Annotated in this window: 86 protein-coding genes and 1 riboswitch (2 of these 87 running past the window's edge); of the genes, 51 read left to right on the top strand and 35 right to left on the bottom strand. The window is 69.8% G+C overall.

The window, feature by feature from the left end:
- Window positions 1-539 carry the final stretch of an LCP family protein gene (locus ACIPC1_RS30625; protein ID WP_402522791.1) on the top strand. Its footprint begins 553 nt before the window's first position, so the window shows 539 of its 1,092 coding nt (coding positions 554-1,092); its start codon lies beyond the left edge, outside the window; the stop codon is at window positions 537-539.
- A gap of 242 nt (window positions 540-781) precedes the next feature.
- Here the strand turns inward: ACIPC1_RS30625 and ACIPC1_RS30620 are convergent, their stop codons facing one another.
- On the bottom strand, window positions 782-1,474 hold the full coding sequence (locus ACIPC1_RS30620) for a TetR/AcrR family transcriptional regulator (protein ID WP_402522789.1): 693 nt from the start codon (window positions 1,472-1,474) through the stop codon (window positions 782-784).
- 52 nt (window positions 1,475-1,526) lie between these two features.
- Between ACIPC1_RS30620 and ACIPC1_RS30615 the strand changes: the two genes are divergently transcribed.
- The 3 genes from ACIPC1_RS30615 to ACIPC1_RS30605 all read left to right on the top strand — a co-directional run bounded on the left by ACIPC1_RS30615 (window position 1,527) and on the right by ACIPC1_RS30605 (window position 4,866).
- The gene (locus ACIPC1_RS30615) at window positions 1,527-3,014 is read left to right on the top strand and encodes an MFS transporter (RefSeq protein ID WP_402522787.1); all 1,488 of its coding nucleotides are present in this window, start codon (window positions 1,527-1,529) and stop codon (window positions 3,012-3,014) included.
- Window positions 3,015-3,055: 41 nt separating this feature from the next.
- Window positions 3,056-3,412, top strand: coding sequence for a YciI family protein (locus tag ACIPC1_RS30610; protein WP_402522785.1), 357 nt, complete (start codon window positions 3,056-3,058; stop codon window positions 3,410-3,412).
- Between the two features lie 128 nt (window positions 3,413-3,540).
- A complete protein-coding gene (locus ACIPC1_RS30605) occupies window positions 3,541-4,866 on the top strand; it encodes an RNA polymerase sigma factor (protein ID WP_402522783.1) in 1,326 nt (441 codons plus the stop codon).
- Window positions 4,867-4,876: 10 nt separating this feature from the next.
- Here ACIPC1_RS30605 and ACIPC1_RS30600 read toward each other — a convergent pair whose 3' ends face one another.
- Complete coding sequence (locus ACIPC1_RS30600; protein ID WP_402522781.1) at window positions 4,877-6,079, bottom strand: SAM-dependent methyltransferase; 1,203 nt, start codon at window positions 6,077-6,079, stop codon at window positions 4,877-4,879.
- Window positions 6,080-6,202: 123 nt separating this feature from the next.
- Between ACIPC1_RS30600 and ACIPC1_RS30595 the strand changes: the two genes are divergently transcribed.
- The 4 genes from ACIPC1_RS30595 to groL all read left to right on the top strand — a co-directional run bounded on the left by ACIPC1_RS30595 (window position 6,203) and on the right by groL (window position 10,121).
- Window positions 6,203-7,075, top strand: a complete 873-nt coding sequence (locus ACIPC1_RS30595; RefSeq protein ID WP_402522779.1) for a polysaccharide deacetylase family protein — start codon at window positions 6,203-6,205, stop codon at window positions 7,073-7,075.
- Window positions 7,072-7,848, top strand: a complete 777-nt coding sequence (locus ACIPC1_RS30590) for a polysaccharide deacetylase family protein (RefSeq protein ID WP_402522777.1) — start codon at window positions 7,072-7,074, stop codon at window positions 7,846-7,848. The genes ACIPC1_RS30595 and ACIPC1_RS30590 overlap by 4 nt, the downstream gene beginning before the upstream one ends.
- A 213-nt stretch (window positions 7,849-8,061) precedes the next feature.
- Entirely contained in the window at window positions 8,062-8,370 is a 309-nt protein-coding gene (gene groES / locus ACIPC1_RS30585) for a co-chaperone GroES (RefSeq protein ID WP_266455850.1), read from the top strand.
- A 122-nt stretch (window positions 8,371-8,492) separates the two neighbouring features.
- Entirely contained in the window at window positions 8,493-10,121 is a 1,629-nt protein-coding gene (gene groL, locus ACIPC1_RS30580; RefSeq protein WP_384380546.1) for a chaperonin GroEL, read from the top strand.
- 100 nt (window positions 10,122-10,221) lie between these two features.
- On the opposite strand, the gene ACIPC1_RS30575 is transcribed toward groL, so the two are convergent.
- Window positions 10,222-10,995 (bottom strand): SDR family NAD(P)-dependent oxidoreductase, encoded by a 774-nt coding sequence (locus ACIPC1_RS30575; RefSeq protein ID WP_402522773.1) that lies wholly within the window; start codon window positions 10,993-10,995, stop codon window positions 10,222-10,224.
- Between the two features lie 128 nt (window positions 10,996-11,123).
- Window positions 11,124-11,792, bottom strand: coding sequence for an MOSC domain-containing protein (locus ACIPC1_RS30570; RefSeq protein WP_402522770.1), 669 nt, complete (start codon window positions 11,790-11,792; stop codon window positions 11,124-11,126).
- 81 nt (window positions 11,793-11,873) lie between these two features.
- On the opposite strand from ACIPC1_RS30570, the gene ACIPC1_RS30565 reads away from it, so the two are divergent.
- Window positions 11,874-12,779 carry a LysR family transcriptional regulator gene (locus tag ACIPC1_RS30565; RefSeq protein WP_402522768.1) on the top strand — a complete coding sequence of 302 codons (906 nt, stop codon included), beginning with the start codon at window positions 11,874-11,876 and terminating at the stop codon, window positions 12,777-12,779.
- Window positions 12,780-12,860: 81 nt separating this feature from the next.
- Here ACIPC1_RS30565 and ACIPC1_RS30560 read toward each other — a convergent pair whose 3' ends face one another.
- Window positions 12,861-13,190 carry a WhiB family transcriptional regulator gene (locus tag ACIPC1_RS30560; protein WP_365436969.1) on the bottom strand — a complete coding sequence of 110 codons (330 nt, stop codon included), beginning with the start codon at window positions 13,188-13,190 and terminating at the stop codon, window positions 12,861-12,863.
- A 390-nt stretch (window positions 13,191-13,580) separates the two neighbouring features.
- Between ACIPC1_RS30560 and ACIPC1_RS30555 the strand changes: the two genes are divergently transcribed.
- The 4 genes from ACIPC1_RS30555 to ACIPC1_RS30540 all read left to right on the top strand — a co-directional run bounded on the left by ACIPC1_RS30555 (window position 13,581) and on the right by ACIPC1_RS30540 (window position 18,753).
- Window positions 13,581-14,192, top strand: a complete 612-nt coding sequence (locus tag ACIPC1_RS30555; protein ID WP_003948568.1) for a response regulator transcription factor — start codon at window positions 13,581-13,583, stop codon at window positions 14,190-14,192.
- 268 nt (window positions 14,193-14,460) lie between these two features.
- Window positions 14,461-15,036 carry a sigma-70 family RNA polymerase sigma factor gene (locus ACIPC1_RS30550; protein WP_266455832.1) on the top strand — a complete coding sequence of 192 codons (576 nt, stop codon included), beginning with the start codon at window positions 14,461-14,463 and terminating at the stop codon, window positions 15,034-15,036.
- A 946-nt stretch (window positions 15,037-15,982) separates the two neighbouring features.
- Complete coding sequence (gene guaB, locus ACIPC1_RS30545) at window positions 15,983-17,488, top strand: IMP dehydrogenase (RefSeq protein WP_402522765.1); 1,506 nt, start codon at window positions 15,983-15,985, stop codon at window positions 17,486-17,488.
- Window positions 17,489-17,628: 140 nt separating this feature from the next.
- Window positions 17,629-18,753, top strand: a complete 1,125-nt coding sequence (locus ACIPC1_RS30540) for a GuaB3 family IMP dehydrogenase-related protein (RefSeq protein ID WP_384380563.1) — start codon at window positions 17,629-17,631, stop codon at window positions 18,751-18,753.
- 84 nt (window positions 18,754-18,837) lie between these two features.
- Here the strand turns inward: ACIPC1_RS30540 and ACIPC1_RS30535 are convergent, their stop codons facing one another.
- Together ACIPC1_RS30535 and ACIPC1_RS30530 are read right to left on the bottom strand one after the other, a co-directional pair.
- Window positions 18,838-19,470, bottom strand: a complete 633-nt coding sequence (locus ACIPC1_RS30535) for a hypothetical protein (RefSeq protein WP_402522763.1) — start codon at window positions 19,468-19,470, stop codon at window positions 18,838-18,840.
- Between the two features lie 131 nt (window positions 19,471-19,601).
- Window positions 19,602-20,810 carry a nucleotide sugar dehydrogenase gene (locus ACIPC1_RS30530; protein ID WP_402522761.1) on the bottom strand — a complete coding sequence of 403 codons (1,209 nt, stop codon included), beginning with the start codon at window positions 20,808-20,810 and terminating at the stop codon, window positions 19,602-19,604.
- A 271-nt stretch (window positions 20,811-21,081) separates the two neighbouring features.
- Between ACIPC1_RS30530 and ACIPC1_RS30525 the strand changes: the two genes are divergently transcribed.
- A complete protein-coding gene (locus tag ACIPC1_RS30525) occupies window positions 21,082-22,788 on the top strand; it encodes a glycerol-3-phosphate dehydrogenase/oxidase (protein ID WP_402522758.1) in 1,707 nt (568 codons plus the stop codon).
- A 152-nt stretch (window positions 22,789-22,940) separates the two neighbouring features.
- Here ACIPC1_RS30525 and ACIPC1_RS30520 read toward each other — a convergent pair whose 3' ends face one another.
- Window positions 22,941-24,149, bottom strand: a complete 1,209-nt coding sequence (locus ACIPC1_RS30520; protein WP_402522755.1) for a serine hydrolase domain-containing protein — start codon at window positions 24,147-24,149, stop codon at window positions 22,941-22,943.
- A gap of 149 nt (window positions 24,150-24,298) precedes the next feature.
- Between ACIPC1_RS30520 and ACIPC1_RS30515 the strand changes: the two genes are divergently transcribed.
- From ACIPC1_RS30515 to ACIPC1_RS30495, 5 genes are all read left to right on the top strand, one after another.
- Window positions 24,299-26,479, top strand: coding sequence for a serine/threonine-protein kinase (locus ACIPC1_RS30515; protein WP_402522752.1), 2,181 nt, complete (start codon window positions 24,299-24,301; stop codon window positions 26,477-26,479).
- A 170-nt stretch (window positions 26,480-26,649) separates the two neighbouring features.
- On the top strand, window positions 26,650-29,856 hold the full coding sequence (locus ACIPC1_RS30510; protein WP_402522749.1) for a protein kinase: 3,207 nt from the start codon (window positions 26,650-26,652) through the stop codon (window positions 29,854-29,856).
- Window positions 29,857-30,066: 210 nt separating this feature from the next.
- Window positions 30,067-31,884, top strand: coding sequence for a protein kinase (locus ACIPC1_RS30505; protein ID WP_402522983.1), 1,818 nt, complete (start codon window positions 30,067-30,069; stop codon window positions 31,882-31,884).
- A 166-nt stretch (window positions 31,885-32,050) separates the two neighbouring features.
- Window positions 32,051-33,712, top strand: a complete 1,662-nt coding sequence (locus ACIPC1_RS30500; protein ID WP_402522746.1) for a serine/threonine-protein kinase — start codon at window positions 32,051-32,053, stop codon at window positions 33,710-33,712.
- A 153-nt stretch (window positions 33,713-33,865) separates the two neighbouring features.
- The gene (locus ACIPC1_RS30495) at window positions 33,866-35,569 is read left to right on the top strand and encodes a serine/threonine-protein kinase (protein ID WP_402522743.1); all 1,704 of its coding nucleotides are present in this window, start codon (window positions 33,866-33,868) and stop codon (window positions 35,567-35,569) included.
- Between the two features lie 30 nt (window positions 35,570-35,599).
- Here ACIPC1_RS30495 and ACIPC1_RS30490 read toward each other — a convergent pair whose 3' ends face one another.
- Together ACIPC1_RS30490 and ACIPC1_RS30485 are read right to left on the bottom strand one after the other, a co-directional pair.
- Complete coding sequence (locus tag ACIPC1_RS30490) at window positions 35,600-36,439, bottom strand: hypothetical protein (RefSeq protein WP_402522740.1); 840 nt, start codon at window positions 36,437-36,439, stop codon at window positions 35,600-35,602.
- A 149-nt stretch (window positions 36,440-36,588) separates the two neighbouring features.
- On the bottom strand, window positions 36,589-38,589 hold the full coding sequence (locus ACIPC1_RS30485) for a glycosyltransferase family 2 protein (RefSeq protein ID WP_402522738.1): 2,001 nt from the start codon (window positions 38,587-38,589) through the stop codon (window positions 36,589-36,591).
- A gap of 453 nt (window positions 38,590-39,042) precedes the next feature.
- Here ACIPC1_RS30485 and ACIPC1_RS30480 point away from each other — a divergent pair, with 453 nt between their 5' ends.
- From ACIPC1_RS30480 to ACIPC1_RS30465, 4 genes are all read left to right on the top strand, one after another.
- Window positions 39,043-40,542, top strand: coding sequence for an integrin alpha (locus ACIPC1_RS30480; RefSeq protein ID WP_402522736.1), 1,500 nt, complete (start codon window positions 39,043-39,045; stop codon window positions 40,540-40,542).
- Window positions 40,543-40,574: 32 nt separating this feature from the next.
- Window positions 40,575-44,225 (top strand): LamG-like jellyroll fold domain-containing protein, encoded by a 3,651-nt coding sequence (locus tag ACIPC1_RS30475; protein WP_402522734.1) that lies wholly within the window; start codon window positions 40,575-40,577, stop codon window positions 44,223-44,225.
- A gap of 95 nt (window positions 44,226-44,320) precedes the next feature.
- Window positions 44,321-51,133 (top strand): RHS repeat-associated core domain-containing protein, encoded by a 6,813-nt coding sequence (locus ACIPC1_RS30470; RefSeq protein ID WP_402522732.1) that lies wholly within the window; start codon window positions 44,321-44,323, stop codon window positions 51,131-51,133.
- A 124-nt stretch (window positions 51,134-51,257) separates the two neighbouring features.
- Window positions 51,258-51,530, top strand: a complete 273-nt coding sequence (locus tag ACIPC1_RS30465) for a hypothetical protein (RefSeq protein WP_402522730.1) — start codon at window positions 51,258-51,260, stop codon at window positions 51,528-51,530.
- Window positions 51,531-51,715: 185 nt separating this feature from the next.
- Here ACIPC1_RS30465 and ACIPC1_RS30460 read toward each other — a convergent pair whose 3' ends face one another.
- Genes ACIPC1_RS30460 through ACIPC1_RS30450 form a run of 3 tightly spaced genes read right to left on the bottom strand, consistent with a single transcriptional unit; the run spans window position 51,716 to window position 54,890 of the window.
- Window positions 51,716-53,017: a tyrosine-type recombinase/integrase gene (locus ACIPC1_RS30460; protein ID WP_402522727.1), complete on the bottom strand. Its 1,302-nt coding sequence runs from the start codon at window positions 53,015-53,017 to the stop codon at window positions 51,716-51,718.
- A complete protein-coding gene (locus ACIPC1_RS30455) occupies window positions 53,017-53,208 on the bottom strand; it encodes a helix-turn-helix domain-containing protein (protein WP_402522724.1) in 192 nt (63 codons plus the stop codon). The genes ACIPC1_RS30460 and ACIPC1_RS30455 overlap by 1 nt, the downstream gene beginning before the upstream one ends.
- Window positions 53,205-54,890 carry a replication initiator gene (locus ACIPC1_RS30450; RefSeq protein WP_402522722.1) on the bottom strand — a complete coding sequence of 562 codons (1,686 nt, stop codon included), beginning with the start codon at window positions 54,888-54,890 and terminating at the stop codon, window positions 53,205-53,207. Before ACIPC1_RS30450 ends, ACIPC1_RS30455 begins: the two co-directional genes overlap by 4 nt.
- A gap of 297 nt (window positions 54,891-55,187) precedes the next feature.
- On the opposite strand from ACIPC1_RS30450, the gene ACIPC1_RS30445 reads away from it, so the two are divergent.
- The 5 genes from ACIPC1_RS30445 (at window position 55,188) to ACIPC1_RS30425 (ending at window position 57,789) form a co-directional block, all read left to right on the top strand.
- Complete coding sequence (locus ACIPC1_RS30445) at window positions 55,188-55,610, top strand: winged helix-turn-helix domain-containing protein (protein WP_402522719.1); 423 nt, start codon at window positions 55,188-55,190, stop codon at window positions 55,608-55,610.
- Between the two features lie 618 nt (window positions 55,611-56,228).
- Window positions 56,229-56,504 carry a hypothetical protein gene (locus tag ACIPC1_RS30440; RefSeq protein ID WP_402522717.1) on the top strand — a complete coding sequence of 92 codons (276 nt, stop codon included), beginning with the start codon at window positions 56,229-56,231 and terminating at the stop codon, window positions 56,502-56,504.
- Window positions 56,501-56,911 (top strand): type II toxin-antitoxin system VapC family toxin, encoded by a 411-nt coding sequence (locus ACIPC1_RS30435; protein WP_402522715.1) that lies wholly within the window; start codon window positions 56,501-56,503, stop codon window positions 56,909-56,911. The genes ACIPC1_RS30440 and ACIPC1_RS30435 overlap by 4 nt, the downstream gene beginning before the upstream one ends.
- Before the next feature lie 147 nt (window positions 56,912-57,058).
- Window positions 57,059-57,457, top strand: a complete 399-nt coding sequence (locus tag ACIPC1_RS30430; protein WP_402522712.1) for a polymorphic toxin type 50 domain-containing protein — start codon at window positions 57,059-57,061, stop codon at window positions 57,455-57,457.
- A complete protein-coding gene (locus ACIPC1_RS30425) occupies window positions 57,454-57,789 on the top strand; it encodes a hypothetical protein (protein ID WP_402522710.1) in 336 nt (111 codons plus the stop codon). The genes ACIPC1_RS30430 and ACIPC1_RS30425 overlap by 4 nt, the downstream gene beginning before the upstream one ends.
- A 259-nt stretch (window positions 57,790-58,048) precedes the next feature.
- Here the strand turns inward: ACIPC1_RS30425 and ACIPC1_RS30420 are convergent, their stop codons facing one another.
- A complete protein-coding gene (locus ACIPC1_RS30420; RefSeq protein ID WP_402522707.1) occupies window positions 58,049-58,249 on the bottom strand; it encodes a DUF397 domain-containing protein in 201 nt (66 codons plus the stop codon).
- Window positions 58,250-58,262: 13 nt separating this feature from the next.
- Complete coding sequence (locus ACIPC1_RS30415; RefSeq protein WP_402522704.1) at window positions 58,263-59,114, bottom strand: helix-turn-helix domain-containing protein; 852 nt, start codon at window positions 59,112-59,114, stop codon at window positions 58,263-58,265.
- A gap of 241 nt (window positions 59,115-59,355) precedes the next feature.
- On the opposite strand from ACIPC1_RS30415, the gene ACIPC1_RS30410 reads away from it, so the two are divergent.
- From ACIPC1_RS30410 to ACIPC1_RS30395, 4 genes are all read left to right on the top strand, one after another.
- On the top strand, window positions 59,356-59,835 hold the full coding sequence (locus ACIPC1_RS30410) for an ATP-binding protein (protein WP_402522702.1): 480 nt from the start codon (window positions 59,356-59,358) through the stop codon (window positions 59,833-59,835).
- A gap of 92 nt (window positions 59,836-59,927) precedes the next feature.
- Window positions 59,928-60,536 carry a Uma2 family endonuclease gene (locus ACIPC1_RS30405; protein ID WP_402522699.1) on the top strand — a complete coding sequence of 203 codons (609 nt, stop codon included), beginning with the start codon at window positions 59,928-59,930 and terminating at the stop codon, window positions 60,534-60,536.
- Window positions 60,537-60,674: 138 nt separating this feature from the next.
- Window positions 60,675-62,390 (top strand): succinic semialdehyde dehydrogenase, encoded by a 1,716-nt coding sequence (locus ACIPC1_RS30400; protein ID WP_402522697.1) that lies wholly within the window; start codon window positions 60,675-60,677, stop codon window positions 62,388-62,390.
- A gap of 59 nt (window positions 62,391-62,449) precedes the next feature.
- A complete protein-coding gene (locus ACIPC1_RS30395; RefSeq protein ID WP_402522695.1) occupies window positions 62,450-64,306 on the top strand; it encodes a GMC family oxidoreductase N-terminal domain-containing protein in 1,857 nt (618 codons plus the stop codon).
- An 85-nt stretch (window positions 64,307-64,391) separates the two neighbouring features.
- Here ACIPC1_RS30395 and ACIPC1_RS30390 read toward each other — a convergent pair whose 3' ends face one another.
- Window positions 64,392-65,426 carry a hypothetical protein gene (locus tag ACIPC1_RS30390; RefSeq protein WP_402522692.1) on the bottom strand — a complete coding sequence of 345 codons (1,035 nt, stop codon included), beginning with the start codon at window positions 65,424-65,426 and terminating at the stop codon, window positions 64,392-64,394.
- Window positions 65,427-66,349: 923 nt separating this feature from the next.
- A complete protein-coding gene (locus ACIPC1_RS30385) occupies window positions 66,350-66,643 on the bottom strand; it encodes a chorismate mutase (RefSeq protein ID WP_402522689.1) in 294 nt (97 codons plus the stop codon).
- 428 nt (window positions 66,644-67,071) lie between these two features.
- Here ACIPC1_RS30385 and guaA point away from each other — a divergent pair, with 428 nt between their 5' ends.
- The gene (guaA, locus tag ACIPC1_RS30380; RefSeq protein WP_402522687.1) at window positions 67,072-68,652 is read left to right on the top strand and encodes a glutamine-hydrolyzing GMP synthase; all 1,581 of its coding nucleotides are present in this window, start codon (window positions 67,072-67,074) and stop codon (window positions 68,650-68,652) included.
- Between the two features lie 9 nt (window positions 68,653-68,661).
- Here the strand turns inward: guaA and ACIPC1_RS30375 are convergent, their stop codons facing one another.
- On the bottom strand, window positions 68,662-69,147 hold the full coding sequence (locus tag ACIPC1_RS30375) for a pyridoxamine 5'-phosphate oxidase family protein (protein WP_402522685.1): 486 nt from the start codon (window positions 69,145-69,147) through the stop codon (window positions 68,662-68,664).
- Window positions 69,148-69,377: 230 nt separating this feature from the next.
- Between ACIPC1_RS30375 and ACIPC1_RS30370 the strand changes: the two genes are divergently transcribed.
- The gene (locus ACIPC1_RS30370; protein WP_384379516.1) at window positions 69,378-70,172 is read left to right on the top strand and encodes a class II aldolase/adducin family protein; all 795 of its coding nucleotides are present in this window, start codon (window positions 69,378-69,380) and stop codon (window positions 70,170-70,172) included.
- A 68-nt stretch (window positions 70,173-70,240) separates the two neighbouring features.
- Here ACIPC1_RS30370 and ACIPC1_RS30365 read toward each other — a convergent pair whose 3' ends face one another.
- On the bottom strand, window positions 70,241-71,122 hold the full coding sequence (locus tag ACIPC1_RS30365; RefSeq protein ID WP_402522681.1) for a DUF4429 domain-containing protein: 882 nt from the start codon (window positions 71,120-71,122) through the stop codon (window positions 70,241-70,243).
- 268 nt (window positions 71,123-71,390) lie between these two features.
- Between ACIPC1_RS30365 and ACIPC1_RS30360 the strand changes: the two genes are divergently transcribed.
- Window positions 71,391-72,659, top strand: a complete 1,269-nt coding sequence (locus ACIPC1_RS30360) for a hypothetical protein (protein WP_402522981.1) — start codon at window positions 71,391-71,393, stop codon at window positions 72,657-72,659.
- 420 nt (window positions 72,660-73,079) lie between these two features.
- On the opposite strand, the gene ACIPC1_RS30355 is transcribed toward ACIPC1_RS30360, so the two are convergent.
- A complete protein-coding gene (locus ACIPC1_RS30355; RefSeq protein ID WP_402522679.1) occupies window positions 73,080-74,363 on the bottom strand; it encodes an MFS transporter in 1,284 nt (427 codons plus the stop codon).
- A 510-nt stretch (window positions 74,364-74,873) separates the two neighbouring features.
- Between ACIPC1_RS30355 and ACIPC1_RS30350 the strand changes: the two genes are divergently transcribed.
- Entirely contained in the window at window positions 74,874-75,404 is a 531-nt protein-coding gene (locus ACIPC1_RS30350; RefSeq protein ID WP_384379530.1) for a DoxX family protein, read from the top strand.
- Between the two features lie 131 nt (window positions 75,405-75,535).
- Here the strand turns inward: ACIPC1_RS30350 and ACIPC1_RS30345 are convergent, their stop codons facing one another.
- Window positions 75,536-75,772: a hypothetical protein gene (locus ACIPC1_RS30345; protein WP_402522677.1), complete on the bottom strand. Its 237-nt coding sequence runs from the start codon at window positions 75,770-75,772 to the stop codon at window positions 75,536-75,538.
- Window positions 75,759-77,180: a PspC domain-containing protein gene (locus ACIPC1_RS30340; protein WP_402522674.1), complete on the bottom strand. Its 1,422-nt coding sequence runs from the start codon at window positions 77,178-77,180 to the stop codon at window positions 75,759-75,761. Before ACIPC1_RS30340 ends, ACIPC1_RS30345 begins: the two co-directional genes overlap by 14 nt.
- 432 nt (window positions 77,181-77,612) lie before the next feature.
- Between ACIPC1_RS30340 and ACIPC1_RS30335 the strand changes: the two genes are divergently transcribed.
- The 3 genes from ACIPC1_RS30335 to ACIPC1_RS30325 all read left to right on the top strand — a co-directional run bounded on the left by ACIPC1_RS30335 (window position 77,613) and on the right by ACIPC1_RS30325 (window position 80,265).
- On the top strand, window positions 77,613-78,944 hold the full coding sequence (locus ACIPC1_RS30335; protein WP_384379539.1) for a PspC domain-containing protein: 1,332 nt from the start codon (window positions 77,613-77,615) through the stop codon (window positions 78,942-78,944).
- Window positions 78,941-79,717: a LuxR C-terminal-related transcriptional regulator gene (locus ACIPC1_RS30330; RefSeq protein WP_402522671.1), complete on the top strand. Its 777-nt coding sequence runs from the start codon at window positions 78,941-78,943 to the stop codon at window positions 79,715-79,717. Before ACIPC1_RS30335 ends, ACIPC1_RS30330 begins: the two co-directional genes overlap by 4 nt.
- Window positions 79,718-79,803: 86 nt before the next feature.
- On the top strand, window positions 79,804-80,265 hold the full coding sequence (locus ACIPC1_RS30325) for an ATP/GTP-binding protein (RefSeq protein WP_402522669.1): 462 nt from the start codon (window positions 79,804-79,806) through the stop codon (window positions 80,263-80,265).
- Window positions 80,266-80,361: 96 nt separating this feature from the next.
- Here ACIPC1_RS30325 and ACIPC1_RS30320 read toward each other — a convergent pair whose 3' ends face one another.
- Window positions 80,362-81,186, bottom strand: a complete 825-nt coding sequence (locus tag ACIPC1_RS30320; RefSeq protein WP_402522666.1) for an L-histidine N(alpha)-methyltransferase — start codon at window positions 81,184-81,186, stop codon at window positions 80,362-80,364.
- Between the two features lie 28 nt (window positions 81,187-81,214).
- On the opposite strand from ACIPC1_RS30320, the gene ACIPC1_RS30315 reads away from it, so the two are divergent.
- Window positions 81,215-82,717 (top strand): PLP-dependent aminotransferase family protein, encoded by a 1,503-nt coding sequence (locus ACIPC1_RS30315; protein ID WP_402522664.1) that lies wholly within the window; start codon window positions 81,215-81,217, stop codon window positions 82,715-82,717.
- Window positions 82,718-82,736: 19 nt separating this feature from the next.
- Here the strand turns inward: ACIPC1_RS30315 and ACIPC1_RS30310 are convergent, their stop codons facing one another.
- Window positions 82,737-83,804 carry an NlpC/P60 family protein gene (locus ACIPC1_RS30310; protein WP_402522662.1) on the bottom strand — a complete coding sequence of 356 codons (1,068 nt, stop codon included), beginning with the start codon at window positions 83,802-83,804 and terminating at the stop codon, window positions 82,737-82,739.
- 402 nt (window positions 83,805-84,206) lie between these two features.
- On the opposite strand from ACIPC1_RS30310, the gene ACIPC1_RS30305 reads away from it, so the two are divergent.
- On the top strand, window positions 84,207-84,560 hold the full coding sequence (locus tag ACIPC1_RS30305; RefSeq protein WP_385736960.1) for a hypothetical protein: 354 nt from the start codon (window positions 84,207-84,209) through the stop codon (window positions 84,558-84,560).
- Between the two features lie 49 nt (window positions 84,561-84,609).
- Here ACIPC1_RS30305 and ACIPC1_RS30300 read toward each other — a convergent pair whose 3' ends face one another.
- Complete coding sequence (locus tag ACIPC1_RS30300) at window positions 84,610-85,563, bottom strand: tellurite resistance/C4-dicarboxylate transporter family protein (protein WP_402522659.1); 954 nt, start codon at window positions 85,561-85,563, stop codon at window positions 84,610-84,612.
- 159 nt (window positions 85,564-85,722) lie between these two features.
- Window positions 85,723-86,871, bottom strand: a complete 1,149-nt coding sequence (locus ACIPC1_RS30295; RefSeq protein ID WP_402522656.1) for an NlpC/P60 family protein — start codon at window positions 86,869-86,871, stop codon at window positions 85,723-85,725.
- Between the two features lie 7 nt (window positions 86,872-86,878).
- Window positions 86,879-87,050: riboswitch (cyclic di-AMP (ydaO/yuaA leader) on the bottom strand.
- Between the two features lie 477 nt (window positions 87,051-87,527).
- Between ACIPC1_RS30295 and pcrA the strand changes: the two genes are divergently transcribed.
- The gene (gene pcrA, locus ACIPC1_RS30290) at window positions 87,528-90,020 is read left to right on the top strand and encodes a DNA helicase PcrA (protein WP_402522653.1); all 2,493 of its coding nucleotides are present in this window, start codon (window positions 87,528-87,530) and stop codon (window positions 90,018-90,020) included.
- Between the two features lie 55 nt (window positions 90,021-90,075).
- On the opposite strand, the gene ACIPC1_RS30285 is transcribed toward pcrA, so the two are convergent.
- Both ACIPC1_RS30285 and ACIPC1_RS30280 read right to left on the bottom strand, forming a co-directional pair.
- A complete protein-coding gene (locus ACIPC1_RS30285) occupies window positions 90,076-91,641 on the bottom strand; it encodes a peptidoglycan DD-metalloendopeptidase family protein (protein WP_402522650.1) in 1,566 nt (521 codons plus the stop codon).
- A gap of 331 nt (window positions 91,642-91,972) precedes the next feature.
- The gene (locus ACIPC1_RS30280; RefSeq protein ID WP_402522648.1) at window positions 91,973-92,836 is read right to left on the bottom strand and encodes an esterase/lipase family protein; all 864 of its coding nucleotides are present in this window, start codon (window positions 92,834-92,836) and stop codon (window positions 91,973-91,975) included.
- Window positions 92,837-93,608: 772 nt separating this feature from the next.
- Here ACIPC1_RS30280 and ACIPC1_RS30275 point away from each other — a divergent pair.
- Complete coding sequence (locus tag ACIPC1_RS30275) at window positions 93,609-94,025, top strand: cobalamin B12-binding domain-containing protein (RefSeq protein ID WP_402522646.1); 417 nt, start codon at window positions 93,609-93,611, stop codon at window positions 94,023-94,025.
- Between the two features lie 443 nt (window positions 94,026-94,468).
- On the opposite strand, the gene ACIPC1_RS30270 is transcribed toward ACIPC1_RS30275, so the two are convergent.
- Both ACIPC1_RS30270 and ACIPC1_RS30265 read right to left on the bottom strand, forming a co-directional pair.
- Complete coding sequence (locus ACIPC1_RS30270; protein WP_402522643.1) at window positions 94,469-96,136, bottom strand: DUF5691 domain-containing protein; 1,668 nt, start codon at window positions 96,134-96,136, stop codon at window positions 94,469-94,471.
- Between the two features lie 35 nt (window positions 96,137-96,171).
- Window positions 96,172-97,548, bottom strand: a complete 1,377-nt coding sequence (locus ACIPC1_RS30265) for an SWIM zinc finger family protein (protein WP_402522641.1) — start codon at window positions 97,546-97,548, stop codon at window positions 96,172-96,174.
- 158 nt (window positions 97,549-97,706) lie between these two features.
- Between ACIPC1_RS30265 and ACIPC1_RS30260 the strand changes: the two genes are divergently transcribed.
- The 5 genes from ACIPC1_RS30260 to sucD all read left to right on the top strand — a co-directional run bounded on the left by ACIPC1_RS30260 (window position 97,707) and on the right by sucD (window position 105,516).
- Window positions 97,707-98,858, top strand: a complete 1,152-nt coding sequence (locus ACIPC1_RS30260) for an AAA family ATPase (protein WP_384379587.1) — start codon at window positions 97,707-97,709, stop codon at window positions 98,856-98,858.
- Complete coding sequence (locus ACIPC1_RS30255; RefSeq protein ID WP_402522639.1) at window positions 98,855-101,455, top strand: DUF5682 family protein; 2,601 nt, start codon at window positions 98,855-98,857, stop codon at window positions 101,453-101,455. Before ACIPC1_RS30260 ends, ACIPC1_RS30255 begins: the two co-directional genes overlap by 4 nt.
- A complete protein-coding gene (locus tag ACIPC1_RS30250) occupies window positions 101,452-102,666 on the top strand; it encodes a VWA domain-containing protein (RefSeq protein ID WP_402522637.1) in 1,215 nt (404 codons plus the stop codon). Before ACIPC1_RS30255 ends, ACIPC1_RS30250 begins: the two co-directional genes overlap by 4 nt.
- 765 nt (window positions 102,667-103,431) lie before the next feature.
- Window positions 103,432-104,610, top strand: a complete 1,179-nt coding sequence (gene sucC / locus ACIPC1_RS30245; RefSeq protein WP_402522635.1) for an ADP-forming succinate--CoA ligase subunit beta — start codon at window positions 103,432-103,434, stop codon at window positions 104,608-104,610.
- 21 nt (window positions 104,611-104,631) lie between these two features.
- The gene (sucD, locus tag ACIPC1_RS30240) at window positions 104,632-105,516 is read left to right on the top strand and encodes a succinate--CoA ligase subunit alpha (protein ID WP_402522633.1); all 885 of its coding nucleotides are present in this window, start codon (window positions 104,632-104,634) and stop codon (window positions 105,514-105,516) included.
- Window positions 105,517-105,756: 240 nt separating this feature from the next.
- Here the strand turns inward: sucD and ACIPC1_RS30235 are convergent, their stop codons facing one another.
- Window positions 105,757-106,959 carry a helix-turn-helix domain-containing protein gene (locus ACIPC1_RS30235; RefSeq protein ID WP_402522978.1) on the bottom strand — a complete coding sequence of 401 codons (1,203 nt, stop codon included), beginning with the start codon at window positions 106,957-106,959 and terminating at the stop codon, window positions 105,757-105,759.
- 108 nt (window positions 106,960-107,067) lie between these two features.
- On the opposite strand from ACIPC1_RS30235, the gene ACIPC1_RS30230 reads away from it, so the two are divergent.
- A complete protein-coding gene (locus ACIPC1_RS30230) occupies window positions 107,068-108,726 on the top strand; it encodes a DUF6350 family protein (protein WP_402522631.1) in 1,659 nt (552 codons plus the stop codon).
- 193 nt (window positions 108,727-108,919) lie between these two features.
- On the opposite strand, the gene ACIPC1_RS30225 is transcribed toward ACIPC1_RS30230, so the two are convergent.
- Window positions 108,920-109,972 carry a hypothetical protein gene (locus ACIPC1_RS30225; protein WP_402522628.1) on the bottom strand — a complete coding sequence of 351 codons (1,053 nt, stop codon included), beginning with the start codon at window positions 109,970-109,972 and terminating at the stop codon, window positions 108,920-108,922.
- Between the two features lie 441 nt (window positions 109,973-110,413).
- Between ACIPC1_RS30225 and purN the strand changes: the two genes are divergently transcribed.
- Window positions 110,414-111,043 carry a phosphoribosylglycinamide formyltransferase gene (purN, locus tag ACIPC1_RS30220; protein WP_402522626.1) on the top strand — a complete coding sequence of 210 codons (630 nt, stop codon included), beginning with the start codon at window positions 110,414-110,416 and terminating at the stop codon, window positions 111,041-111,043.
- The gene (purH, locus tag ACIPC1_RS30215; RefSeq protein WP_402522624.1) at window positions 111,040-112,608 is read left to right on the top strand and encodes a bifunctional phosphoribosylaminoimidazolecarboxamide formyltransferase/IMP cyclohydrolase; all 1,569 of its coding nucleotides are present in this window, start codon (window positions 111,040-111,042) and stop codon (window positions 112,606-112,608) included. Before purN ends, purH begins: the two co-directional genes overlap by 4 nt.
- A 125-nt stretch (window positions 112,609-112,733) precedes the next feature.
- Here purH and ACIPC1_RS30210 read toward each other — a convergent pair whose 3' ends face one another.
- The 3 genes from ACIPC1_RS30210 to ACIPC1_RS30200 all read right to left on the bottom strand — a co-directional run.
- Window positions 112,734-113,135, bottom strand: coding sequence for a hypothetical protein (locus ACIPC1_RS30210; RefSeq protein WP_402522622.1), 402 nt, complete (start codon window positions 113,133-113,135; stop codon window positions 112,734-112,736).
- A 90-nt stretch (window positions 113,136-113,225) separates the two neighbouring features.
- Complete coding sequence (locus ACIPC1_RS30205; RefSeq protein WP_402522620.1) at window positions 113,226-114,788, bottom strand: serine/threonine protein kinase; 1,563 nt, start codon at window positions 114,786-114,788, stop codon at window positions 113,226-113,228.
- Window positions 114,785-115,343: the 3' portion of an FHA domain-containing protein gene (locus tag ACIPC1_RS30200; RefSeq protein WP_402522618.1), read on the bottom strand. It continues 200 nt past the right edge of the window; 559 of the gene's 759 nt are visible here — the last part of the coding sequence; its start codon lies off the right edge, out of view; the stop codon is at window positions 114,785-114,787. The genes ACIPC1_RS30205 and ACIPC1_RS30200 overlap by 4 nt, the downstream gene beginning before the upstream one ends.

The following is a 115,343-nucleotide window of genomic DNA, read 5'->3' as shown; positions in this document are numbered from 1 at the left end:
GTGCGGTGAAGACGGTCGAGGCCATCACCAACGTCCGCATGGACCACTTCATCGAGATCGACTTCTCCGGCTTCGCGGACCTCGTGGACGCGCTCGGCGGCGTCACCGTCACCACGGACGAGGACATCGACGACGACGACAGCCACCTGCACCTGGAGGCGGGCACCCACCACCTCGACGGCACCCAGGCGCTGGCCCTCGCGCGCACCCGGCACGGCATAGGCGACGGCAGCGACCTGGGCCGGATAGGCCTCCAGCAGACCTTGGTGAAAGCCCTGTTGGAGCAGATCCGGACGACCGATCTGCTCACCGACCCCGCCAAGCTCTACAAGGTCGCCGACGCGGTCACCGGCAGCCTCACGACCGACACCGGTCTCGACTCGCTGACCGAACTGATCAGCCTCGGCCAGAGCCTGCAGTCGCTGCCCGCGGACGCGCTCACGACGGTCACCATGCCGGTCGTGACGGCGCCCTCGGACCCGAACAGGGTGGTGGCGAACGAGCCGGAGGCGAGCGATCTGTGGGCGTCACTCAGGTGACGACCCGGCCCGGCCCTTTCGGGGGACTGCTTACGCGGCCACGGGTATCGCCGTCCACCTGTTGATCGACAGGGAAGCCGCGGCTGTCACGGTGTATTCAGATCCGGAAGACGGCATATGCCGCTCGGGTAACGCTCGGCCTTTCGGCGCCGCGATCGAGCTGCCCGAACCCGTCGGCTTCCCCCTGGACACCGAGAAGCCGAAGGACCTCGCCGACTGAGCAAACCCTGGCAGCGTTCCTGTCACGCCCCGGACGTCCGGGAGTCCCGCCGCAGCGCCCCGTCCACCACCGCCCGCAGCTGCACCGTCACGTCGTACCCCTCCGTCAGGTCCTCCCATCGGTCCGACAGGGCTGTCAGGTAGGGGAGTTCAGCAGCGTCCTCGTCCTTCAGCAGGGCGGGGAAGTGCCGCTTGCGGTCCGGCTCCGCCGCCCGGCGGTCGACGGCGCGGCGGAAGACGAGGTCGCCGTACACGCAGTACCAGATGGTGCGGTACGCGCGGACCGCCTCGTCGGGAGTGAGACCGCAGGCGACGGCGGAGGCGATGATCTCCTCGACCATCCACAGCGCGCCCCTGTCCGTGAGGTCGCCGAGGCCCAGGACCTCGACCACCCAGGGCATGCTGCGCAGCACCGCGTGCATGTGGAGGGCGGTGGCCAGGGCGCGGTCGCGCGGGTCCTCGGGCAGCGCGGGGCGCGGGACCGTGGCCGCCATGCCGGACAGGGTGAGCATCAGCAACTCGTCCTTGTCGCGTACGTGGTGGTAGAGCGCCATCGGCGTCGTGCCGACCTCCTTGGCGACCCGGCGCATGGAGACGGCGTCGACGCCCTCCTCCCGGATGATCCGCCGGGCCACGTCGACGATCTGCGATGCCTCGATACGGCGCGGGCGCCCCACTGGCTTGGTCCCGCTCTCCGCACTTCCTTTTTCTGCCACGGGAGCATTCTCCCCCGTTGAATTTCTATACGCGTATAGTAACCTGCCTGTCATGGTGAACTCGCAGATACAGCAAGCTCGTTGGCGAGCCGGGCTCATGCCCGTACTCCTCGCCGTGCAGTTCCTCGTCTCGCTCGACATGTCCGTCGTCAATGTCGCGCTGCCGGCCATCGGCAGCGACCTCGGATTCGGCGGTGAGTCGCTGACCTGGGTCGTCAACGCCTACGCGCTCACCTTCGGCGGCCTGCTCATGCTCGGCGGGCGGCTCGCCGACCTCGTCGGTCGGCGACGGGTGCTCATGGGCGGCTTCGCGGTCTTCGGCGCCGCGAGCCTCGCGGGCGGACTCGTCGGCTCGCCGGGGGAGTTGATTGCCGCGCGCGCCGTGCAGGGTGTCGGGGCTGCCTGTCTGGCCCCCGTCGCGCTCGCCCTCATCACCACCAACTATCCGGCGGGGGCGGCCCGTTCACGTGCGCTCGGGCTGTGGGGCGCGGCCGGCGCGGTCGGCGGTGCGGTCGGGATGCTCGCGGGCGGACTGCTCACCGACTGGGCGGGCTGGCGCGCGGTCATGCTCATCAACGTGCCGGTGGTCATCTCCGCCCTGGCGGTGGCCCGGTACGCCGTCCCCGCCGACCGGCATACGGGGGCGAGGGAGCGGCTCGACCTGGCGGGCGCCCTGCTGGTCACGGCCGGGACGACCGCACTCGTCTTCGGACTGGTTCGCACGCAGGCGTACGGCTGGACGGCCGGGCCGACCCTCGGCACCCTCGCCGGGGCGGTCCTGCTCCTCGGCGCCTTCGCCATCACGGAGGCGCGCGTACGGCGCCCGCTGCTGCGACTCGGGATCCTGGCCGGTGGCCCGGTGCTCGCCGCGAACGTCTTCACCCTGCTGATGTCGGCGGGCCAGATCGCCGCCTTCTACTTCACCTCGCTCTACATGCAGCAGGTGCTCGGCTACGGCCCCACGGCCACGGGGTGTGCGTTCCTGCCGTTCTGCGCGGGCATCGTCGTGGGCTCGGCCGTCGCCACCCGCCTGATGGGGCGAGTCGGCGCGCGGGCGCTGCTGGTGGCGGGCGGGCTGCTGGGCGCGGCCGGGTTCGCGTGGTTCGCGCTCGCCGTGGCGGTCGACGGAGGCTTCTGGCTGTCGGTGCTCGGGCCGTCCGCGCTGGCGAGTGTCGGCATCGGGATGTGTTTCGTACCGATAGGGACTGCCGCCACGACGGGGGTGGCCGCGCCGGAGACCGGGATGGCCTCCGGGCTGCTCAACAGCTCGCGTCAGGTCGGTGGAGCCGTGGGGCTCGCGGTGTTGGTCACGGTCGCGGCGAGCGCGACGGGAGCCGGTCCCGCGGGGCGCGTGCAGGGGTTCTCGGCGGCCTTCTGGCTGACCTCCGGGCTGCTGGCCGCGGCGTCCGTGGCGGCCGCCGTGCTGTACGGGAAGCCGCAACGGCGGCTGCGACCTGCGAAAACGCTCCCTGGGGAAGAAATCTCGAAAGTTTCCGGAGACAGTGTCGAGACAGGCGTCTCCCGTTCGACGCATGAGTGAGAGGCAGGGACAGTCCCCGCCCCACTGCTGGAGGAGTCACCATGCCGCGCTACCTGTCCATGATCCGTATCGACGAGGCCAACGCCCCCGCCGAGGGACCCAGCCCCGAGCTGATGCAGCGGATGGGGGAGCTGCTCGAGGAGATGACCAAGGCGGGCGTGATGCTGGACACCGCCGGGCTCACGCCCTCCTCGCAGGGCACCCGGGTCCGCTGGGAGAAGGGTGAACTGACCGTCACCGACGGCCCGTTCACCGAGTCCAAGGAGGTCGTCGGCGGCTACGCGATCATCCAGGCCAAGGACAGGGCCGAGGCGATCGAGTGGACCAAGCGCTTCCTCAAGGTCCACGAGGAGCACTGGACGGTCACGTCCGAGGTGCGGGAGATCGCGGAGGGCTGAGCGGTCGGGCGAGCGGTTCCTTGGCCTACGGTCGCCGCGGGTGTCTGAGCGGTTCCTTGGTCCATGGCCGTCGCGGGTGTCTGAGCGGCCCTTGGCTCACGGCCGTCGCGGGTGTCTGATGGGCTGCTGTGGAACAGCAGCCCCCCAGCACTCCCCGTACCTCAGCCCAGACTGCCGCAGCCGCGGAAGGCGTAGCCGCCTCCGACGCCGCGGTAACCGTAGAGACGATCTTCCGGATCGAGTCCCCGCGGGTCATCGCCGGTGTCACCCGCATCGTCCGCGACGTCGGTATCGCCGAGGAGCTGGCGCAGGATGCCCTGGTCGCGGCGCTGGAGCAGTGGCCGCGGGACGGGGTGCCGGACAACCCGGGTGCCTGGCTCACGGCCGCGGCCAAGCACCGGGCGATCGACCTCGTACGCCGCCGGGAGCGTTACGCGCGCAAGCTGGAGGAGATCGGGCGTGACCTGGACACGATCACGCCCTTCGAAGAGCCCGCCGACCCGGACGACATCGACGACGACCTGCTGAGGCTCGTCTTCACCACCTGTCATCCCGTCCTCTCCGCCGAGGCCCGCATCGCGCTCACGCTGCGGCTGCTCGGCGGTCTGACCACCCCCGAGATCGCCCGCGCCTACCTCGTCCCGGAGGCGACGATCGCCCAGCGCGTCGTGCGCGCCAAACGGAAACTGGCGACGAAGGGGGTCGCCTTCGAGGTGCCGTACGGCCCGGAGCGGGCGGCGCGCCTCGGGTCCGTCCTTGAGGTCATCTACCTGATCTTCAACGAGGGGTACGCGGCCACCGCGGGCGAGGACTGGCTGCGCCCCGCGCTGTGCGAGGACGCCCTGCGACTGGCCCGCGTACTGGCCGAGTTGATGCCCAAGGAACCCGAAGTGCACGGACTTGCCGCACTGTTGGAGCTCCAGACGTCACGCGCGACCGCCCGCACCGGCCCGTCGGGCGAGCCGGTCCTGCTCAGGGACCAGAACCGCCGCCGCTGGAACCGCATGCTGATCCGCCGTGGCTACGCCGCCCTCGGCCGCGCGAACGCCGTCACCACCACGGGCCCCGGCCCGTACGCCCTCCAGGCCGCCATCGCCGCGTGCCACGCGCAGGCGTACGCGTACGAGGACACGGACTGGGGTCAGATCGCCGCCCTGTACGGACTCCTGGCCGTCCGATCGCCGTCCCCCGTGGTGGAGTTGAACCGTGCGGTCGCCGTCTCGATGGTGGACGGCCCGGCGCCCGCCCTGGAAATCGTCGACGCGCTCACCGCCGAACCGGCCCTCCGCGACTACCACTTGCTGCCCAGCGTCCGAGGGGATCTGCTCGCCCGACTCGGGCGTACGGCGCAGGCGCGGGCGGAGTTCGAACGGGCGATCGCGCTGACGCGCAACGAGCAGGAGAGGGAGCTGCTGCGGGCGCGGGTGCGTGAACTGGACCCGCCGCAGTCCTGAGACGGCGAGATCAGGCAGGGCCCAGCGGGTGCCCCACCAGCATCGTCGGCGCCCCCGCGACCCGGGTCAGGAACACCGTCGCCGAGTTCGGACCCTGCGCCTTCGGAAGCACCTTCCGTCGCAACTCCTCCGGCTCGACGGCCGACCCCCGCTTCTTCACCGTCAGTACTCCCACCTCCCGTTCCCTCAGCAGCGCCTTCAACTTCTTCACGCCGAAGGGGAGTTGGTCGGTGATCCGGTAACCGGAGGCGTACGGGGTCGCCCGCGCGGCGTCCGTCGTGATGTACGCGATCGTCTCGTCGACCAGCCCGCCGTCCAGCTCCTCGGCCACCTCCGCGACCAGATGGGCACGGATGACGGCGCCGTCGGGCTCGTACAGATACCGCCCGACCGACCGCACCGCCGGATCCGGCAGCCCGCGCCCCCGTACCTCGCGCGGACCCGGCAGCAGCGTGGCCCGCACCAGGCCCGGCTCGGTGCCGAACCAGAGCACCGCCTCCTTCACGTCCCCGCCGTCCGAGATCCACTCGGCCTCCGCCTCGGCCGGAATCGCCTCGTGCGGGACACCGGGAGCGATCTTCAGGGCGGCGAGCGGAGCCTTCGAGGCGGTGCCGACCGCCCACGACAGGGGCGGTGAGTATGCCTCCGGGTCGAAGATCCGGCCACGGCCGCCCCTGCGTGCGGGGTCCACGAAGACGGCCTCGTACGCCGACACGTCCACCTCCGTGACATCCGCCTCGCGCACCTCGATCAGGTCCGCGAGGCCGAGCGCGTCGGCGTTCGCGCGTGCCACCGCCACCGTCAGCGGGTCCCGGTCGACGGCGAGGACCCGGATCCCGGCGCGGGCGAGTGCGATCGCGTCACCGCCGATGCCGGAGCAGAGGTCGGCGACCGAGCGGACGCCGAGGGCGCGCAGGCGCTGCGCGCGGTGTGTCGCGACGGTCGTGCGGGTCGACTGCTCCACCCCGTTGGGGGTGAAGTACATCCGCTCGGCGTCCTCGGCCCCGAACTTCGCCGCCGCCCGCTGCCGCAGCCGTGCCTGCCCGAGGGCCGCCGAGACCAGCGCGGCGGGGTGCTCGCGGCGCAGCCGGGTGGCGACGGCCAGTTCCTGCGCCGGATCGGTGCCGCGCACCTCGTCGAGCAGGGCGCGGCCCTCGGGGGTGAGCAGGGTGGCGAAGGAGGCGAGGGGGGACGGCGGATCGAGGTCGTTCACCGGGCCATTGTGGGCCAGTCGGTGGACGGTGTGCGTCCGGCCGCGGTGTCGTGGCCTCGTGCGGGCCGTGGCCTGCGAGGATCCGGCGCCATGCGATCAGTAAGACAAAATTACAAAAACGGGATGAAATTGACGGCTGCCCGCACCGGCATCGCCGCGCTCGCCCTGGCCGCCCTCGTGTCCGGCTGCGCCTCGGGAGCCGACCCCACGTCCGTGAAACCGGTGCCCGGCCGCCAGGCGCCGCCCGCCCTCGACGCCGCCGCCAAGCTCCGGCTCGCGCAGGCCGCCCGAGCCGCCGCGGCCAAGCGCTGGGGCCTGGCCAAGACGCCGCTGACCGCTCCCGCGCCGCCGGCCAAGAAGCCGGTCATCGAGTTCCGCGACGGCTTCGAGGTCGAGGACGGGGAGGACCTGCCGCCCGTCTTCACCACCATCCCCACCAAGGACAAGGTCGTCTTCCTCACCATCGACGACGGCGCCGAGAAGGACCCGGCCTTCCTGCGGATGATGAGCGACCTGAAGATCCCGTACACCGCCTTCCTCAGCGACTACCTGGTCAAGAAGGACTACGGGTACTTCCGCAAGATGCGCGACCGTGGCGTCGTACTCAACAACCACACCCTCCACCACCCCTACCTGCCCGGGCTCTCCTACGAGCGGCAGAAGCGCGAGATCTGCGGCATGCAGGACGTGATGAAGAAGCAGTTCGGCAAGCGCCCGACGCTCTTCCGGCCGCCGTACGGCAACTACAACGAGGACACCCTGCGGGCCGCCAAGTCCTGCGGCATCAAGGCCGCCCCGCTGTGGAACGAGGAGATCTTCGTCGACCACTGGGAGTACCGCGAGTGGGACCGCGATCTGCACTCGGGCGACATCGTCCTGACCCACTTCCGCGGCAAGGAGGACTGGAAGGGCACGATGCCCGACATGGTCCGCCGCTTCATGAAGATGGTGACCGACAAGGGATACGCCGTGGCCCGCCTTGAGGACTACTTGTGAGACCGCGGTCCCGCGGGCTCATCGTGGGACTGCTCACCTCGGTGCTGCTGTCGGGCTGCGCCCAGTCCGTCGACCCGATCGAACGGCTGGGAACGAAGGCGGCGCGCGAGGTGAGCAAGGCGCGCTCGCACGGGCCGACCCTGGCGACGTACCGCCGCTGGGGCCTGTCCGCGCCGCTCGCCCCCGCGCCGAAGCCGTCCGCCCGGGCCACCGTGCCCGTCGCGGGTCCGGGCCTCGCGCCGGTCGTGGACCGGGTGCCCACCCGGGACAAGGTGGTCTTCCTGACGTACGACGACGGTGCCGAGCGGGATCCGCGGTTCGTCGACATGGTCCGTGAACTGCGGCTGCCGGTCAGCATGTTCCTCACGGACAGCGTGGTCGGGCCGGGGTACGGGCACTTCGCGCGGCTGCGTGCGGTCGGCGCGACCGTGCAGAACCACACCCTGGACCACCCCTCCCTGCGGGGCCTGCCGTACGTCGGCCAGCGCGCCGAGATCTGTGGCCAGCAGGACAAGCTCAAGCAGCGCTTCGGCATCCGCCCCCGCTTTCTGCGGCCCCCGTACGGGACGTACGACACCACCACGCTGCGTGCCGCCGCGGACTGCGGGATCGCTGCCGTCGTACGAGGGCGGGACGCCGACGCGGGCCCGCTGCGGACCGGCGACATCCTGTCCGGCTTCGACGCCCCGAACCTCACGGCGGCGACGGTCGCTCTGCTGCGCCGGGTACAGGCGGAGGGGTTCACCGCGGCCCGCCTGGAGGACTACCTCTGACGCATCTCAGGGCCGCGATTTCACGGGTTCATGGGCGCCGCGTTGGCACTCCGCTTGACCGAGTGCTAATCACGGTCATAGTCTCAGGTCTGGCACTCCCCCCTGGAGAGTGCCAATGACGACAGGTAGATCCGGCTCCCGCGACGACGGGTCCACCTGGTCGCCACCTCAGACAGTTAACCCCGTGAGATCTCCGAAGGGGGAGGTCGGATCGTGACGACCACCAGCTCCAAGGTTGCCATCAAGCCGCTCGAGGACCGCATTGTGGTCCAGCCGCTCGAAGCCGAGCAGACCACGGCCTCTGGCCTGGTCATCCCGGACACTGCAAAGGAGAAGCCCCAGGAGGGCGTCGTCCTTGCCGTGGGCCCGGGCCGTTTCGAGGACGGTAACCGTCTTCCGCTCGACGTCGCCGTCGGCGACATCGTGCTGTACAGCAAGTACGGCGGCACCGAGGTGAAGTACAACGGCGAGGAGTACCTCGTCCTCTCGGCTCGCGACGTGCTCGCGATCATCGAGAAGTAATTCACCCAGTTTTTGCAATGAGCTGCGCCCCTGGCCCCCCGCGACCGCAAGTAGCCGGGTGTCGGGGGCGCCGTTCGTTCTCCCCAGATTTTCCAGAGTTTCGAGAGGGCTGAATCGCTCCCATGGCGAAGATCCTGAAGTTCGACGAGGACGCCCGTCGCGCCCTCGAGCGCGGCGTCAACAAGCTGGCCGACACGGTCAAGGTGACGATCGGCCCCAAGGGCCGCAACGTCGTCATCGACAAGAAGTTCGGCGCTCCCACCATCACCAACGACGGCGTCACCATCGCGCGCGAGGTCGAGCTCGACGACCCGTACGAGAACCTCGGTGCCCAGCTGGTGAAGGAGGTGGCGACCAAGACCAACGACATCGCGGGTGACGGTACGACCACCGCCACCGTGCTCGCCCAGGCGCTCGTGCGCGAGGGCCTGAAGAACGTCGCCGCCGGCGCGTCCCCCGCCCTCCTCAAGAAGGGCATCGACGCCGCCGTCAAGGCTGTGTCCGAGGAGCTCCTCGCGACCGCCCGGCCGATCGAGGACAAGGCCGACATCGCGGCCGTCGCCGGTCTGTCCGCCCAGGACAGCCAGGTCGGCGAGCTCATCGCCGAGGCGATGGACAAGGTCGGCAAGGACGGTGTCATCACCGTCGAGGAGTCCAACACCTTCGGTCTGGAGCTGGACTTCACCGAGGGCATGGCCTTCGACAAGGGCTACCTGTCGCCGTACTTCGTGACGGACCAGGAGCGCATGGAAGCGGTCCTCGAAGACCCGTACATCCTCATCCACCAGGGCAAGATCTCCTCCATCCAGGACCTGCTGCCCCTGCTGGAGAAGGTCATCCAGGCCAACGCCTCGAAGCCGCTGCTGATCATCGCCGAGGACGTCGAGGGCGAGGCCCTGTCGACCCTGGTCGTGAACAAGATCCGCGGCACCTTCAACGCCGTCGCGGTGAAGGCCCCGGGCTTCGGCGACCGCCGCAAGGCCATGCTGGGCGACCTCGCCACCCTCACCGGCGGTCAGGTCATCGCCGAGGAGGTCGGCCTCAAGCTCGACCAGATCGGCCTGGACGTGCTGGGCACCGCCCGCCGCGTCACCATCACCAAGGACGACACGACCGTCGTCGACGGTGGCGGCGACTCCTCCGAGGTCGTGGGCCGCGTCAACCAGATCAAGGCCGAGATCGAGAACACCGACTCCGACTGGGACCGCGAGAAGCTCCAGGAGCGCCTCGCGAAGCTGGCCGGCGGCGTGTGCGTGATCAAGGTCGGCGCCGCCACCGAGGTGGAGCTCAAGGAGAAGAAGCACCGTCTGGAGGATGCCATCTCCGCGACCCGCGCCGCGGTCGAGGAGGGCATCGTCTCCGGTGGTGGCTCCGCGCTCGTCCACGCCGTCAAGATCCTTGAGGGCAACCTCGGCAAGACGGGCGACGAGGCCACGGGTGTCGCGGTCGTCCGCAAGGCCGCCGTCGAGCCGCTGCGCTGGATCGCCGAGAACGCGGGCCTGGAGGGTTACGTCATCACCTCCAAGGTCGCCGAGCTCGACAAGGGCCAGGGCTTCAACGCCGCCACCGGCGAGTACGGCGACCTGGTCAAGGCCGGCGTCATCGACCCGGTCAAGGTCACCCGCTCCGCTCTGGAGAACGCCGCCTCCATCGCCTCCCTGCTCCTCACGACCGAGACCCTGGTCGTCGAGAAGCCGGCCGAGGAAGAGGGCGACGCGGGTCACGGCCACGGTCACGGCCACTCGCACTGAGGCTCCGGCTTCCGCGGAAGCCCTCGTTCCCCCAGGGAACGGGGGCTTTTCCCGTGCACCGCGGGCTCCGGCTCTGCCGCTCCCACTGGTCCTGCCGGCCCTACTGGGGCCCGTACTTCCGCCCGGTCCTGGACGCGACCCCGCCCAGCAACGCCTGCGGTGTCACCTTCACCAGGCCCAACAGCGCCTTGTAGCGCGGGTCGGGAATCGACAGGGTCTTGCCGCGGGCCAGGTCCGTGAGCGCGGCGGCGACCAGCTTGTCGGCGTCCAGCCACATCCAGTTGGGGATGTTGTCCGTGCTCATGCCGGCGCGCTCGTGGAACTCCGTGCGCACGAATCCGGGGCACAGCGCCATCAGCCGTACGCCGCTGCCGGCCAGGTCCCCCGCCGCGCCCTGCGTGAACTGCACGACCCACGCCTTGGACGCCCCGTACGTCCCCCGGGGCAGGAACGCCCCCACCGAAGCGACGTTGACGACCCCGCCCCGCCCGCGCTCCCGCATGGCCTCGGTCGCCGCCGAGGTCAGCCGCAGCACCGCCTCGCAGTGCACCTTGAGCATCGTCAGCTCGTCGGCCATCGACACCTCGAGATAGCGGCCCCTGTTGCCGAAGCCGGCGTTGTTGACCAGCAGGTCGACCGGGTTCTTGCGGTCGCTCAGCCGCTTGGCGACCGCCTCGATGCCGTCGTCCGTCGCCAGATCCGCGGTCAGCACCTCCGCCTCGATGCCGTGCCGGTCGTGCAGCTCCGTCGCCTGCTCACCCAGCCGCTCGGTGTCACGCGCCACCAGCACGAGATTGTGGCCGTCAGCCGCCAGACGCCGCGCGAAGGCGGCGCCGATACCCGCGGTCGATCCAGTAATCAGAGCCGTTGTCATGGCGCAAGGTTAATGACCTGTCCTGTGGTCCGGCGCCCCGCGCCCCCACGCCCGCGCGCGCCGCACGACTTCCGCGCAGGGTGTGCGACCGCCGGCGTATCCGCTGCCCGGACAGGTCCCCCAGGTCCTCAGGCGCCGAGCGTCGTCACGTACTTCTCGGCGATCGCGCGCGACTCCGGATGCAGCGAATCGCCCGCGCCCAGCAGTCGCGGCAGCAGTTCCCGCTCGGTCGTGACCGCACGGAACTGGAGGGCGACCGTGACGTCGTGGTCCGGCCTGTGCACGATCTCGATCGGGTCACCGGAGCGGATCTCGCCGGGTTCGACGACCCGCAGATACGCGCCGGGTGCCCCCTTCTGGGTGAAGCGCTTCACCCAGCCCTTCTCGCCGAGGTGTTCCTGGAAGGTCCGGCAGGGGATGCGCCCGCAGGTGACCTCAAGGACCACCTCGGGCCCGATGCGCCAGCGCTCACCGATCAGCGCCCCGGACACGTCGACTCCCTGCGTCGTGAGGTTCTCGCCGAAGGAGCCGGCGGACATCGTCCGGCCCAGCTCGCGTTCCCAGTCGTCGAGATCCTCGCGTGCCACCGCGTACACGGCCTGGTGCTCCCCGCCGTGGTGCCGCCTGTGGCACACCGCGTCCCCGGCGAGGCCGCTCCCACCGGTCCCCTTGGGCCCGGGCGCCTCGACCCGCACCGGCCCCGGCACCGGCTGTTTGTCGATGCCGGTCACCCCCTCGGGCTGGTCCGTGTACTCGACGGCCCGCGCCCGGCCCAGATTCAGCGACAGAAGCTTCATGACGACCACGCTAGGCGATGAAGAGCCAAAGCTGCGACGCAATATTCGCTTCTGCACCCAAGAAACCCTTATGCTCAAAATGTGATCGAGGCCCGTCATCTCCGTGTCCTGCGCGCCGTCGCCGCCACCGGCTCCTTCTCGGCGGCGGGACGGGAACTGGGCTGCACCCAGCCCGCCGTCAGCCAGCAGATGAAGGCACTCGAAGCGTCCGTCGGCACCCCGCTGCTCATCCGTACGGGCCGCGAGATGCGTCTGACGCAGGCGGGCGACGCACTCGTCCGGCACGCGGCCGGCATCATCGCGGGGCTGACGGCCGCCGAGGAGGAGGTCGCCGCCATCGCGGGCCTGCGCGCGGGCCGCGTCCGACTCGTCTCCTTCCCCAGCGGCAGTTCCACGCTCGTACCCACGGCCCTCGCCGCCCTGCGCGCCGCGCACCCCGGCACCCGGGTCTCCCTGGAGGAGGCCGAGCCGCCGCGCTCCGTCGAGATGCTCCGCGACGGCGACTGCGACATCGCCCTCGCGTTCCGCTACGAGGGGGTGACGGGCGTCGATGCGGTCGAGGAGTGGGACGACCTCGTCGTACGTCCCCTGCTGCTCGACCGCCTGGTCGGGCTCGTCCCCGAGAGCCACCCCCTCGCCGGATCCGGGTCGGTCGCGATCGGCGAACTCGCCGGGGACCCGTGGATCGCGGGCTGCCCACGCTGCCGCCGACAACTGGTCGAGGTCTGCCGAGGTGCGGGCTTCGAGCCCCGTATCGACTTCGCCACCGACGACTACCCGGCCGTGGTCGGCCTGGTGGGCGCCGGCCTCGGGGTTGCGGTTCTTCCGGAGCTCGCCATCGAGTCCGTACGGCCCAAGGGGGCGCGCATGGTGACGGTGGAGCCCCCGTTGCGGCGGGAGATCGTCGCGCTCACGCTGCCGGATCTCGCCCAGGTGCCCGCGGTGGCAGCGACGCTGGACCGGCTGGCGCGGGCGGCGCAGCGGTAGTCCCGGCGCGGGGCACGTAGGGGAGCGGGATCAGAAAAGTAGGGGCACGCGTGCGCGTGCCTGGTCGGCAGAAACGTTCCTTCAGTTGTTCGAAGGAGGACTGCTTCCGGTGGCCGACGCCGAGACCAGCCGGTTGCGTGCCCGTCCCATGAGTTCTTCGCGCTCGTCCTCGGTCAACCCGCCCCACACGCCGTACGGCTCGCGCACCGCCAGCGCGTGTGCCGCGCACTCCGCGCGAACCGGGCATCGCATGCAGACCTCTTTGGCCGAGTTCTCGCGAGCGCTCCGTGCCGCACCGCGCTCGCCCTCCGGGTGGAAGAAGAGCGAGCTGTCGACCCCGCGGCAAGCCGCGAGGAGCTGCCAGTCCCAGAGATCCGCGTTCGGACCGGGAAGGCGGGAGAAATCTGCCATTGCGTGTCCCCTTGTTGCCGTTCTGGGCTGCTATGTGCCCACCGACCGTACATCTACGATCTAAGGAGATGAAAATATGACTCATTGCGAATCTAGCCTCAGACACCAGAAAAAGGGAAGAAATCGGGCTAAATGGGGCATGGGTTGTGATGAAAGGTTGTGGGTCCGCCGCGCATGTCTGCACCGTGTCCGCGCCCTCACGTACAGTGCCGAAGACGACCGGCTGCCCCGTAACTCTTTCGAGTGACCGTCGTTGAGATTGCCGAGGCGGTCGAAGGAACAAGCGCTCGGGCAGACGGCAGTTTCCGTCGGCGAGTGTCGACCGCATTGGTGACGATTCGTACCAGCCTGGAGGCTCAAGGTGACGCGCATCAGCTGCGGAGGACGGCCATGACATCTGTCCTCGTCTGCGACGACTCCCCGCTTGCCCGAGAGGCGCTGCGCCGTGCGGTGGCGACCGTGCCCGGCGTCGAGCGTGTGACGACGGCGGCCAACGGCGAGGAAGTACTCCGCCGCTGGGGTGCCGACCGTTCGGACCTGATTCTGATGGACGTACGCATGCCCGGTCTGGGCGGCGTCGAGACTGTTCGGCGGCTGTTGTCCGCCGACCCCGGTGCGCGCATCATCATGCTCACCGTTGCCGAGGACCTGGACGGCGTGGCGCTCGCCGTCGCCGCCGGTGCCCGCGGCTATCTGCACAAGGACGCCTCGCGTGCCGAACTGCGCGCGACGGTGACCCAGGCGCTCGCCGACCCCACCTGGCGGCTCGCCCCGCGCAGACTGCGGTCGGCCGAGATGGGCGCCGCGCCCACGCTCACCGCGCGGGAGATCCAGGTCCTGGAGGGTATGAGTCACGGTCGCTCCAACGCGGAGATCGGCCGTGAGCTGTTCCTCTCCGAGGACACCGTGAAGACGCACGCCAGGCGGCTCTTCAAGAAGCTCGGTGCCTCGGACCGTGCGCACGCCGTGGCGCTCGGTTTCCGGTGGGGCCTGGTTCGCTAAGTGTGCCGCCGTGGGGGTGCAACGGCAGTAGTCCCTGCCCGTCTTGTGGCGGGCGGGGCCGGGCCCTCGGAGAGAGCTTCTTCGATGCCTGATCCCCGTTTCCCGGCGGATGCCGCATCCTTGAGGTGTGGAGTTCCTCGGGGACGATTCGGTCGAGCGGAAGGGGAGGGCGCAGGAGATGAGTTCCGGCGCACCTGCTCATAACGCTTCGGTGCACAACTATGGACGCGGTGCCACGGATCGAACGACGCCGAGGCACCATGGACCGATGCGCGACGACGAGACGACGGTGATCGGTGCGCTCGTCCATCGCGCGGTCGACGGCGACGAGCAGGCAACGCACGATCTGCTCGCCCATGTTCACCCTCTCGCGCTGCGCTACTGCCGCACCCGTCTGTCCCGGCTTCCGGGCGACGCGCGGCACTTCGTGGAGGACCTGGCGCAGGAGGTCTGCGTCGCGGTGCTTCTCGCGCTGCCGCGCTACAAGGACACCGGGCGCCCCTTCGAAGCGTTCGTCTTCGCCATCGCCGGGCACAAGGTCGCCGACCTGCAGCGCGCGGCGATGCGGCATCCCGGTTCCACCGCCGTCCCCTCGGACGAGATGCCCGAGCGGCCCGACGACTCCCTCGGCCCCGAAGAGCGCGCCCTGCTCAGCAGCGACGCCGAATGGGCCAAGAAACTCCTGGCCAACCTCCCCGACAACCAACGCGAGCTACTCCTGCTGAGGATCGCGGTGGGCCTCACGGCCGAGGAGACCGGCCAGATGCTGGGAATGTCACCGGGAGCGGTACGGGTGGCCCAACACCGAGCACTGAGCCGCCTGCGGGCGTTGGCGGAGCAGTAGCCGGACCTGTCTTTGGGGCGGGGTTTTCTGGTTCTTTTGCGCTCCTTGCTGCGCCGCGATGGCGTGTGGGGGGGCGTGGGGGTGGGGGTGTTCGGCGGTGCCGGGTGTGGGTTGGCCGGGGCGGTGGCTTTTCTCCGCCGGGGCGGCGGGCAGCCGGGTGGGTGGTGAGCGGCGGTGCCCGGCGGTGGTCCGGCGGTGGTCTGGCCGGGATAGCGGGTTTTTCTTCGCCGCGTCGGCAGCGCCGCGTCGGCGGGTTTCTCTTCACGGCGGCGGGGAGCTGGACGGCGGTGTTCGGCGGTGCCGGTGTGGCTCAGCCGGGACGGCGGTGCCGGGGATGCGGGCTGGTCGTACCGGGTGTGGGTTGGCCCGAGCTGTGGGATTTTCTTCGCCGCGACGGGCGGGCAGTCGCACGGTGGTGTGCGGCGGGCCGAGCTTGGCGCAGGCGGGACGGCAGTTGTCCGTCGCCGCGACGACGGGGAGCCGGACGTCGAAGACCGGTCCGCGGTGAAGTGGTCGGCGTGCGCCGAAAGCACCGGTCCGTGACGACGGGAAGTCGGACGTCGAAGACCGGTCCGCGGTGAAGTGGTCGGCCTGCGCCGAAAAACACGCGCCCGCGGTGAAGTGGTCGGCCCGTAAGGAAAGGCATCGGGCCGTGGTGAAGTGGTCGGCCTGCGCCGAAAAACACGCGCCCGCGGTGAAGTGGTCGGCCCGCAAGAAAAGCACCGGTCCGCGCCGTGCGGGCCGGGGGCGCGGAGGCCTGGCTCGGGCCCAGGGCAGGGCTTCCGGTGCCTGAGGGCAGGGCTTCCGGTGCCTGGATGAACGGCGATGCCGCCAGACCCGTACGAAAGTACGAAGCCCCGGCCTTACCCAGGCCATGGAATGAGAGACCCTTGCTTCCCGTTAGCATGGACATCCGCACCGATCAAGGCCATTTGGGGAAGGTGTCATGACTGCCAACGTCGACGGAGTGCCCGCTAAATTCGCGACACTCGGGCTGACCTACGACGACGTGCTGTTGCTGCCGGGCGCTTCGGAAGTGCTGCCCAACGCGGTCGACACCTCGTCCCGCATCTCCCGCAACGTACGTGTGAACATCCCGCTGCTCTCGGCGGCGATGGACAAGGTGACCGAGTCGCGCATGGCGATCGCCATGGCACGGCAGGGCGGCGTGGGCGTGCTGCACCGGAACCTCTCCATCGAGGACCAGGTCAACCAGGTCGACCTCGTGAAGCGCTCCGAGTCCGGCATGGTCACCGACCCGATCACGGTGCACCCGGACGCGACGCTGGGCGAGGCCGACGCGCTGTGCGCCAAGTTCCGCATCAGCGGTGTCCCCGTCACCGACGGGAACGGCAAGCTGCTCGGCATCGTCACCAACCGGGACATGGCCTTCGAGACCGACCGTTCGCGCCAGGTGCGCGAGGTCATGACCCCGATGCCGCTGGTCACCGGCAAGGTCGGCATCTCGGGCAACGACGCCATGCAGCTGCTGCGCCGCCACAAGATCGAGAAGCTTCCGCTGGTCGACGACGCCGGCATCCTCAAGGGCCTCATCACGGTCAAGGACTTCGTGAAGGCCGAGAAGTACCCGAACGCCGCGAAGGACGCCGAGGGCCGCCTGCTGGTCGGTGCCGCCGTCGGCGCCAGCCCCGAGGCGCTGGAGCGGGCCCAGGCGCTGGCCGAGGCCGGGGTGGACTTCCTGATCGTCGACACCTCGCACGGACACAACAGCAACGCCCTCAACTGGATGGCGAAGATCAAGTCGAGCGTCGGCGTCGACGTGATCGGCGGCAACGTGGCCACCCGTGACGGCGCCCAGGCGCTGATCGACGCCGGTGTCGACGGCGTCAAGGTGGGCGTGGGCCCCGGCTCGATCTGTACCACCCGTGTGGTCGCCGGCATCGGCGTCCCCCAGGTCACCGCCATCTACGAAGCGGCCCTCGCGGCGCGCGCCGCCGGTGTCCCGGTGATCGGCGACGGCGGCCTCCAGTACTCCGGCGACATCGGCAAGGCCCTCGCGGCCGGCGCCGACACCGTGATGCTCGGCAGCCTCCTCGCGGGCTGCGAGGAGTCGCCCGGCGAGCTGCTCTTCATCAACGGCAAGCAGTTCAAGTCGTACCGCGGCATGGGCTCCCTCGGCGCCATGCAGTCCCGGGGCCAGGGCCGGTCGTACTCCAAGGACCGCTACTTCCAGGCTGACGTGGCCTCCGACGACAAGCTCGTCCCCGAGGGCATCGAGGGTCAGGTGCCCTACCGCGGCCCGCTGGGCAACGTACTGCACCAGCTCGTCGGCGGTCTGCGCCAGACCATGGGCTACGTGGGCGCCGCCTCCATCGACGAGATGGAGACCAAGGGCCGCTTCGTCCGCATCACCTCGGCGGGCCTCAAGGAGAGCCACCCGCACGACATCCAGATGACGGTCGAGGCGCCGAACTACAGCCGCAACCAGTAGTCGTCAGCAGCAGCCGTAACCAGTAGCCGTAACCAGTAGCCGTACGGCTTGAGGGCGGTCCCGGGGGTTCCCGGGGCCGCCCTTGTCGTGGGCGTCGGCGATACTGGGAGACGCAGAAGCGAAGAGGGAAAGGCCACAACGTGACTGAGATCGAGATCGGGCGCGGCAAGCGCGGCCGCCGGGCGTACGCCTTCGACGACATCGCCGTCGTCCCGAGCCGCCGTACCCGGGACCCGAAGGAGGTCTCGATCGCCTGGCAGATCGACGCCTACCGCTTCGAGCTGCCCTTCCTGGCCGCCCCGATGGACTCGGTCGTCTCCCCGGCCACCGCGATCCGCATCGGTGAGCTCGGCGGCCTGGGCGTGCTCAACCTCGAAGGGCTGTGGACGCGGTACGAGGACCCGCAGCCCTTGCTCGACGAGATCGCGGAGCTGGACTCGGACACCGCGACCCGCCGCCTTCAGGAGATCTACGCGGCTCCCATCAAGGAGGAGCTGATCGGGCAGCGCATCAAGGAGGTGCGCGACTCAGGCGTCGTCACCGCCGCGGCCCTGTCCCCGCAGCGCACGGCCCAGTTCTCCAAGGCCGTCGTGGACGCGGGCGTGGACATCTTCGTCATCCGCGGTACGACGGTGTCGGCGGAGCACGTCTCCGGCGCGGCCGAGCCGCTGAACCTCAAGCAGTTCATCTACGAGCTCGACGTCCCGGTGATCGTCGGCGGCTGCGCCACGTACACCGCGGCCCTGCACCTGATGCGCACGGGCGCGGCGGGTGTCCTCGTCGGCTTCGGCGGCGGCGCCGCGCACACCACGCGCAACGTGCTGGGCATCCAGGTTCCGATGGCGACCGCGGTCGCCGATGTCGCCGCCGCGCGCCGCGACTACATGGACGAGTCCGGCGGTCGCTACGTCCACGTCATCGCCGACGGCGGTGTCGGCTGGTCCGGCGACCTCTCCAAGGCCATCGCCTGCGGGGCCGACTCCGTGATGATGGGCTCCCCGCTGGCCCGCGCCACCGACGCGCCCGGCAAGGGCCACCACTGGGGCATGGAGGCCGTCAACGAGGAGCTGCCGCGCGGCAAGAAGGTCGACCTCGGCACGGTGGGCACCATCGAGGAGATCCTCGCCGGTCCCTCGCACATCCCGGACGGCTCCATGAACTTCTTCGGCGCGCTGCGTCGGGCGATGGCCACCACCGGCTACAGCGAGCTGAAGGAGTTCCAGCGCGTCGAGGTGACGGTGGCGGACTCGCAGCACAAGCGGTAGGTCGTACGACGGTTTTTGTCCCACGGAGCGGAGGGGCCCGGTCACCTGGTGGTGATCCGGGCCCTTCGTCGTGCGTGAACCGGGTTACGCGGCGGCCTTCTTGGTCCCCGAGAAAGCGGCGAAGGCGCCGATCGCGAAGAACAGGTAGGTCATGAAGTCGGCCGACTCCTTCCAGGCCGCGGTCACCAGGTCGAAGTGGTCGGTGAGGAGCGTGGTCGCGGAGACAAGGCCGTCGGACTCGTCGGCTCCGATCATCGCTACACCGATGAGCTGGCCCAGGTAGACGGCGCCCAGGGAGACGACGGCGCTCACGACCGGCAGTACGGGGTTGCTGCCGCCGATCTTGCCCGCGGCGAGGCCTATGAGGAAGCCGACGCCGACGGCGGCGTAGCCGATCTCGTACCCCGTGCCGCCGATGATGGCGCCGTAGATGCCTGCGGTCACCAGCGCCGCGACGACTGCCGCCACGATGCCGAGGCCGACATTGCCCCGGCGCGGCGCCGGCGGAACAAAGCCGGGCTGCTGGCCGGCGAACGGGTTGCCACCTGCGGGCTGCTGCTGGCCCGCGAACGGGTTGCCACCTGCGGGCTGCTGCTGGCCCGCGAACGGGTTGCCGCCCGTGGGCTGCTGACCGGCGTACGGATTGCCGGAGACAGGCGGCTGGTCGGCGTACGGGTTGCCCTCGGTGGGCTGGGAAGGCGGCGTGGGCTGGCTCATGGTGGAGATCCCCCGAATTGGTGTGGGTGGTGGACGCACGATGTGCGTGGGGCGTGGGCGCACTCGTGTGCGACAACGGCCCCGGACACTAGCAGTCACCACTGACATACGGGAGAGGTAATTTCCAGGGGTCAGAGCCGGTGGGCCGCTCCGGTCGGGGTCGCTCCCCTTGTGTCCAGGAGGAGTTGGGCCTTCACGGACAGTCCTTGGAGGTCGTACGTGCGGTGCTGCTGGAGCAGGATCGTGAGGTCGGCGTCGGCCGCGGCCTCGTAGAGGGAGTCGGCGCGCGGGACCGGGCGGCCGAGGACGCGCCAGGCCGGGACGAGCGGGTCGTGGTAGCTGACGGACGCGCCGAGTTCCATCAGGCGCAGGGCGATCTCGTGGGCGGGGGTGCCCTGTTGGTCGGCGAGATCCGCCTTGTAGGTGACGCCGAGGAGGAGCACGCGCGCGGCGCGGGCCGATTTGCCGTGCTCGTTGAGGAGGGCGGCGGCGCGCTGGATGACGTACTGGGGCATGTGGTTGTTGACCTGCTGGGCGAGTTCGACCATCCGTAGGGTGCGTCCGGAGTGGCCTGTCAGGTCCTGGGCGATTCCGTGGCCGCCGACTCCGGGGCCCGGCCGGAACGCCTGGAAGCCGAAGGGCTTGGTCTCGGCGCAGCGGATGACGTCCCACAGGTCGACGCCCAGGTCGTGGCAGAGCACGGCCATCTCGTTGACCAGGGCGATGTTGACGTGCCGGAAATTGGTCTCGAGGAGTTGCACGGTTTCCGCTTCGCGTGGTCCACGCGCGCGTACGACCTTGTCGGTGAGGCGTCCGTAGAAGGCGGCGGCCGACTCGGTGCAGGCGGGTGTCAGGCCGCCGATGACCTTGGGGGTGTTGGCGGGGCCGAAGTCGCGGTTGCCGGGGTCGACGCGACTGGGCGAGTAGGCGAGATGGAAATCGCGCCCCGCGCGCAGTCCGGAGCCTTCTTCGAGGAGCGGCCGGAGGAATTCCTCGGTGGTGCCGGGGCGCACGGGCGATTCGAGGATCACCGTGGTGTGCGGGCGCAGCTGTGCGGCCAGGGTGCGGGCGGCCGCCTCCAGCTGGCTCAGGTCCAGTGCGCCGTCCGCGCCGCGCGAGGTCGGGGCGCAGATGACCGCCGTGCGGACGCGGCCGAGCTCCGCAGGGTCGGTGGCCGGCCGGAAGCCCCCCGAGAGCATCCGGCGCAGCTCGGCGGGGCTGAGGGAGCCGCCTTCAGGGCCGGTCTTGTAGCCGAGTGTGGGGATGCCGGCCGCCACGGCCGCCTGGGCCAGGGGCAGGCCGAGATGACCGAGTCCGATGACGGCGAGATCTGCGGGCATGGAGTGGGCCGTCCTTCCCAATAGCCGAAGCGGGACAGGTGCGCAAGCCCTGTGGACAGGACGGGCGAGCGCAATGTCAGACTAGGAGTAAATATGACCGATATGCGGGATTGTGCGGCTGTGTTTCCGTGGGAGTCCCCGATTGCTGTCCACAGGCTGCTGATGACTGGTGGCCGAAGGAGGGGAAGAAGGTCAGACTTTGGGCATGGGGGATGTGAGCACGGGCCCGCCTGTCGGGTGAGGCCGACGCCACCAAGAACGGGAGGCAGCGGTGAGGACAGCGACACTGGGGCCGGCGGAGCGCGCCGAGTCACTGGCGGGAATGGCCGAGCGTGAGCTGGATGTGCTGGTCGTGGGCGCGGGAGTGGTCGGTGCGGGCACCGCGCTGGACGCCGTGACGCGCGGCCTGTCCACAGGGCTGGTCGAAGCGCGCGACTGGGCGTCGGGCACGTCGAGCAGGTCGAGCAAACTCATCCACGGCGGTCTGCGCTATCTGGAGATGCTCGACTTCGCACTGGTGCGCGAGGCCCTGAAGGAACGCGGGCTCCTCCTCGAACGGCTCGCGCCGCACCTCGTGAAACCCGTTCCGTTCCTCTATCCGCTCCAGCACAAGGGCTGGGAGCGGCTGTACGCCGGCTCGGGCGTCGCGCTCTACGACGCCATGGCGATGGCCCGCGGACACGGCCGGGGCCTGCCCCATCACCGCCACCTGAGCCGCCGCCACGCCCTGCGCGTCGCCCCCGCCCTGAAGAAGGACGCGCTGGTCGGCGCCCTGCAGTACTACGACGCGCAGATGGACGACGCCCGCTATGTGGCGACCCTGGTGCGCACGGCGGCGGCGTACGGCGCCAAGGTCGCCAACCGCGCGCGCGTGACCGGCTTCCTGCGCGAGGGCGAACGCGTTGTCGGTGCCAAGGTGCAGGATGTCGAAGGCGGCGGGGAGTACGAGGTCCGCGCCAAGCAGGTGGTGAACGCCACGGGTGTGTGGACCGACGACACCCAGGCGATGGTGGGGGAGAGGGGGCAGTTCCATGTACGGGCGTCCAAGGGCATCCATCTGGTCGTACCGAAGGACCGGATCAACTCGACGTCGGGGCTGATCCTGCGTACCGAGAAGTCCGTGCTCTTCGTGATCCCGTGGGGGCGCCACTGGATCATCGGCACCACCGACACCGAATGGGACCTCGACAAGGCCCATCCCGCGGCGTCCAGCGCGGACATCGACTATCTGCTGGAGCACGTGAACTCCGTGCTCTCGGTGCCGCTCACCCGCGACGACGTCCAAGGTGTGTACGCGGGGCTGCGGCCGCTGCTCGCCGGTGAGTCGGACGCCACCAGCAAGCTGTCGCGCGAGCACACCGTGGCGCATCCGGTGCCGGGGCTCGTGGTGGTGGCGGGCGGCAAGTACACGACGTACCGGGTGATGGCCAAGGACGCGGTGGACGAGGCGGTGCACGGTCTCGACCAGCGGGTCGCCGAGTGCGTCACGGAGGACATTCCGCTGCTCGGCGCCGAGGGGTACCGGGCGCTGTGGAACGCGCGAGCGCGGATTGCGGCGCGCACCGGGCTCCATGTGGTGCGCGTGGAGCACCTGTTGAACCGGTACGGCGTGCTCGCCGAGGAACTGCTCGACCTCATCGCCACCAATCCCTCACTCGGTGAGCCCCTGGGGGCCGCCGAGGACTATCTGCGGGCCGAGATCGTCTACGCCGCCTCGCACGAGGGCGCCCGGCACCTGGACGACGTGCTGACCCGGCGCACCCGCATCTCGATCGAGACCTTCGACCGGGGAACGCGCAGTGCGCGGGAGGCCGCGGAGCTCATGGCGCCGGTGCTCGGCTGGGACAAGGACCAGATCGAACGGGAAGTGGAGCACTACGAGAAGCGGGTCGAGGCGGAGCGGGAGTCGCAGCGGCAGCCGGACGACCTGACCGCGGACGCGGCGCGGCTGGGGGCGCCGGACATCGTGCCGTTCTGACCGGCGGGCCCCGCTGCCTGGACTCGGCTGCTGATGGCTCCCGCTGATGGCTCGAGCTGATGGCTTGACCTGACGGCTTGAGCCGAGGGCTCCAGCTGATGTCACTCGAACGAGTGTCGTGAGCTGGGATCTTTGCTCGGAACGTGTCCGTTCTACTCGGTGCGGGGGCAGAACTCGGCGGCGAGCAGGGCCGGTTCGAGGTCAGGGTCTGCGATCCCGTCCGTGTTCACCCGGAAGGTGAGGACACGACGACCGTCGACGGTGGCTGCGGTGCGCACGTAGCTGCCGGATATGCGGCCGTTGTGGCCCCACACGGTGGTGCCGCACGGCAGCTTCACCGGGTAGAGGCCCATGCCGTACGAGCCATGTGCGGCGCGGGTGTTGAGCATCTCCCGCAGTTGGCCGGGCGGGAGCAGCTCGCCGGAGAGGAGGGCTGCGTAGAAGCGGTCCAGGTCGGCGAGCGTGGTGACGAGCTCGCCCGCCGCGCCGGCCACGCGCGGGTCGAGTTCGGTGACGTCGGAGCCGTCGGCGGCGTAGGCGCGGCCGTGCGGTGAGGGGAGAGAGGTGCGGGCGCCCGGGAAGGAGGTGCCGGTCAGGCGGAGAGGGGTGAGGATGCGGCGCTCGGCTTCGGTGGCGTACGAGTTGCCGGTGACCTGCTCGATGACCATGCCGAGCAGGACGTAGTTGGTGTTCGAGTAGGCGTAGTGGCCGGGGGCGGCCGGGGGATGGGTGAGCGCGATGCGTACGGCCTGACCTGGGGTGACGGGGACGGTGCCCATGGTGTCGGCGGTGAAGTCGTACAAGCCGCTGGTGTGGGTCAGCAGGGCGCGCAGGGTCAGGTGGCTGCCGTCGTTGCCCGCGCCGCTCACCAGGCCCGGGAGGTGGGCGTCCACGGTGTCCGACAGGGACAGCCGGTGTTCGGCGGCCAGTTGCAGGACCACGGTCGCGATGAACGTCTTGGTGATGCTGCCCGCGCGGAAGTGGTCGGAGCGGTCGATTCCGTCACCGGCGTCGGCGAAGCGTGTGCCGGAGTCGTCCTGAGCCAGCAGGGCCGCCGCGGGAGCCTTGCCTCGGGTGACGAGGAGGGCGAGGGCCGCGTCCGTGGCCGGGGTGGCTGGGGCCTGCGGTTCGGCCGGTGCTGGGGACGCGAGGGTTCGGGCGCCGGTTGAGGGTGCGGGCGTGGGGGTTTGCGGGCCGGTTGGGGGCGTGGACGTGGGGGGTTGGGCGTCGGTGGAGGGCGTGGGTGTGGGGGTTTGGGCGCTGGTTGGGGTCGGGGCGGGCAAGCCGGTCAGGGCCAGGACGAGGAACGCCAGGGCGGCGGGTATCGCCAGGAGTGTCCGAGGTGTCCGGCGGGGCGCCATCGGCGGTCCTTCCTTGTTGGGGGCCATCATGCGGGACCGGGGGGCACCGGACGTCGGGCGGTCCCTTCTTGAGGGCCCCCACGGCGTCGGTCACTTGTCGGGTGAGGGACAATGAAGGCTCTGTCAGGGCGGGTTGTTTGAGGGGACGCATGTCGGAGGCGGAGCGGGCGGGAGCATCCCGTCAGGACAGGAGCGAACGTCTCCTCGCCGGGCGATACCGGCTGGGGGATGTTCTCGGCCGCGGTGGCATGGGCACGGTGTGGCGGGCCAAGGACGAGACCCTGGGCCGCACGGTCGCCGTCAAGGAGCTGCGGTTCCCGTCGAGCATCGACGAGGACGAGAAGCGGCGGCTGATCACGCGCACCCTGCGTGAGGCCAAGGCGATCGCGCGGATCCGTAACAACGGCGCGGTGACGGTCTTCGACGTGGTCGACGAGGACAACCGGCCGTGGATCGTGATGGAGCTCGTCGAGGGCAAGTCGCTCGCCGAGGTCATCCGCGAGGACGGCGTACTCACGCCGATCCGAGCCGCCGAGGTCGGGCTGGCGATCCTCGATGTGCTGCGTTCGGCGCACCGGGAGGGCATCCTGCACCGCGACGTGAAGCCGTCGAACGTGCTGATCTCCGAGGACGGCCGGGTCGTGCTGACCGACTTCGGGATCGCGCAGGTCGAGGGCGACCCGTCCATCACCTCGACCGGCATGCTCGTCGGCGCGCCCTCGTACATCTCGCCGGAGCGGGCGCGCGGTCACAAGCCCGGGCCCGCCGCCGACCTGTGGTCGCTGGGCGGTCTGTTGTACGCGTCGGTGGAGGGCGCGCCGCCGTACGACAAGGGTTCCGCGATCGCGACGCTCACCGCGGTGATGACCGAGCCGGTGGAGCAGCCGAAGAACGCGGGCCCGCTGGAGAACGTGATTTACGGGCTGCTCGCCAAGGACCCCGAGCAGAGGCTCGATGTCGAGGGTGCGCGGGCGATGCTCAATGAGGTGCTGCACGCGCCCGCGCCCAAGGCGGTTGTGCCGGAGCAGGTGGACGCGACGAAGGTCGTGGCGTTGCCGCCGTTGCCGGACGAGGGGCCGGGCAAGGGGAGTTCGGGTTCTGCCGGCTCGGGCGGTTCCGGGGCCAGGCGGGGTGAGGAGGCCGGGGAGCGGTTGCGCGGGGCGATGCGTTCCGTGCGGCAGGTCGCCTCGGCGGCCGGGGCGGCCACGGCTGCGGTCGGCGCGGCGGCGACGGCGCGGGCCAAGTCCGGGGGCGCGGGGGCTGCTGGTTCGACGGGTAGTGAAGGGGCAGGTGCGGGTCTGGGTTCGGGTTCCGGTCTGGGTTCCGGTTCGGGTCTGGGTTCGGGTTCGGGTTCGGGTTCGGTCAAGCCTGCGTTCACGCCTCCGTCCGTATCTCCTTCCACGCCCGCGCCGAGGAAGGCCGGCACTGCTGCAGTTACTGCTGTCTCCGCGTCTGTCTCGGCCGATACGCCCGCTGCTGCCACGCCCGCCGCCGGAAAGGCTTCCGGGTGGCCTGTGGCTCCGGAGCGGCCGCCGCGGCCGGTGCCTCGGGCGCCGTTGACAGATGTGGTGCCGCGCCGGACTTTGGTGATCATCGCGGTCGTCGTGGCGCTGGCGGTGCTCGGGACCGTGCTGGCCCTCACGCTCAACGGGGGCGACGACAGCTCGAACGACACCAAGAACGGTGACACCAAGGCCGCGTCCAGTGGGGCGACCGCCGGAAGTGGCAGCGAGGAGAGCAGCGGCACCCAGACGGACAGCGGTGACGGGGCGGAGGACCCGGCCACGGGTTCGGCCGGAGAGGCGGCCTCGGACAGCACGCCGAGCGCTGAGGCCGGTACGTCGAGCGGGGCGGGCAGTGACGACGAGGCGTCGGACTCGGACTCGGGCTCGGATTCCGCGGACGGAACGACGTACAAGGGGAGTCAAGGGTTTTCGATCGTGCTGCCGGAGGGGTGGAAGTACGCGTCCACGGACGCGGCGGGCGCCCGGTTCACCGGTCCCGACGGCCAGAAGCTCCTGATCGGTTGGACGACCACGCCCAAGGACGACCCGGTGGCGGACTGGGAGAAGCAAGAGCAGAGCATGACGCGGTCGCAGTACAAGCGGGTGCGAATAGAGGCGGTGGACTACCGCGGCTGGAACACGGCCGACTGGGAGTTCACCTACGAGGACGGCGGCACGAAGTACCGGTCGATCGACCGCGGGTTCGTCGTCAGCCCGCAGCAGGGATACGCGTTGATGTATACGGCGAAGGCCGCCGACTGGGACGGCGACCTGCGTGAGGACACGTGGAAGAGTCTGACCGAGACGTTCCAGCCGAAGTCGTGACGTACCGCTCGCCCATGTGACGTTCCGCCATGCGTGGGCACGCTGAGATGTCGCATCCCTACTTTGTGAGTTGCCTCCGGCACGTATCGTGAGTGCTTGCGGACCGTACAAAGCCATAACGGGACGCAAGGCGAACGGAATTGACCAACCGGGCGGCCGGGGGAGGCATCGTGGACGAGTACGCGGGACGGGTTCTCGCCGACCGATACCGCTTGCCGCTACCGCCGTCCGAGGAGTACGAACTCGCCGAGGCGACCCGGGCGTTCGACACCTACAGCGGGCAGGAAGTCCTGGTCCGGCAGGTGCAGTTGCCGGAGGTCGTCGAGGCCGAGGTGCTCGACGCGGACGGGCTGCCCGAGGGGTTCGTGGCGCGGGACGGCGGCGTGCGCCGGGCGTCCGCGCGGACCACGCGCCGACCCACCGAACCGGCCGTGCGGCGGGCGATCGATGCTGCGCAGGCGGCCGCTCAGATACCCGACCATCCCCGGCTCGACCAGGTCTTCGACGTGTTCGCCGAGGGTGGGTCGCTGTGGATCGTCAGCGAGTTGGTGGCTGCGAGGCCGCTGGCCGCGTTGCTCGCCGACAAGCCGCTGAGCCCCTATCGCGCGGCCGAGGTCGCCGCGGACGTCCTCACCGCGCTGCGGGTGCTGCACGCGCACGGGTGGGTGCACCGGAACATCACCGCACGCACGGTGCTCGTCTGCGACGACGGCCGCGTGATGCTGACCGGCCTGGCGGCCGGAGCCGCGGAGGAGGCGCTGTGCGGGTATGACCCCGTGCCGGTGCGCGACTTCGAGGGTGAAGTCGGTGGGCAGGCGGAAGTTGCCCGCGGTGCGGGTCCGGGTGCGGGTGCGGGTCCGCGTGTTGGGTCGGGGGCTGGGCGGTCTGGTGGTGCTGGTGGTGGGGCTTCGCACGGGGTCGGTTTCGGTGGGCAGGCCGGAGCGTCGTCCAGTGCGCCGGGTGGTGTGGCCGGTGCTGCGGCTGGAAGGGATCCCGAAGCCGCGCGGCGGGCCGCGATCGAGGCTCGGGCGGAGCGCGGAGGGCCTGTCGCGGAGACGGCGGCCGGTGGTGCGGCGGGCGTAGGTCCGCGTGCGCTCGAAGCGCGAGGCGCCGGAGGAGTCGGTGATGCGGGGGGTGCCGCAGGTACCGGGGGCGACATTCGTGCGGCGCGTGCCGGGGCCATTGCCGCGTACCGCGCCGGAGCGCGCGCCGCCGCCCGGGTGCACGAAGAGCAGCGGGGCGGTCAGGCGGCGCTGCCCGCGCCCCGGCCTGTATCGCAGACTGACGCGTCGGCGGCCCAGATCCAGGCTCAGGCTCCTGCGCAGTCACAGGCCCACGTCCAGCAGGCCCAGACACAGGCTCAGGGTTCGGGGCAAGGGCAGGGTGCGTCGTCGGCTTCCGGGCGCGAGGTCGCCGGGTACGGCGGGTACGCCGGGTATCCGCAGGCATCCGGGGGTAGCGGGTTCGCGCAGGCCCCGGAGGCCTCGGAGCACGGCGGGCCGGCCCAGGCCCACGCCCAGGGGGCCGGCCCTGGACAAGTCCCCGCTCAGGCCGCCGGGCACGGTCAGGCCGCCGGGCACGGTCAGGGCCAGGCTCAGGCCCCGTACCAAGTCCCGGGCCACGGTATGGAGCACCGGCCCAATACCCCGCCCCCCGGCCAGATAGCCGACCCGTACGGAGTGGGGCGCACCAATCCCTGGCATGGCGCCCAGCCTCGCCCCGGAACCGGAACCGGAGCTGGGACCGGAACCGGGACTGGGACCGGAACCGGGACTGGGACCGGAGCTGGAACCGGGACCGGAACAGGCGTCGGAAGCGGCGGTGATGGCCGCCCCGCGCTCCCGGGAGTCGCGAACCGCGGACTGGCTCCGGGGAGCGGCACCTCGGCAGGCCTGTACTCGGGGAGCGGTACGTCCACCGGCGCGCCCCCGGCGACCAGTGTCCCCTGGCCCGTCTCCGGTGGGCACTCCGTCCCCGGCGGGCACCCGGCCCCCGGAGCGGTCGGCGCGCCCGTCGGCAACGCCCAAGGGCAGGGCACCCGTTGGGACCAGACAGTCGTCGGTGCGCCGCCGCGTCGGGGACCTGCCACCGCGCTCGCCGCGGAGCGGGCCCGGCAGGCGCGGATGGCCGTGGTCGGTCCCGTGACCGAGCGGTGGGCGCCCGAGCAGGCCGGGCCGGTGCACGAGAACTGGCAGTTGGCGGCGCCGATCGGGCCCGCGACCGATCTGTGGGCGCTGGGGGCGCTGCTCTTCCGGGCCGTCCAGGGGCACGCGCCCTACCCGGAGGAGAACACCGCCGAACTGGTGCAGCTCGTGTGCGCGGAGCCGCCCGCCTTCGCGGAGGAGTGCGGGCCGCTGAGGCCCGTCGTGGAGTCGCTGCTGCGGCAGGACCCCACCGAGCGGCTCGACTTCGAGGAACTCCGCGGCTGGCTGCGGTCCTTGGTGCGGTCGGCGCCGGAGGCCGAGGCAGGGGCCCATGTCGTCGCCGCGCCCCCGGTCAACCCCAGTCGGCTGCCGATCGTACGGCGGCGGGGCGAGCTCGTCCGCAGGCGCCGCGCCGGGCTCCCCGCGACCAGCCCGCACGCCCGCCACAAGCGGGCCAAGGAGAACAAGCAGAACAGGCAGGTCAAGCCCCGAAGGCTCGGGCGGAACCTGGTTCTGCTGGTCCTGCTCCTGCTGGTCGCGGCGATCGCGTACGCCATGATGTTCATGCCGAAGGCCGAGCCGGACAGCGGGACGGACGGCGAGCGGACCGGTTCCGCCGGAGAGGTCAGCACTGCCCCCGAGAACGCTGCGGGAGGGAGCGCGAGCAGCGAGCCACGCCCCGACCAGACCTCGCCGGGAGGGGGCAAGAGCCCCTCGGCTTCGACAAGTTCGACGGGTACGACGAGTACGACGGGTTCACAGGGCAACGATCCCGAAGTCGCCCAGGGATTCACGCTGCGTGATGACGCCGAGGGCTTCCGGGTTGCCGTGGCCAACGGCTGGGACCGTACGGCGAAGAACGGGAATGGCCAAGTCGTCTACTCCCACGGAGACTTCGAGCTCATCCTCGTCCCCGGCCGGGACAGCACGAGTACGTTCGGCAGTGATCCGATGGCGTATCAGCGGGAGCGGGAGGGCGAGTTGCAGCCGTTCCGCGACTCGACCTGGGCCACGTCCAGTGGGATGCGGCGGATCGACGTGGGCGGACTGGTCATGGCCGAGGGGCAGTTCACCTGGACCGACGGGCAAGGGCACGAGCTCTTCGTACGCAATCTCGCGATCATCGTCGACGGGCACTACCACGTGGTGCAGGTGCGCGGCCCGGAGGCCGAACGGGACGAGGTGACGCGGCTGTACGAGCAGGCGTCGGGGACGTATCAGGCCACAGGATGACAGCGAGCAAGGGCATGGGTGACACTGACTCAGGGCACTGGCAGGTGCCTCCATGGGCTTCCGTAGACTCGTGGTTCCCTTGGTTCCCGTCCGTGCGCGGAAGGGATAACCGTCACAGTGCGGTTTCCGTAGGGCGTCGGCGGTTCCCTGCGTAGGGGGCCGCTCTTTAGTCTGACCCTGTCAAGACCATTGCGGGGAAACGTGAATCAGATGCAGGGCCAGCTCCTCGCGGGCCGCTACCGGCTTGTTGAAACCATCGGCAGCGGTGGCATGGGCCGGGTGTGGCGCGCACATGACGAGGTGCTTCACCGTGTGGTCGCGGTCAAGGAGTTGACGGCCGCGCTGTACGTCGCCGAGAGCGACCGGGCTCCGATGATCGCCCGGACGCGCGCCGAGGCGCGGGCCGCCGCGCGGATCAACCATGCGGCCGTCGTCACCGTTCATGACGTCCTGGAGCATGACAACAGACCCTGGATCGTCATGGAGTTGGTCGAGGGCAACTCACTTGCCGACGAGGTCAAGGAACAGGGGCGCGTCGAACCGGCCGAGGTGGCGCGGATCGGGCTGTGGGTGCTGCGCGCACTGCGGGCCGCGCATGCCGCCGGTGTGCTGCACCGCGACGTGAAGCCGGGGAACGTCCTCCTCGCCGCCGACCGGCGCGTACTGCTCACCGACTTCGGGATCGCGCAGGTCGAGGGCGATACGACCATCACGCGCACCGGCGAGATCGTCGGCTCGGTCGACTATCTGGCTCCCGAGCGGGTGCGCGGCTATGAATTCGGTCCGTCCTCAGACCTGTGGGCACTGGGCGCGACCCTGTACACGGCGGTGGAGGGCAGGTCGGCGTTCCGGCGCACCACGCCGCTGACCACCATGCGGGCCGTCGTGGAGGACGAGCCCGAACCGTCCGCGTACGCCGGTCCGTTGGGGCCCGTGATCACCGCGCTGCTCCGTAAGGACCCCGCCCTGCGGCCCGGTGCGGAGGAAGCCGAGCAGATGCTCGCCGAAGTGGCGGAGGGTCGTCGGCCGGGCGCGGCGCAGGCGTATGTGCCGACGCAACGTCTGGTAGCCGGGGCGGATGTGGATCATCCCTACCGTGGTGACACTGGGGACCATGGCGCGTCCGCACAGGACGCCAACGGACAGGATGCCAACGGACAGGATGCCAACGGACATGGCTCCAACGGACATGGCTCCCATGGATACGGCTCCAATGGATACGGCTCCAATGGACATGGCGTGAGCGCACATGTCTCGTCGTCTCATGTCCCGGGCGGGACCGAGGACCCGGACTTTCTGCTGGCCGTGCCCGTTCCTGCCGCCCCGGCCGCCCCGGCCGCTCCTGCCGCCCCGGCCGTCTCCGGGAAACCGCACCGGGTCCGTACCATCGCCCTTGTCCTCGTACTGGCGGTGCTGGTCGGCGCCGGTGCTGCCGCGGTGATCAAGTACGCGGGAGACTGGCGTTCGGGCGCGGAAGCGGTCACAAGTACCGAGGAGCCGGGCGGTACGGGGCAGTCGGGCGCCGCCACCAGCCCACAGGCCAGTGAGAGCGCGCAGCAGCCGACCGGTGCCGTGCCTGACAACTGGGTACGCGTCGACGACGTCGAGGGCTTCAGCCTCGCCGTCCCCGAGGGCTGGAAGCGGCAGGCCAACGGCAGTCAGGTCGACTACACACCCGACGACGGCGATCACTTCGTACGCATCGCCCTGGACGACTCACCGGACTTCGAGAACCCGTACATGCACCAGCTCGACCTGGAGGAGCAGTTGACGAAGCTGGTCGACTACCACCGGGTGAGTCTGGACTCCAACACCTTCCGTGACTGCGACGGCGCGCTGTGGGACTTCACCTGGACCGCGCTGGCCGAGCAGACGGAGTTCCCGGGGCCGCGCCGCGCCATCGAGCAGACGTATCTCGCCCGTGACGGCGTCGAGTACGCGATCTACATGTCCGCGCCGGCCGCGGACTGGGGCACGGCGCGCGAGCAGTTCGACGCGATGCTGAGGAGCTGGCGGCCCAAGGCCTGACAGCGACGCCTGGCAGCCGGTGCCCGACATCGTTGTCTGGAAGCGTTGTCTGGAAGCGATGCCTGATAGCAACGTCTGACAGCGGCGCGGGACAGCAGGGCCGGATACCGGCCACGGCAGCTCGCTGTCCCGGAGGGCCGGGCTCCGTTGCGGCATGATGGGACGCATGGGGACCGAGGGGGACAACGTCCGTGTGATCGCCGGCCGGTACCGGCTGGAGGCCAGAATCGGGCGGGGCGGCATGGGTGTCGTCTGGCGCGCGACCGACCAACTGCTCGGCCGTGACGTCGCGGTCAAGGAAATCGCCCTCGACACCACGCTCTCCGCGGAAGAGGCCCGCCAACAGCGCGACCGCACCCTGCGCGAGGCCCGCGCCGTCGCGCAGTTGCAGCACCCGCACATCATCGTCGTGCACGACGTGGTCGAGGACGACGAACGCCCTTACATCGTCATGGAGTTGATCGAGGGAGGCTCGCTCGCCGAGCGGATCTCCGCGGGTGGCCCCGTGGACGCGCGCGAGGCCGCCCGCATCGGCATCGGCCTCCTCGGCGCGCTGCGCCGCGCGCACGACGCGGGTGTCCTGCACCGGGACCTCAAGCCCGCCAACGTACTGATCGCGGACGACGGCCGTGTCGTCCTCACCGACTTCGGTATCGCCCAGGTCGCGGGCGCGACGACGCTCACCGAGAGCGGGGCGTTCGTCGGTTCGCCGGAGTACACCGCGCCCGAGCGGATGTCCGGTGTCAGGACGGGCCCCGAGTCCGACCTGTGGTCGCTCGGGGTGCTGCTGTGCACCGTCCTGAGCGGTGAATCTCCCTTCCACCGCGACTCGTTGGGCGGCATCCTGCACGCGGTCGTCGTCGACGAGATCCGGCCGCCGGCCCAGGCCGCGCCCCTGCTTCCCGTCGTACGGGGGCTGCTTGAGCGCGATCCCGAGCAGCGGCTCGACGCGGCGGAGGCGGAGCGGATGCTGCGCGCGTTCCGGGACACGGGGCGGACGCCGCCGGTCACGGCCGGATACACGCCCACCCAGCGGGACATACCGACGAGGACGCCCTCCTCTGCCCCGGCATCCTTCTCGCCTCCCGGGGCGCCGCGCTCCACCCGGAGCATCCTTGTCGCCGCCGCGCTGGTCGCCGCCATGGTCGGGGCGGGGGTGTCTGCGGCATCGTTGCTGATGAACGACGGTCGGGGTGGGGGTGGCAGTACGCCGACACCTTCGAGCGCGACGAGTACGACGAGCGCGACGAGTGCGAGCACAACGACGAGTACGGCGAGTACGGGCAGTACGGGCAGTACGGCTGGTACGTCGACGGCCGGGGCGCCGGGGGCGTCCGCGAGTGCGTCGGCCTCCAGCCCGCCTGCCGGTCCTGCCGCCGTCCGCAAGGTGCCCCCGGGATACCGGGTCGCGCAGGATCCGAGCGGGTTCGCGCTCGCTGTGCCCGACGACTTCACCCGGGAACCGGAGGGGGAGCGGGTCTTCTACGTGTCGCCGGGGCGGACCTTCCGCCTCGGCATCAAGGTGGCCGACCCCGAACCGGGCGGCCCGCTCGCGGTGATGCGGCGCGGGGACGCCAAGGGGCCCGCCACGAACCCGGGTTACCGCGATGCCGCCGTTACCTCGGCCACGCATGGTGGACGGCCCGCCGCGTTCTGGGAGTTCACCTGGAACGGGTTCACCGAGACGGAGGGCGCGCGGCACACGTACGACCTGTGCTGGGAGGAGGGCGGCCGGATGTACGACGTGTGGGTGTCGGCGCCGGTCGGGAGGGCGACGGAGGCGAAGGAGTACCTGGACGTGGCGGTGGACTCGTTCGTGGTCTCGTAGTGCCACAGCTCCACAGCTCCGTAGCGCCGTGTTGGAGAGGGGCTTCCCTCGTACCGGATAAAGCGGAGATAAAGGGCGGCTCGCGTCACGGGTCTGTGACTGGAAAGCGGCGGGGCTGGAAGCCGAACCGCTTGCCGCGATATGGATGGACTCATGAGCAATAACGGGGGAGTTCCCTACGGGGCCGACGAGCCAACGAGTTTCGGTCTGCACCCGCCGCGACCGGGTGTGCCCTACCCCGGTAACCCGTACGCCGCGCCGACCCAGATCGTCCCGGAGCAGCAGACACAGCACGTAGAGCAGTCACGGCAGACCCAGCAGGTGGAACAGCCCCAGCAGCCCCAGCAGACGCAACAGGTGCAGCCGGAGCCGGGTGTGGGGCGTCTCGTCGCGGGCCGCTACCGGCTGCTCGCCAAGCTCGGCCACGGGGGCATGGGCACGGTCTGGCGGGCCAAGGACGAGACGGTGGACCGCGAGGTCGCCGTCAAGGAGCCTCGCGTTCCGGACCATCTTCCCGAGCGTGAACGCGACAACGTCTTCGAGCGGATGCGCCGGGAGGCGCGCGCGGCGGCGCGGCTCGACCATCCGTCGGTCGTGAACGTCCACGATGTCGCGGTGGTGGACGGACAGCCCTGGATCGTCATGGAGTTGGTGCAGGGGCGTTCGCTGGGCGACGCCCTTCAGGAGGGCACGCTCGGTGTCCGCGAGGCGGCGCGCGTCGGCCTTGAGGTACTCGGTGCGCTGGAGGCCGCGCACGCGGCGGGCATCCTTCACCGGGACGTGAAGCCGGACAACGTCCTGCTCGGTCGGCACGGCCGCGTCGTTCTCACCGACTTCGGCATCGCCCAGATCGAGGGCGAGACCAGCCTGACGGACGTGGGTGGCTTTGTCGGATCGCCCGAGTACATCGCGCCGGAGCGGGTGTTGGGGCAGCGCCCGGGCCCGGCGAGTGACCTCTGGTCCCTCGGTGTCGTGCTCTACGCGGCCACCGAGGGCGTCTCGCCCTTCCGCCGCAGCAACACCCCGGCGACCCTTCAGTCCGTTCTCAACTCCACGCCCGCGGCGCCCGCTTCGGCCGGCGGTCCGCTCGCCGAGACGATCAACGGGCTGCTGGACAAGGAGCCCTCTCGACGCCCGGACGCGCCCCGGGTCCGCCAGCTCCTGGAGGAGGCCGCCAAGCCGCCCGCTCCGGCGCCGACGCAGGTCGTGCAGATCGCGGCCCCGGAGGGAGGCAGGGGGATACGTGTCGGCCGCAAGACCCTGATCGGACTGGGCGCGGTGATCGTCGCCGCGGCCGTGGCCGCGTACCTGGTGATCGCTGACCCGTTCGCTGGCCCGCTGCCGGATGACTGGAAGACCCGGGCACACCCGAAGCTGGGCGTGACGCTGGCGGTCCCCGCGAACTACCAGGTGACCAGGCCGGCCGCCGATGACACGGAAAAGAACTGGGTCACGTACTCCGACTGGAGCGGCAGCATCTGGATCGGCCTGACCCTCGCGAAGAAGTCCGAGGACACCGGTGGTCAGATCAGCCCGTCCGCCGCCGCCGAAATGTACGACGACGACGCTGAGTTCAAGGAGAGCGGCGCGTACGAGCTCGACATGCCCGAGGGCCCTCGGACGTCCCCGAAGGCGACTCAGTACCAAGGCGAGAAGTCCGCCGAGAACACGGTGACCTACGCGACCACCGACAGCCAGAACCCCCGCCCCCGCGAGCTCAAGATCTTCTACTACAAGTCGAAGGCGGGCGACATGTACAAGCTCACGATCAGCTATCCCGGCAAGGGCGACTTCACGGCGCGCGGCCGTGAAGTCGCCAGGACGGCGATCGCGAACCTGGACATCGACAAGCTGTGAGGAAGGGTGCGGGCCCGGCTGGTTCGGGGCTCAGTTGAGCTTGGCGGCCTGGGCCTTGATGATCTCGGCCGGGATGTCGTAGTCGGCGGTGTCGGCTCCCGCCTCGCCGTCGAAGGAGGCCAGGCTTATCGAGTAGTACGTGGCGATCGTGCTGCCATGGCGTACGACCTCGCTCTTCACCGCGGCCTCGCCGCCGTCGGCGTCGACGGTCGTCGTGAACGCGACCGACTCGTCGCCGCCTCCGGAAGCCTTCCCGGGCGCGACCTTCGTGAACTTCTGGGTCTCGGCGCCCGCCGTGGTGCTGAACCCGCTCGTGCAGCTCTCGACCGCGTCGGAAACGGCCGCAAGAGTCTCCTCGGCGCCCTCACCTTCGTACGAGGAGAGTGAGACGAGCGTCATCGTGCTACGGAGGGCACTGGTGATGTTCTCCATCGCGTCCTCGAACTCCTCATCCGTCATGTCCTCCAAACTCTTGGTGGAAGACGCGCTGGGCTCGGCCTCGGGGGCCGCCGGTATGACCTGGCGGTTGAGGTACGCGGTCGAGTCGCCGGGCGCGAACCCGGTGAGGACGTACGCGATCGGCGCGCACTTCTCGTCGACGACCTTGACCTCCTCCTTGGAGGAGGCGAACGCGTCGGACTCCGTGGTCGTGGTGACCTCGTAGCCGTCGATGTCGCCCGTGGCGACGATCAGCTTCTCCAGCTCGGTGCTGCTCAGAGCCTTCGCCGCAGCTGTCGACGCCTTGGCGCCGCCGGCCTTGTCACCGTCCGCGGAGTCGGATCCACTGTCCGAGCAGCCGGTGGCCAGAGCGAGCGACAGCACCGACGCGGCCGCTGCGACGCCGGTACGGGGCAGCGCGAATCTCTTCATGTTCGAGGGGGTCCCTTTGGTGTGTGCCGTGTGTGCCGTGTGTGCCGTGTGTTCTTTGTGTGCTGGTGGTGCAGCTGGACTATGTGGGCGCGGTAAAGGGGAAGTCAAGTGACAGGGGCATTTGCGACCGAGTTGGGGTGATCCGCGCCTCACGGCTTCAGTCGGCTGACGAGGGCCTTCACGAGGTTGGTTCGCGCGACCAGCATCGCGAACTGCTTGCCGCTGTCCGGGGCCGGCTTCGCGTACCAAGGCCGGCCTTGGCGACGCCACTTGGCCGGGGGCAGGTTCCGGGGGAGCGCCGGAAGGGGTACGGACCAGTCCGCGAGGCGGAGTTCACCGCTCCATGTGCCGGCGGACAGGGCAGTGACCGGCACCCGTGCCGTGAAGGTGTCCCCGTCGTCGGCGGTCCGGCGGACGGGGAACGCTGCGGTCTCCCCCTGACCGTTGGCCAGACTCACCACGAGTGCACCGTCCGGGTACGCGGCGAGCGTGCACCGTCCGGTGAACTCCAGCTCGGTGGGCGCATCGGCGGCCCAGCGGACGCCGCCGGGAAGGAGGTGCGGCGGCACGCGGTGGCCGTTCTCGCCGAGGTCGAGCGTGAAGTTGCCGTGCGGCTTGGTGGTGTACAGGGCGGCTGCGCGTACCCCCTGCTCGGTGTCCACGACACGCGTGCTTGCCCGGCCGGACACACTGTCGGCCCGCTTGCTGCCGATGCGCACCTCGCGGCTCAGCCCCTGGGCCCCGACAGCGAGGGAGATGTCCCAGAACCCGTCACCCAACGGCTTTCCGTCAGCGGCCGTCGTGACGTCGACGGTGCATTCGAACCCGGCCTTGTCGTACGTGTATTGCCCCTGGTCCTCGTCGCTACCGAGGCCGGGTGTAGCGGTGTGCGCGACCGGCAGCACGTACTCCGTCCCGCCGGTGCGTTCCCGCAGGACGAGCCGGGTGCTGACGTCTTCCGTCGCGACGCGGTGGACGTATGCGTGCCCGGCCAGGTGCAGTGTGCTGCCGTGCATTTCAGCGCGGGTGACGTGGTGACGCGGGCCGAGCTCGGAGGTGACGTCGTAGCAGTCGTCGGGGACGGAGTGGTCGGCGTCACGGAAGTAGGGGAACCGGGCGTAGGCGCGGCCGGCGTCGACGACCACGGGAGTGGCCACCTCGCTCTTGGCCGATTCCTCCTCGAACCTGACGAGTTGGAGGATCTCGTCGAGCATCCGGTGCCGCACCAGGTGCAGCCGGAGCCGGGTCATGGCCGACAGCCGGTCGCCCAGTCCTTCGTGCCACAGAGGTTCGATGATCCCGGCGAGCTGGTCCAGAGCCTTCTGCTGCGTCTCGCGGGGCTCGAACGGCAGGTGCTCGACGAGGAAATGCCGCACATCGGCCGTCAGATGCCGGACCGCGAGGTGGTCGCGTCCCGGGCCTGGCGGCACGTTCTCAACGATCAGGTCGATCACGCGCGGGAGGAAACGCAGCCCTCGCTCCGCGTCCGAGGTGCGCCGGGTGATGTTGCCCTCGTCCTCCCTCAGCACCCAGAACAGGCAGTCGTAGTCGGCGACCACCGAGATCCCCGAGGCATGTAGGTACGCGGCACCCACGAACAGCTGGTCCTCGCCGATGGACAGATCGGCCGGGAACCGCAGGCCGTGCCGCTCGATCAGCTCCCGGCGGAACAGCTTCATGGGGTTGAGCGTCCAGTACACGCGGGACGAGAAGACGTCCGTGCGCGGTTCGTTGCGCCGGAACATCGACTTCGGTGCATTCCGGCCCCCCACGCCCACCATTTTTCCGAGCACCACGTCGGTGGCGTTCTTCTCGGCCATGGCCACCATGCGCTCCAGCGCCTCGGGCCCCAGGTAGTCGTCGGCGTCCAGGAAGAACACGAACGCCCCACGCGCGAGATCGAGTCCCACGTTGCGCGGCACGGAGGGACCACCGGAGTTCTCCTGGTGCTCAACGTGCAGCAACTCGGGGTACACGTCGGCGAGTCGGTCAAGTTCGGCCGAGGTCCCGTCCGTCGAGCCGTCGTCGACGACGATGACTTCCAGCTGGTCCTGGCCGATACTTTGCTCAGCAACTGAGGAAATGCACCGTGTGATATAGGGCATCGCATTGTACGCGGCAATAATCACCGAAACGGTTGGCGTAGCCATCTTCACGTTCTCCAAGAATACGGGGCACTCCCGTTTCTCGGATTGGCATTCGGGGTGAATGCGCTCGCCATGGTCGGGCTATGCGCGCTGACTGTCTTGTGAAGATACCGTGACTTGCCTATGTCTTCAAGGTGGATCCGATGTAGGGGTCCTGGTCAAGGTGGTGAATCAAGCCACATCTTCCTGACCGTTTTGCCTGCTTTCTTAGGCGTGAGGGTCGTTCTGCCGCGCGGTGAGCGGTAAGGGTGGAAGTGTTCGAGGCTGTGAAGTTTCTGTGGATTGAGCTTCCGGGATAAGGGCTTGACACGCTTTATAAATTTCATATTCAGTCTGCATTCAAAACATTCACACAGCGGGCACAGCGGTGTCCGATCAAACGGGGACAAGGGGTGGGGTGTGCGTACGCGTACACGACTGACCAGGACACTGGTCGCGCTAGTAAGCGTTTGCGGTATGGCAGGAGGGATGGTTTCGCTGGGCTCGACCCAGGCGGTGGCCGCCACCTGTACGGCGGGTACGGCGAATGACTTCAACGGTGACGGAGTCGCCGACACGGCCATCGGCGACCCGAACGCCACCGTGAACGGAGTCAAGGAGGCCGGCCTTGTGCGCGTCGTGTTCGGCGGCGGCAAGGGGGTATCCGAGATCTCCCAGGCGACCAGCGGCATGGGTGGGGCGCCCGAGGCCAACGATCACTTCGGCTTCTCCCGCGCGGCCTACGACGCCGACGGTGACGGCTGCACGGACCTGGTGGTCGGTGCCCCGAACGAGGACCTTGTCAAGGACGGGATTCAGCGGGTCGACGCCGGAGCGATCTACGTGATCTACGGCACGCCCACCGGCATCGGTGCGGGGTCCACGATCAAGGGCTACTCCCAGAACGCGCTGGACTCCACGTCGACCATCGAGGCGTACGACTGGTTCGGCTACGCGGTGAAGGCCGGCGAGACCGCGAGCGGTGCGCCCTACCTTGTAGTTGGCGTGCCCGGTGAGGGCATTTCCGTGGACGGCACCTCGTACGCGGGCGCCGGCATCATCGAGTACGTCCAGGGCACGACCGTGGTGTCGGTGAAACAGAACGACGTGGGCGTGCCCGGCGTCGTTGAGGCGAACGACCGCTTCGGCTACTCGCTGGCCGGGACGAACCGTTACTTCGCGGTGGGTGCACCAGGTGAGGCGATCGGTACCGAGGAGTTCGCCGGTACTGTCATCGTCTTCAATCACACGCTGGCCGGCGGCCTGCCCACCCCGCTTGTGGGGTTCGACCAGAACGTCGCCGGAATCTCGGACTCAGCCGAGGCCGGTGACGGATTCGGCACCTCGCTGTCCGTGACGGGCTACCGGCCCAGCGACCAGACGTACAACTCGGACGTGCTGTTGGCCATCGGCATACCGGGCGAGGACGTCGGCGCGTCGGCCGACGCGGGTTCTGCAGTTGTCATCCGGGTCCAACCTTCGGGGGTGTACACGGAGACCAAATGGATCGAGGCAAGCGTCAGTGGTGTCGACGGCGACCCGGCCGCCGGAGACTTCTTCGGCCAGCGGGTGACGATCGCCAACACCGACACCGCCGTCGTCACCACCACCGCCACCGTCCGCCTTGCCGTCGGCATCCCCGGCAGGGACGCCGCCTCGGTCAAGGACGCGGGTGCCGTCCAGATCTTCCGGCCGCTCGACGCCGCCATCGGCACGAACGACAAGATCCTCACCCGCGGATCAGGAGTTCCCGGCACCGCGGCTGCCCGCGACTACAACGGCATGGCCCTCCTCGCGGGGTCCACCCACCTCTACCTCGGTGTGCCCTTCAGTAAAGCGTCCGACTCCGCCAAGGGCGTGCTGTACGCGCTGCGTTGGTCGGACATCGACGGGACGACCAACACCGGTACCACCACCTACCTGCCCGGCACGGGTGGGCTGCCCGACGCGGGCGTGGCGTTCGGAACGGTCGGATGAGCGGCGGCCAGGAGAGAAGGAAGCACAGCACGTTGAAGCTCCGTATGAGCGGCGGACGCCGTAGCGTCGGCGTCGCCGCGGCCCTCGCGGCCCTGTTGACGACCGGAATGAGCGGCGCACCCGCCGTAGACCAAACCCTTGTCGACGCGGTCTCGAGCACGGGCGAAACTGACGACAGCCCGGCGCTCACCCAGGACGCGGCGCAGGCCAAGGCCGCCAAGTCGGGCGATCCCGTCGAGATCCTGAGCCTGCGCGACGAGCGCAGCACCACGGTCGCCAACCCCGACGGAACCTTCACGGTCAAGGAGTACGTCCAGCCCGTCCGCACCCGCGTCGACGGTAAGTGGACAGCCATCGACACCACGTTGGTCAAGCAGAAGAACGGGTCGTACGCACCCAAGGCCGCGATCACCGCCATGTCCTTCTCCGGCGGCGGCGACACGACGTTCGCCGAGATCGAGAAGGACGGGCGCTCGCTCGCCCTGAACTGGTTGGACAAGCTGCCCGAGCCGAAGGTCGACGGCTCCACCGCCACGTACGCGAACGTCCTGGACGGGGTCGACCTCAAGGTCACCGCCAGCGCCGAGGGCTTCTCGCACGTGCTGGTGGTCAAGAACGCGCAGGCGGCTGCCAACCCCGAGCTGGCGACGATCGAACTGCCCGTGGATTCCTCCTCCGTCGAGCTGACGGAGGCCGAGGGGGGCGGCCTGACTGCCACCGACACCGGCGCCGGCGGCACGGTCTTCGAGGCGCCGCAGCCCCTGATGTGGGATTCCAGCCACGAGGGTGGGGAAGCGGACGGCGAGGCCGACGCTACGGCGTCACCCTCCCCAACGGCCGAGGCGAGCGCGGACACCGAGGCGGTGACGCCTCCTGACGGCGCCCAAGTCGCCGACGTGGCAGTCGACGTGTCGCCCGACACCATGACGCTCACTCCGGACACCGCGCTGCTCACCGACGAGGACACGGTCTTCCCGGTCTACATCGACCCCGTGGTCAAGACCGCGAGCCGCACCAGCTGGGCCATGGTGTCCTCGTACTGGTCGTCCAACTCGTACTGGAAGTTCGACGACGACGAGGGCGTGGGGCACTGCCCGAACGACGTCTCGTACCGCTGCGCCAGCAGCAGTGACATCAAGCGGCAGTTCTTCGCGATCCCGACCGCGACCTTCGAGGGCAAGAACATCATCGAGGCCTCGTTCGCGGTGACGATGGTGCACACCTACAGCACCAGCGCACGCGAGGTGCAGCTCGCGCGCGTCAACAGCAGTGGCGCGAGTGCGATCAACTCGAAGACGAACTGGTCGAACCAGCCGTCCTCGAAGGCCACCATCGACTCCAAGTCGCCCACGAACCCGGCGGGTTCGTGCACGTCGACCAACCAGAACGTCGTCTTCGACGCCACCAGCACCATCCAGAAGGCGGCCGACAGCGGCTGGGACACCACCACGTTCCGCCTCAAGGCGGGCAGCGAGTCCGACACGTCGTACTGGAAGCGCTTCTGCGGCAACGGGTACGTCTCGGTGAAGTACAACCGGCCGCCGCTGGAACCGGACACGGACCAGTTGGAGATGACGCCCGGCGGCTCCTGCCAGTACGGCCAGGCCACCAAGCACTACGTGACCGAAGCGCCGCGCGTCGTCGCCGTCATCAAGGACTACGACCACAACGACGTCCAGGGCAACAGCGAGTCGCTTCAGGCGCAGTTCAAGGTCTGGTGGACGAACAGCTCCGGTGTCGAAGTCAGCCACACCGCGACGACCGGCAAGCTGAACACCACCGGCAAGGGGCAGACCGGTCAGGCCGTGTTCAAGTACACCATCGGCAGTGACGTGAGCGGCGACGGCGAGGCGGGCTTCTCCATCCCGTCGAACACCACCGTCGCCTGGGCGGTCCGCGGTTACGACCAGACCTCGTACGGTCCCTGGTCCACCGACGGTGACCAGACCCGCTGCGAGTTCATCTTCGACAGCACCAAGCCGAAGGCGTCCGTGATCACCTCGGCCCTGTACCCGGACGACGACGCCTGGCACGCGGGCATCGGCGACTACGGCAACTTCACCATGGACTCGCCGTCGACCGACGTGACGAAGTACGAGTACTACTTCACCGGCCCGCACGCGGTGAACACGCCCGTGAAGGTGGCTGCCGAGTCCACCGGCGGCCCGGCGACCATCCGCTGGATGCCGCCGAGCGAAGGCCCGTACTTCCTGCACGTCAGGGCGATCGACGGCGCGGGCAATGCGCAATTGACAGCGACTACCCACCCCTTCCTGGTCAGCGACGGCCGCGCCCCGGTCGCGGGCTGGACGCTCGGTGACGCAAGGGGTGCCACGTCGGCGGCCGGCAGCAACGGCGCGTCCAACGCGGCGGCCGGTTCCGGTGTGACCTTCGGCGCCGGGGGCCCGCTCGGCTCCACCGACACCGCGGCCTCCTTCGACGGCACCGAGAACGCCTACCTGGATGCCAGTACCCCGGCCGTCGACACGAGCGGCACCTTCTCCGTGAGCGCCTGGGTGATGCTGCCCTCGCTGCCCACCGAGAACATGACGGTCGTCAGCCAGGACGGCACGTCCCAGCCCGGCTTCGAGCTCAGCTACGACGTGGATACGGCCTCGTGGATGTTCAGGATCCCGATCACCGACATGGAGACGCTCGGCACCTGGAAGGTCTCGGGAGCGGCCGCCGTCCCCGGCAGCTGGACCCACCTCATCGGCGTCTACGACGCAGAGCTGGGCAAGATGATGCTGTACGTCAACGGCGCCCTGATCGTCAATGACGTACAGGCGCGACACACCACCTGGAACGCCACGGGCGGGGTGCAGATCGGCCGCAGGATCTCCCTCGACGGCTACATTCACAACCTCAAGGGCAGTATCGCCGACGTCAAGCTCCACGATCGGGTGATCCCCGAGACCGAGGGTCAGGAGCTGGGCGGTATCCAGCCCCACCAGCTCGCCTACTGGCAGCTGGACGAGGCGACGGCCGGTCTCTCGCCGGAGACGGCTGGAGGCACCGGTCTGACACTGGGCGGCGGGGCATCCGTCTACCTCCCCGACGAGTCCTGCGACCCCGTGCTCGACCCGGACTGTGCCCCGGCGGCCCAACCTCTCTGGGGTGACGGGCACTTGGCGCTGAACGGCACGAATGCCTATGCGACCAGGGCCGCGGGTCTGCTCTCCGCGGAGGACAGCTTCACGCTGACCGCTCGCGCACGGCTCGCGGCGGCGAACCCGGGTGTGAACGAGACGGTTCTTTCGCTGTCCGGCACGAACGGCAGCGCGATCACCGTGAAGTACCTGGCCGCCAGCAACCGTTGGCAACTGGTGGTGACGGGCTCCGACACGACTGCTCCGGTCACCACCACGGTGCTCGACAACGTTGACCAGCCCCGCTCAGAGGGCGACGGCGACCACCTGGCCCTCGTCTACAACGCGGTCTTCGGCGATGTGCTCCTGTACGTCAATGGCGTTGCGATGGCCGAAGCCCTCTGGGACAACACCTGGGACTTCAGCAAGACGGGTCTCCAGGTCGGACGGAGACTGACCGGTTCGACACCGAGTGAGTACTTCTCCGGTGCCATCGACGAAGTACGCATGTACCAGGGGCCGTTGGACGCCTCGCTGGTGACACAGGTGGCGGTCATGCCGTCGGGCGCCAGCATCGACGAGACCTCTGCATAACCCACGGACGCGTGGATGGGCGGCCGATGAGCCGCCCATCCACGCGTCGGCCTGTTCTTTTCACTTCCGCATCCCCCGATTCCCAAGGAGATCTCATGTCCTCGCCCCCCTGGTTCCGGTCTGCCAGACCGGCCTGGCGCAGGCGCAGCGGCCGACGCCGTGCCGCGCTGGTCCTCGGTCTGGCGCTGTCCATAGGTCTGCTCCCGCAGTACGCCCCCACCGATGCCGTGGCCGCCGGGGGCCAGACCAAGCCGAAGGCCCAGACCGAGCTGGACGACCCGGTCCGCGGCACGAACGCCAAGGCCAAGACCTACGACAAGGCCGACCCAGCTGAGCAGGCCGCCGTCAAGCACGCCGAGGAGGCCGCCTGGCCGAAGGCCGGCAGCGCGGACGTCGACCTCTCCGGCACGGCGGCCAAGGCCGAGGGTCTGCCCGTGACGGCCAAGGCCGCCGGGGGTGCCAAGGGTGCCGAGTCCGTACGCGTCGAGGTCCTGGGTCGCGAGGCCGCCAAGGCTGCAGGAGTGGACGGTGTCCTGTTCACCGTCGCCCGAACCGACGGCGAGAGCGCTAAGGGTGCCGCCCAAGTCACCCTGGACTACGCGGACTTCGCGGACGCGTACGGCGGCGGGTACGGCTCCCGGCTGCGGCTCGTGCAGTACCCCGAGTGTGTGCTGACCACACCGGAGAAGAAGGCCTGCTCGACGCCGACGTATCTGACCAGCAGCAACAACGCGGCGAAGCAGACGCTGACCGCGCAGGTCAACGCGGCCGGTGACACCTCGGGCACGACGGCCCAGCTGATGACCGAGGCGGCGAGCGCGTCCTCGGCGACGGTGCTGGCGGCCACCGCGAGCAGCGGCGGCGACCAGGGCGACTACAAGGCGACCGGTCTGTCCCCGTCCTCCGAGTGGGGCGTGGACACCAGTTCGGGCGCGTTCACCTGGTCGTACCCGATGACGGCGCCGCCGGTGCCGGGCGGACTTCAGCCCTCCGTCGGCCTGAGCTACAACTCCCAGTCGATCGACGGCCAGACCGCTGCCACGAACAACCAGGGCTCGTGGGTGGGCCAGGGCTTCTCCTACGACCCCGGCTACATCGAGCGCAGCTACAAGGGCTGCGCGGACGACGGCCAGGCGGCCAACCTCGGCGACCAGTGCTGGGCGTTCGACAACGCGACGCTCTCCCTCACGGGCGGCACCTCCGGTGAGATCATCAAGGATGACACCACCGGTGAGTGGCGGATCAGCAGTGACGACAACTCCAAGGTCGAGCACCTGACGGGCGCCACCAACGGTGACGACAACGGTGAGTACTGGAAGGTCACGACCTCCGACGGCACCCAGTACTTCTTCGGTGAGAACAGGCTGCCCGGCTACGCCACCGGCAACGAGGAGACCGGCTCCACCTGGACCGTCCCCGTCTACGGCGACGACGTGGGCGAGCCCTGCTACAACGCGACGTTCGCGAACGCCTACTGCACGCAGGCCTGGCGCTGGAACCTCGACCACGTCATCGATCCGCACGGCAACGTCATGTCGTACTTCTACGGCAAGGAGACCAACTACTACACGCAGGGCCTGAAGACCGCCGAGAACGGCAAGTCGTACGTCCGCGGCGGCTACCTCAAGCGCATCGACTACGGCCAGCGCGAAGGCAAGGTGTACTCCACCAAGCCGGCCGCCCAGGTCGTCATCACCACCGCCGAGCGATGCATCGGTGACCTGACCGACTGCGAGGCGTCCGACCTCACCGACGCCACGGCCGCCGACTGGCCGGACATTCCGTGGGACCAGAACTGCAAGGCCGACACCAAGTGCGCGGGCCAGAACTCGCCGACCTTCTGGACCCGTAAGAAGATCACGAAGATCACGACGCAGATCCGGACCGGCGACGCGACGTACAGCCCGGTCGACGAGTGGAGCCTCTCCCACGTCTTCACCGACAACGGCGACGCCTCGAAGTCGCTGTGGCTGAACGGAATCAGCCACACCGGGAAGGTGGGCACCGCCGTCTCGGTGCCGTCGGTCGAGCTGACCGGCATCCAGCTCGCCAACCGTGTCGACAAGGCCGGCGACAACCTGCAGCCCTTCTACCGTTTCCGGCTGGCCGCGGTGAAGAGCGAGGCCGGCAGCGTACTCAGCGTCAACTACGCCGACACGCAGTGCACGACGAGCAACCTGCCCGCCGAGGACTCCTCGGCCAAGCGCTGCTTCCCGGTGAAGTGGACTCCGCCGGGTGTCACCGACCCGATCGTGGACTGGTTCCACAAGTACGTGGTCGCTTCGGTCGTCGAGCAGGACCTGACCGGCGGCAACCCGAACCAGGTCACCTCGTACACCTACCTGGGCGACGCGGGCTGGCGGAAGGCCAAGGCCGACGGCATCACCAAGGACGAGTACCGCACGTGGGGCGACTGGCGCGGCTACGGCAAGGTCCGCGTCGAGACCTCCGACGGCACCAACTCCGCCTCCAACACCAAGACCGAACACACCTTCTTCCGTGGTCTCGACGGCGACGTGAACAAGGACGGCACCACCCGCTCCGCGACGGTGACCGATTCCAACGGAGCGTCGTACGAGGACTCGGACTGGAAGGCCGGGTTCGAGCTGGAGACGGTCACCTACAGCGGCACCGCCGTCACCCAGAAGTCGGTGACCGAACCGTGGACCGCGGTGACCGCGACCGCCACCAAGAGCTGGGGCACCCGCAAGGCACGCTATGTGGCGAAGGACACCACCAACACCTACATCGCACTGAGCGGCGGCACTTGGCGCAACACCAAGTCCGTGACGACGTACGACCCCAAGACGGGTCGCGCCACGCAGGTCAACGACGTCGGTGAGGTCGGCGTCGCCGACAACCAGTGCACCCGCACCGAGTACGCGGACAACGCGGGCAAGAACATGTACGCGTATGTGTCGCGTACGGAGGTCGTGAGTGTCGACTGCGCGACCACTCCCAGTCGTGCCACCCAGGTCATCTCCGACGACCTGACCCTGTACGACGGTTCGACCACGCTGGGCACGGCCCCGACCAACGGTGACCCGACGATCACCAAGAGGCTGACGGCGCACACCGGCACGCTGGCCACGTACCAGACGACCGCCGAGACGACGTACGACTCCTATGGGCGCCCGCTGACGGTCAAGTCCGCGGACACCCAGACCACGAGGACCGTCTACACCGAGAACGCCTACGGCCTGGCCACGAAGTCCACGGTCACCAACACCCTGGGCTGGACGGCCTCGACCGAGTACGCCCCCCAGTGGGGTCTGCCGAGCGCCAAGGTCGACCAGAACAACCGGCGCACCGAACTGGCCTACGACGGCCTGGGCCGCCTGACCTCCGTCTGGCTCCCCGACCGCATCGGCACGACCGCGTCCCTCAAGTACGAGTACCTGATCCGTGGTACCTCGGGCCCGGTCGCCGTTCACACCCAGAAGATCGAGAGCGACGGCACCTCGTACGGCAGCGAGTGGACGCTGTACGACGGCCTGTTGCGCCCGCGCCAGGTACAGACCGAGGGCGAGGGCGGCGGCCGCATGGTCGCCGACACCGTCTACGACGGCTCCAACCGCGTCGCGAAGATCAACGACACCTACTACACCACCGGTGCTCCGTCCGCCACGCTCTTCCAGCCGCTCAACTCGGACCTGGACGCGCAGACGGTCACGGAGTACGACGGCGCGAGCCGCGCCACGGCCTCGATCTTCAAGGTCGCGGGCGTGGAGAAGTACCGCACCACGTACACCTACGCCGGAGACCGGGTGACGACCAAGCCGCCGGCCGGGCAGCCGACCACCACGGTCGTCTCGGACGCGCGGGATCAGACGACGAGCCGTATCGAGTATCCGGCGGGGGGCGCCGCGGTCACTACGTCGTACGCCTACAAGCCCGCGGGTCAGCTGTCGACGGTGACGGACGACGCCGGGAACGTGTGGTCGTACGAGTACGACCAACTTGGCCGACAGAAGACCGTTGTCGACCCCGACGTCGGCACTTCTTCGTTCACGTATGACGTCATGGACCGTCAGACGTCGGTGACGCTCAACGGCAACAAGACGTCGACGAAGTACGACGCACTGGGCCGTGCGATCGAGACCTGGCAGGGCGACACCGACACCGGCACCAAGCTGTCGGTGGCGAAGTACGACACCCTGGCCAAGGGCGTGCTGTACGGCAGTTACACGTACAAGGACGGCGCGGTCTACTCGTCAGTGATCGATTCGGTCCTCGACGCGGACAACGACTACAAGCCGACCCTGACGAAGTACAGCTTGTCGAAGACGGCCGAGCCGCAGCTGGGCGGTACGTACGAGTACATCACCCAGTACAACCGCGACGGCACGGTGCAGGGGCAGGGGCTGCCCGCGGTCGGTGATCTGGCAGGTGAGGCGCTGGCGTACAGCTACGACGAACTGCAGCGTCCGGCCGGCCTCACGTCCTCTCTGGGCGGCCACAATTACGTCACGGACGTGACCTACTCGCCCACCTCCAACCTGGAGCAGCTGGAGCTGTACACGGGCGGCACCGCTGACAAGAAGACCTGGCTGTCGTACAACTACGAGGCGGGCACCGACCGGCTCAAGAACTCCAACGTCAGGGTGGAGGGCGGCGCGAGCGCGGCGTACGACGCCGACTACACGTACGACGCCAGCGGAAACATCCTCTCCATCGCCGACACTCCGAGCGGCGGCACGAGCGATGTGCAGTGCTTCACCTACGACGGACTGCGCCGTCTTACGGACGCGTGGACGTCGTCCACCACACCCAACGGCGCCTCGGGAACGGGCAGTACGGACGCGGCCTGCTCCTCGGGCGCATCGACCTCGACGGTCGGCGGGGCGTCCCCCTACTGGTCGGAATACGGCTACGACTCGGTCGGCAACCGCACCACCGAGGTACTCCACGGTCTGAACGGCACGGGCACCGCGTCCCGTACGTACAAGTACGGCGAGGGCTCCGGTCCGAACGGGACGGACTCCGGACCGCACACGGTCTCGTCCGTCGTGGAGAAGACGGCGGCCACCGGCACCACGCCGGAGGTCACGTCCCAGGACACCTACACGTACGACGCCTCGGGCAACACCCACACGCGTGTCCTGTCCGGTGACACACAGACCCTGGACTGGGACAAGCAGGGCGAGCTGACCCAGGTCAAGAACGCCGACGGCAAGGTGACGTCGTACAAGTACGACGCGTCGGGTGAGCGCATCCTGCGTGACACACCGGACGAAAAGACCTTCTACCTGCCGGGCACGGAGCTCCACCTGGACAAGGCCACGTCCAAGGTGACGGCGACCCGCTACTACTCCTTCGGTGGGACGACGGTGGCGATGCGGGAGGCGGACGGGGTGCACTTCCTCGCCGCGGACCACCAGGGCACGGCGGAAGTTTCCGTCGACGCCAAGACGGGAGCGACGTCACGCCGGCGCACGGACCCGTTCGGGAACGCGCGCGACGAGTCCTCGTCCTCGGGCTCCTCGTGGGTCAACGACAAGGGATTCGTGGGCGGCACCATCCAGGAGTCCACGGGCCTGACGACACTGGGGGCACGCGAGTACGACTCCGACACGGGCCGCTTCATCTCGGCGGACCCGATCGTCGACTTCACCGACCCCCAGCAGATCAACGGTTACGCGTACGCCAACAACAGCCCGATCAGCTTCAGCGACGCGTCGGGCCTGCGGCTCGCGGACTGCGTGGGCGGCTGGGACGAGTGCGGGCCGGGTCCGAAGGAGCACTCGGGGGCGATAGCCGACACCCACACCAGCACCAACTCCGGGAGCGGGTCGACCTACACCCCCGCCGACGCGCAGGCGGACGAGGCCCGCGCCAAGGAGGACGCCGCCAAGCAGCGCGCGGTGGCCATCGCCAAGGAACTCGGCAAGATCATCGCCGACGAACTGGGCATCACGGACGCGCTGGACTGCTTCACGACGGGCAACCTCGGCGCTTGTGGCTCGACTGCACTGAACGTCATCACGTCGCTCATCGGTGGCGGCCCGGTCACCAAGCTGGCGATTAAATACGGATTGCGGGTCGACAAGGCCCTTGCGGTGGGCAAACGGATCGTGGGCCTGGGCAAGGACCTTTGGGCGGGGTTCAAGGACTGGCAGAAGGGCCAGAAGGCCACCAAAGCCGCCGAGAAGGTCGCCAAGGAGTGCAACAGCTTCACGCCTGACACCAAAGTGCTCATGGCTGACGGCACCACAAAGGAGATCCAGGACGTCGATATCGGCGACGAGGTCTTGGCCACCGACCCCGATACCGGCGAGACCAAGACCGAGACGGTCACCGCCGAGATCAAGGGCACGGGCCTGAAGCACCTTGTCAAGGTCACCATCGATATTGATGGCAAGAAGGGTGACAAGACCGCTTCTGTCACGGCGACGAGTGGTCATCCCTTCTGGGTCCCGGAACTCGGCGAGTGGATCGACGCCACCGAACTGAATTCGGGTGAGTTCCTCCGCACCGACGCGGGTGCGCGCGTCGAGATCACTGCGGTGGAGCGCTGGACGACGCTGCAGGCCACGGTTCACAACCTCACTGTCAGCAACCTGCACACGTACTATGTACTCGCTGGTGCCACTCCGGTCCTTGTTCACAATTCTGGCGGATGCCCGGAGTTCGTGCCGCGCAACGAGAAGGCTGGCGATCTCGGCGGTAAATACACTGAGGGGCAATCGACTCGGGACCCGGCGTCGCAGTGGTATCACGAAGAGCTGAGCAACGAGGATCTTCTGGATGGAATCAACAATGCCGCGGAGGGGGAAGGAATTCTTGTCTCCCGTGGCGGGACGATTCTCGGAGGACACCACCGCTGGGACGAACTCCAGACCAGAATCAAAGACGGGCGTATCGATCCAGACACGCCAATCCGTATCGACATCCTCGGCGGGGAGTAATTCTCTGATGTCTATGATTCATTCGACTGACCCTGACTTTCGTGTGTGTCAGATCAGTTTCGATACGCTGCTTGAGATCCAATTGGAGGCAGAGGATCGAGGCTGGGCGACGCGATGGACCTCGGTGGACGCGGTCCGAAGTCAGGTCAAAGAAGGAGTCGTCGTCCTCCAGTCGCTGATGCGGGAAGAGCGAGGAGGGATTCTGCGGGCGTACCGATGCCTCCTGCTGTTCTCGGCCGTAGGTGACGGCGATGCTGGCGGAATTGCCACGATCGACCTTGATCCAGCGAGGTTCGAATCGCTGGAGCGGATAGATCGAGACCCGGACGTTCGGAAGGTGCTTGTCCGGATGTTCTCCCTTGCGACGGGCGGGATTTCGATGGTCTCGAAAAATTAGCGAGATCCGTCAATATCCAAGGTTTGGCGTGATTGCGGATTCGGTTGGAAAATTCCCCGTTTCTCCAGGTGGAACGCTGGCCTCCGAAATGCGGTTAATGGCTCAGCGATAACCCCAGAGGCCCCACCCGAATGTTTCTCGGGTGGGGCCTCTGGGATGTCTGACGGCAGTAGTTGACGGCAACGTCAGCGGACGGTGGATCCGACGAGGGGTGGATCGTCGTCGGGAGTGCCGGTGATCTCGGCGGGGTTGCGGAGAGCGTGGCCGAGGAGGTCGATGGCGTCGCGTTGGAGGCGGAGCCGGACGTGGGCGTAGACGGTGGCGGTGACGCCGATGTGGGCGTGTCCCAACAGCTCCTTGATCACGACGAGTTCCACTCCCTGTTCCAGGAGGAGGGTGGCCGCCGAGTGGCGGAGGTCGTGGAACCGGATGCGGCGGAGCCTTGCCTGGCGGAGCAGGGTGTTGAAGTGCCGGGTGAGGGTGGACCCTTCGATCGGGGCGCCGTCGGGGCGGGTGAAGACGTAGCCGTTGTCCTTCCAGTTCGTCCCCGCCGCCTCGCGTTCCTTGCGCTGTCGGTCGCGGTGCTGTTCGAGGGAGCGTAGGCACGACGTGGGCAGGGCGATGCGTCGTTCGGAGTTCTTGGTCTTGGTCGGGAGGGCGGTCAGGCCGCTGGAGTTGGTGCGCTGGAGGGTGCGTCGGATGCTGGCGGTTCCACCGGTCAGGTCGAGGTCTTCCCAGCGCAGGCCGAGGAGTTCGCCCTTGCGGAGCCCGGTGTGCAGAGCGAGTTCGAACAGTGGCTGCAACCGGTGACCGCTGGCAGCGGCCAGGAACTCGCGCGCTTCCGAGGCGGTGAGAGGTTCGAAGCGGCGGGGTCGAGGTGTACCGGTGCGGACGTTGCGGGCGACGTTGCGCGGGATCTCCTCCTCTCGGACGGCGTGCTCCAGGGCGGACTTGAGTACGGAGTGGACGTAGGCAAGGGTCAGCGGCGAGAGCCGCCTGGAGCAGCACTTTCCGGCAGCGCAGCAGACGGGCTGGTCGCGGGCAATGTCGAGGCGGCGTGCGCAGCATTGGCAGGTGGTGCGGAGGTGGTTGAGCCAGGTGCGGACGTCCTTGGCGGTGAGCTTGGCGAGTTTCTTCCGTCCGAGGCCGGGGATGAGGTAGAGCCGGGCGACGGCGGTGTAGCGGGTGTGGGTGTTCTCGCGGAGTTGGTGGACGGCGACGTTCTCCAGCCAGTACGTCAGGTACGTGCCGAGGCTGCCCTGTGCGGAGGGTGCGGGGAGGCCGCGGTTGCTGTTGGCGATCTTCTCGGTGAGTTTGGTGAGGGCTTCTTTGCGGGTGGTGCCATAGACGTGGATGCGTTTGCGGGTGTTGCCGGGGGCGAGGACGTATCCGGCGGCTTCCCAGCGGCTGTCCTTGCGCTGGTAGACGGTTCCGTCGCCGTTGGCGCGGGTGCGGCGAGAAGTGGGGTTGTCGCGGGGTGTGGTCATCAGGCGGCGGCTTCCTGGTCGAGGCGGGTGTGGATGAAGTCGGTGAGGGCGTGGGTAGGGATGCGGCGGGCACGGCCGAGGGTGAGTGAGGCGAGTTGGCGGGTGCGGAGGAGGTCGTAGACGGCGGTGCGGCCGAGTTGGAGGCGTTCCATGACCTGGGGGACGGTGAGGAGTTCAGTGCCGGCGGTCACGCGACGGCCCCCGCCCGGACAGCACTGGTCAGCCGATCGGTGGAGTGACCGACCGGGTGACCGGCGCGGTCACTGGAGCGCTTCGGGCGCCGGGTGTGGGTCGGTTGCTCGGGTCGGGTCTGCCGTGTTGAGGTCAGGAGGTCAGAGAGGTGTTCGTATTCGGGTAGGAGGCCGGTTCCGGCGTACTGCCAGTGGGAGATGACCAGGGTCGTGTCCGAGTCCGCGCGCTGACCGGTGATGTTGCGGTGACCGGGACGCTGACCGGCGGCCAGGTCGGTGGAGTGTCCGGCGCGGTCACCGACCGGACTGCCGTACGTCTGACCGGCCCGCGGCTCAGCCGACGCTGGGGTCTGGGTGTCGGGCTGACCGGTTCGCCAGGCGGTGCGTTCGGCGCGGAGGTGGGCGAGGGTGGTGGAGTAGTGGCGGGTGCGGGTGGAGAAGTGGCCGCGGAAGCCGAGCATGTGGGCCCACTGGCGCAGACGGAGGTGAGTGTGCTGAGGCTTAACGCCGAGGTGCCAGGCGGTGTGGATCACGCGGCGGGCGTGGTCGGTGAGGTCGTACTGGGCGAGTTCGGCCAGGAAGCGCAGCCGACGGTCGAGGGTGCCGGTGGTGGTTTCGGCTCCCTTGGTGGCGTACTTGGCGATGTAGGCGGCGACGTGCCGGTCGGTGACAGGGGCATCGCCGGTGAAGTCGGTACTGCGGATCGCGCGGACGTCGATCTGCCGCCCGAACCGGAACACCGAGGGCTCCGACAACTGTGCCGGGTTGGCCTCCCCCGCCCGGGAGGGGTGTTGATGCTGGACGCGGGTGCGCTTGGCGGCGGCGCGGACGGCGTGGTCGAGGAGCCCTGTAGTGGCCCAGGTGGGTGGGGTGCTGGTTGGGCCGGTGGGTCCGTCGATGCGGATGACGGTGTGGAAATGGATCTGGCCGCGCTTTTGGTATTCGGCGACCTTGGCGTAGGAGAGTGTGGCGTGGTGGCGCAGGGTGCGCTGGGGCAGTCCGGCGGCGTTGGCGATCTCGCGGCGCAGGTGGGTGGTGAAGCGGGCCCACAGAGCGGGCGCGTGGGCGTTCCACAGCACCGCGCCGGTGTAGTCGTACTGCTCCGGGTTCAGCGGGGTGCCGAGGAGTGGGTCGCCGTCGGCGTGCCGGGTGCCGCAAGTGCAGGGGGAGACACCGGGCTGGTTGTGGACGGGGCCGAAGCCGGGGGCGGTGAGGGTGGCGAAGACGCGTGGGTGGGTGGCGACGCTGGAAGGGACGGTCTTGCCGCCGCGTAGTCCGGCGGCGATGAGCTGGTAGGTGTCGTAGCGGTAGAGGGTGGAGCAGGCCGGGCAGCGGGTGGCGCGGCGGTTGCCGCAGCGCACCAGGAGTTCGCCGGTGGGCAGGTGGCGGGTGTCGAGGTGGTCGAGGATCTGGCCGGTGGCGGTGTCCAGGCGGGTGCGGTGTCCGGTCAGGCGGATCGGGCGGGCGCAGCCGCCCAGGGAGCCGATCTGCCGGGCCAGGGGCGCGAGGTGTCCGGATGCGGCGAGCTTGGCCAGCCTGGCAGTCAGCCGCGCCCGGCGTTCCAGCGCCGAGTCCCTGTGCGCGGACGCGTCGGCCCTCCTGGCGTGCGTCGATGCCGCGAACGCCCCGCTCGCGGGTGCGGACGTGGTTGCGGGGGAGGGGAGTTGGAGCTGTGCGGGCATGGGGACAGACCTCCGGCAGGGGGTGAGAGAAGAGGAGAGGTGACTGAGGGGCGACCCGGGTGGTCGGCGCGCGAGGGAACGGTGCGCGTGGGTGGTGGGCCGGGGGCGTCTGACCTGGTCAGCGATGGTGATCACCAGCGGTGCGTGAAGGTAGCATCGCTTCAAGTGCGCATTCAAGTGCATCCCTCCTCATCTGTTTCGGTGGGCGGTTGGGATGCGGGTACTGTGGCCCTGGTTTCCGGTTTGGACGGGCTGGGTTTCGGTGGTAATGGCGTAGCGAAGGCGGGGTGGCCTGCGGTGACGGGCGGGCGGCGGGGACGTAGACCGGCGGGCGGCACGGTGCTGCTGACGTTCGAGGTCATCGCCGAGGCCCTGCGGGAGCGCATCCGCTCCGGTGGGCTGAAGCCGGGGGATGCGCTGCCGACGCAGGCCGTGTTGATGGCGGAGTACGGGGCCTCCAGCCTGTCCGTGCAGAAGGCCATGGCCCTGCTGAAGCAGGACGGCTACGCGATCTCCCGGCCCGGCAAGGGAGCCTTCGTCGCCCACCCCGACACCGACGGTGACTCAGGTGACGAGGAGGCGGGGCCCACGCCCGACAGCGGGACGGCGGCCCGCGTCGAGGCGCTGGAGCTGGCACTGGCCGAGACGCTTGATCAGCTCACCGCCCTGCGTGCCCGCGTCGAAGCCCTTGAAGCGGGCGGCATCGAGCGGGGCTTCTGACCCGTGGGCCCCTGGACGGCCAGGGGCTGGAGCTGTGCGTCCAGATTTTCTCTACGAGGTTCAAGGCGGGCCCCGCCCGCCGGAGCTGGCTGTCGTCGCCGACAAGTCTGCCGTTCGCTCGGAAGGTCAGTGGCGCCGCAGGCGGCGAGCCGCAGCGGCAGCCGGGGCATGACCCAGGGCTGAGGGAGCGGCAACCAGTCAGCTTGTCGGGCTGACCGGAGTCGGGCTCCTGGCAGAGCAAGTTGTCGCCAACGACCGTCCTACGGCCGGATCGCAGGCACAGGGCCAGCCAGGGGGCCGACCCTTCACGTGCGTCGCGCAGGCTCACCGAGGGCGGCGGCCGGCACCGCCTCCAGCGGGTAGCGATATCCCCTCTCGGCGGACCCTGCCCCGCCCAGCCTCCGCGCTGCCGCACTGGTGGGGGCACCAGCATCGCCCCGACGTCTGAGGACCGCCCTCCCCGGCGAACGGGCCGCCGGGGGAAGTGCCAGAACGAGACGCACGCGGGGACAACGATCAAGGTCCTGGCAATCCTCGGGCGACTGCCCGCACGCCAGCGGGGGTGAACCTCTGCCGATCCAGCTGTCCGAGGCCGCGAGGCCGTCCTACACTGCTGGCGTGACCGCTGCATACGACTACGAGGACATGCACCACCTGGTGGACCGGCTCACCCCGACCCAGGTGCGACGCCTGCGCCTGCTCGTCACCCAGGATGAGGAACTGTCCCAGGTTGCCCAGTCACTGCCGGCAGTCGACGCGAACGAGGACGACGAGTCGGTCCCGGCCGGGCTGCTGGCCCTGATCGGCAGTGTGAACGGCCCAGAGGATCTGGCTGAACGGCACGACGACTACATCCGCGAGCGGATGCGCGAGCGCTTCGGCGACTCGGCGTGATTGCCACGGTCCTGGACACCGGACCCCTGGCTGCAGCGTTCAACGCGGCCGACCGGCGTCACCCGGAGTGCGCCTCCCTGCTGACGTCGCTGACCGGCCGCCGTCTGCTGCCCAGCCCGGTCATGACCGAAGTCTGCTGGCTGCTGGAGCGCTGGCCCAAGGTCGAAGCGGCGTTCCTCGCCGAGGTCGCACGGGGAACATTCGAGCTGGTCCACCTCACTCCCACCGACCTGACGCGCATGGGTGAACTGGTCCTCCAGTACGCCGACTTCCCGCTGGGCGGAGTCGACGCCTCGGTCATCGCGGTAGCCGAACGCTTCGGCGTGGACCGGGTAGCCACCCTCGACCGGCGGCACTTCAGCGTCGTCAAGCCCGCCCACGTCCCCGCGCTGACCCTCCTGCCGTAGCCCGACCAGCGGTCTATATCTCTGACGGCAGCGCTGACGGCAACAAGCACGGACGCCAGGGCGCAGCCACGGACGCCAACGGAGCACGAAACCGCCGATGACCTGCGAAAATGCAGGTGGGGAGGGGTCGCGTAGCACACGTACTATGTGCTGGCGGGCTCTACATCAGTTCTGGTGCACAACTCCTCGTGCCCGCGGTTCGTTGCCGACTCCTCCGGAAATATCGTCGAATTGCCGCAGGTTAAGTCGAGCATCAGCAAGCAGAAGCAGGATCGTCACATCCTTGGGGGAAACGGATATAAGGGTGGCGGTTACTTCAATTCTCACGGAGATGCGCAGGCAGTGCTAGATGCTTACCACTCAGGAGCGGCGGAGGTCATGGGAATAACCAAGACGGGAAATATTCAAATTAGAGTTCGCTCCGTTGTGGGTTACGATAACAATCCAGCGATGAATCGCCTCGGAGTGCCCACGAATATTTTCATGATCAAGGGTACTAAGAGTCCGAGCATTGTGCCGATGAATCCCAATGCGAGTGCCCCGTGATCGATAGTCAGAGGCATCGGCGCGAGAATGAGATCACGCTCCTTGCGGTGCAGGCACTCCTTGGCCTGATCTCCATGGATTTGATTGCCGTGGCTGTGCGTGTTGAGGAGGGTCGCGTGGAACTCATCTTCTGGGCTCATCGTCAATCGAGTGAACTTGAAGACGATGCCGAAGAGGCCACGTTCGAGCTGGACGCTCTTTTTTCCGATGATCACCCGTTGGTCGAATATGTGATCAAAATCGGCGAACCGGATCCGAAGTCAATGGGGCCGGGGGATCGCATGATCTATTGGGCGAAGAGCCGGTCGGGGCATCGCGACAGTGCCGAATAGGTGCACGCGTCGTAGCCGGGCGGTCCAAAAGAAATTAGTTGGGTTGCGCAGTGGCAGTGAATCAGGCGGCCTGACGGTTTCGCGCCGTCCGTACGCCGCGCTGAGTAGCTAGCAAAGCAAAATCCCCACCAGGTGTAGCCGGGTGGGGATTTTGCTTTGTGTCACGTGAGTAGTTGACGCTGTGGTAACAGCCAAGAATTCCCGGCACGTACGGTTTGATGGGGTGCCGGCCGTCCGTGCGAGTGGCGTTGCCATCTGCCTATGGCAAAGAGTCTTGTTGCGGGGACTGTCTGCGCAGGGTGGATATCAAGGCCTTGAGCTGGGGCCTGCCAGCCGTGAGGGTGATCTCCGGTTCGTCGCTTTCGCGGAGGAGGATCGTTCCGGCGGGGGTGGTGGCGAGGTAGACGCAGGAGGAGCCCGACTCGCTGTAGGAGGACTTCTGCCAGTTGAGTTCGGTCACGGGTCGTCTCTCCTCAGGTGTCCTGGGCGATGCGGCGGACGAGGTCTCGGGATGCTGTGGGCTTGAGGGTGGCTTGCTCCATGCGGTCCAGGACCAGCCGGTACGTCTCCAATTTTCCGGCGGCGTCGATGAGTTCGCTGCCGTGGCTGGTGTCCAGTTGTGCGGTATCAAGAGCCGTCACCGGGCCGTGCGCGTAGTCCAGGCCGTGACCGGCGGTCGGGAACGAGGTGCCGTCGAAAGGGATGACGCGGAGGGTGACGTGCGGCTGTTCGCTCACCTTGAGAAGGTGGTCCAGCTGCGCGCGGGTCACCTGAGGGCCGCCGAACTGCATGCGCAGGGCAGCCTCGTGGATGATCGCGGTGTATGACACCGGTTGGTCGCGAAACAGGACGGCCTGGCGCTTGATGCGGTGCGAGACGTGGTGCTCGATCTCATGAGGGCGTAGGGCAGGGACGGCTTCCCGGAACAGTGCGCGGGCGTGGTCGGGGGTTTGGAGCAAGCCTGGGATGTTGATGACCTGGGCGACGCGCAGCGCGGTCGCGTGGTGCTCCATCTCGGCCAGATCGAGGAGCGGAGCGGGCATGGTGCCCCGGTACTCCTCCCACCAGCCACGCGTGCGGTCGGCTGCCATGTCGGCGAGAGCGTCGACCAGGGGTTGATCAGTGCAGCCGTAGATCCGGGCGAGGGTGTGGACGCGGTCGGCGCTCACGCCGAAGCGGTTGGCCTCGATGTTGCTGATCTGGGCCTGTGTCGTGCCCAGGGTTCGCGCGGCCTCCACGGCGGTCATGCCCGCGCGTTCGCGCAGCCTTCGCAACTCGATCCCGACCCGGAGGCGGCGCGCCGTCGGCGCACTCCTCGGTGCCATGTCCTTGCTCCGTTCCGTACACCTGGTGGGGCAGTCACCCACACGAGGTAAATACCTGAAGGTTTTGCTGATGCATGCAAAACCTTCAGGGGTCGCAGTCTACGGTGAGTCCCAAGCCGCTCAACTGGCCCCGCCGGTAAGCCGGAAGCGCCCCGCGCTGCCCACACGTACGCACGCGATATGCCACCGCCCGGCCGGGCCAGTACAGCGAACCCAAGTCCCCCCACCGCAGGAGGCGTTCATGGTCACCGTATCCCCGCCGAAGTCCGAAGCGTCCGCATCTTGGGCGTACGCGCTCCAGCTGCCGAATGATCCGCTGGCCCCGCGGATCGCCCGAACCACCCTTCGGGCGGTCCTCACCGGACACGGCATGCCCCAACTCGCCGACACCGCCGAGCTGCTGACCTCCGAACTCGTCACCAACGCATACCGCCACTCCACCGGCCCCGCCACCCTCCACCTCCGCGCCCTCGGCAGCATCCGCCTCCGGGTGAGCGTCTGGGACGCCAACCCGCACATCCCGCCGCCCTTCGGCAAGAGCCCCGGTCCGCTCCAGCCCGTCCCGGCCGAGGCGGACGGCGGACGCGGCCTGTTCCTCGTGTGCCATTACGCGGACGCGTGGGGCGGCTACCCGCTCGGGGACGATCTCTTCGGGCGGGGCGGGAAGCTGCTGTGGTGCGAACTGGGGCCACGAGGTGCCGGGCAGGCGGCTGTGGCGTGAGGGCGCCTGGGTGGGGGGCGGCCGGACTGCCCCGGCGCTACCGTGGAGCCAGCGACACGCCCTGTAATCAGCGGAGGACCGTGGTGACCACCATGAGCGAGCGACCGGCGGCCATAGACGCTCCTCCGGCCGGAGCCTTTGCGGACATGCTCCGGATCGTCGAGGAACTGGACACACCTGACGGCTACAAGGCCGAACTCATCCGGGGGAAGATCGTCGTGTCGCCGTGGTCGAAGCTGCGCTACAAGAGGGCGATGAAGTCGCTGCGGCTGCAGCTTGAGCCTCATGCGCCGACGGGGCACGACGTTGACGTGGCGACCTTTCTCTTCACGTTCCCAGGTGCAGGACGGGGGTTCGGTCCCGACCTCCACGTAGCCGACGAAGCCGCCTTCGAAGTCGAGGGTCGGCACGCCGACGGCGCGGCCCTCTCCCTCGTTGCCGAGCTGACCTCCGAATCCACCAAAGACGCCGACTGGCTCGACAAGCTGGACACCTACGGGCGCGTCGTGCCCGTCTACCTCGTGCTCGACATGCAGGCGGAGGAGATCACCGCGTTCTGGGACCCGTCCGCGAAGGGCTACCGCTCGCGGACCACCGTTCCCTTCGGGAAGCCCCTCCACGTGCCCGCGCCCTTCGACTTCGAGCTGAACACGTCCGGGTTCGCCGCCCGCCCGGACGGCGACCGCGATGTCGAGGAGTGATCCACCCGTGATCACCACACCCCCAACCCCCTGATCAGCGCATTCGTTGCCAGCGATCACTGGCGTCGTGTGACTGCTCGGTGAAAGCCGATTACCGACAGGTACCCAAAGGGCCCCGCCGGGCATACCCTGCGGCTCATGACGGACTCGCAGGCCGCGGAGCAGGCCACGGAAAACACCGGCACTGATGAGACGGCCGCAACGGATGCGGCGGCCGTAACCGACGAGACGGCCGCAACCGGCGACACCAGCGCCACCGGCGCAGCCATCGGCACCAACCCCCTCGCCCCCGCCCCCGCAGGCGCCCGCACCGCAGCCGACGTCGTCACCCCCGAGCTGGTCGCGCAGCTCACGAAGGGTGTCGTCGGATCCGGACGGACCGCCAACCACACCCCGTTCACGGGCGAGAAGCTGGCCGATCTGCCCGAGTCCACTCCCGAGGACGTGGCGACCGCCTTCGAGCGGGCCCGCGCCGCTCAGGTCGCCTGGGGCGCCACTCCCGTACGGCAGCGCGCCGCCGTACTGCTCCGTTTCCACGACCTCGTGCTCGCGCGCCAGGCCGAGGTCCTCGACCTGATCCAGCTGGAGACCGGCAAGGCCCGGCTGCACGCGCACGAGGAGGTCCAGGCTGTCGCCGTGGCCGCGCGGCACTACGGACGCAAAGCCCCCTCCTACCTCAGGCCCAAGGGGCACACCGGCGCCATCCCCACCCTCACCAAGGTCACCGAACTGCGCCACCCGCGCGGTGTCGTCGGCCAGATCGCGCCCTGGAACTACCCCTTGGAGCTGTCGGTCGGCGACGCGCTTCCCGCCTTCGTCGCGGGCAACGCCGTCGTCATGAAGCCCGACACCGAGACCTGCCTCACCGCCCTCTGGGCCCGCGACCTGCTCATCGAGGCCGGGCTGCCCGCCGAGGTGTTCCAGGTCGTCATCGGCGAGGGACCCGTCGTCGGACCCGAGATCGTCAAGCACGCCGACTACGTCTCCTTCACCGGGTCCACCAGGACCGGCCGCGAGGTCGCGCAGGGTGCCGCCGCCCGTCTCGTCGGCGTCTCGCTCGAACTCGGCGGCAAGAACGCCATGTTGGTCCTTGAGGACGCGGACATCGACAAGGCCGCCGCCGGCGCCGTGCGGGCCTGCTTCTCCTCCGCCGGTCAACTCTGCATCTCCATCGAGCGGTTGTACGTCCACGAGGACATCGCCGATGTGTTCGCGGAGCGGTTCACCGCACGCACCAAGGCCATGCGGCTCGGCACCTCCCTCGCGTACGGGGCCGACATGGGCTCCCTGGTCGGCGCGCGGCAGCTTGAAACCGTCACCCGGCATGTGGACGAGGCCGTCGCCAAGGGGGCGAAGGTAGTGGCAGGCGGGGTCGCCCGGCCCGACATCGGGCCCTACTTCTACGAGCCCACCATCCTCGACGGCGTCGAGGCGCCCATGACCGTCTGCGCCCAGGAGACCTTCGGTCCCGTCGTCTCCCTCTACCGTTTCAAGACCGAGGACGAGGTCGTCGAACTCGCCAACTCCACGGCGTACGGCCTCAATTCCTCCGTCTGGACCAAGGACGGGCGGCGCGGTCGCGCGGTCGCGGCCCGGCTGCGTACCGGAACCGTCAACGTCAACGAGGGCTACGCGCCCGCGTACGGCAGCGTCCAGTCGCCCATGGGCGGCATGAAGGACTCCGGCCTCGGCCGCCGGCACGGCTCCGAGGGCATCCTCAAGTACACCGAGGCGCAGACCGTCGCCCACCAGCGGCTGCTGCCGATGGCGCCCTCGCTCGGCATGGACGACGAGAAGTACGCGGCGTTCATGAGCCGGAGCCTCAGGGTGATGAAGGCGCTGCGCCTCCGGTAGATCCCAGATCTGAATAGTTCTCAAAAGTTCTCAAAAGTTCTCAACGAGGAGAGCGGCACGTGTCACAGGAGAACTCTGCCCAGCAACCGAATGACGGTGCGAACGACGAGAAAGACGGCGCGTACGACGATGCCGCGTACGACGATGCCGCGTACGACTACGACGTCATCGTCGTCGGTTCCGGCTTCGGCGGGTCGGTCACGGCCCTCCGGCTCACCGAAAAGGGCTACCGCGTAGGCGTGTTGGAGGCGGGCCGCCGTTTCACCCGTGGCTCGTTGCCGAAGAACTCCTGGGACCTGAAGAACTACCTCTGGGCACCCAGGCTCGGCCTGTACGGCATCCAGCGCATCCATCTCCTGGGCAACGTCATGGTGTTGGCCGGGGCCGGCGTCGGCGGCGGTTCCCTGAACTACGCCAACACCCTCTACGTACCGCCGAAGGCCTTCTTCGAGGACCCGCAGTGGAAGGACATCACCGACTGGGAGGGGGAGTTGAAGCCGTACTACGACCAGGCCCGGCGGATGCTCGGCGTGCGGCTCAACCCGACCATGACCCCCTCCGACATCCACCTCAAGGCGGCCGCACAGCGGATGGGCGTCGGCGACACCTTCCACATGGCGCCGGTCGGTGTCTTCTTCGGTGACGGGGAGGACGCGGACGGGACGGCGAAGGCCAGGCCCGGCGGCGAAGTGGCGGACCCCTACTTCGGGGGCGCCGGACCGGCCCGCAAGGCCTGTACCGAGTGCGGCGAGTGCATGACCGGCTGTCGGCACGGCGCGAAGAACACCCTCAACGAGAACTACCTCCATCTGGCGGAGAAGACGGGTGCCGTCGTCCATCCCATGACGACGGTCGTGTCCGTCACCGACGACTCGCAGGGCGGGTACGCCGTCACCACCCTGCCCACGGACGAGAAACGCAAGGGCGACGGGCGGATGTTCAAGGCCCGCCGGGTGGTGATCGCCGCCGGCACCTACGGCACGCAGACCCTGCTGCACCGTATGAAGTCGAGCGGTCAACTGCCCTACATCTCGGGCAGGTTGGGCGAGCTGACCCGTACCAACTCCGAGGCCCTGGTGGGCGCGCAGACCGACAACCGCCGGTACCGCAAGGCGCACGGCAAGCCGAAGGTCGACTTCACCCAGGGCGTCGCGATCACGTCCTCGATCCACCCCGACGAGAACACCCACATCGAGCCTGTCCGCTACGGCAAGGGCTCGAACTCGATGGGCGGCCTGTCCATCCTCCAAGTCCCCTACACCGAAGGCTCATCGCCGCTGCTGGGATGGCTGTCCAACGCCGCGAAGCACCCTCTCCTCCTGCTCCGCTCGCTCTCCAACCGCCACTGGTCCGAGCGGAGCATCATCGGTCTGGTGATGCAGTCGGTGGACAACTCCCTGACGACGTACCTGAAGCCGAAGGGCGCGGGGAAAGGCCTGCTGACGGCACGTCAGGGACACGGCGCTCCCAACCCCCGGCAGATCAGGGCGGCTTCGGAGGGCGCGTCCGCGATCGCCGCCGAGATCAACGGCTTCGCGGGCAGCAACGTGGGCGAGCTGATGGGTACGCCGCTCACCGCGCACTTCCTGGGCGGCTGCCCGATCGGCGGCTCGGCGTCCTCCGGGGTCATCGACCCGTACCACCGGCTGTACGGCCACCCCGGCATCTCGGTCGTCGACGGCGCCGCCGTCTCCGCCAACCTCGGCGTCAACCCGTCGCTCACCATCACCGCCCAGGCCGAGCGCGCGATGTCGTACTGGCCCAACAAGGGCGAGGCCGACCCGCGTCCGGCACAGGGGGCGGCGTACGAGCGTCTGCGGCCGGTCGAGCCCCGGAACCTCGCCGTCCCCGCGGACGCGTTCGGCGCGCTGAAGCTGCCGTTCCTGGGGATGCCGACGGTGCCACCGAAGTCGTAACCCCCGCCGGTGACGGAAAGAAGGACCTGCACCCCCCTCCGAGCGCAGGTCCTTCATTCAGCTGTGGCCACCGGGCCGAGCCGCGTTACGCGGTCGCGCCACCCGACCTGCGGCGACGGACCACGTACACCGCACCCGCACCCGCGACGACGGCGACACCGCCGGTGAGGCCGATCAGCGGCAGCGCGGACGAGGAACCGGTCTCGGCGAGCGAGCCGGCGGCGTCCACCGTCTTGGCGTCGCTGATCTCCTTCGCACCGCCGGTCTGCGGCTTGGCGTCCGGCGGGCTGCCCGCGTCCGAGCCGGCGGCGAGGATGTCGAAGAAGTAGATCCAGCCGTTCGGGTCGTCGGCGACCCAGCAGCCCTCGTCGTCCGCGTACTGGGCGAAGCCGCCGGTCACGCCGATGGCGTCCGGGACGTCGCCGCTGACGCTGAGGCGCAGCTCGTACGAGGTCGACTGGCCGGCGCGGAGCGAGAACGGGGTGAAGGTGCCACCCTCGCCCGCGGCGCCCGCGACCTCCCGCCAGGTGCCGGAGTCCTTGTCGAGGACCTGCACGCTGATCTCGCCGGAGTAGTCCTCCTCGTCCCAGCCGATGGCCGCGACACCGATCAGCGGAGCGATGTTCGTGATGGTGTCGTCGCCGTGGTTGGAGATGTCGAACGAGAACGTCGTCCAGCCGCTGCCCGCGACGATCGTGTCCGGCAGCCCCGACAGGCCGCTGGTCAGGTCGGTGCTGATCTCGGTGAGGTCGTTCCCGTCCTCGTCGACACAGAGCTCGGGCTCGTCGCCCTCCTCCGGAGTGCTCTGAGTGGGACTCGGCGTGACGGGCGGAGTGCTGTCGCCGGCTGCCGGGGTGGTGTCCTCCGCGGCGGGCGTCGTGTCCTTGGCCGCGGGAGTGGTGTCCTGCGCCGCGGGCGTCGTGTCCTCGGCCGCCGGGGTGGTGACGTCCGCGGCGGGCGTGGTGTCCTCGGCCGCAGGTGTGCTGTCCTGCGCCGCGGGGCTGCTCTCCGCCGCGGCCGGGGGGTCGGTGTCCGCGAACGCGGCCGGCGCCGACAGGAGTGCCAGCGGGGCGAGGGCAGCCGTCGCGGCGGCAACGGCCATGGCACGACGAAGCTTCATGAAGACCTCGGGAAGTCTGGTGCACCGCGAGGCCGCGGTACTCAGGTGGGGCCTTCGCGGTGGGGCGCGGGTGTGGCCGTTGGTTCAGCAGGTGTGACACGAGCAACCTGTGAATGGTTGTGCCGACCTTCACAGGATCTTTATGTGGGGTCGGTCACATGGGCGGCCCGCCGAGGTGGGTCACGCAGGCCGGTCGTCACATGAGGTGGGCATGCGAAAGGCCCCGCGGTGGGGGTGACCCCCTGCTCGGACGAAATCCGTGAGCTGGGGGCGGAGCCGCGGGGCCCTTCGGCGTCAGCACCGACGTCAGGGCAGCGCCGGTGCCGGGGAGCGGCGCCGGGGGGTGCGCCGCTGGTCTGGGGGCCGCCGGTCGGCGCCCCGGCGCACTGGGGGCGCGCGCGTGGTGTCGACCAATGGCGGTAGTAGAGCAATTCGGTTGTGTTGCGGGGGACTTGAGCTGTTCTCGCATCGTGCGGGATGGGCGACGGACTCCGCAACCGTTACGACCGCATCTGAACAGATTCCGCCGGTCGGCCCCGGGCGTCCCCGGAGCCGGCCGTTCTCTTGGGTGACCGGGCTGCTGTCCCCTGCCGTCCGGTCCCAACCCTGGAGCGAGGTCCCACGACACACGGCACGTTCCGTACGTCTCATCGCTCCAGCGAAAGCCACGCGTGGTTTTTTCGGGCCCGCCCCTGGGTGGCACGGACACCGGGACCAACGAAGCCGCCGCGGAGGCGGTCACGCGCCGTACGGGTGAGAGGGCATGCGTACGTGCGTACGGCGTCGTACGGAGCGCGGATGCGGCCTCCGCGCGAAACCATCAGGCGTGGCCCCCGCGCGAAACCATCAGGCGTGGCCTCCGCGCGGAAGCTCCAGGCGCGGCCCCGTACGGAACGCCCCATACGGAACGCCCCGTACGGCACTCAGACGCGGCCCCGGCACAGCTCCAGCAGCGTCTTCGCCAGCGAGGTGCCCGGCTTGCCCAGCGCGTCCCTGTAGTGGCCGAGGATCTCCATCTCGCGCGAGAGGTTCACGCGCCGGCCGCCGGAGGAGATCCGGGCCTCCTGGATCACCGCCGAGACGGCCATCCGTTCCTGGACGAGGCCGATGATCCGGTCGTCCAGGGCGTCGATGCGCTCACGGGCACCGGTGATCGTGTCGGCGGCCTCGTCGGTGCGGGCGCCGGTCTTGTCGAGTACGTCGGCCGCGTCGGCCATGGTGGGGCTCCTCTTGTGTCTTGTGGTGACGGGGTGCCCCGGAGCGGCGAGGTCCGGAAACGGCAGACGCCCCGGGCCTTGTCGGCCCGGGGCGCCTGGGAAGTCGCTTGTCAGTTGCTCAAGCAGCACGACCATGGCAGCCGGTGGGCCGGTTGCCATAGGTAAAGACGAAGTTCGTCGCGTGCGTGAGCATGGGAGCAGTATGCAGGGGCGGGGCGTCCTGGCCAAGACGGTTCGGATGCTGAGACGAGCCTTGCTGAGGCCGAGGGGGTCTGGGGGCGCTGCATCCATCAGCGGCTCGGCCGCGGGCCCCAGGTACGGGACGGGCAGGGGGCGGAGGGGGCGAAAAAACCTCCCCAGCCACCCCCCACCCGCACCCCCGGTAGACTCGCCCCCCACACCCTTTGCTCACCGCCGGAAGGCAAACCGTGCCAGAAGTGTCCCCCGCCGCCCCCGACACCGTCCTGGTCGTCGACTTCGGTGCGCAGTACGCCCAGCTCATCGCCCGCCGCGTCCGCGAGGCCCGGGTCTACAGCGAGATCGTGCCGAGCACCATGCCGGTCGAGGAGATGCTCGCCAAGAACCCGGCGGCGATCATCCTCTCCGGCGGCCCCTCGTCGGTGTACGCGGAGGGTGCCCCCCGCCTCGACCGCGCGCTGTTCGAGGCGGGCGTTCCCGTCTTCGGCATGTGCTACGGCTTCCAGCTGATGGCGACGACACTCGGCGGCACGGTCGACAACACCGGCGCCCGCGAGTATGGCCGTACGCCGCTCCATGTCTCCAAGTCGGGCTCCACCCTCTTCGAGGGCACCCCCGACGAGCAGTCGGTGTGGATGTCGCACGGAGACGCCTGCTCCGCCGCCCCCGAGGGCTTCACGGTGACCGCCTCCACGGACGTCGTCCCGGTCGCGGCCTTCGAGAACGACGAGAAGAAGCTGTACGGAGTCCAGCACCACCCCGAGGTGATGCACTCCACGTACGGCCAGCAGGTACTCGAACACTTCCTGTACCGGGGCGCGGGCCTCACCCCGTCCTGGACCACGGGCAACGTCATCGACGAGCAGGTCGCACTGATCCGCGAGCAGGTCGGCAGCAAGCGGGCCATCTGCGGGCTGTCGGGCGGCGTGGACTCCGCCGTCGCCGCCGCCCTCGTACAGAAGGCCATCGGCTCGCAGCTGACCTGCGTGTACGTCGACCACGGCCTGATGCGCAAGGGCGAGACCGAGCAGGTCGAGAAGGACTTCGTGGCCGCGACCGGCGTACAGCTGAAGGTCGTGGACGCGCAGGAGCGGTTCATCGCCGCGCTCGCCGGGGTGTCCGACCCCGAGGAGAAGCGGAAGATCATCGGGCGCGAGTTCATCCGGGTCTTCGAGCAGGCGCAGGCCGACATCATCGCCGAGGCCGCCGCGGGCGAGGACGTCGCCTTCCTGGTGCAGGGCACGCTCTACCCGGACGTGGTCGAGTCCGGTGGCGGCACCGGCACGGCCAACATCAAGTCCCACCACAACGTCGGCGGCCTCCCCGAGGACCTCGAATTCGAGCTCGTCGAGCCGCTGCGCAAGCTGTTCAAGGACGAGGTCCGGATGGTCGGCCAGGAGCTCGGCCTGCCGGACGAGATCGTCCAGCGCCAGCCCTTCCCCGGTCCCGGCCTCGGCATCCGCATCGTGGGCGAAGTGACCAAGGAGCGGCTCGACCTGCTCCGCGAGGCCGACGCGATCGCCCGTGAGGAGCTGACCGCCGCCGGACTCGACCGCGAGATCTGGCAGTGCCCGGTCGTGCTGCTCGCGGACGTCCGCTCCGTCGGCGTCCAGGGCGACGGCCGTACGTACGGTCATCCGATCGTGCTGCGTCCGGTGTCGAGCGAGGACGCCATGACCGCCGACTGGTCGCGTCTCCCGTACGACGTCCTCGCCAAGATCTCGACCCGCATCACGAACGAGGTCGCGGACGTCAACCGAGTCGTCCTCGACGTGACGAGCAAGCCCCCGGGCACCATCGAGTGGGAGTAGTCCCGACGCTCATCTGCGCTTGAGAGTCCGCACCGGCTCTCCGGGCTTCCAGATCTCGACGACCAGATACGTGTCGTCCTCGACGTAGGTCCGTACGACCTCCGTCAGCTCGGTGCGGAAGAGGTGGAACGGCTGCGGCGGTTCCACCTCTTTCACGTACGCGGCCTTCGCCTCGGAGTCCTCGACCTCGACCGCCCGTCCGCTGATCCGGACGTCCCCGCCCGCCATCTGCGCGTCCGCCCCCGGATTCACCTGGAGCGCGAAGCGCGGGTCGCGGCGCAGGTCCAGCGCCTTGAGCGAGTCCGGCATCATGCCGAGCCACAGCTCTCCGTGCAGGAAACGGACTTCGAGGCCGGAGGTGCGGGGGGAGCCGTCCTTGCGCAGGGTCGCCAGGGTGTGGTGCGTGAAGGCCGTGAACCGGTCCTCGGCCGCGCTGGCCAGGTCGGGTTCCGCGGCGCTGAAAACCGCCCAGTTCGATGGCGCCGGATGAGTCATCGGATGAGTCATACGCCGAGTCTCGCGCGGCTACCCGACATCTTCTGTCCGGTATTCGCGTGCTCTCGGCGACTTTCCGGGTGCTCTCGGCGACCGAGGGGCACCCGGGACTACCCGGGACTACCCGGGACTTGTAACGGTTGCGCACTCTCTTCACGGAACGGCCCTGTTCACCGGGGCTGACCGAGGGTAACTTCCGCTCCGTACCGGACACGCCCGCTGGAGGACATATGCACGGGCCCACCCCGCCCCTGCCCCTACCCACCGACCGGCTGCGGTTCGCCATGCCGCCGAGGCACGAGTCGACGGACGACGAGCGGCGGCACCGCAAGGAGCGGCTGGCCGGGGCGCTGCGGCTCTTCGGACGGCTTGGGTTCGAGGACGGGGTCTCCGGTCACATCACCGCGCGCGACCCCGAGTACAGCGACTGCTTCTGGGTGAACCCCTTCGGGATGCCGTTCAAGCACGTCACCGTGAGCGACCTCGTCATGGCCAACCAGGACGGGCAGGTGATCGACGGCAGTTACCACGTGAACCAGGCGGCCTTCACCGTGCACGCCCAGGTCCACGCGGCCCGTCCCGACGTCGTCGCCGTCGCCCACTGCCATTCCGTGCACGGACGCGCCCTGTCCGCCCTCGGCGACCTGCTCGACCCGATCACCCAGGAGAGTTGCGCCTTCTACGAGGACCACGCGCTGTACGACTCCTACACCGGCGTCGCCGTCGACGCCGAGGAGGGCCGCCGGATCGCCTCCGCACTCGGCACCGGCAAGGCCCTCGTGCTGCGCAACCACGGGCTGCTGACGGTCGGGGACTCGGTGGACGCGGCGGCCTGGTGGTTCCTGTCCATGGAACGGTCGAGCCAGGTGCAGCTCACCGCGCTGGCCGCGGGCCGGCCGATCCTCATCGACCACAAGCAGGCGGTCGCCACGCGGGAGCAGCTGGGCGGCGATCTGGTCGCATGGATCAACTACCAGCCGTTGTGGCAGGACATCAGCCGGAGCGAGCCCGATCTCCTTTCGTAGGGGATTCGTTCGCCGTCTTCCCTCGGGGGTTCAGGGCGGGCGTTCCGTCGGGAGTCCGTGGCGGGGGTTCAGAACCCCCGGAGCACCGCCGCCTTCGTAGCCGCGAACTCCTCGTCCGTGAGCACGCCGTCGCGGTGCAGCTCGCCCAACTCCCGCAGACGGCGCAGGAGTACGTCGTGGTGGTCGGCCGGGGGCGATGCGGCGGGAGCGGGTTGGGGGCGGTCCACGTTCTCGCCCGTGCGGGTGGACGGATGCGGCAGGCGTGCGGTGACGGCGGTGGCGACGAGCGCCGTGAGCAGGTCGCGGCGGGTGCTGCCCCACAGATCGAGGGCGTACGGGTCTTTCTCGGTCGGCAGTTTGGAGAAGACGGTCTCGCCGGTCACGAAACGCAGAAAGCCGTCCTGGTAGCCGGAGTTGGGCAGCCACTCGACCCGTACCAGGTCACTCACGGCGATGATCCGCGGACCCGTCGCCCGCTTGACCCGGTCGGAGGTGTCCGCCCAGTCGATCCGCACCTGCGTACCGTCGAACGACACCGTGCCGTCGCTGGATCGGACCGAGACGGGGGCCGGCGGGCCCGGGAGGAGATATGTCTTCACCGGTTCCTGGGGGACCTGGTCAAGGAGCAGCGCGTGGCGGATCTCCTCGGCGATGTACTCCGCGACCCCGGAACGGTCGATGTCGACCGCCAGCCGGTACGGGTCGGCGGCGTCGGGCAGCCGGCCACCGGTCGCCTGGAGGAGCGGGTCGGCGCCCTCGCGCAGCCTCAGCCGCAGGCGGCCGCGCTTGCGTTCGGGTTCATAGACGATCCCTGAGATAGCCTCCAGGGGAACAGCGATCTCTCCATACGTCTGCCGGAACAGCGGCACGGAGCGGTGCAGTCCCGGCGTGATCCTGACCGTGTTGCCGTCGAAGGCCCAGGTCCCGTCACGCTGGATGATCTCGGCCATACGCGAATTCTCGCAGCCGGGTCAACACGGGCGCTTGTGCATCACCCGCGCTGACCGGACCTGCCGGACGCGGGCCGTGTTCCGTACGGCACAATGCGCTGTCATCGCGGCGCAGTAGTAAGGCAGTCAGGCGTACGGAAGGTCTGGCCGCAAGGGAGTTCTTGGCGCGGGGAAGGCGGCAGCGGACGTGGCGGTGCAGGAGGCGAGACACGGCGCGGAGCGTGGTGCGGGGCGTGGCGCGGGGTCCGGTGACGGGCTTGGCGCCGGGCTGGGTTCCGGGCTGGGTTCCGGGCAGGGCACACACGGGGGTGGGTGCACCTGCGGGGACTGCCCGCACGGAGCGCGCGAGGGGCACCGGCGCGCTGTCTCCGCGTTCCTCGCCAAGCGTGACGAGTTGGCGTCCGGGCACGGGCTGCCCATCGCCGTCGCCCACTCGGCGTCCGCGTCCCGGCAGTGGGTCTCGGACGAACTGACCCAGGCCGCGGACATCGTCGCCGAGCGCGGGCGCGTCGACGGCGAGGCCTGGCTCGGGCGACTGTGGCGGCGTACGGCCTTCGTCGTGTGGGGAGCCACCGTCGCGCTGCTCCTGGTGCAGGCGCTCACCGCCATCGGCGCGGGGTGGACGGCCGCGCGGACGGCCGGGCTGCTCGCGGCTCTTGTGGTGGGCGGGGCGCTGACCGGAGCGGGTTATCTCCACCGGGCGCGGGGTGGCGCTCTTGCCCCCGCCATCGGGGAGGACAACCGCCTCTCCACCTCGCGTGTGGTGGCGGGGAGTTGGGTTCTCTTCGTCGTGTACGCCGTCCTTGTGCTCGTCGGGCAGTTGGCGGCGGCCTCCGCGCACGGCACCCGCGACGAACTCATCGCCGGTCTCGAACTCGCCCGGGGCGCCGGGGTGGTGACCGTCGTCGCCGTGGTGTGCGGGATCGCCGTGCTGGTGCGGCGGGTGGTGGGGCTGCGGGTGCTCGGCCAGCGGCTGCAGAAGGTGCGGGCGGATCGGCCGCGGGCGTCCGATCTTCTGACCGACGACTCCGGGCGGGGGTCCTTCGCGGACATCCAGTACGTGGTGATCGTCGCGGTCGCTCTGGTGTTCGCTGCGGTGCGGTTGGCGCGGCGGCCCTCGCAGTTGCCGGATCTGCCGTGGGGGCTGGCGGTGCTGGTCCTGGTGTCCGCCGCCACCTATCTCGCCGGGAAGTACGCCGAGGGCGGGAAGCCGGTGATCCTCTCCGTCGTCCGCTCCCGTGAGGCGGGCGACCTCGACGCGCCGATCCGTACCGGGGACGACATCGAGATCCGGGGGGCCGGGTTCGTGCCGCCCGGCGCGCAGACGGCGGACCGGCTGTCGCGGATGGTGGTACGGATCGGGCCGGTCCACGTCCATGTGCCGTTGGTTCCCGTGCCCGGGGGGTTCAGCAATCCCACGGACGCGGTCCTCACCGTGCCTGTGCCGGTCGATGTGGAGCCGGGGCGGGTGGAGGTGCAGGTGGTTACGGCTGCGGGGGTCGAGACGAATCGGTGCGTGATCGATGTGACGGACTGAGGGACCGACGGCGCCTTGTGCGGGTGGGTGCGTGGTGTTCGGTCCGGTGCCGGTGCCGGTGCCGGCACCGGTGCCCGTGCCGGTGCCCGTGCCGGTGCCGGTGCCCGTGCCCGTGCGTGTGCGTGTGCCCGTGCCCGTGCGTGTGCCGTCTGGTGGGTGGGTCGGGGGCGTGCCGGTACGTCCCGCCCGTCGCCGACGGATCAGACGTCGGGCAAGGGTGCGGGGGTTCGGTGACGCGGGCGTACGCGACGGGCATGTGGACGTACCGGCACGCCCCCTTCCGTCGTCGTTCGGCTGCGGGTCGTGGGGCGGCGGCAATGCTTTTCGGCTCCGGCCCGGCGGTCCTTGAGCTCTTCAGCTCCGGTCGGGGAGATCTTTGAGCTTGTCCGGAAGTAGTGGCAGGCGCGGGTCGGCACTTCGCTACGGAGAGTCGGCCTGGGTTGGGGTCGTTTCCGGGACCCGTTCCGCCGCGGGTGCTGGAATGCCTGCGGCGGAGGTGTGGGCTTTGCGCCAGGGCAGCAGCAGCGCACTCGACAGACACAGCACGCCGGCGATGAACAGCGCACCACGGACGCCTGCCGCCTCGGCGATGAAGCCGCCGGCGATCATGAAGACTGCCTGGCAGATTTTCGAGCTGACGGACCAGGAGGTGCCCACGCGGGTCATGAACGCGTCCTGCGTTGCCTCCATGCGGTAGGTGGTGAACGACGGGTTGAAGACGCCGGCGGCGAAGAGCAGCCCGAAGTCGGCGGCCACGATGATGAACACGCCGAGAGCGCCGGAGGGTGCCAGCGGCAACAAGATCGTCCAGAGTGTGCGTGCGACGCCGGACGACAGCAGGATGCGGCGCTGCCCGAACCGCCGGGTGAGCAGCGAGGTCAGGCGTGAACCCAGAACGCCACCCAGGCACGGCAGCCCCAGAGCGAGGCCGTACTGCCACGGTGCGAGGCCGAGGTCACGCAGCATGAGGACGGCAATCAGCGGTGACGTCATCATGATGGAGCCGCCGAAGAGCAGCGAGTTGCAGAACAGCGAGCGCAATCCTCGATGCTCCAGGATGTACTGCCAGCCTGCGGCGATGTCGTGGCCCAGATGAGGGGCGGCGGCGGATGGCGGTGGCGCGGGTTCGGGTCGCCGGATGCGGCGGATGCCCAGGGCGGATCCAAGGAAGGACACGGCGTCGGCCGCCATCGTCGCGGTAGGGCCCAGGACACCGACCAGGAGCCCGCCGACGGGTGGCCCGGCGCTGACGCTGATCCAGTTGGTGGTCTCGAACAGGCTGTTGGCACGAAGGCGGCGGTCGGGCAGGACGAGCGCCTTGAGGTGCGCGCCGCTCGCCGCGTCGAACGCGACTGCCGCGGCCGTCTGAAGGATGCCGACGGCACAGAGATGGACGAAGGTGAGCACGCCGAAAGCCGCCGCGACCGGAACGCTCACCAGCACGGCACAGCGGACCAGATCAGCAGTGATCATGACGGGCCGCTTGTACTGGTGCTCAATACGGACACCGAGCGGAAGAGCGATCACGGCGCTGGCCATGGCGGACAGAGCTGCGAGTAGCGAGACTTGGAGCGCCGAGGAATGCAGCACCAGGAGGGCGACCAGTGGCAATGCCCCCATGGCGATGGCACTGCCCGCAGCACTGATTGCGTAGGCGCCCCACAACCGTCGAAAATCCGGCCCGAGCGTGACCTGCCGTGCCAATGCGTCCTCCCCGACCTATGAAGGCAGTCAGCATAGGGACTTGGACCGCCCGCCAAGCTCGGTCATCCTTCACCGCGCGCTTCGGTACCCGGATCAGAAGCATGCTCTGCCCCCTGCCGCGCGGAATACACGACCAGCCGGGCCGAGAGGAGGCGACGTCGTTGCTCGTCTCGTCCGTGGCTATGGCCGCGTCCACCAGCTCCGGCGTGAACACCCTCGTCAGGATTCCTAGGTGCGGCCGGCAACCGGCCCTCACCCCTCCATGAGCTGGGCAACGGCTCGTCCGCTTCAAAAGCAACCGCATTGGGGGCGGTAGCCCCCAGGTACGGGACGGGTAGGGGCGGAGGGGGCGAGAAAAACCACGTCGGACACCCGCGCCGGGTGGCCATGGCGCCCGGTCGCTGGAGGGTGGACGAAAACGGGCACCCCGATCCTTGAGCGGGTGCCTGCTGTCGTACGTATGGTCTGTTGAGGGGTCAACGGAACGCGGGCGAAAGGCGGCGGAGAGCGATGACTCACAGTATGCGAACGGATACCCCCAGCCCCTATCTCGACGGGAGGCGGGACTGGCGGGACTCCGCCACCCGATACGCCCTGCTTCCCCTGCGCGTCTTTCTCGGCGTCACTTTCATCTACGCCGGCCTGGACAAACTCACCAACAGCGCGTTCATGGCGGACTCCGGCGCCGGTTCGATCGGCGACATGATGCGCTCGGTCCGGGACTCCTCAGCGATCCCGGCCCTCGTGGATCTGTCGCTGAAGAATCCCGTCGGCTTCGGCTATGCCATCGCTTTCGGTGAACTCGCCGTCGGTATCGGCACCTTGATCGGCCTGCTGGCCCGTCTCGCCGCCTTCGGTGGCGCCCTCATCTCCCTCAGCCTGTGGCTGACCGTGAGCTGGGCCGCCGACCCGTACTACTACGGCAACGACCTGATCTATCTGATGGCCTGGCTGCCCCTGGTACTGGCAGGCGCCTCGGTCTTCTCCGTGGACGCCGGGCTGAGGGCGAGGCGCAGGCAACGGGCCGGCGGTTATCGCTAGGTCCTCCGGCCTGGGCGCAGGTTGACAGCTTCCGGGGCGAGCGGCGTTCGGCGTCCGTCCCGGTGCGTGTCCCGGTGCCGGTTGGCGTTCCGGCACCGGTGGGCGGGTGTGTGTGGAGAAGTCCGACGTGGCTAACCTCCCTTGCCCGGCGCCGTCACCGGTTCCCGGCGGGACCTGCGGCGTCTTCGCACGGCGTGGGTCAGCAGAGCGACCGTGCCTGCGAGGCAGAGGCCGAATGCGACGACGGGGATGATCGCGAACCACGGTGTCTCCCACAGGCCGCCCGCGTCGCCGGCGTAGATGACGCCCGCGAGGGTGAGGAAGCAACCCGCGACCAGCTTTCCCGGCTGGAACTCATGACGTCGCACGGGTCACCTCCGCCTGGCCGACGCCGACCTGGAGGTCGAGGTCGAGCGTGCCGCCGTTCTTGTCGGCGGTCGCGGGGGAGAGTGTCACGCTCTTGTGCTTGCCCGGCTGCACGTCCACGTCCTTCTTGTCGTCGCCCGGCAACTGGATGTCTCCGACACCGACATCGACGGTCAGATTCACGGTCACGTCCTTCGGGACGATCACCTTGAGATGGCCCGCACCCACCTCCGCGTTCGTCGTCACCGTCTGGCCCTTGGCGAGGTCGAGGCCCGTCAGGTCCAGGGTGCCCACGCCCGTGCCGAGGTCGTACGACTCCTGTACGTCGGTCACGGCGGTCGGTGTCCAGTTCGTGCGCACCCAGTGGGTGCTGATGTCCTTCGGCAGCGCGGCGGAGCCGGCGAGCAGGCCTGCGGTGATCAACGCGAGGAAGATCGAGCCCGCGCCCGTACGCCCCTTGAACGCGCTGATCGCGATGCCCAGGCCGAACACGATCAGCGCACAGGCCAGGCCGGTCTGCAGGCTGGTGCCGAGCGTGTGCTCCTCCCACGTCAGGCTTGTGCCGAGGATGCCCGCGATGAGCGCGAGCACGAACACCCAGCCGCCGATCCAGCGTGGGCCGGACGGCTTGGGCTGCCGGGCCGTGCGTATGTCCGGGCGGCTGGTGCCCCGGGCGATGTTGAGCGCGGCAGCCGCGTCCCGGTCCTGGGCGTCCGGCGGTCCCCACAGATAGCCGGTGCCGCCCACATGGGAGCCGTCCTTGATGATCGGGTCGCGCCACCAGGAGGGGTAGGAGGCGGGGACGGGCGGTGCCTGCGCCTCCGGCGGGGCGTCGGCGACGGCCTGGGCGGCGAGCGGGTCGGGGTCGGGCGCGCCGCGCTGCTGCGACCAGAACCCCGCGCCCGCCAGGAGCAGGGCGAGGACCACGGCGAAGGTCAGCACCCCGCCGTTGTTGAGCATCGAGAGGAACACCCCGCAGCCCACCAGGGCGAACAGCACGGCCGTCAGCGCCTGACCGTCCACGCGGCCGGTCAGGAGCTTGCGTACCTCGTTCTCCTCGTCATCGTCGTACGGCACGAACAGCCACACGAAGCCGTAGAAGATGAGGCCGATGCCGCCGGTCGCGGAGAGCACCGCGAGCACGATCCGGAAGATCACCGGGTCCATGTCGCACTGCCGCCCCAGCCCGGCGCACACCCCGCCCAGCATCTTGTGGCGCCGGTCGCGACGGAACTTGAGGGGCGTGCCTGGTGCGGTCGTCGCCGACCCGGCCGTGACCCGGTCCTCGTGCGTGCGCGGCTCCTCACCCGGGGCGGGCGGCACGGCGTCCCGCGGCCCGGGACCCGGGGGCGGGGCGGCCGGGCCGCGGGCGGGGTCCGGCTCCGCCGCCGCGTGCTGGTGGTCTGTCATGCGTCCATGGTGACGGGCGGGGAGGCGCGGCGGCAGTCGGGATGACCCTGGCCGAACCCTGATTTCGGCCCTGAGGGGGGCCGGGGAGCCGTTCGAGCAGCGGATTCTCGAAGATCAGGGACCGGGTTGCCGGGGTTCAGGCGCCGGGTTCCTCCCGAATCGGGCATCGGGTTGCTGAGGATCAGGCGCCGGACTCCTGCGGAATTCGGCATCGGGTTGCTGAGGATCAGGCGCCGGGCTCCTGCGGAATTCGGCATCGGGTTGCTGAGGATCAGACGCCGGACTCCTGCGGAATTCGGCACCGGGTTGCTGAGGATCAGCCACTGGGTTCCTCCGGAATTCGGCATCGGGTTTTCGAGGTTCGGGCGCCGGTCTCTCGAAGATCAGATATTGGTTTCCCGAAGATCAGGGGAGTCTCGGGGGTCGACCCTGATGCCCGGGCCCGCCGGGCGTGTGAACATCGATGGCATGCCGGAAGCCGCAGCCATCCCCCTGGACGCCCCGCGGCCCCCGCGCAAGCTCTACCGCAGCAGCGACGGACGCTGGCTCGGGGGCGTGGCGCGAGGGCTCGCCGGGCATCTCGGGCTGCCGGTAATCTGGGTGCGGCTCATGTTCGTCGGCCTGTTCATGGCGGACGGACTGGGGGCGCTGCTGTATGCCGCGTTCTGGTTCTTCGTGCCGCTCGGCGTCGGCGGGGTGGGAGGAGCCGGCGGGCGTACGCCGGGCATCTCCACCGAGACCGCTCCCGACGGCCGCCGCAGACTCGTGGCACGCAAGCCGGACAAGGGACAGATCGTCGCGCTCCTCCTCATGGTCGTCGTGGCCATGGTCTTCGTCGGCAATGTGAACCTGGGCGGCGGAGCGAAGGCGTATCTGTGGCCGACCGTGCTCGTCGGTGCGGGCGTCGCCCTGGTCTGGCGTCAGGCGGACAATGCGCGGCGGGCCCGCTGGGTCGAGGTCGGCCGTCGTCGGCGCACGCTCACGCTGCTGCGATCCGCGGCGGGCGTCCTGCTGGTCACAGCCGGCGTGTCCGGGATATTCGTCCTCCAGGGCTCGGCCGCTCACCTCGGCTCCGTCCTCCAGGCGGCACTCGCGGTCCTGGTCGGCATAGCGCTGCTGGCCGGCCCCTATCTCGTACGCATGACACAGGACCTCTCCGAGGAGCGCCTGATGCGTATCCGCGCCCAGGAGCGGGCCGAAGTCGCCGCCCATGTCCATGACTCGGTGCTGCACACCCTGACCCTGATCCAGCGCAACGCGGACAATGGGAACGAGGTACGGCGTCTGGCCCGCGCCCAGGAGCGCGACCTGCGTACCTGGCTCTACAAACCTGAGGGCACCGGAAAGGATGAGGCGGACGAGCCCGACACCCTCGCCGAGGCGGTCCGGCGCAATGCCGCGGAGGTCGAGGACAAGCACGGCGTCCCCATCGAGGTCGTGGTCGTCGGCGACTGCCCTCTGGACGACGGCGTTTCCGCGCAGATGCAGGCCGCGCGGGAAGCGATGGTGAACGCGGCCAAGTACGGTGGCGAGGGCGGCGCGGTACAGGTCTTCGCCGAAGTCGAGGGCACGACGGTGTTCGTGTCCGTCCGCGACCGCGGCCCCGGCTTCGACCTCGACGCGATACCCGCCGACCGCATGGGCGTCAGAGAATCGATCATCGGCCGCATGGAGCGCAACGGCGGTACGGCGCGGCTGCGCGCGGTGCCGGACGGCGGCACGGAGGTCGAGCTGGAGATGGAGAGGGCGGAGAGGACGTCATGAGAGACACGAACGGGCCTGTGGAGTCCGGCAGTTCTGCCGGTGCGGAGGAGACCCCTTCGGCCGCCGTCGCGTCCGGAGAGGCCGCGGCTGGGTCGGCCGCTGCCGGGAGTGGGCGGCATGCGCGGGTCGTGCTCGTCGACGACCACCGCATGTTCCGTACGGGAGTTCAGGCCGAGATCGGGGAGACCGAGCGGACCGGCGTCGAGGTCGTCGGCGAGGCCGCGGACGTCGACCAGGCGGTCACGGTCATCACGGCCACGCGGCCCGAGGTCGTGCTGCTCGACGTGCACCTGCCGGGCGGCGGTGGTGTCGAAGTGCTGCGCCGTTGCGCTCCGTTGATGGGCGACGCCCAGCAGCCGGTCCGCTTCCTCGCGCTGTCCGTGTCGGACGCCGCGGAGGACGTGATCGGCGTGATCCGTGGCGGCGCCCGGGGCTATGTCACCAAGACGATCACCGGTACGGACCTCGTGGACTCCATCTTCCGCGTCCAGGACGGAGACGCGGTCTTCTCGCCACGCCTGGCAGGGTTCGTCCTCGACGCGTTCGCCTCGACCGACGCCCCGCCGGTCGACGAGGACCTCGACCGTCTCACCCAGCGCGAGCGCGAGGTCCTGCGCCTCATCGCCCGCGGCTATGCGTACAAGGAGATCGCGAAGCAGCTGTTCATCTCCGTCAAGACGGTCGAGTCCCATGTCTCGGCGGTGCTGAGGAAGCTCCAGCTGTCGAACCGGCATGAGCTGACCCGGTGGGCGACTGCTCGGCGGCTGGTGTGACCCGGGGAGCCGCGGACTGACGCGACTCTCCGGTAGGCGCGTGAGCGATCACGCGGATACCCTGTGCGCGACGAGAGGAGGACGGCATGCTGCTGCGGTTCCGCGTGGCGAACGTGAGATCGCTGCGCGACGAGCAAGAGCTGTCCTTCGTAGTGCCGCAGGGCGAGGAGTCGGACGCGGCACGCTTGCTGACCTTGTCCGACGGAAAGTCGATCCAGGTCTATCCGCTGCTTGGCATCTTCGGCGCGAACGCTTCGGGCAAGTCCAACGTCATCGTCGCACTGAAGAAGATGAAGGAAGCGGTTCTCGGTTCGTACGCTCAGTGGACGTCCTACCAGGGGATTCCCCGGGAGGAGTTCGCGCTGGACCCGAAGTCGGCCGCGGAGAGCACCTTCTACGAAGCCGACTTCGTGTTGGACGACGGCGTCCGCTGGACCTACGGGTTCGAGCTCGGACCGAGGGTGGTGGAGTCGGAATGGCTTCACGCATATCCCAAGGGGCGGCGGCAGGTGTGGCTGGACCGCGACGCCACGCGTGACAACGTCTAGAAGGGATCGCTCCTGCCGGCCGGGCGAGGGAGAAGTGAGGAACTCGACGACCTGGGCCGGCGACTGTGGCTGGGGCGGGCCGCTGAACAGGGCTGACTATCTGGACGGCGGGTTCACGGCGAGGGCTTTGAAGAACGTGTAGTGGAACGTGCCCTCGGCGGTGGCCGTGCGGTGCAGGTCCGCGATGCCACGGTCCCAGTCCGACGGGTTCATCAGCCCTGCGGCGAGGGCGTCCTCGCGTATCGACTCGACCATGGTGATGAAGGTGTTGCGGGTGAAGCCGTTCACCAGGGCGGGGCGGGAGCGGTCCGCGTAGACCGTATGGGGGCGGACCACCACATCCTCGTAGCCGGCGGCGGTGACGAGCGGATGTAGCTGGCGGCCGATCAGGGCGTTGCCGCCTGCCGTGGCCTGGAGCTGGACCTGGCAGTCGATTGTTGCGTGGGCGTATGCGCTGTGGGGGTGGAAGAACGTCGAGCCGTGGTCGCCCTCGATGACGGTGAGAGTGCCGCCGGGGCGCAGCACGCGGCGCAGCGCGGTGAGAGCCCGGCGTGGGGCGGTCAGGTGCTCCAGGACGAAGCAGACGAAGACATGGTCGAACGCAGCTTCTGGGAAGGGTAGTTCGAAGAGATTCGCCTGGTGCCACGATATGTGTGCGTCGGGGGCGTACTCCGTTACGTGGGTGCGCGCCTGGGCGAGGGAATCGGCCGAGATGTCGACCGCCGTGAAGTGCGCCTCCGGGCTTGCCGCCAACAGGTGCACCGTCTGTGCACCTACACCGCAACCGACCTCGAGGACCCTGCTGCCCGCGGGGTACGCCGTGCCCGAGTGCAGCAGGGCCGCCAGGGTGTCGGCCTGGTCGCCGAGGCGGCGGGTCTCGTGGGTGGAGTAGCCGTGTACGTAGTCGGTAGGTGTGGTCATGGGTCGAGCCTTGTCTGACAATGGCTCGGTGAACAGGTCCAATGGGGATCCTGAAGACAGGTCCATAATCACCGAGGCGTCCGGGTCGGACTTTCTCCAACTCGACATCGGTCAGGCCCCGCTCCGTGGTCGTGCCGACTGGCTGGCGGGGCAGTTGCGGCGGGCGGTCTCCGACGGACGGCTGCCTGTCGGGAGCCGGCTCCCGGCGACGCGGGTCCTTGCCGCCGAGCTCCGTGTCTCGCGCGGGGTGGTGACGGAGGCGTACCAGCGGCTGTCCGAGGACGGGCGTGTGGAGGGCCGGGGCCGGAACGGGACGGTGGTCGTGGCGGCGCCCGCCGACACGTCACGGTCGACCTTCGCACCTCAACAGCGCGGCCGGCGGAGCCTGTTCGCCGACGTTCCAGGCGACGACATCTTCGACCTGATCCGCTCCGCCCCCGCCCGTATCGACCTCTCGCCCGGCGTTCCCGACCTCACGGCCTTCCCCCGGGCGGCCTGGCTGCGTGCTGAGCGGGAGGTGTTCGGGGGGCTGTCCGCTTCGGGGTTCGGTTACGGGGATCCGTGCGGGACGCCGGAGTTGCGGCGAGCCGTGGCGCACTGGCTGGCACGGAACCGGGGGATCAGGGCCGAGCCGGACGAGGTGATCGTCGTCGCGGGGACCGCGCAGGCGCTGGCGCTGCTCGGGCAGGTGTTGCGCGAGGACGGCGTGGAGGAGATCGCGGTGGAGGACCCCGGCTCGCTCGGGGTCCGGCAGCATCTGCAACGGCAAGGGCTCCGTACGCCGCCGGTGTCCGTCGACGCCGAGGGCATCCGGGTGGACGAACTGAGTGCATACGGCGCTGTGTTGCTTACTCCGGCGCACCAGTTCCCAACCGGGGTGGTGCTCGGGGGCGCACGGCGCCGGGAGCTGATGCAATGGGCCGGGGACGGCGGACTGATAGTGGAGGACGACTACGACGCCGAGCACCGTTACGATCGGTCGCCCGTGCCCGCGCTGCGGTCGATGCTGCCGGAGCAGGTCGGCTACGCGGGCAGCGTGTCCAAACTGCTGGCTCCCGCCCTGCGTACGGGATGGGTGCTCCCGCCGCTCCGCTACCGGGACGCGCTGATCGCCGCGAAACGCTTCGCCGACCTCGGCAACCCCGCCCTGCCCCAACTCGTACTCGCCCGGCTCATGGAGTCGGGCGAACTGGACCGGCATCTAAGGCTGTTGCGCCGCCGTCATCGCCGCCGCCGCGATGCCATGATCGCGGCGATCCGGGACCGGCTGCCGGGCGCTGTCGTCCACGGCGCCGCGGCGGGTCTCCACCTCCTGATCACCTTCGAGGGGCGGGAAACCGACGGAGCGCGGTTCCTGGACACGGAGCTTGCGGCGGCCACGCTGGTCCGTGGCGTGAAGGTTCACCCACTGTCCTGGCACCGGCAACGCGCAGGTCCGCCCGGCCTGCTCCTCGGCTACGCCGCATCCTCCGCGCCCGCCATCGTCGAGGGCGTGGCAGCACTCGGCGACGCGTTGCAGGAAGTCCGCTGAGACCGTGCCGCGTACCCCCTCACGCCACCCGGGCAGCCCCCGCGAACGGCATCTGGTCGACCGGAGCCAGTCGTACCGGCGCGCTCGGGTTGGGGGCGTGGATCATCTGGCCGTTGCCCACGTAGATGCCCACATGGCTGATGCCCGAGTAGAAGAAGACCAGGTCGCCCGGGAGGAGCTCGGAGCGTGCGACACGGCGGCCGGCGTTGATCTGGGAGTAGGTCGTCCGGGGGAGCGCGATGCCTGCGGCGCGGTACGCGGCCTGGGAGAGGCCGGAGCAGTCGAAGGCGTCGGGTCCGGTGGCGCCCCAGACGTAGGGGCTGCCGAGCTTCCCGTAGGCGTACGAGACGGCGGCTGCCGCACGGGAGTTGGGGGCGGCGACGGAACCGGCCGGGGCCGCCGGGCTGGTCAGGTCACGAGCTGAGGAGCGCGTGGCGCGGTCGCCCGAGTCATCGGATTCCCCGAACCGGGCGCGCTCTTCGTCGCTCAGGCGGCCCAACAGCTGCCGTGCCGCGTCGAGTTTCCCGGTGACCGTCTTCTTGTGCCGCTTCAGCTCGGCCTGCCGCGACGTGAGCGAGGTCAGCTCGACGTGCGCTGCCCCGCGCAACTGCGCGATCTCCCTCAGCTGTTGACGTACGCCCTCCACGGCAGCCGCCTGCCTGCTGCCCGCTCGTTCGGCGAACGCGGCACCTTCCAGGTACTGGTCGGGATCGTCGGAGAGCGCGAGTTGTAGCGCCGGGTCGAGGCCGCCGTTGCGGTACTGCGAGGCGGCGATCGAACCCAGCGCGTCGCGCGCCGAGTTGAGGCGGTCCTCCTTGCGTGCCGCCTCGTCCTGGAGTATGCTGAGCCGCTCCGCCGCCTTGCCGGCCTTCTCCTTGGCGCCGTTGTACTTCTCGGTGGCGACCTCCGCCTCCTCGTACAACCTGTCGACCTTGGCCTTCACCTGTGCCGTCGACAGCTGGGGCTCGGCGTACCCCGTCCCGTCGAAGGCGGTGGCCGTCGCCGCGCCCGCGAGGGCGATCGTCGCGGCTGTGCGGGCCTTGCTTCCGCCGAGCGAGCGCTGCTTGGGCTTGCGGTGCGCTGCCACGAGGGCCCACATCCTTCCGTACGGCCGCCGGAGCAAAAGCCCGGGCGGTCAGCGGTTACGCGTCCGGCGGCGGCCCGCACAGGGGGAGCGGGCCGCCGCCGGACCTTCTCGGCGAGGTGTCCGGTTGCCGCCCCTGGCCGGGGCGGCGATGGGGAGCCGGGCACCTGGTGGAGGACGCTAAACCTGAGCGTGAGGGCTCGGTAACGCCATGTACGCAATTGGCGCCACTGGATCACTCGATGACCACAAATGGCTGTAAAACCCATGCGATGACGTCGACTTCACCGAGTGTGATGACCGATGCGGCGAATCCGGGACAACCGGGCGTGCGCCGGTGCTATGGGTTACACGGGGTGGGCCGGTGACAAGAGGGACCAGGGTGCACGAATAGGCTCCGGCCTCATGGACGTACTCATCCATCTCTTCGTCGGCCTGCACATCATCGGCATCGCCTCGCTCCTCGGTGGCTTCCTCACTCAGATGAAGGCGATGGGCCGGGGCACGGCCCGTTTCGTCCCCGCGATGCTGCACGGCGCGCTGACCATGCTGGTCACGGGCGTCGTGCTGGTCGGCCTCAACCAGGCGGACGACCAGCCGGTCAACAACATCAAGATCGGCGTGAAGCTGGCGCTGCTGATCGTGATCCTGGGGCTCGTCTATGTGAAGCGCGACGACGAGAAGGTGGAGAAGGGGCTCTTCGGGCTCGTCGGACTCCTGACGACGGCGAACATCTTCATCGCGGTGTTGTGGACCTGATTCATCGCGGTGCTGCGGACCTGAGTCATCGCGGTGCTGCGGACCTGATTCAGCGTGGTGCTGCGGATCTGACGGCCCCGACCGCCACCGCCGACCAGACGGCCACCGCGATCCACAGCAGTACCTCTCCCAGCCCCTCGGTCCACGAGACGTCGAGGGCGGTCGAGACCGCCAGGGTCGCCACCGCCGTCATCCCCAAGGGGAACACGGTCGCCCAGCGCCGCACGTCGTAGCGAAGGCGTGGCCGGGCCAGTTCCGCGGCGGCCAGGACGCAGGACCAGGCGAGGCCGAGGACGAGCAGGGCGGTGGTGGTGGCGCGCAGGACGCCGTTGTCGTCGCCGTTCCACAGGTACGCGTCGACGTTGTGTGCCGCGACGAGCCTGGCCCCGGCCAGCGCCGAGACGGCGAGTGCGCCGCCCGCGATCCAGTGGTCCCCGGCGCCCGTCCCCACCTCCCTGATGTCGAAGCGCGCGAACGCCACCCCGTAGAGCACGATCCCGAGCCAGAACAGCACCAGCGCGGCATGCGCGAGCCAGTCCGCGCCCACGGCCGCGGCGAGCGTGGCGCCCAGCACGGAGAGCCCCTGCGTGGCCACGCACACGAGGAACACCCCGCCCGGCATACGACGACTCCAGTGCCGTACGACGGCGAGGAGCAGCGCCGGCCACAGCACGGCCGACAGTGCCAGCAGGGCCTCGGCGACCTCCTGCCACCCCAGCGCGGACAGCCGCATGCCGAGCACCGTCGTCGCCGCGACGGCGGTGAGCGCGGGGGGCGTGCTCGCCTCCGTCGCCCAGCGCGACCGGTCCCGTACCAGCCGTACGACGAAGTCCGCGGCGAGCGCGAGCCAGGCGACGGACGTCAGGGCCAGTGCGGCACGGGACAGCGTCTCGTAGCCGGTCAGATGCAACCCGAGCGAGATGATGCCGGTCGCCATGACGGCGGCACCGGCGGCCGGCGGCCACTCGGCCCACCAGGTGCGGAGCTGGGAGATGGCCGGCATGGGCCCGATGCCAAGGATCTTCGGGCGGGTTGCCCGCGGGGCACGCGCGCGCGGGATGAGGAACGGGAGAGGAAAACGCGGGGCACGCACGCGCGTGGAACACGAAAACGTGCTCCACGCGCGTGCGTGCCCCGCGGAAGGTGTCGCGCGGGCGATGGGTTACGCGGGCCGTACCACGCTGTGGATGGCCGACTCGCCGTCGTAGAAGATCGACTCCTCGCGGACGTACGCGCCCGGCTTCGGGGCGTGGATCATCATGCCGTTGCCCATGTAGAGGCCGACGTGGCTGACGTCGCCGTAGAAGAAGACCAGGTCGCCGGGCTGGGCTTCGGAGAGGGAGACGGTCGTGCCGGCGGTCACCTGGTCGTAGGTGACGCGCGGGAGGATGACGTCGGCGGCCCTCCAGGCGGCTTGGGTGAGGCCCGAGCAGTCATACGAGCCGGGGCCGGTGGCGCCCCAGACGTACGGCTTGCCGACCTGACCGCGGGCGTACGAGAGGGCCTTGGCGGCCTTCGTCGCGTACGCGGCGTCGGCGGCGGTGGCCGAGCCGGAGGAGGTGCCGGTCGTCGCGCTCGACGACGACTCCTGGGCCGCCTGTGCCGCGGCGGCTGCCTGCTGCTGCGCCAGCTCCGCCGCCTTGCGCTCGGCCGCCCTGCGCTGCTCCTCCTCGATCGCGGCGAGCCGCGCCTTCTCCTCGACGGTCAGCTGCGAGAGCAGCTCGCGCGCCTTGGCGAGCTTCTGCTGGACGTCGGTCTTGGACGCCTGTAGGGCGTTCTGCGAGGTGGTCAGCGTCTCCAGGCTCCGGGAGGCCTCCGTACGCGTCTCGGTGGCGGCGGCCTGCTCCGTGACGTAGTCGTCGACAGCCGCCTTCCGGCGGTCGGTCAGACGGCTCATCAGCTGGGTCTGGTCGAAGTAGTCCTGCGGATTGTCCGCCAGCAGGAGGGAGGCGGCGTCGGGGGTCGCGGCCCCGGTGCGGTACTGCGTCGCGGCGACCGAGCCCAGCTCCTCACGCGCGGTGTTGAGCTTCTCCGTGCGCTGGGCGACGTCGTCGAGGAGGGTGTCGACCTTCTTGCGCTGCTTGGTGGTCTTCTCCTTGGCCGCGTTGTACTTGTCGGTGGCCGATTCGGCCTGCCGGTAGAGGTCGTCGACCTTCTTCTCGACCTCTTCGAGGCTCGGCTTGGACTCTTCGGAGGGCGCGGCGTTCGCCGTCTGGGAGAGCAGGGCCACCGAAGTGAGGGCCGCCGTGGCGAGAGCGGGGGCCGTGCCCGCCACGCGCGAACCCGGGAACCATTTGCGTTGCGACGCCAAGGGAGGCGACTCCTTCCATCATCCGCCTACCGGGTTAGCTGTCGGGTTCGGGCGGGTGGTTCGGAAGGGTTGCCCTACGGTCTCTGCCCGACAAGGCAGTTGGACCGATTCACCCCAAGTTCGGTGGGTCCCCGGTTCCGGCTGCCACGAGGGCGCACCGAATTCGGCGGAGGCCACCGCGGCCCGGCGACGTTCGCCGGTGGGGGTCGGGCGGCCTGATCAGCACGCTAGCCAACTCGTGCGGCTTCTGTGAAGGTTGATGTTCGAAATGCCCGATACATTTTCGTGACCTTAGTCATGAGGTTCGTCACCCCTCGTCAATTCGGCGGGATATCGGGTGAGTTGCGCGGAGGGCGATGTCCTCGCTCTCTTTCGGGCGGTCGCGGCGGGGTGCCGCCCCGGCGGGCGTCGCCGTGAACTCGTACGGCTGGAATGTGCACGGGCGGGAATGTGCACGGGCTGGAATGCGTACGACGGGAGGGTGCATGGCGGGGAAGGCGTGCGGTTTGGCCTGGCTGGTCGCAGGCTGTAACGGTGCGGTTCCGGAGGGCCGTCGGGTCTGAGGGCCCCTCGGCCGCTGAGTACCGTCACGAGTTCTGGTCGAGTTTTCGGGGTGGCGGCGGGGTGTCAGTGGGGCCGCCTAGACTCGGAGAGCGATGAGCAGCCTCTTTGATGACAGCTTCCTGGCGGACCTCAAGCCCTCGGCGGCCCATGAGGAAGAGCCCCCGCCGCCCGAGGACGGGACGGCCGAGCCGCTTCCGGACGACCTGTTCGGCGGCCGCTTCGACGTGCCGCCGAGCCGCGACGCGTACTACCGCGACGGCGCCCCGCGCCCCGTCGTGGACGCGGCCGCGCTCCTGGACGGGCTGAACGAGAACCAGCGCGCGGCTGTGGCGCACTCCGACTCCCCCCTGCTCATCGTGGCCGGTGCGGGCTCCGGCAAGACCCGCGTGCTCACGCACCGGATCGCCTATCTGCTGGGCGAGCGCCATGTCCACCCCGGCCAGATCCTCGCGATCACCTTCACCAACAAGGCCGCGGGCGAGATGAAGGAGCGCGTCGAGCACCTCGTCGGCCCGCGCGCCAACGCCATGTGGGTGATGACCTTCCACAGCGCGTGCGTACGGATCCTGCGCCGCGAGAGCAAGAGGCTCGGCTTCACCTCGTCGTTCTCGATCTACGACGCCGCCGACAGCAAGCGGCTCATGGCCCTGGTCTGCCGTGACCTGGACCTCGATCCGAAGCGTTTCCCGCCGAAGTCCTTCAGCGCCAAGATCTCGAACCTGAAGAACGAGCTGATCGACGAGGAGGACTTCGCCGCCCAGGCCACCGACGGTTTCGAGAAGACCCTCGCCCAGGCCTACGGGATGTACCAGTCGCGGCTGCGCGAGGCCAACGCGCTCGACTTCGACGACCTGATCATGACGACGGTCAACCTGCTGCGCGCCTTCCCGGACGTCGCCGAGTACTACCACCGCCGCTTCCGGCACGTCCTGGTGGACGAGTACCAGGACACCAACCACGCGCAGTACGCCCTGGTGCGCGAACTCGTCGGCACCTCCGAGCACCCCGTGGACGTCCCGCCCAGCCAGCACGACCTGCCGCCCGCCGAGCTGTGCGTCGTGGGCGACGCCGACCAGTCGATCTACGCCTTCCGCGGTGCCACCATCCGCAACATCCTCCAGTTCGAGGAGGACTACCCGAACGCGACGACGATCCTCCTGGAGCAGAACTACCGCTCCACCCAGACGATCCTCAGCGCGGCCAACGCGGTCATCGAGCGCAACGAATCCCGCCGCCCCAAGAACCTGTGGACGAACGCGGGCGCGGGTTCGAACATCACCGGCTACGTCGCCGACACCGAGCACGACGAGGCCCAGTTCGTCGCCGACGAAATAGACCGTCTCACCGACGCGGGCGACGCCAAGGCGGGCGATGTCGCGGTCTTCTACCGTACGAACGCCCAGTCCCGTGTCTTCGAAGAGGTCTTCATCCGCGTCGGCCTGCCCTACAAGGTCGTCGGCGGTGTCCGCTTCTACGAGCGCAAGGAGGTCCGGGACGTCCTCGCCTATCTGCGGGTGCTGTCGAACCCGGAGGACTCCGTTCCCATGCGCCGGATTCTCAACGTCCCCAAGCGCGGTATCGGTGACCGCGCCGAGGCGATGATCGACGCCCTCTCGCAGCGTGAGAAGATCAGTTTCCCGCAGGCGCTGCGACGCGTGGACGAGGCCTACGGAATGGCGGCCCGCTCCACGAACGCGGTCAAGCGGTTCAACACGCTGATGGAGGACCTGCGGACGATCGTGGAGTCGGGCGCGGGCCCGGCCACCGTCCTGGAGGCCGTACTCGAACGCACCGGCTACCTCGCCGAGTTGCAGGCGTCCACCGATCCACAGGACGAGACCCGGATCGAGAACCTTCAGGAACTCGCCGCCGTCGCCCTGGAGTTCGAGCAGGAGACCGGTGAGGGCGAGACCCCGGCCGGCCTCGCTGCCTTCCTTGAGCGGGTCGCGCTCGTCGCCGACTCCGACCAGATCCCCGACGAGGAGGACGGCAACGGCGTCATCACCCTCATGACCCTGCACACCGCCAAGGGCCTTGAGTTTCCCGTGGTGTTCCTCACGGGTATGGAGGACGGCGTCTTCCCGCACATGCGCGCGCTGGGCCAGGTCAAGGAGCTGGAGGAGGAGCGGCGCCTTGCGTACGTCGGCATCACGCGCGCGCGGGAGCGGCTGTATCTGACGCGGTCGTCCCTGCGCAGTGCGTGGGGGCAGCCCTCGTACAACCCGCCGTCCCGCTTCCTGGAGGAGATCCCGGAGGCCCACCTGGAGTGGAAGCGCACGGGTGCGATGGGTCCCGCCTCGGCGAACCCCGTGTCGGGCGTGGCGGCTTCACTGTCGTCGTCGCTGTCGTCCTCGCGTTCACGGTCCGCGGCCTCGGGTGCCTCCGGGTTCGCGACGCGACGAGGTATCGCGGAGAAGCCGGTGGTGTCGCTGGCGGTCGGCGACCGGGTCACGCACGACCAGTTCGGCCTGGGCACGGTCGTCGAGGTGAAGGGGACGGGCGCGAACGCCGAGGCGACGGTCGACTTCGGGGAGCCGAAGCCGAAGCGGTTGCTGCTGCGGTACGCGCCGGTGGAGAAGCTGTAGGTACGTCGGCGGGGGTGCGGGGGAGGGGTTGGAGGCGAGGGTTGGGGTCCGGCGGTTACGTCGGGTCCAGGCCGTGGCTGCGTAGCCATGGCAGAGGGTCGATCGCCGAGCCGCCTGCCGGGCGGACCTCGAAGTGCAGGTGCGGGCCGGTGGAGTTGCCGGAGTTCCCGGAGTTCGCGATCGGGTCGCCGGCCTTCACGGTCGTACCGGACGCGACCTGATAGCTGGAGAGGTGGCAGTACCACGTCTCCGTGCCGTCCATCGCGGTCACGATCATCATGTTGCCGTACGCGCTGTTCCACTGCGTCCGGACGGTCCCGTCGGTCGCGGCCATCACCGTCGTGCCGTACGGCACCGGGAAGTCGATGCCGGTGTGGATCGACATCCAGTTGACGCCCGCCTGGCCGAAGTAGGCGCTGAGCCCGTGCTGCGCCACCGGCAGCGCGAACTTCGGACGCAGCCGCTCCTTGGTCGCAGCCGCCTCCGCCGCCTTCTTCCGCTCGGCCTCCTGCTCGGCCTCGAGGTCGATACGTTCCTGCGTGCGGCTCGCCCGGTCGGCGAAGTCGTCCGCGCCCGCGGAGAGACTCTGAAGCTGAGTGTCCAGCTTGTTGTTCGCGGCGGACGGCTTCACCGCGGTCGCGTCGGACGCGCTGAGCGTCGTTTCTTTGGTCTCGTCCCCGTCGACGCTCACCACCGAAGCGGCGGCGATCCCCGCCACGCCCATCACACAGGCCGAGGGAACGGCCACGGTCAGCAGCGCGGAACGCTTCGCGGGGCTACGGCGACGGGAGCGGGCGGCGGACCGCGACACGGATCGCGGGGCCGGGGTCACTTCTTCCATGTCGTCGAGCAGTAGCGGCACCTCGGGCTCGTCACCCTCGTCGCGCCTGTCGGTCGGCCTCTCGAACTCGTCCTCCGCGGCGGCGGGTTGCTCGTACCGGACCTGCTCGAAGGTCGAGGTCGCCTGCTGGTCGAGGGGTTCGGGCTCGGGCTGATGCTCGTAGGACTCGTGCTGAGCGTGTTCGTGTTCGTACGCGTCCTGGCCACCGGCGGAGTTCCACTGCGTGGCGTCGTACGCGCCCGTTTCCTGGGTGGGTGCGCTCCACTGCTGGGTCAGGTCGGCCGACTGCTCGGGGTGGAGCCAGGCGTTCGCGTCCCACTGGCCCGAGGTGTCCGGGTTGGGGTGCTGCGCGGGAACGTCGGCGAGCTGCTGGTAACCGGCCGCCCACGTCGTCGTTTCGTAGCTGCCGGTGTCGTAGGCGGCCTGGTGCTGCGCCGCGTACGGGTCGTAGTTCAGCGTCTGGTGGCTGCCGGTGCCCAGTGTCTGGTGGCCGTCCGTGCTCCACTGCGTGGCGTCGTACGAACCCGTGCCGTCGCCCGGCATGTTGCCGAAGAGGGGGTCGGTCGCGAAGCTCGTCGTCTCGAAGGCCGGCGTTTCGAAGTGCCCGGTCGCATAGGTGGCGTTGGAGCCCGCTTCAAAACCGGTGGCGGGATAACTGTCGTACGTGGTGAAGTCGCCGTACTGGGCTTCCTGCCCGCCGTACGACGCATAAGGCGTCGAGGCGACATCGGAAGCCGGGGCCGGGGGAGTGGCAATCCCCGACGGAGGACGGTCGTTCACCAACTTCTCTTTCGCCGACAACAGGGGCTGGCAGAGCAGTGCGGTGACTGTACCCGGCAGTACGCGGGCGCGACAATCTTCCGCAGGTTTCCCCCTCGTAGGAAACGGGCATTCGGCGGTGTTTCGGGGGACTGCGGGCACGGCTTTGGCCTGGCGTTCGATCAGCGTTCGATTGCGGACGGCTGTCTGGTTGCTGTCAGGCCGCTCTCGGCCAGCTGTCGACGCGCTCTTTAACTCGCGCGCGGCTCGCTCTGGTCTCGCGCTCGGCTCACTTTCGTCTCGCTCTCGTCTTGCTCTCGTCTTGCTCTACGGGGTGACCGTCACGCCATCGTCAGGCGACTGTGAGACCGCCACCGGTCTGGACGGCGACCTGGGCTGTCGGTTCCTCGGTGTCCAACGCCTGCCGTATGCCGGTCGCGACGGCGGGATGCACGGGCAGGGCGAGATGCCCGACACCACTCACCCGTACGTTCTGCGCGAGCAGGTCCGGGTGATCGACGCAGGCCGTCTCCAAAGGGTCCATCAGCTGGTCGAGGTCGCTCCAGAAGCTCACGAAACGCGTACGGCAGCCCGGCGCGGGCCTGCGCAGTTCCTCGATCACCTCGGAGCCCGGGCGCATCTGACGGACGATCGGGTGTGCGTTCATCAACGGGGCGACGCGGGTGCCCGAGTGCGGTGTGCCGAGTGTGACGAGGGTGCGTACGTGCGCGTCACCGCCGAGGCGCTGCACGTAGTAACGCGCGATCAGTCCGCCGAGGCTGTGCCCGACGATGTCCACGCGGTCCTGGCCCGTGCGCTCGCAGATCTCCTCTATGTGCCGGCCGAGCAGCTCCGCGGCGGGGCGGATGTCGCATGTCAGCGGCGAGTAGTTGAGCGACTCGATGTGCTGCCTGCCGTGCTGGGCGAGGTTGCGGCGCAACAGGACGAAGACCGAGCGGTTGTCGATGAAGCCGTGCAGGAGGACGACCGGGGGCTTGGCCTCCGTGGGCAGTCGCGTGGTGTCCGGTGAGGGGAGCGCGGGAGTGGCGCGGCGCTCCTGGGCCATGCCCGACGGGTAGAGGAGGAGGTGCCCGGCGAGGATCGCGATCTCCAGGGCTGTCGCCTTCAGGAGAACCATCGAGAGTCCTGCCAGCTTGCTCGGAAAAAGGCGCTGGCAGAGGGGAAGAAAGGGCAACGCTGCCCTGGTGACCTTCATGGCCGACCTCCTGTCGGCACGCGGAGGACGGCTCTGTCCCCCGTGTGCACTCGTGGAGAGTCGCGTATGCCGGTGGTGGCTCGGTCGACGTCGGCTATTTGCCGGGTCGAGCCGGACCGATCCCCGGTCGACGCCGGGCCGGGATCGGCCCGGCTCGGCGGTCGTTCGGCCGGTGTCGGTGGTGTCGCGACGGTACGTCTGTGGCGCGTGGGGCGCCGGTCGACGCGACGGGGTCCGTTCCGTCGGGGGTGACGTGGGTTCCTGCCGTCGCCGACTGTGCGACGGTGGGCTCCTCCGGTATGCGGCGGGGCCCTCGGTCCTTGTCGTCCTCGTACGGGTCTGGCTCCCCGCTGTCGTGCCATCGCCGATGTGCCCCACCACTGCGGTGTCCCGCTGACGACGCCGTGGTGCGGCCACCTGATAGCGGCTCTCCTTGCGCAGGCTCCGGCTGTGGTTCATGCGCCGCGGGTCCATGCGGTGCGTGTGCCGCAGGAACCCGGAGCGGTGCGCGGCGAACTTGTCCCACCGTGTGATTTCCCCCTCGGTATCCACCGCGAAACTGCCGGTTGCGGGATGCTGGGGATAACGTTCGTTCACTTCGTCGGGCTGGGTGTGGTGCGGAGGCCTGTGCCGTAGGCGCGCGCGAATGTGTGCGTGGCGCGCGTGTGGTGTGTGTCTGGTGGTGCGCGCATGGTGCGTCGAGCGACGGAATGTGCGATATCTGTCGGTGTGTGTTGGTGCAGGTTGGCGTAGTCGGTTCATGGAGGCAGTGATGGGTGTGGCAGCCGGTCCGATCCGCGTGGTGGTGGCCAAGCCGGGGCTCGACGGCCACGATCGAGGGGCCAAGGTGATCGCGCGTGCGCTGCGTGACGCCGGTATGGAGGTCATCTATACCGGGCTCCATCAGACTCCCGAGCAGATCGTCGACACCGCGATCCAGGAGGACGCCGACGCGATCGGTCTCTCGATCCTGTCCGGCGCCCACAACACGCTGTTCTCGGCCGTCATCGACCTCCTCAAGGAGCGCGACGCGGAGGACATCAAGGTCTTCGGCGGCGGGATCATTCCCGAGGCGGACATTGCTCCGCTCAAGGAGAAGGGGGTCGCGGAGATCTTCACTCCGGGGGCGACCACCGGGTCGATCGTGGACTGGGTGCGGGCGAATGTTCGGCAGCCGGCCGGGGCGTAGGGCTGGCGGGGGCGCCTTGTGGGGGTGGGTGCTGTTCGGTGCGGGTGCGCGCTGTCCGGTGCGGGCGCGGGTGCCGGTGCCCGTGCCGGTGTGCGCTGTCCGGTACGTCTGGTGGGTGGGTCGGGGGCGTGCCGGTACGTCCCGCCCGTCGCCGACGGATCAGACGTCGGGCAAGGGTGCGGGGGTTCGGTGACGCGGGCGTACGCGACGGGCATCTGGACGTACCGGCACGCCCCCTTCCGCCGTCCGGCGGGTGCGGGTCGTGGGGTGGCGGCAATGCTTTTCGGCTCCGGCCCGGCGGTCGTTGAGCTCTTCAGCCCCGGCGGGGCTGAAGAGATCTCTAGGCTGTCCGGCGTTTGAGGACGAGCTCTTCGGACGGTGGGGGTCTGTGGCGGAGCCCCGGGTACGGGATGGGTAGGGGCGTCGGGGGCGAGGAAACTGCTTTACGTCGGGTCGGGTGGGGTGAGTTCCTTGGTCATCGTGGCGCGTAGGCGGAGGGTGGTGACGAGGCGTTGGAAGGCCTCGGACCAGTAGCTGCCGGCGCCGGGGGCGGCGTGTTCCGGCTCGTCGGGGACGCCCGTGAGTGCTTCGAGTCGTATGGCCTCCGCGGGGTCGAGGCAACGCTCGGCCAGCCCCATGACCCCACTGAAACTCCAGGGGTAACTCCCCGCGTCCCGCGCGATGTCGAGCGCGTCGACCACCGCCCTCCCCAACGGCCCCGCCCAGGGCACCGCACACGCCCCGAGCAACTGAAACGCCTCGGACAACCCGTGCGTGCCGATGAACCCGGCCACCCACTCGGCCCGCTCGGCGGAGCCCAACGTGGCGAGGAGTTTCGACCGCTCCGCCAGGGACACCGCTCCCGGCCCCCCGGCCTCGGGGGCCGAGGGCGCCCCGAGGAGCGCCCTGGACCACCCCGGATCCCGCTGCCGCACCGCCGCCCGGCACCACGCGGCATGCAACTCTCCCTGCCAGTCGTCCGCCACGGGCAGGGCGACGATGTCCTCCGGCGTACGTCCGCCCAGTCGTCGCGGCCAGGTCGCGAGCGGCGCCGCCTCGACCAACTGGCCCAGCCACCAGGACCGTTCGCCTCGCCCGGCGGGAGCCTTCGGCACCACACCGTCCCGCTCCATGCCCGGGTCGCACTCGTGCGGTGCCTCGACCACGATGGTGGGGGTGCCCTGGGTGCGGTCGACGGCCACGCAGGAACCCGCTCGGGCCGCCATCCGCGCGGCGAGCGCCGATTCCGGCAGTGCGGACAGCAACTCCGCCGCCGTCGCACGTACGTTGCGGCTCCGGTCGGCGAGTGCCTGTTCCAGGAAAGGCTCGTCGGCCGCGCCCAGCTTCGACCGCAGTGAGTCGAGGAACATCAGCCGGTCCTCGGCCCGCTCGGTCGCCCATGTCGTGGTGAGCAGCTCGCGGGCGGCCGCCGGCTGCCGGGTCCGTATCGCCGTAAGCAGCGCGACCCGCTCGGCGAACAGGCCTTCCTGCCAGAGCAGTTGTATGCTCCCCGGCTCTTGGCTCCCTTCGAGCGGGGGGACACCCATGGGCTCAGCGGGGTCCGGGAGCGCCGTACCGCCGCCCGGCGTGGAGCGCAGTACGAAGCGCCAGTCCGGGTTCAGCCGTGCCAGCCACAGGGCGCGCGGCCCGGCGAAGGTCAGCGCGGCCGGGCGTAGATCCGTACGGCCCCGGGCCGCGTCCAGGAGAGCGGGCAGGGCTTGCGGGGGTGCCGCGAAGCCGCGCGCATTGGCCAGGGCGAGCCACTGCGGCAGCAGTTCCATGAGGTCCGGTGCCGTCCCTCTGCGGCCGCTGCCCCCGGTGCCGGGCCGGTCCGTCAGCAGCAGCGTGAGTCTGTGTGCGGCAGCGGGTGGCAGGGGCGGGCGTGGATCCGGCGCCGCCTGCTCGGGTCGGGCCGCTGCCCGCGCTGGCCGCACCCCGGCCCGCCGCCGCAAGGTCTCCACGGCGGCCGCGTCCAGCAAAGCCATCGGTGCGTCCTGTCCCGGCCCGCACCCTGGAGGCGTTCGCCGCTCGGTCCCGAGCAGCGCCACCGTGACGAGGTCCTCCCAGGAGCCCCCGACGGGCGCGCCCGCTGGAACAGAGGTCGTGTTCATGAGCGTCGGCATCCTTTCCGTAGGGAGGTGGGTGGTCAGCACAGCGACACCGCCTCTCCCGGGCCCTGCGGCCAGGCCGTCAGCGGAGTGAAGCCGTGGTGGCCGCACTCGCCGAAAACGGTGACGGGAGCGCCGCCGGAGAGAGCGGCGAGGCGCCACAGGCCGGGGAGGGAGTGGCGTGCAGGGGCGATGGGCAGGGCCAGGTCACCGTCGGCATCGGCCAGTTGCCAGCGGGGTGCGACCGCGGTTGTGTCGCCGTCCGGGGTCGGTATGACCCGGTCCAGGGTGACGGGGTAGGAGTCGAGCCAGGGATCGGCCCGCAGAGCATCGCCGTAGCGGGACGCCGCCTGGGGTGTGGAGACTCCCGGTGGCCGTGTGGTGGTGGGGGTCGGTGGTGTGAACTGTTCGCCGAGGGCTGCTCGTAGCTGCCCGGCGCCGGCATACGCGGACAGCTCCGCCTCGAAGGCCAGCCCGACGGGCAGAGCCAGTTCCGGTGCGCGGCCGGTGGCTCCGTAGGAGAGGAGCAGCGCGGTGCGGCCGGACTCCGATCCGTGCAGCCAGATCCTGCGTGTGGTGAGACGGCTGTCCGCCGTGTCGTACTGAGCCAGGACCAGCCAGTGGTCACGCACCGGCGGGCCGTCCGCCGAACCGGGCAGCCCGATCCGGGAACGGACCGTCATGGCAAGACCGTCCGGCAGACGCTCGCGCCGCAGCCAGCCCTGATCGAGGAGGTGCAGCAGCGCGCACTCCTCCAGAAGCCGCACCGGCCAGCCCGGGCCGGACGACGGGATCGCCCCCAACTCCCGCACCCGCGCGGCCAGTCCAGGTGCCTGCGCGTCGACCATCCGGGCCGCCGTCTCCTCCCACTGCCCGTACCCGGCCTGCTCGGCTCCGGCGAGGCCGCCCCGCAGCAGATCCGCCAGCCGCTGCTCCAACTCCGCCGCGCCCGCCGTGATCCGCTCGGCCCGCCGCTCCGCCCGGCGCCGCGCACCCTCCGGATCACCCGACGAGGCCGTCCCAGATGCCCCGCCCGTCGTCGTCGCCCTCCCCGCCGCGCGCTGTTGTCTCCCGGCTATCCACTGCTCCGCCCAGTCCGGCGCATGCCCCCGCGGCACCGTGCCCTCCTCGCCCGCCCAGAGCAGCAGCAGCCCGAGCGCGTGCTTGCACGGGAACTTGCGGCTGGGGCAACTGCACTTGTACGCGGGCCCGGTGGAGTCCGCGATATCGATGACCGTCTGATACGGCTTGCTGCCACTTCCCGCGCACAGTCCCCATACCGTCCCCTCGTCAGAACTGCCTGCCTCCGACCACGGCCCGGTCGCGCCGAGCTTGCTTCCCGCTTTGCGTGACGCTGCGTCAGGCGCCAGTGCCAGCACCTGATCCGCAGTCCAGCGCACCCCCTGCTGAGTCATGTCATCGAAGGTAGGTCCCACCACTGACAATCGACTCTCGCGAGGGCGTTTGTGCAGGTCAGATCGCATTGTCAGTGGCGTGGTGCACGGTGGAACCAGTCCGAACCGGCCGATCGAACCAACCGATCGAACCGGCCGAGCTGGAGGGGGACCTAGCCATGTCTGTGTCCGTTGAGCCGAGTGAGTCGACGTCCGTCAATCCGCCCGCGGGAGCGGCCCCGCACAACGCGGGCGAGGTGCTGCGGCCGCACGCCGAGGACGCCTTCGCAGCCGAACTCGCCGCGCTGGCCGCGCAGGACGACCGGCCCCGCCCGGCCCGCTGGCGGCTCTCGCCGTGGGCCGTGGCCACCTATCTGCAAGGTGGCACGCTGCCGGACGGCACAGTGATCACACCCAAATATGTGGGACCGCGCCGCATCGTCGAGGTCGCTGTCACCACGCTCGCCACCGACCGTGCGCTGCTCCTTCTCGGCGTGCCCGGCACCGCGAAGACCTGGGTGTCCGAGCACCTGGCCGCGGCGGTCAGCGGCGACTCCACGCTGCTGGTACAGGGCACGGCCGGCACACCCGAGGAGGCGATCCGGTACGGCTGGAACTACGCGGAGTTGCTCGCGCACGGGCCGAGCCGGGCCGCCCTGGTGCCGAGTCCGGTCATGCGCGCCATGGCGGAGGGGATGACGGCGCGGATCGAGGAGCTGACCCGTATCCCGGCCGACGTACAGGACACGCTCATCACGATCCTGTCGGAAAAGACGCTGCCGATACCGGAGTTGGGCTCGGAGGTGCAGGCCGTCCGCGGTTTCAACGTGATCGCCACGGCCAACGACCGCGACCGCGGGGTCAACGAGCTGTCGAGCGCACTGCGCCGCCGATTCAACACGGTGGTGCTGCCGCTGCCGGAGAGCGCCGACGCCGAGGTGGACATCGTCTCGCGCCGTGTCGACCAGCTCGGCCGCTCCCTCGACCTGCCCGCAGCGCCCGACGGCATCGACGAGATCCGCCGCGTCGTGACCGTCTTCCGCGAGCTGCGTGACGGAGTCACGGCCGACGGGCGTACGAAACTGAAGTCACCGAGCGGCACGCTGTCCACCGCCGAGGCGATCTCCGTCGTCACCAGCGGGCTTGCGCTGGCAGCCCACTTCGGCGACGGCGTTCTGCGGGCGAGTGACGTCGCCGCCGGCATCCTCGGCGCCGTCGTCCGCGACCCGGCGGCCGACCGCGTCATCTGGCAGGAGTACCTGGAAGCGGTAGTCCGCGAGCGGGACGGCTGGAAGGACTTCTACCGAGCCTGCCGGGAGGTGAGCGTATGAGCGAAGTCCGGGGGGAGAGTGCCGGGCACGTCGACACTGAGGGGGATCTTGTGACGGGCGTCGACAGGCCGCCATCCGGGAGAGGGGCACCCGGCTACGGGCCACTGCTGCTCGGCGTACGGCATCACGGGCCGGGGTCCGCGCGGGCCGTGCGGGCCGCACTGGAGGCAGCGGCTCCGCGGGTCGTGCTGATCGAGGGGCCACCGGAGGCCGACGATCTCATCCCGCTCGCGGCCGACCAGGGCATGCGTCCCCCGGTCGCCCTCCTCGCCCACGTCGTGGACGAGCCCGGCCGCTCGGCCTTCTGGCCACTGGCCGAGTTCTCTCCGGAGTGGGTGGCCATCCGTTGGGCGTTGGATCACGGGGTTCCGGCCCGGTTCATCGACCTTCCGGCGACCCACACGCTGGCCTGGGGGCATGAAGAGGACTCCTCGGAGGACGGGGAGGAGGTCGCCTCGGAAGCCGTCCGTGTCGACCCTCTCGCCGTGCTGGCCGAGACCGCCGGTTATGACGATCCCGAGCGGTGGTGGGAGGACGTGGTCGAGCACCGTGGCGGGGCGGGAGGCGATCCGTTCGCGCCGTTCGCCGCGCTCGGCGAGGCGATGGGGGCGCTGCGCGAGGCGTACGGGGTCGGTGGGCATGAGCGGGATCTGCTGCGCGAGGCCCACATGCGGCTCCAGATGCGTTCCGCGCAGCGGGAGTTCGGGGACGAGGTGGCCGTGGTGTGCGGGGCCTGGCATGTCCCCGCACTGCGGCAGAGGACCACCGTCGGCGCCGACCGGGCGTTGCTCAAGGGGCTGCCCAAGGCCAAGACCGACATGACCTGGGTTCCGTGGACGCATCGCCGGCTTTCCCGGGTCAGCGGGTACGGGGCGGGTATCGACTCGCCGGGTTGGTACGGGCATCTGTTCGGCGCCCCCGACCGCCCGGTCGAGCGCTGGATGACGAAGGTCGCCCGGCTGTTGCGCGACGAGGACCGGATGGTCTCGTCCGCGCACGTCATCGAGGCGGTGCGGCTGGCCGACACGCTCGCCGCGATGCGCGGCCGCCCGCTGCCCGGGCTGACCGAGACCACCGATGCCGTACGAGCCGTGATGTGCGAGGGCTCGGACGTGCCGCTGGCGCTCGTGCGGGACCGGCTCGTGGTCGGGGACGTGATGGGGGAGGTGCCGGAATCCGCACCTGCGGTGCCGTTGCAGCGCGACCTCGCGCGGCTTCAGCGGAGTCTGCGGCTCAAACCGGAGGCGGCGGAGCGGGAGTTGGAGCTCGACCTGCGCAAGGAGACCGACGCCGGGCGGAGCAGACTCCTGCACCGACTGCGGCTGCTGGCCATCGGCTGGGGCGAGCCCGTCGCGTCGCGCGGCAGCACCGGAACCTTCCGTGAGACTTGGCGGTTGCGCTGGGAGCCCGAGCTGTCCGTGCGGGTCGCCGAGGCCGGGGTGTGGGGGACGACCGTGCTGTCCGCCGCGACCGCCAAGGCCGACGCGGACGCGATCGGCGCGGCCTCCCTGGCCGACGTCACAGCACTGGCCGAGCGCTGTCTCCTCGCCGAACTCCCGGACGCACTGCCCGTGGTCATGCGAGTGCTCGCCGACCGGGCGGCCCTCGACGCCGATGTCGGACACCTCGCCCAGGCTCTGCCCGCACTGGTCCGTTCCCTGCGGTACGGCGATGTACGCGGCACCGACACACACGCCCTCAACGACGTCGCGGCGGGCCTCGCCGAGCGGATCTTCGTAGGACTCCCGCCGGCCTGCGCGGCTCTCGACCCCGACGCCGCCGAGGAGATGCGGCGCCATGTGGACGCGGTGCAGGGGGCGGTGGGGCTGCTGGCGGGGGCGGGCGGCGTCGCGTCATCTGACGCCGCCGTGTCACCCGACTCGGGCGTGTCACCCGGCCCTGGCGTGTCACCTGACCCTGGCGTGTCACCCGGCCCTGGCGTGTCCTCCGACCCTGGCTTGTCCTCCGACGTCAGACCCTCGTTCGACGGCAGGCCGTCATCCGGGGGCATCCGCCGCCGCTGGCAATCCGTGCTTCGGGTGCTGGCAGGGCGGGACACCGTGCCAGGGGTGATCCGCGGGCGGGCCGTACGACTGCTGCTGGACGAGGGTGAGTTGGCGCAGGACGAGGCCGCCCGGCTCATGGGGCTCGTGCTCTCGCCGGGGACGACGCCGGGGGACGCCGCCGCGTGGATCGAGGGGTTCGTCGGGGGTGGCTCCGGGAGCGGAATGCTGCTCCTGCACGACGAGCGGCTGCTCGGGCTGGTGGACGCGTGGCTGACCGGAGTGCCGGCGGAGGCGTTCACCGATGTGCTGCCTCTGCTGCGGCGGACGTTCTCGGCGTACGAGGCCGGAGTGCGCAGGACCTTGGGCGAGCTGATCAGGCGTGGCCCAGGGGCAAGGGGCAGCGCCACGGTCACGGCCTCCGGGATACCCGGGTTCGCTCCCGAGCTCGACCCCGAGCGCGCGGACGCCGTACTGCCGGTGCTGCGGCTGCTGCTCGGGCTGGACGAAGGCGACGGCGGGGGCGACGACGGCGACGGCTCAGCCGGCGACCGCGTGAGTGACGACAACTACCTTGTGGAGGTGGCCCGATGACCGCATCGGTGGACGCGACCGACGGGGTCGCTGGGACCGGCGTGACCGGCGTGACCGACACGACCGGCGCTGCGGGCGAGCGGCTGCGGCGCTGGCGGCTCGTGCTGGGGGGCGACGAGGCTGACGGCACCGGATGTGCTCTCACCGGGCAGGACGCAGCGATGGACGGGGCGCTCGGCGCGTTGTACGGGAAAGGGGGCAAGGGGCAGCCGGGGCGGGACCGTTCGGCGGGGCTCGGGGCGTCCGCGCCGTCCGTAGCGCGCTGGCTCGGGGACATCCGGACGTACTTCCCGTCGTCCGTCGTCCAGATCATGCAGCGGGACGCCATGGACAGGCTCGGGCTGTCCGCCCTTCTGCTGGAGCCCGAGATGCTGGAGGCGGTGGAGGCCGACGTCCACCTAGTGGGCACCCTCCTCTCCCTCAACAAGGCGATGCCGGAGACGACCAAGGAGACCGCGCGGGCCGTCGTACGGAAGGTGGTCGAGGACCTGGAGAAGCGGCTCGCCACCCGTACGCGGGCCACGCTCACCGGCGCTCTCGACCGCAGCGCCCGGATCAGCAGGCCCCGCCACCACGACATCGACTGGAACCGCACCATCGCGGCGAACCTGAAGCACTACCTGCCCGAGTACCGCACGATCGTGCCCGAGCGGCTGATCGGCTACGGGCGGGCGTCGCAGTCCGTGAAGAAGGAGGTCATCCTCTGTATCGACCAGTCGGGGTCGATGGCGGCCTCCGTGGTCTATGCCTCCGTCTTCGGCGCCGTCCTCGCGTCCATGCGGTCCATCGCCACCCGGCTCGTCGTCTTCGACACGGCTGTCGTCGACCTCACCGACCAGCTCGACGACCCGGTCGACGTCCTCTTCGGCACGCAACTCGGTGGGGGTACGGACATCAACAGGGCGCTCGCGTACTGCCAGTCGCAGATCACCCGGCCCGCCGACACGGTCGTCGTGCTCATCAGCGACCTCTACGAAGGGGGGATACGGAACGAGATGCTCAAGCGGGTCGCGGCGATGAAGGCGTCGGGGGTGCAGTTCGTGACGCTGCTCGCGCTGTCCGACGAGGGGGCACCGGCGTACGACCGTGAGCACGCGGCGGCCCTCGCGGCACTGGACGCACCGGCGTTCGCCTGCACACCCGATCTGTTTCCCGAGGTGATGGCGGCGGCTGTCGAGAAGCGTCCGTTGCCAATACCGGACACCAGGTGAGGAGAGCCTCCCCCTGCGCACCCCGCGCCCCTCGGCAATCCCACCGGCAATCCGACCGGCGTACCGGACCACCGGTCGGCCGTCGGCAACGGTGGGTCGCGCCACGGTGACGCGCATGCCGTCACTGCTCACCACCGGATGCCGCTGCGGTTCGTGCCCGGCGCGTCCGCTTCCGCGGCGGTGACCGTGGTCGAGGCCCGGGACAGGTACCCGGACATTCCCGTTTTCCCCGGCTGGACAGCCCCCTCCTGCTCAGCCCCGTTTTGACCAGCGGTACAGGTCTGCCCGCTGTCCGGGCCCCTCCGATCACCAGGTGGAGGCAGCGGCCGCCGCCGTGGGACGGAGCGGCGACCTGCGGCGAAGGCGTCGTACGGAGGGACTGACTCCGTGGGTCGATGAACCCGGACGGCCGAAGCCCTCGGCCCGTCCGGACCGGAAGTCCGGGGAAGGGCCGGTTGGTCCCCATTGGGGTGGGGACCGATGGCCCTGGTCCCCCTCCGGGGCTGTTCAGAGGGCCTCACCGGGCAAACCCCAGCCCGGTGAGGCCCTGCCCCGCCCCGCTCTGTGACAGGTATCACCGCTCAGGTGTGACCTGCGATTTAGGGACCCGCGTCCGGCGGCGATAACCTGCGAGACGGACATGCCGCGCGCTCGGACACCGTGTGCGCCACCCTTGTGACAGCGGACGTCACGTTGCCCTTCGCGGCACGCCCACGGAGACAGCAGACCGCAGAGCGGCGAGATCACTGATAGGGACGGACGCGCGTGGACCTGTTCGAGTACCAGGCGAGGGACCTCTTCGCCAAGCACGGTGTACCGGTGCTGGCCGGTGAAGTCATCGACACGCCTGAGGCAGCCCGCGAGGCGACCGAGCGTCTTGGCGGCAAGTCCGTCATCAAGGCACAGGTGAAGGTCGGTGGCCGAGGCAAGGCCGGCGGCGTCAAGCTCGCCGCCACCCCGGACGAGGCCGTCGCCCGGGCGACGGACATCCTCGGCATGGACATCAAGGGCCACACGGTCCACAAGGTGATGATCGCCGAGACCGCGCCCGAGATCGTCGAGGAGTACTACGTCTCGTACCTCCTCGACCGCACCAACCGCACCTTCCTCGCCATGGCGTCCGTCCAGGGCGGCGTGGAGATCGAGGTCGTCGCGGAGGAGAACCCCGAGGCGCTCGCGAAGGTCCCGGTCGACGCCAACGAGGGCGTGAGCATCGAGAAGGCCCGCGAGATCGTCGCCCAGGCGAAGTTCCCGGCCGACGTCGCCGAGCAGGTCGCCGAGATCCTCGTGACCCTGTGGGACACCTTCATCAAGGAGGACGCCCTCCTGGTCGAGGTCAACCCGCTGGCCAAGGTCGCCTCCGGCAAGGTCATCGCCCTCGACGGCAAGGTGTCCCTGGACGAGAACGCGGAGTTCCGCCAGCCGGACCACGCCGCGCTCGAGGACAAGGAGTCGGCCAACCCGCTCGAGGCCGCCGCCAAGGCGAAGAACCTCAACTACGTCAAGCTCGACGGCGAGGTCGGCATCATCGGCAACGGCGCGGGTCTGGTCATGTCGACCCTCGACGTCGTCGCGTACGCCGGTGAGAACCACGGCGGCGTGAAGCCGGCCAACTTCCTCGACATCGGCGGCGGCGCGTCCGCGGCCGTGATGGCGAACGGCCTGGAGATCATCCTCGGCGACCCGGACGTCAAGTCCGTCTTCGTCAACGTCTTCGGTGGCATCACCGCCTGTGACGAGGTCGCCAACGGCATCGTCCAGGCCCTCCAGCTGCTCAAGGACAAGGGCGAGGAAGTCACCAAGCCCCTCGTCGTGCGCCTCGACGGCAACAACGCCGAGCTGGGTCGCAAGATCCTGTCGGACGCCAACCACCCGCTCGTGCAGCGCGTGGACACCATGGACGGCGCGGCCGACAAGGCCGCCGAGCTCGCGGCTGCGAAGTAAGGGACGAGGGAAACAACCGCCATGGCTATCTTCCTCAACAAGGACAGCAAGGTCATCGTCCAGGGCATGACCGGTGCCACGGGCATGAAGCACACCAAGCTCATGCTGGCCGACGGCACGAACATCGTCGGCGGCGTCAACCCGCGCAAGGCGGGCACGTCGGTCGACATCGACGGTACCGAGATCGCGGTGTTCGGCACGGTCGCCGAGGCGATCGAGAAGACGGGCGCGAACGTATCCGTCCTCTTCGTACCGCCGGCCTTCGCCAAGGCCGCCGTCGTCGAGGCCATCGACGCCGAGATCCCCCTCGCGGTCGTCATCACCGAGGGCATCGCCGTCCACGACTCCGCCGCCTTCTGGGCGTACGCGAAGTCGAAGGGCAACAAGACCCGCATCATCGGCCCGAACTGTCCCGGTCTCATCACCCCGGGCCAGTCGAACGCCGGCATCATCCCGGGCGACATCACGAAGCCGGGCCGCATCGGCCTCGTCTCGAAGTCCGGCACGCTGACGTACCAGATGATGTACGAGCTTCGTGACATCGGCTTCTCGTCGGCGGTGGGCATCGGTGGCGACCCCGTCATCGGCACCACCCACATCGACGCTCTGGCGGCCTTCGAGGCCGACCCCGACACCGACCTGATCGTGATGATCGGTGAGATCGGTGGCGACGCCGAGGAGCGTGCCGCGGACTACATCGCGAAGAACGTGACGAAGCCGGTCGTCGGTTACGTCGCCGGCTTCACCGCGCCCGAGGGCAAGACCATGGGCCACGCCGGCGCCATCGTCTCCGGCTCCTCCGGCACGGCCGCCGCGAAGCAGGAGGCCCTCGAGGCCGCCGGCGTCAAGGTCGGCAAGACGCCGACCGAGACGGCGAAGCTGGCCCGCGAGATCCTCAACGGCTGAGTTTCCCTGGCCGAACGCACGGACGGGCCCGCACCCCCTCACCGGGGTGCGGGCCCGTCCGCGTACTCGCCAGGCCTCCGGTAACCCGCACCCGCCGGTCCTCCGGTAACCCGCACCCGCCGGTCCTCCGGTAACCCGCACCCGCCGGGCCTCCGGCAATCCGCAGTCGCCAGCCCTCCGGTAACCCGCACCCGGCAGGCCTGCGGCAACCCGCACTCAGCGGCCTCCAGCAACCCGTTCTCAGCGGGTCTCCGGCACCAGCCTCTCCGGGCCGCTCACCGTCTGGGACTTGAGGAAGACGTGCAGTTCCAGCTGCTCGTCGGAGAGCGGGCCCGGGGCGGCGCGGGGTGGCAGACCGCGGACTTGCGCGCCGGGGGCCATGGGGGGCTCGTAGTGGTCGGCGGCCGTGTGCAGGGTCAGCGAGGTGGCGCCGACGAGCAGCACCGTGAAGGCGATGGCGGCGCGCGTCCAGGTGCGGGCACGGTGTTCGCTGCCGTAGCGGACGGAACGCGGTTTCGCCGCGCGCAGCCGCTCCGTGGTGGCGAGTACGGTCAGCCGCCGGTGCAGTTCGTCGGGCGCGGCCAGCTCCGGCAGCCGCGCGGCGACGGCCTCGCGCGCGTGCAGCAGCCGGTTGGCCGTCGCGGGTGTGCTCGCCTCCGTCTCGGCCGCGGTGTCCGGCAGGTCGAGGCCGATCCCGTCGTACAGCAGCAGTGTCCGCCGGTAGATCGGCGGCAGCTTCAGGAATACGTCGAGCAGCGCGCGGTCCGCCGGATCGGCCGGGGGCGCCTCCGGGTGCCGGTGCCCGGGGCGCAGCCGGTGCCAGGGGGAGAGCGCGTGTTCGTACGCCGTTGCGCGCACCCACCCGGCCGGATCCCGGTCCACGGCCACCTCGGGCCAGCGGTGCCAGGCCAGTTGGAAGGCCCGCTCCACGGACTCGCGCGCCAGCTCGCGCCGGCCGGTGAGCAGGTAGGTCTGCCGTACGAGGGCGGGAGTGCAGAACGCGTAGAGGGCGTCGAAGGCCTGAGGGGGCGTCAGGGGAGGGGGCGGGGGAGGCAGGGGGTCGGGTTCCCTCTCCCTCTCCCTCTCCCTCTCACTCTCGCCTTGGCTCTCGCCTCCGCGCTCGGGTGCGGCTTCGGCTTCGGCCTCGGTGACCGGCTCCTGACGGGTGGTCACGTCTGTCCCGGCCTCGGCCTCGGTCCCGGGCCCGGGCCCGGCCTCGTCCTCGACGTCGGCGGGCGTGGCCTGATCCGGCGCGGTCAGCAGTCTCGCGTACGCTCCCCGTTTGCGGCCCCGCGGCGCCGTCCGGCCGGTTTCCCACGAGCGCACCGTCTCGCGGGTGACGCCCAATTTGGCCGCAACGTCGGCCTGGCTCAGCGACTTGGCCTCGCGCAGGCGGCGGCGTTCCTTGGGGGATGGCAGCGGGGGCGCGGGGCTCTGTGTCAGCTCGGACTCCACAGCGCGCCCCTTCGTACGAAAAAGTACATAACCGTATATTGAGCGACACATCCAAGGTTCGCCTGTTACGACGAGAAAGCGCGTGTCGTTGGGAGCATGACGGGCGTGACCCAAATGACCGACCGCAGGCTGTCGTTGTCGCCCCTGCTCACCCGGATGCGTGAGCGATCCCCCGGACTGGCCGCCAGCCTCCTGGGTGGTGTCCTCGCGGCGGGGCTTGGACTGGGCTCGTTCGCCGTCCTCGTCATCGTGCTGTGGATCAGCTCCCCGTACCCCGACAGCGGACCGGGCGGCGCGCTGCACGTGGCCGCGGCCCTCTGGCTGCTGGCCCACGGCGTCGAACTCGTCCGCACCGACACGCTCTCCGGAACGCCCATGCCGGTGGGTGTCACACCGCTGCTCCTCGTCGTGCTGCCGGTGTGGTTGCTGCACCGGGCGGGACGCGACGCGGCTGATGAGGAGTCAGAAGCCGTGCCCCGTACGGCGTGGGTGGGTGTCGTCGCCGGCTATCTGTCCGTCGGCGGGGCCGCCGCGCTGTACGCCTCGGGCGGGGAGCTGCGGCCCTCCTGGGTGTGGACCGCCGTATGCCTGCCGCTGCTTGCCGCGGGCGCGGCGGGGGCGGGGGTGTGGACGGCGTACGGGCATCCGCGTGAGCCCGTGCCCGGGTGGGTGCGCCGGGTGCTTGACGGCCTGCCCCCGGGCGTACGCCGCCACGTCGATGCCCACGCGTTCGCGCCCGACGGTCGTCGCTTCCTCGGCGGCGTGGCGCGGGCCGCCGGAGCCGGGGTGGCGGTGCTGGTCGGGGGAGGGGCGTTGCTCGTGGCCGTGTCGTTGGTGTGGCACGGGGGTGCGGCCCGCGGTTCCTTCCTTCAGCTCACCGAGGTGTGGTCGGGGCGGTTCGCCGTACTGCTGTTGTGCGTGGCGCTGGTGCCGAACGCCGCGGTGTGGGGGGCGTCGTACGGGCTCGGGCCCGGGGTGGTCCTGGGGGCGGGGCAGGTGGCGGGGCCGTTGTCCTCGGCGGCGCCCGGTCCGCTGCTGCCGGCCTTTCCGCTGTTGGCCGCGGTGCCGGGGGCGGGGGCGCCGTCGGGCTGGGTGAGCTTGGCGAGCGGGGTGGTGCCGGTGGCCGCGGGGGTGACGGTGGCGTGGCTGGTGGTGGCTTCGGCGGTGCCGGGGGGTGGGGACGGGAGTGCGGTGGTGTGGTCCCGGGGGCGGGCCGTTTGCGGTGTGGTGGTCGCGGGTGGGTTGTGCGGGGGTGTGTTTGCGGTGCTGGCCGGGATGGCCGGGGGGGCGCTCGGTGTGGCGGGGCTGGCCCATTTCGGGCCGGTGTGGTGGCAGGTGGGGGGTGCCGTGGTGGTCTGGGTGGTTGGGGTGGGGGTTCCTGTGGTGGTGGGGGTGCGCGGGTGGCGGGTTCGGGTGAGGCGGGTGCCTCGGGTGCGGGTGCCGAGGTTGTGGTTGCCGTCATGGGGCTCGTGGGGCTCGTGGAGCTCGCGGGGCGAGAGGGGGGTGGAGTCTCCGGGGCAGGTACCGGAGCAGGCCGAGGGCCCGGCGCAGGCTCAGGCCCAGGTCCAGACCCAGACCCAAGGGCAGGACTCCGGCTTTGACGAGCTGTATGACCTTCTGCCGTCCGACAGCGTGGGGTCTCCGTGGCACGAGGACGTGGCCCGTGAGGCCCGCTGGGCGGCGCTCAAAGAGGCGTCCGCTCCTGTGGAGCCGGGGGAGCCGGGTGAGCCAGGGGAGCAGGGGGAGCCGGGGTGAGGGTGGAGTTTTTCGCCCCCGCCGCCCCTACCCGTCCCGTACCGGGGGCTGCCGCCCCCAGACCCCCCGCTGTCGGCCTGAACGGCCTCGTCCTCAAACGCCGGACGGGCTGGAGATAGCCTTTCCGGCGTTCGAGATGGGGAGCATGGGGCGCTCACCCCTGTGCAGCCAGCCTGCCGCATCCGCCCCGCGTCTACCCCTGCGTCCCCAGGATCCCCCGCAGATTCTTCGGCAGAAGGTCGTTGCAGGACTGCTTTGCGACGTTGGTGAGGGCGTCGTTGGTGCAGGCGTAGTAGTCGCTGTAGACGAGTTGGGCGGCGAAGCCGGCGGCGACCATGGCGATGGCCAGGGACGCGGTGACCAGGCCGCTCACCGCGGCGGACTTCTGGGGGCGGGCGTTCGCCTGTTCGGACGCCGGGCTGTCCGGGTCCGGGGTGCGGGGCTTGGCGCGCAGGGCGCTGATGCTCCAGTAGAGGGCGAGCGCGCCGAGCAGCAGGGCGACGTACGGCCAGTTGAAGAGGGCGAAGAAGAAGGCCCACATACCGGAGAGCAGCGCGTACCGTGCGCGGCGCTGGGCCGGGTCCGTCGGGTCCCAGCGCGTACCGGTGCCCGGACCACTGCCGGGCCCGTCCGGACTGTCCTGGCCTTGACCCTGACCTTGCCCCTGCGGCGTACCGGGGCGGTCGCCGAAACCGCGGCCGCTGGACGGACCGGGCTGGCGGTCGCTCCACTGGCTGCCCCAGGGGGACGGCCCCGCGGGCCCGCCGGACTCACCGTGCTCGCCCGAACCCTCCGAACCCTCCGAGCCCGTCGAACCCTCCGAGCCCTGCCCGTTCGCCGGCCGCCGCGGCTGCCACGGCCGGTCGGGCGTCCCCTCCGGTGGCGGCGCGAACGGATTGTCGTCCGAGCCCGAGGAGGTCGAACCGGGGGAGGCTGAGCCCGAGGAGCTTGAGCCCGAAGAGCCTGAGCCCGAGGAGCTTGAACCCGAAGAGCCTGAGCCCGAGGAGCTTGAACCCGAGGAGCTTGAACCGGAAGAGGTCGAGCCCGAAGAGCCTGAACCCGAAGGGGTCGAGCCCGCAGGAGGCGTGTCCTGGCCCTGTCCGCCCGAGACTCCGTTCCCGTCGGCCGAGCCCCGTTCACCAGCAGGGCCGGAATCGGGCGTGTCCCCGCCTTCCCGTGGCGGCACAGGCGAAGGGCGCCGCTCGCGCAGCAGGAGCGGAGGGAGTCGGAGACTGCGGTCCGGCATCAGGTGTGCGTCTTCCCCTTGGTGGTGATGGCGGGCTCGTGCCCCGTGCGACAAGTGCCCGGGACCGGGGTCCCGGGACTTCGTAACAGCAGGGCCGGAGCCCAAGTACGCGTGCCCGGAACAACCGCCCCGGACCCACACGTACCCACCTCAGATCAACGCCCCACGCGCGCAAGGCGTTCCCCGCGCCGGACGGTGGTCCCAGATGGATCCTCCCCAGACGCTACCTTCCGGCCACGCCCCCGTCCCGTGGGGGCCGCCCGGTGTGCCGGTATCGTTGCTGACGGTCGGCCGCTTCGTAGGCTTCCCCGTATCCCGGGGCGCGATGCATTCGTACGAATGTACATACGCATGTGCAAGCGTGAATGTGTGCGTGTGAACGCATGGAACGAGCCTGGACGTGTCGGCCGCGCAAACGCTCCCCCGAGAAAGGGCCCCACTGTGGCCGCCAAGCCCGTGGCCAAGCGCCTTGTCGTGCTGGTCTCCGGATCAGGTACGAATCTGCAGGCACTGCTCGACGCCATCGCGGAGGCGGGGGCAGAGGCGTACGGGGCCGAGATCGTGGCCGTCGGCGCCGACCGGGACGGTATCGAGGGGCTCGCGCGAGCCGAGCGGGCCGGGCTGCCGACCTTCGTGAGCCGTGTCAAGGACCACGACACCCGTGACGAGTGGGACGCGGCGCTCGCCGAGGCGACCGCCGCCCACGAGCCCGACCTCGTGATCTCCGCCGGGTTCATGAAGATCGTGGGGAAGGAGTTCCTCGCGCGGTTCGGCGGACGGTTCGTCAACACGCACCCGGCCCTGCTGCCCAGTTTTCCCGGTGCCCATGGTGTCCGCGACGCGCTCGCGTACGGAGCCCGGGTCACCGGATGCACCGTCCACTTCGTCGACGACGGCGTCGACACCGGCCCGATCATCGCTCAGGGCGTGGTCGAGATCCGGGACGAGGACGACGAGAGCGCTCTGCACGAGCGCATCAAGGAAGTCGAGCGAAGGCTGCTCGTCGATGTCGTGGGGCGGCTCGCCCGCAACGGCTATCGCATTGAGGGACGAAAGGTAGTTATCCAGTGACCGCCACCGCCGAGAGCAACAAGCGGGCCATCCGACGCGCGCTTGTCAGCGTGTACGACAAGACCGGCCTCGAAGACCTGGCGCGCGGGCTGCACGAGGCCGGTGTCGAGCTCGTCTCCACCGGCTCGACCGCGTCGAAGATCGCCGCCGCGGGTGTTCCCGTCACCAAGGTCGAGGAGCTGACCGGCTTCCCCGAGTGTCTGGACGGCCGCGTCAAGACACTGCACCCGAAGGTCCACGCCGGCATCCTCGCCGACCTGCGCCTCCCCGACCACCGGCGTCAGCTGGAAGAGCTCGGCGTCGAGCCGTTCGACCTCGTCGTCGTCAACCTCTACCCGTTCCGCGAGACCGTCGCCTCGGGTGCGACGCCCGACGAGTGCGTCGAGCAGATCGACATCGGCGGTCCTTCGATGGTTCGTGCCGCCGCGAAGAACCACCCGTCCGTGGCCGTCGTCACCAGCCCCGCCCGGTACGGGGACGTCCTCGGGGCGGTCAAGAACGGCGGCTTCGACCTCACCACCCGCAAGCGGCTCGCGGCCGAAGCCTTCCAGCACACGGCCGCGTACGACGTGGCGGTGGCGAGCTGGTTCGCGGCCGACTACGCGGCCGCCGACGACAGCGGCTTCCCCGACTTCCTCGGTCACACCTACGAGCGCAAGAACACCCTGCGCTACGGCGAGAACCCGCACCAGGGCGCGGCCCTCTACGTCGACGGCACGGGTGGCCTCGCCGAGGCCGAGCAGCTGCACGGCAAGGAGATGTCGTACAACAACTTCACCGACACGGACGCCGCGCGCCGTGCCGCGTACGACCATGCCGAGCCCTGCGTCGCGATCATCAAGCACGCCAACCCCTGTGGAATCGCGGTCGGTTCGGATGTCGCCGAGGCGCACCGCAAGGCGCACGCCTGTGACCCGCTGTCCGCGTTCGGCGGGGTGATCGCCGTCAACCGGCCGGTCAGCAAGGAGTTGGCGGAGCAGGTCGCGGAGATCTTCACCGAGGTCATCGTCGCGCCCGGCTACGAGGACGGCGCACTTGAGGCGCTGGCCAAGAAGAAGAACATCCGGGTGCTCAAGGCCCTCGGCGGCCCGTCCAACCCGGTCGAGGTCAAGCCCATCGACGGCGGCGCGCTGCTCCAGGTCACCGACCGTCTCCAGGCGGACGGCGACGATCCCGCGAACTGGACCCTGGCGACCGGCGAGGCGCTCGACGACGCCGAGCTGGCCGAGCTGGCCTTCGCCTGGAAGGCCTGCCGGGCGGTCAAGTCCAACGCCATCCTGCTCGCCAAGGACGGCGCCTCGGTCGGCGTCGGCATGGGGCAGGTCAACCGCGTCGACTCCGCGAAGCTGGCGGTGGAGCGGGCGGGCGAGGAGCGGGCGCAGGGTTCGTACGCGGCGTCCGACGCGTTCTTCCCGTTCCCCGACGGCCTGGAGATCCTGACCACGGCCGGCGTCAAGGCCGTGGTCCAGCCCGGCGGTTCGGTCCGCGACGAGCTGGTCGTCGAGGCGGCGAAGAAGGCTGGCGTGACGATGTACTTCACGGGCACGCGACACTTCTTCCACTGATCGAGTCGCCGATCGAGTCGCTGATCGAGACGCCGATCGAGACGCGATCGAGAAGTACGGCTGATCCAAGCGTACGGCGGCCTCCGGCCCTCCCCCGAGGGGCCGGAGGCCGCCGTGTACGTCGGTCAGCAGGTGGCCAGGCCGGGGATCGGCTCGTAGTTGTTGCCGCCCGACACCTTGTTGGCGGGGAACCAGCCCCAGCCGCCGTCGGAGTAGACGTCGTCGCCCTGCGTCCACAGCCACCAGTTGTTCTTGGCATCCCCGACCGGCGCGTTCTCGCCGTACTGGACCTGGCAGACGAACCAGTTGTCGCCGGAGTAGAGGTAACCGGTGTCGGTTTCGTACACGCCGACCACGTCGCCCTGGTAGTTGTGGCAGTAACGCGCGGTGTACGTCTTGCCGAACGCCTGCTTCTGGCCCGCGTTTCCCCAACAGCCGTCCGCCGCCGCCGCGCTGCCCGGCGTCAGGGCGAGCGCGCCCGCCGCCAGTACCGCCGCCGCGCCGAGCGATGCGAGTGTGCGCTTCATGGTGTGTCCCTCCGGTCGTGCCACCCCCGTTGGTGGACATGACCACAGTGGCGGCGCGGGGCCGCGAGGGGTACCTCGGATGTCCGAGGGTCACTTCTTCCCCTGTGGGGTGTACTCCTTCAGGTAGTGAGCGACGCGGTCGGCGTACGTGCGGTAATTCGGGGGAACTCCGCCCGCGTCGTTCACTTTCTTGTACGAGGTCCGGTACGCGGCGGCGACCAGGACCCTCCGGTCGCCCGGCAGGCCCGAGTCCAGGCGTGGCGAGATCCAGCACAGGTACCGGCCCATCGCCGGGATGGACTCGGCGGGCGGGAAGGGCGGTTGGGGGACATCCGCCTCGGGGGTGCCGTCGGCGTTCATCCACCAGCGCAGCACGCTCGGGGTCCAACGCGCGATGCCGTACTCGTTGTTGGCGGGGTCGGCCAGGGCCGGGTCGAAGTCGCTCTCCACCTTCAGCATGGCGGCGATCAGGGACGGCGTGACGTCTCCGCGCGCGCAGTCGTGCGCCGTCTCGACGATCAGCAGGCGGTAGGCGGGCGGGATGCCCCGGTCGGTACGGAGATCGGCGGCGCCGTACGCGGCGGCGGTGACGTTCGTGGTCCCGCCGGTTCCCTGCGCGCCCTGGCTGTCGTCGGCCCAGGTGCTGATGCCGTACCCGAGTGCCGCGACGGCGATGGTGGCGAGGGCCGTCCCGCCGAGCACCAGCGCCGAGCGACGCCCGCGGCGCGCGAACAGGCGGGGCAGCCGCGACGCCCGTCCGCTCGTGCCGGCCGCCGCTTCCACGCGGCGCAGCAGCGTCTCCCCGTTGACCCGTTCCTGGTGCGTACGGGCCAGACAGTCCCGCACGATCTCCCGCCAGGCGTCGGGGAGTTGAGGAGAAAGGCGCAACTCGTCCGTGCCGCGCGCGTAGGCGACCGCCGCGTCCCGGCGGGCCGAGGAAGTGCCGCCGGGCAGCGGGTAGGAGCCGGTGAGCACGAGGTGAGCGAGGACGCCGAAGGCCCAGATGTCCGCCGACGGCCTGATCCGGCGGCCGCGTTCGCCGATCTCCGCCCACAGGAGCTCGGGCGGGGTGTAGTCGGGTGTGGAGAAGGCGGGCGTGTACGCGTGCGTGCCCTCCATCTCGGCGGCCATGTTGAAGTCGGCGAGCCGGGCCGAACCGTCCTTCATCAGCAGCACATTGGCCGGTTTCAGATCCCCGTGCACCCAGCCCGCCCGGTGCAGCTGGGCCAGCCCCTCGCAGATCTGCGCGAGCAGGCCGGGACCGTCGGCGGGGCGCGGCGTCCGCGACAGCAGCGAGGCCAGCGAGTCCTCCGCCTTCTCCAGTACGAGGACGGTGGCGCCGTCGATTCCGGGGTGGGCCGGGTCGTCGACCGTCAGGGTCTCGTAGAGGCGGATGAGGCGGGGCGCGGAGCGCAGTCGGCTGAGTAACTCCAGCTCGCGGTCGGCCAGTTCGCGCAGGTGGGTGAGCTGGCGCGGGGTGTGGGTGCCGGTGGAGAGGAACTTGAGCGCGGCCGTGTCGGGGAGTCCCGCCCGTGAGTCGGCGCGGCGTGCCTCGTACACGCTCCCGAACGCCCCCGTCGCGATCGGCTCCCGTACCTCCCAACTCCCCACCCGGTAGCCCTTGGGCACCGACACCGCGTACGGATCGCTCATTGGACACCTCCTGGCACGGGAGCCGTCAGGACGGTGAGATCGGACTCGAGGACGAGATCGAAGCGGAGGGCCAGGGAGACGAGGGACTCCTTCTTGCCGTTGAGGCGGGGGCCGGTGTCGGCGGTGTCGGGGCCGGGTTTGAGGCGGAGCTTGACGGCCAGGTAGTCGATGTTCCACTGGACGTTGGCGCGGCCGGCCGAGGGCCAGATGGGGCGCAGCCGGTCCACGACCTGGTCGACCGTGGGGATCGGGGCGTGCGGTTCGCCGCGCAGCCGCGGTTCGCACAGGGCGGCGAGGACCGCGAAGTAGCGCTTGGTGCGGTCCACGGAGAAGGCGGGCGTGGTGGTCGCGCCGTCGAGGGCGCCGGGCGAGCGGAGATAGTCGTGGCGGGGCGCCCACACCTCGAGGGGCAGCAGGTCACCCGCCGCGGGCAGCACGATCCGGGAGAACTCGAAGGGGACGGGAGCGTCCAGGCGCCCCGGGCCGACCTTGATGTGCTCGCCCGCGCCCTCCGGGTTCTCGACGACGTACGTCTGGTGTGCGGAGAGGTTGCTG

The organism is Streptomyces sp. NPDC087263, assembly GCF_044744645.1.
Classification (GTDB): domain Bacteria; phylum Actinomycetota; class Actinomycetes; order Streptomycetales; family Streptomycetaceae; genus Streptomyces.
The sequence above is the reverse complement of the archived record's forward strand: the minus strand, read 5'-3'. Positions and strand labels throughout refer to the sequence as shown.

Excerpts from the sequence above, each read along its gene's own strand:
- ACIPC1_RS30415 (WP_402522704.1), bottom strand. The coding sequence starts at position 59,114 with ATGGCACCGAGGAGTGCGCCGACGGCGCGCCGCCTCCGGGTCGGGATC.
- ACIPC1_RS30470 (WP_402522732.1), top strand. The coding sequence starts at position 44,321 with ATGTCCTCGCCCCCCTGGTTCCGGTCTGCCAGACCGGCCTGGCGCAGG.
- ACIPC1_RS30595 (WP_402522779.1), top strand. The coding sequence starts at position 6,203 with ATGAAATTGACGGCTGCCCGCACCGGCATCGCCGCGCTCGCCCTGGCC.
- ACIPC1_RS30515 (WP_402522752.1), top strand. The coding sequence starts at position 24,299 with ATGTCGGAGGCGGAGCGGGCGGGAGCATCCCGTCAGGACAGGAGCGAA.
- ACIPC1_RS30410 (WP_402522702.1), top strand. The coding sequence starts at position 59,356 with ATGGTCACCGTATCCCCGCCGAAGTCCGAAGCGTCCGCATCTTGGGCG.
- ACIPC1_RS30490 (WP_402522740.1), bottom strand. The coding sequence starts at position 36,439 with ATGAAGAGATTCGCGCTGCCCCGTACCGGCGTCGCAGCGGCCGCGTCG.
- pcrA (WP_402522653.1), top strand. The coding sequence starts at position 87,528 with ATGAGCAGCCTCTTTGATGACAGCTTCCTGGCGGACCTCAAGCCCTCG.
- ACIPC1_RS30450 (WP_402522722.1), bottom strand. The coding sequence starts at position 54,890 with ATGCCCGCACAGCTCCAACTCCCCTCCCCCGCAACCACGTCCGCACCC.
- ACIPC1_RS30370 (WP_384379516.1), top strand. The coding sequence starts at position 69,378 with ATGCACGGGCCCACCCCGCCCCTGCCCCTACCCACCGACCGGCTGCGG.
- ACIPC1_RS30550 (WP_266455832.1), top strand. The coding sequence starts at position 14,461 with ATGCGCGACGACGAGACGACGGTGATCGGTGCGCTCGTCCATCGCGCG.
- ACIPC1_RS30575 (WP_402522773.1), bottom strand. The coding sequence starts at position 10,995 with ATGACAACGGCTCTGATTACTGGATCGACCGCGGGTATCGGCGCCGCC.
- ACIPC1_RS30480 (WP_402522736.1), top strand. The coding sequence starts at position 39,043 with ATGGCAGGAGGGATGGTTTCGCTGGGCTCGACCCAGGCGGTGGCCGCC.
- ACIPC1_RS30390 (WP_402522692.1), bottom strand. The coding sequence starts at position 65,426 with ATGAAGCTTCGTCGTGCCATGGCCGTTGCCGCCGCGACGGCTGCCCTC.
- ACIPC1_RS30275 (WP_402522646.1), top strand. The coding sequence starts at position 93,609 with ATGGGTGTGGCAGCCGGTCCGATCCGCGTGGTGGTGGCCAAGCCGGGG.
- ACIPC1_RS30350 (WP_384379530.1), top strand. The coding sequence starts at position 74,874 with ATGACTCACAGTATGCGAACGGATACCCCCAGCCCCTATCTCGACGGG.
- ACIPC1_RS30255 (WP_402522639.1), top strand. The coding sequence starts at position 98,855 with ATGAGCGAAGTCCGGGGGGAGAGTGCCGGGCACGTCGACACTGAGGGG.
- ACIPC1_RS30280 (WP_402522648.1), bottom strand. The coding sequence starts at position 92,836 with ATGAAGGTCACCAGGGCAGCGTTGCCCTTTCTTCCCCTCTGCCAGCGC.
- ACIPC1_RS30460 (WP_402522727.1), bottom strand. The coding sequence starts at position 53,017 with ATGACCACACCCCGCGACAACCCCACTTCTCGCCGCACCCGCGCCAAC.
- ACIPC1_RS30265 (WP_402522641.1), bottom strand. The coding sequence starts at position 97,548 with ATGACTCAGCAGGGGGTGCGCTGGACTGCGGATCAGGTGCTGGCACTG.
- ACIPC1_RS30230 (WP_402522631.1), top strand. The coding sequence starts at position 107,068 with ATGACGGGCGTGACCCAAATGACCGACCGCAGGCTGTCGTTGTCGCCC.
- ACIPC1_RS30530 (WP_402522761.1), bottom strand. The coding sequence starts at position 20,810 with ATGCCCGCAGATCTCGCCGTCATCGGACTCGGTCATCTCGGCCTGCCC.
- ACIPC1_RS30335 (WP_384379539.1), top strand. The coding sequence starts at position 77,613 with ATGCCCGGGCCCGCCGGGCGTGTGAACATCGATGGCATGCCGGAAGCC.
- ACIPC1_RS30210 (WP_402522622.1), bottom strand. The coding sequence starts at position 113,135 with ATGAAGCGCACACTCGCATCGCTCGGCGCGGCGGCGGTACTGGCGGCG.
- sucD (WP_402522633.1), top strand. The coding sequence starts at position 104,632 with ATGGCTATCTTCCTCAACAAGGACAGCAAGGTCATCGTCCAGGGCATG.
- guaB (WP_402522765.1), top strand. The coding sequence starts at position 15,983 with ATGACTGCCAACGTCGACGGAGTGCCCGCTAAATTCGCGACACTCGGG.
- ACIPC1_RS30385 (WP_402522689.1), bottom strand. The coding sequence starts at position 66,643 with ATGGCCGACGCGGCCGACGTACTCGACAAGACCGGCGCCCGCACCGAC.
- ACIPC1_RS30325 (WP_402522669.1), top strand. The coding sequence starts at position 79,804 with ATGCTGCTGCGGTTCCGCGTGGCGAACGTGAGATCGCTGCGCGACGAG.
- ACIPC1_RS30500 (WP_402522746.1), top strand. The coding sequence starts at position 32,051 with ATGGGGACCGAGGGGGACAACGTCCGTGTGATCGCCGGCCGGTACCGG.
- ACIPC1_RS30485 (WP_402522738.1), bottom strand. The coding sequence starts at position 38,589 with ATGGCTACGCCAACCGTTTCGGTGATTATTGCCGCGTACAATGCGATG.
- ACIPC1_RS30340 (WP_402522674.1), bottom strand. The coding sequence starts at position 77,180 with ATGACAGACCACCAGCACGCGGCGGCGGAGCCGGACCCCGCCCGCGGC.
- ACIPC1_RS30560 (WP_365436969.1), bottom strand. The coding sequence starts at position 13,190 with ATGGCAGATTTCTCCCGCCTTCCCGGTCCGAACGCGGATCTCTGGGAC.
- ACIPC1_RS30520 (WP_402522755.1), bottom strand. The coding sequence starts at position 24,149 with ATGGCGCCCCGCCGGACACCTCGGACACTCCTGGCGATACCCGCCGCC.
- ACIPC1_RS30225 (WP_402522628.1), bottom strand. The coding sequence starts at position 109,972 with ATGCCGGACCGCAGTCTCCGACTCCCTCCGCTCCTGCTGCGCGAGCGG.
- ACIPC1_RS30250 (WP_402522637.1), top strand. The coding sequence starts at position 101,452 with ATGACCGCATCGGTGGACGCGACCGACGGGGTCGCTGGGACCGGCGTG.
- ACIPC1_RS30535 (WP_402522763.1), bottom strand. The coding sequence starts at position 19,470 with ATGAGCCAGCCCACGCCGCCTTCCCAGCCCACCGAGGGCAACCCGTAC.
- ACIPC1_RS30260 (WP_384379587.1), top strand. The coding sequence starts at position 97,707 with ATGTCTGTGTCCGTTGAGCCGAGTGAGTCGACGTCCGTCAATCCGCCC.
- ACIPC1_RS30330 (WP_402522671.1), top strand. The coding sequence starts at position 78,941 with ATGAGAGACACGAACGGGCCTGTGGAGTCCGGCAGTTCTGCCGGTGCG.
- ACIPC1_RS30305 (WP_385736960.1), top strand. The coding sequence starts at position 84,207 with ATGGACGTACTCATCCATCTCTTCGTCGGCCTGCACATCATCGGCATC.
- ACIPC1_RS30205 (WP_402522620.1), bottom strand. The coding sequence starts at position 114,788 with ATGAGCGATCCGTACGCGGTGTCGGTGCCCAAGGGCTACCGGGTGGGG.
- ACIPC1_RS30365 (WP_402522681.1), bottom strand. The coding sequence starts at position 71,122 with ATGGCCGAGATCATCCAGCGTGACGGGACCTGGGCCTTCGACGGCAAC.
- ACIPC1_RS30505 (WP_402522983.1), top strand. The coding sequence starts at position 30,067 with ATGCAGGGCCAGCTCCTCGCGGGCCGCTACCGGCTTGTTGAAACCATC.
- ACIPC1_RS30375 (WP_402522685.1), bottom strand. The coding sequence starts at position 69,147 with ATGACTCATCCGGCGCCATCGAACTGGGCGGTTTTCAGCGCCGCGGAA.
- ACIPC1_RS30570 (WP_402522770.1), bottom strand. The coding sequence starts at position 11,792 with ATGAAGCTTCTGTCGCTGAATCTGGGCCGGGCGCGGGCCGTCGAGTAC.
- ACIPC1_RS30270 (WP_402522643.1), bottom strand. The coding sequence starts at position 96,136 with ATGAACACGACCTCTGTTCCAGCGGGCGCGCCCGTCGGGGGCTCCTGG.
- groL (WP_384380546.1), top strand. The coding sequence starts at position 8,493 with ATGGCGAAGATCCTGAAGTTCGACGAGGACGCCCGTCGCGCCCTCGAG.
- ACIPC1_RS30400 (WP_402522697.1), top strand. The coding sequence starts at position 60,675 with ATGACGGACTCGCAGGCCGCGGAGCAGGCCACGGAAAACACCGGCACT.
- ACIPC1_RS30320 (WP_402522666.1), bottom strand. The coding sequence starts at position 81,186 with ATGACCACACCTACCGACTACGTACACGGCTACTCCACCCACGAGACC.
- ACIPC1_RS30495 (WP_402522743.1), top strand. The coding sequence starts at position 33,866 with ATGAGCAATAACGGGGGAGTTCCCTACGGGGCCGACGAGCCAACGAGT.
- ACIPC1_RS30615 (WP_402522787.1), top strand. The coding sequence starts at position 1,527 with ATGGTGAACTCGCAGATACAGCAAGCTCGTTGGCGAGCCGGGCTCATG.
- ACIPC1_RS30555 (WP_003948568.1), top strand. The coding sequence starts at position 13,581 with ATGACATCTGTCCTCGTCTGCGACGACTCCCCGCTTGCCCGAGAGGCG.
- ACIPC1_RS30300 (WP_402522659.1), bottom strand. The coding sequence starts at position 85,563 with ATGCCGGCCATCTCCCAGCTCCGCACCTGGTGGGCCGAGTGGCCGCCG.
- ACIPC1_RS30610 (WP_402522785.1), top strand. The coding sequence starts at position 3,056 with ATGCCGCGCTACCTGTCCATGATCCGTATCGACGAGGCCAACGCCCCC.
- ACIPC1_RS30405 (WP_402522699.1), top strand. The coding sequence starts at position 59,928 with ATGAGCGAGCGACCGGCGGCCATAGACGCTCCTCCGGCCGGAGCCTTT.